This window comes from Actinokineospora sp. UV203, assembly GCF_056323665.1.
This window is the reverse complement of sequence record NZ_CM150484.1, coordinates 508,956-624,298: the sequence shown is the minus strand read 5'-3', so window position 1 is coordinate 624,298 and position 115,343 is coordinate 508,956. Positions and strand designations below refer to the sequence as shown.

Genomic DNA, 115,343 nt, shown 5'->3' with positions numbered 1-115,343 from the left:
AACACTTCGGCCCACCGACGGCTCTGATCGCGCGAGCGATGGAAGCCCTTCCCGCAACGCAACCATTGATGATCGCCCGAATCACCGTCGAGATCCTCGGCCCTCTTCCACTCGCGACAGTCCACGTCCACGCGACCGTCGAACGCCCGGGCAAGTCAGTCGAACTCCTGGCGGCGGAGATGACCGCGAACGACCGGGTGGTGGCGCGGGCACGGGCATGGCGAATGGCCACATCGGACTCCGAGTCAGTGCGGACCACAGACGGAGACCCGCTGAAAACACCGGAGGAAGGCATTCCCCTGAGCAGGCCCGAAGGGTGGGGAGGCGGCTACCTCGACGCCATGGAGATGCGGGCGCTCAGCGGGTCCCTTGCGGACCCCGGTCCGGCCACGGTGTGGGCGCGGCAGCGGGTGGCGCTGGTCAAGGGTGAGGAGCCCACCGGTCTGCAGCGGCTGCTGGCTTTCGCCGACTCCGGCAACGGCGTCTCAAGCCTGCTCGACCCGCGCCGGTGGTACTTCATCAACACCGAGTTGACCGTCCACTTGCGCAGGCAGCCCGAGGGTGAGTGGATCGGCATGGACGCCCACACCGAGGTCGGTGACCACGGCGTCGGGACGGCTTTCACCGTCCTGCACGACCGCCGGGGCCCGCTCGCCCGAGGAGCCCAGGCCCTCCTGATCAAACCCCGCTGACCCGCGAGTCCCCACTCCCCGACGATGAGTTCTCACTTCGCCGGTGGACAACCCGACCCGAGATGAGAACTCGGGGTCGGGAAGTGGGGACTCGCGGGGCGGTCAGAGCCTGCAGGCCCGGATGTCGGACGCGAGGACGGCCTTGGCGCCCAGCGCCGCGAGCCGGTCCATGATCGCGTTGACTTCCTTGCGCGGGACCATGGCGCGCACGGCGACCCAGTCGGCGCTGGCCAGTGGGGCGACCGTGGGCGACTCCAGGCCGGGGGTGATCTCGATGGCCGCTTCGAGCAGCGACTGGTGGCAGTCGTAGTCCAACATCATGTACTGCTGGGCGAAGACGACACCCTGCAGCCGCGCCGCGAGCTGGTCGCGTGCCGGTGAGGGCTCCGCGGTGGCGCGCTGCACGAGGATGGCCTCGGAGACGCAGATGGCGTCGCCGAAGGCCACCAGGTTGTGCTGGCGAAGCGTGCGACCCGAGCCGACGACGTCGGCGACCGCGTCGGCCAGGCCGAGCTGGATGGAGATCTCGACCGCCCCGTCGAGGCGGATGACGTCGGCGGTCACGCCGTGCCGGGCGAGGTCGTCGATGACCAGGTTCGGGTAGGACGTGGCGAGCCGCTTGCCGTCGAGGTCGCCGACCTTCCAGTCGCGGCCCGCGGGGGCGGCGTAGCGGAAGGTGGAGCCGCCGAAGCCGAGGGCGAGCTTCTCCACGACCGGCGCACGGGAGTCGAGCGACAGGTCGCGGCCGGTGATGCCGAGGTCGAGTTCGCCGGACCCGACGTAGATCGCGATGTCCTTCGGCCGGAGGAAGAAGAACTCCACCTCGTTGGCCGGGTCGATGACGGTCAGGTCACGAGACTCGTGGCGCTGCCGGTAGCCCGCTTCGGTGAGCATCTCGGACGCGGCGACAGCCAGCGCCCCTTTGTTCGGTACTGCGACGCGCAGCATGGGGGAACTCCTGGGATCGAGGGTGCGGTGACGGCCTACCGGTCACAGATGTCGGTAGACGTCTTCCAGCGTCAGGCCCCGGCCGATCATCAGGACCTGCACCCGGTAGAGGAGTTGCGACACTTCCTCCGCCAGCTCGTCGTCGGTCTCGTGTTCGGCGGCGATCCACACCTCGCCCGCCTCTTCGAGAACCTTCTTGCCTTGCGCGTGCACACCGGCGTCCAGCGCCGCGACCGTTCCCGAGCCCTCAGGCCGGGTCTTCGCCCGTTCGCTGAGTTCGGCGAACAGTTCGTCGAACGTCTTCACGAGCGACGATCCTTCCATCCCCGCCCCGGACGCAGGCAACAAGGGGACCGAGGTCACCCGGTCGTGCCCACCGCGACGGCCAGGCAGGCGCCGCCGAGCACCACGCAGAGCGGTGCGTACACCCGCAGATCCCAGTATGCGAACTCCGTGCCCTTGCGCGCGGACGTGATGAACCCGGACACCCCGCGCAACAGGAGCACCCCGGCGACGGTCGCGGCGCCCACCGGCACACCCCACTGCGGCCCGATCACCCCGACAATCCCGGCGCGGGCAGCGACCAGGTAGGCCGCCGCGAACAATGCAATCGCCACCAGCGCCGTCAAGAACGTGTTCGGCAGATCATCGGCCTCCACCCCCACCACCTTGCGGGCGAATTCCTCGCGCGTCCGCACCGGCCACGGGCTGAACATCCACACCACGTGAAAGGCCCCCACCAGCACCAACACGGTCGCGGCGACACCTCCGAGCACCATCATGAGCCACTCCCTCAGTCCTCCATACAGCACTGTATGGATGTCCGTACAGTACTGTACGGGCGTGACGAAGCCCAGACTCGGCCGTGCGGACTGGATCACAGCGGCCCTCACCGCCCTGGCCGGCGGCGGCGTGGCCGCGGTCGCCGTCGACCCCATCGCCACGGCGCTCGGCGTGACCCGGGGCAGCTTCTACTGGCACTTCGAGAACCGCGCCGACCTGCTGCGCGCGGCGCTGGAGTGGTGGGAGCAGGAGGGCACCAAGACGGTCATCGACCAGGTCGGCCACATCGCCGACCCGCACGAGCGGCTGCGCTCGCTGTTCCGCATCGCGCTGACCGAGGATCCGACCGAAGGGCTCGAGCCCGCGCTGGTGGCCCACGCGAACGACCCGATCGTGGCCCCGGTCCTGAACCGGGTGACCGCCCGCCGGATCGACTTCCTCACCGAGGCCTACACCGACGCGGGCCTACCGGCAGCGCGGGCCCGGATGCAGGCCCTGGTCACCTACTCGGCCTACGTCGGCTGGACGGAGTTGCGCCACGCGACGCCCGAGATCGCCCATGAGACGGTCGACGACCCGGCCGCGCTGACCTATCTGATCGAGACCCTGGTCGAAGCGGGCCGCTCAGCCTGACCCGGCCACCAGGGCGCGCAGCACCTCGGGGCCGACACCGACCAGCGACTCCCGCAGCACCCGCCGCTCCCCCGCCGCCACCGGCACGTCACAGGGCACCACGAGGACGAGACAGCCCGCGGCGACCGCCGACGCCGTCCCAGTGGGCGAATCCTCGACCGCCACACAGCCCGCGGCGTCCACACCGAGGAGCTTGGCGGCCTTCAAGTACGGGTCCGGCAACGGCTTGTTGAGCCCGTCCACCTCGTCGCCGCACACCGACACGTCGAAGAAGTCGCGGCCCACGGTGTCCAACGCGACCTCGGCCAACGCGCGCTCGGTCGAGGTGACCAACGCTGTCGGCAACCCGGTCTCGCGCACGGCGCGGAGGGCTTCCTGCGCGCCGGGGCGGAAAGTCGCCTTGGTGGCGAACAACTCCACCATCCGAGAGTCCACATAGGCCACGGCTTCACGAACCTGCTCCGGACTCGGCGTGATCCCCGCCGAGCCGAAGAGCAGACCCATCGTCGTCGGAATGTTCGTGCCCACCATGGCACGACGGGTTTCGACCGACAGCGGAGCGCCGAGCTGTTCGCCGAGTTCGTAGAGCGGGATGTCCCACAGCTTCTCGGAGTCGAGCAAGGTGCCGTCGAGGTCCCAGAGCACGGCCTCGGGCAGGCCACCCTCCATAGTGGACGGTCGAGTCACGAAATCCCCTGTCAGGTGTTGAAGTACTTGGCTTCCGGGTGGTGCAGCACGATCGCGTCGGTCGACTGTTCCGGGTGCAGCTGGAACTCCTCCGACAGCTTCACGCCGATCCGCTCCGGGTCGAGCAGGTCGACGATCTTCGCGCGGTCCTCCAGGTTCGGGCAGGCGCCGTAGCCCAGCGAGAACCGCGCGCCCCGGTAGCCAAGGGAGAAGTAGTCGATGATGTCGGCCGGGTCCTCGTCGGCCACCGCCTTACCGGTCGCGAACGTCAGCTCCTCGCGGATGCGCCGGTGCCAGTACTCGGCGAGCGCCTCCGCGAGCTGCACACCGAGGCCGTGGACCTCGAGATAGTCGCGGTAGGCGTTCGCCGTGAACAGCTCGTTGGCGAAGTCCGCGATGGGCTGGCCCATCGTCACCAGGCTGAAGCCGACGACGTCGACCACACCGGACTCGCGGGGGCGGAAGAAGTCGGCCAGGCAGAGCCTGCGCTCCTTGCGCTGGCGCGGGAAGGTGAACCGGGTGCGTTCCGGCGCGTCGACGCTCGGCTCGGTGAGGATCACCAGGTCGTCGCCTTCGGACACGCACGGGAAGTACCCGTAGACGACGGCCGCGTGCGCCAGGACGCCCTCGGTGGCGAGCCGGTCGAGCCAGTGGCGCAGCCGCGGGCGGCCCTCGGTCTCGACCAGCTCCTCATAGGACGGGCCGGCGCCGCCGCGCACGCCCTTGAGGCCCCACTGGCCCATGAAGGTGGCGCGTTCGTCGAGCATCGCGGAGTAGTCCGCCACCGGGACGCCCTTGATGATCCGGTTGCCCCAGAACGGCGGGTTCGGCACCGGGACGTCAGTGGACACATCGGACCGCGCGGGCTGCTCGACCTCTTCGGCTGATTCCTTCGCCTTGCGCGCCTCCGCGATGCGCAGCGAACGCTCACGGCGGGCCCGGCGTTCGGCGGCCTTCGCCTTCATGTCCTCGTCGACCAGCGGCGACTCGCCGCGCTTCGCGGCCATGATCGCGTCCATCAGCCGCAGGCCCTCGAAGGCGTCACGCGCGTAGCGGACGTCGCCGAGGTACATGTCAGTGAGGTCGTTCTCCACGTAGGCGCGGGTCAGCGCCGCCCCGCCGAGCATCACCGGCCACTTGGCGGCGACGTTGCGGGAGTTCATCTCCTCCAGGTTCTCCTTCATGATCACCGTGGACTTGACGAGCAGGCCGGACATGCCGATGACGTCGGCGCGGTGTTCCTCGGCGGCGTCGAGGATGGTCGTGATGGGCTGCTTGATGCCCAGGTTCACCACGTCGTAGCCGTTGTTGGACAAGATGATGTCGACGAGGTTCTTGCCGATGTCGTGCACGTCGCCCTTGACCGTGGCGAGCACGATGCGGCCCTTGCCGTCGTCGTCGGACTTCTCCATGTGCGGCTCAAGGTGCGCGACGGCCGCCTTCATGACCTCGGCGGACTGCAGCACGAACGGCAGCTGCATCTGCCCTGACCCGAACAGCTCGCCGACGGTCTTCATCCCGGAGAGCAGCGTGTCGTTGATGATCTGCAGGGCCGGGCGCTCCTTGAGCGCCTCGTCCAGGTCGGCGCCGAGGCCCTTGCGCTCGCCGTCGACGATGCGCCGCTCCAGCCGGTCGAACAGCGGCAGCGCCGCCAGCTCCTGGGCGCGGGTGGCCTTGGAGGAGGCCACGGTGGCGCCCTCGAACAGCTCCATCAGCTTCTGCAGCGGGTCGTAGCCCTCGCGGCGGCGGTCATAGATCAAGTCCAGCGCCACGGCCCGGCGCTCGTCGGGGATGCGGGCCATGGGGACGATCTTCGAGGCGTGCACGATGGCGGTGTCCAGGCCGGCCTGGACGCATTCGTGCAGGAACACGCTGTTGAGGACCTGGCGGGCGGCCGCGTTGAGGCCGAAGGACACATTCGACACGCCCAGGGTCGTCTTGACCTCCGGGTAGCGCTGCTTGAGCCGCCGGATCGCCTCGATGGTCTCGATCGCGTCCTTGCGGACCTCTTCCTGGCCCGTGGTGATCGGGAAGGTCAGGCAGTCGACGATGATGTCGCCGACCCGCATCCCCCAGTCGTCGACCAGGGCATTGATCGTGCGCGCGGCGATGCGGACCTTGTCCGTCGCGGTGCGGGCCTGGCCCTCCTCGTCGATGCACATGACGACGACGGCGGCGCCGTGCTCGCGCACCAGCTCCATCATCCGGTAGTAGCGCGACGTGGGGCCGTCGCCGTCCTCGAAGTTGACCGAGTTGACCGCGCAGCGGCCGCCCAGGCGCTCCAGGCCGGCGCGGACGACCTCGGGCTCGGTGGAGTCGAGCATGATCGGCAGCGTCGAGGCGGTGGCCAGCCTGCCCGCCAGCTCGGCCATGTCGACGGCGCCGTCGCGGCCGACGTAGTCGACGCACAGGTCGAGCATGTGCGCGCCGTCGCGGGTCTGGGCGCGGGCGATCTCGATGCAGTCGTCGAACTTGCCGTTGAGCATGGCGTCGCGGAACGCCTTCGAGCCGTTGGCGTTGGTCCGCTCGCCGATGACCAGCACCGACGCGTCCTGTTGGAACGGCACCGCCTGGTAGAGCGACGACACACCCGGCTCGGGGCGCGGCTTGCGGGGGGCCGGGGTCAGCTCGCGCACGGCGGCGACGACCTGGCGGATGTGCTCGCCGGTGGTGCCGCAACAGCCGCCGACGAGCCGGGTGCCGAAGTCGGTGACGAACGCGCTCAGCGCCACCGCGAGCTCGTCGGGCTTGAGCGGGTACACCGCGCCGTTCGGGCCCAGCTCGGGCAGACCGGCGTTGGGCATCACCGACAGCGGGATGCGGGCGTGCTTCGACAGCGTCCTGAGGTGCTCGCTCATCTCGGCGGGGCCGGTGGCGCAGTTGAGGCCGATCAGGTCGATGCCCAGCGGCTCCAGCGCGGTGAGCGCGGCGCCGATCTCCGTGCCGAGCAGCATGGTGCCGGTGGTCTCGACGGTGACCTGGGTGATGATCGGGACGATCCGTCCCTCGGCGGCCATGGCGCGCTTGGCGCCGATGATCGACGCCTTGGTCTGCAGCAGGTCCTGCGAGGTCTCCACGATGACGGCGTCGATCCCGCCGACCAGCATGCCGCGCACCTGCTCCTGGTACGCGTCGCGCAGGGTCGCATAGGGCGCGTGGCCCAGCGTGGGGAGCTTGGTGCCCGGGCCGACCGAGCCGAGGACGAACCGCGGGTGCTCGGCGGTGCTGAACTCGTCCGCGACCTCGCGGGCCAGGCGGGCACCCGACTCCGAGAGCTCGAAGATCTTCTCGGGGATGTCGTACTCGGCGAGGTTCGCGAGGTTCGCCCCGAACGTGTTCGTCTCGACGGCGTCGGATCCGGCCTCGAAATACTCGCGGTGGACCTGGCGCACGACGTCGGGGCGGGTGACGTTCAAAATCTCGTTGCAACCCTCGAGACCCGCGAAGTCATCAAGTGTGAGATCGACACCTTGCAGCATGGTGCCCATGGCCCCGTCCGCGACGAGGACACGGTCGTTGAGAGCTGCGATGAAGGGCGACACGACGCTATCCGGCATGTCGACCAGCCTACGATCTCCGTCCACCCGCACAGGGTCGTAGTCTTGCGCAGTGACAGATCCGGACCCGCACATGACTGCCGACGCAGAGCCCAAGGTCGAGCCGCAGGACCTCGTCGACCCCGTAATGGTGGCGGCGTTCGAGGGTTGGAATGACGCGGGAGACGCCGCGAGCACGGCAATCGAGCATTTGCAGCTCACTTGGGACGCCACTCCGCTGCTCGAGATCGACCCGGACGACTACTACGATTTCCAGGTGACGAGGCCCACAGTCCGCATGGTGGAAGGGGTCACCCGTCGGGTGGAATGGCCGACGACGCGCCTGTACGTGTGTCGCCCGCCGGGGTCCAACCGGGACGTGGTGCTCGTGCACGGCATCGAGCCGAACATGCGCTGGCGCAAGTTCTGCGCCGAGCTGCTCCAGCACGTCGACGATCTCAAGGTGAGCACCGTGGTGACCCTCGGCGCGCTCCTCGCCGACACTCCGCACACCCGGCCCGTCCCCGTGACCGGCACCGCCTACGACGCCAACTCGGCCGCCCAGTTCGGCCTCGAACGGTCCCGCTACGAGGGCCCGACCGGCATCGTCGGGGTGCTGCAGGACGCGTGTGTGCAGGTGGGGGTGCCCGCGATCTCCATCTGGGCGGCGGTCCCGCACTACGTGTCGCAGCCGCCGTCGCCCAAGGCCACGCTGGCGCTGCTGCACCGGGTCGAGGAGGTCCTCGACGTGGAGGTGCCGCTGGGCACGTTGCCGGAGCAGGCCGAGGAGTGGCAGCGGACCGTCAGCGAGATGGCGGAGGAGGACGAGGACGTCCGCAACTACGTCCGGGCGCTGGAGGAACGCGGCGACGCCGAGAACACCCTGAACGAGACCAGCGGCGACGCGATCGCCGCGGAGTTCGAGCGCTACCTGCGCAGGCGCAGGCCGGGCGGTTCGGGTCGGGGCAGCTCGGGGCCTGGGCCGACCGGGGTGTGACCGACGGCCGGTCGGGTGGTGGCGGGCCGCGGCAAGCCGCCACCCGGCGCGAAGCTCCCGACCGAGGCACCAGCGGCCTCCCCGGCACACCAAGTGGCCGTAAAGCGGCCTGACTTGGCGGAATCTGTCAGTCCATATCGGACAAACGGGCCGACGGGGCCGCATCGCGTCGGCCGCGCTAGCTGTCAGTCCATATCGGACAAACGGGCCGACGGGGCCGCATCGCGTCGGCCGCGCTAGCTGTCAGTGGTGGCGGGCCCAGGTGTGTGGGCCCGCCACCGGTCAGAGTTCGATCCCCAGTAGGGCGTCGATAGCCGCCTTGGCCTCGGCGGGGGCGTTGTCCTCCGTGCCCTCGCCCAGCCGAGTCTGCTCCGCCCACGCGTCGATGGCGGCGATCGCGGCGGGGGTGTCCAGGTCGTTGGACAGGTGTTCGCGGATCTCGGCGATCAGGGGTGCGGCGGCGACGCCCTTGGTCGCGTCGACCGCTTCGCGCCAGCGGGACATGCGGGTGATGGCCTCGTCGAGGACGTTGTGGGTCCAGGCGCGGTCGGTGCGGTAGTGCCCCGACAGCAGGCCCAGCCGCACCGCCATGATGTCGACGTTGTCGGCGCGCAGCCTTGAGACGAAGACGAGGTTGCCGCGGGACTTGGACATCTTCTCGCCGTCCAGGCCGATCATCGCCGCGTGTCCGTAGTGCTGGGCGAAGGGGTGCCTGCCGGTCAGGGCCTCGGCGTGGGCCGCGCTGAACTCGTGGTGGGGGAAGATCAGGTCCGACCCGCCGCCCTGGAGGTCGAAGCCCATGCCGAGGCGGTTGAGGGCGATGGCGCTGCACTCGATGTGCCAGCCGGGCCTGCCCGGGCCCAGTTCGCTGTCCCAGCTCGGCTCGCCGGGCCTGGCGACGCGCCAAAGCAGGGCGTCCAGGGGGTGGCGCTTGCCCAAGCGGTCCGGGTCTCCGCCGCGCTCGGCGAAGTATTTCGCCATGGTCGGCTCGTCGTAGCGGGACTCGGCGCCGAACTGGCCGCTTGCCTGGTGGTCGAAGTAGATGTCGGGGTACTCGGGGTCGTCGGCGTGGTAGGCGGCGCCGTTGGCGAGGAGTTTGGCCACGGCCTCGACGACCTCGGGGATCGACTCGACGGCCCCGACGTACTCGCGCGGCGGCAGCACTCGCAGCGCGGCCATGTCCTCGCGGAACAACGCCGTCTCCCGCATCCCCAGCACGACCCAGTCGTCCTGGTCGCGGGCGGCACGCTCCAAGAGCGGGTCGTCGATGTCGGTGACGTTCTGGACGTAGTGCACCTGGTGGCCGTTGTCCAGCCACACGCGGTGGACCAGGTCGAACGCGAGGTAAGTCGCCGCGTGCCCGAGGTGCGTGGCGTCGTACGGGGTGATCCCGCAGACGTACATGGTCGCGGTCGGCCCCGGGGTGGTCAGGCGGATCTCGCCCGCGCTGGTGTCGTGGAGCCGAAGCGGGCGCGGCGTGCCGGGCACCCGCGGCACCGGGTGGGATTGCCAGGTCTGCATGAACACGACATTAATCGCACCGGCTTCGGCGACCGGGTGAATTCCGTGTGTGGACGGCCTGTGCGACCAATTGTGTGACCTCCGTTACATACCCTGGTGGTGGGCCGATCACATAAGCAGGTGGGAGCACGCTGGGAGAGGGGCCGGGACCATGACCGATCCGCAGGACACGCCGCAGGGCGGCACGACTGGGCGCTATCTGGTGCTGATGGAGGACCACGCGGTCGACGAGGGCACCCGTCAGATGGGCGACGTGGCGGGCATCCGCGCCGCCAGCAACGCCGACACCGAGGACGCGGAAGTCGACTTCCAAGGCACCGAAGGGCTGGTGCTGCGCGAACTCGGCATCGCCATCGTCAACGCCGATCCCGACCAACTGGCCGCGCTGGACCGCGCGGCGCACGAGCCGGGTCCGCTGTCACTGGTTGAGCCGGAGCGACGGGTGTACGCGATCAGCGCGCTGCCCGCCGAGGAGCCGCTCGCGGTCGACGAGAGCCAGTTCACCTGGGGCACGCAGGCGGTGCGCGCGCAGCTGAGCGCGGCGACCGGCGAGGGCATCCGGGTGGCCGTGCTGGACACCGGTTTCGACGTCAACCACGCCGACTTCACCGGTCGCTCGGTCACGACCAGCTCGTTCATCCAGGGCGAGGACGTGCAGGACGGCCACGGCCACGGCACGCACTGCATCGGCACCGCGTGCGGCCCGCGCGACCCGGCGGAGGGCCCCGGCTACGGGATGGCCCACAAGTCGGAGATCTTCGCGGGCAAGGTGCTGAGCAACCGCGGATCCGGCACCGACGGCGGCATCCTCGCCGGCATCGCGTGGGCGATCACCAACGGCTGCCCGATCGTGTCGATGTCCCTGGGCGCCGCCACCCGCCCGGGCGACCCGTATTCGCGCACCTACGAGAGCGCCGCCAACCGCGCGATGGCGCAGGGCACGCTGATCATCGCGGCCGCGGGCAACGAGTCGCGGCGGCAGAACGGCCGGATCAACCCGGTCGGCCACCCGGCGAACTGCCCGTCGATCATGGCGGTCGGCGCGGTGGACGTGAACATGGCGATGGCGTGGTTCTCCTGCGGCACGGTCGACGAGATCGGCCAGGTCGACATCGTCGGGCCGGGCGTGGACGTGTACTCGTCGTGGCCCGCTCCGCTGGGGCACAACAGGATCAGCGGCACCAGCATGGCCACCCCGCACGTCGCGGGCGTGGCGGCGCTCATCGCCCAGACGACCGGCGCGCGGTCGTGGGAGTTGTGGGCGAGACTGTCCCAGATCGCACGGCGGCTGCCGCTGCCGTCCACCGACGTGGGAGCGGGGCTGGTGCAGGCGCCATGAACGACATCGACGAACCGCTCGAGCGGGTGATGGTCACCCTCGACGACGCCGGGCTGTCCCGGGTCGACGAGGTCGTGGCCGAGCTCCGCCGGGCCGGGATGGACGTCGAGCAGGTCATCGAGCCGGTGGGCACCATCACCGGCTCGGTGCCGCTCGACGCGCTGCACGCCGTGCAGGACGTGACCGGGGTGGACTTCGTGGAGCCGCAGGTGGCCGCGTTCCAGATCCCGGACCCGGACGACGACGTTCAGTAGGCACGCCTCGGGGCGTCCGCGGGGGCGAACTCGGGCAGGTCCTTGTGGGCGCCGTCGCGGACGGCCTGGCGGATCTGCGCGATGTTCTCCCGCAGCATGTCCGAGATCAGCTCGTCGGTGCGCGGGTCGGCGAGCATCTCCAGGACCACCCGCAGGGTCGCGTCGGTGACCGCGCCGACGATCTCGTCGTGGAACGGCAGCACCCGCAGCCTGCCGACCTGCCGGTCGTGCTTGAGCTTCTCCAGCACCATCTCCCGGATCTCCACCCGGTTCTCCTCCAGCGCGCCGGCGATGTTGCGGGCGTAGTGGCCGGTGCGCAGGACGGAGACGACCTCTTCGAGCACGGCGACGGTGAGCGGCTTCTTGACCACGTCGATGAGCAGGCCGCCGAAGCGCCCCATGGCCCGGTGGGCGAGTTCCTCGCTGACCGAGCGGTCCACCGGCATGTGCAGCCGGGTCATGATCACCGCGATCCGCCACACCCGCAGCAGCCGGAAGAGGCGGAAGGCCAGATGCGACACGGGGACCATGCCGATCACGTCATACCAGTTCAGCCGCAGGAACCTGCCGGTGAAGCCGGCTGAACGCCACCGCCAGAGGAACTCCACGGCGAACACCCCGCACAGCGCCCAGTCGATCCGGGTGATGAGGGTGGCGACGTCGGGTGCGGGCTTCCAGAACGTCCGGTAGGCCAGCAGCCCGACAGCCACGACCGCCAGCGCCAGCATCAGCCAGTCGTCAAGGCTGACCCGATGCTTCTTCGGCGAAGCCCCCAGTGAGATGACCATGCGCGTAAACATGTCATGACGGGCGGGAGCTGACCACCTAGCGGTACTCCGGGTTGTGGAAGTCGAAGCGGGCGCCCGCGTCCCACTTGGTGCGCTGGTTGCCCTGCGCCGGGAAGCCGCCCGCGTCGCGGAGCATCCGGGCCAGGTGCATGAGGTTCCACGTCATGAACGTGGTGTTGCGGTTGGTGAAGTCGTTCTCCGGGCCGCCCGACCCCTTGTCCAAATAGGAAGGTCCGGGGCCCGCTTCACCGATCCAGCCAGCGTCGGCCTGCGGCGGGATCGCGTAGCCGATGTGCTGCAGGCTGTAGAGGATGTTCTGCGCGCAGTGCTTGATCCCGTCCTCGTTGCCGGTGATCAGACAGCCCGCGACCCGGCCGTAGTAGGCGTACTGGCCGACGTCGTTGAGCACGCCGGACAGGGCGTAGAGGCGCTCGATCACCCGTTTGGTGACCGAGCTGTTGTCGCCGAGCCAGATCGGCCCGGCGATGACCAGGATGTCGGCGGCCATCACCCGCTCGGTGAGCGTGGGCCACTCGTCGCTCGCCCAGCCGTGCTCGGTCATGTCCGGGTAGACACCCGTGGCGATGTCATGGTCGACCGCCCGGAACTGGTCGACCGACACCCCATTGGTGGACATGATCCCGGCGGAGGCGTCGACGAGCCCTTGGGTGTTGCTCTGTTCGGGTGACCTCTTGAGGGTGCAGTTGATGAACAGGGCGCGCAGGCCGTCGAAGTCCGTCATCGGCGTCTCTCTTCCTTCACGTCGACGCCCCAGTGTCGCGCCCGCGGCCATACCTCGCCGGTCGGGCCGCCCGCGGGTACCCTTTCGCATTGCCTGGCAGGACGGGCAACTCGCGTACGCCCGTCGCGTCCTGGGAGACAGGACAACGCCCCGCATGGACCGGCAAAGGACGTGACGACCGCATGAGCGCACCCGGTTTCGCACACGAGGCTCTCGTGTACCGCGATGAGGCCGGCTACCTCGAGGGCACTAGCGCCTTCCTGCGCGCGGGCGTCGCCGCGGGTGAGGCGGTGTTCGCGCTGGTCCGGCCGGGCGCCATCGATGGCCTCCGGGAAGCGCTCAGCGCCGACGCGGGCCGCGTGCGGTTCCTCGACATGACCAAGGTCGGGCGCAACCCGGCCCGCATCATTCCCGCCCTGCGCTCCCTGATCGCCGACGCGGGTGACCGCCCCGCGCGGGCGGTCACCGAGCACACCTGGCCAGGCCGCAGCGAGGAGGAGACCGCCGAGGCCCTGCTGCACGAGGCGCTGGTCAACGTGGCTTTCGAGGACACCGACCTGCGCCTGCTGTGCCCCACGGATCCGGCGTTCCTGGCCAACGCCGAACAGAGCCACCCGGTCGTCATCGAGGGCGAGGAGCGCAGACAGAGCGACCGGTTCGACCCGAAACTGGCCGACACCGAGTTCGCGGGCGACCTCCCCGACCCCGAGACGGTTTCCGACGTCGCCCACTTCAACCTCGACGACCTGCCGGAACTGCGGGACCTGGTGACCATCCGAGCCAGCGGCTTCGGCCTGCCCCGCGCCCGGGCTCTGGACCTGACCCTGGCGACCAACGAGATCGTCACGAACAGCATCTGCCACGGCGGCGAACGCGGGACGCTGCGGGTGTGGGACGAAAAGTACGCGGTGGTGTGCGAGATCAGTGATGGGGGGCAGATCATGGACCCGTTGGTGGGGCGGATAGTGCCGACGCCTTCGGTTCCCGGCGGGCGTGGGGTGTGGCTGGCGAACCAGCTCTGCGATCTGGTTCGGATTCGGTCGACCGCTGTGGGGACTGTTGTGCGGTTGCACATGGCGAAGCCCTGAGCTTGTTTTGCCGGGTGTGCCTGTTTGGGGTGGGTCAGGCCGGTCAATCGGCGCGGGGGATCCATCGGCCGCCCGAATGCTGGACTCGTGACTGGCGCAGTGTCTCCAGATAGTCGGCGATATTCGAAAGCGCCTTGGGTGACTGCCACAGTGCCGTCACCTTCGGGTCGTCCTCTCCCCTGGCCGCCTCGATCCGACTGCGAGCGGGCCCATGCAGTTGCCGCTTCGTCAGCGCGAAAGCGGCAGGCGGAATTTGGGACAACGCACTCGCGCGGGTCAGGGCGCGGTCGAGTAGGTCGTCCGGTCCCACCACCTCGTCGATCAACCCGACCGACATGGCGGCCTGGGCATCCAGCACCGCGCCTGTGTTGATCAGCCGCTGGGCGTGGTGGCCGACCGCGTGGCGGACGATTTCCAGGGCAGCCACCGGGAACGGCACACCGACCAGCAGCTCCGTGAGCCCGATCCGGCCGGCCGACATGATTCGGTAGTCGGCGGCGGCGGCGATGACGCAACCCCCGGCGATCGCTGCCCCACCGACGGCGGCGATCACCGGTCGTGGACAGTCGAAGATGGCCAGGAACGCCTTGCTGAGGGCGGGCAGGAAGTCAGCGACGTAGTTCGCTCCGCCTTCCACGACGCGCCGGAGGTCAACGCCCGCGCTGAAGGCCTGGCCCGCGCCGGTGATGATCAGGCCGTCGGCGACGAGGCTGCCGACGGTGCGGCTGATGGCCTCGCACAGTTCGAGGTCGAGTGCGTTGACCTTGCCGTGGTCGAGCCGCAGGACAGCCAGGTCGCCGTGCGCTTCGACGGTGATCATGGTCCCTTCCCGGCACCCAGCCGGACCGCCGGGTCTCCGAGGACAATGTAATTCCGCGCGTCGTTGTTGGCCGTCCAGAGCGCGGCCAGGGTCTCGTCGTCGATCTTGCGGCCGAGCCCGCGCAGGGCGTCGAGGCGGGTGACCAACTCGGTGGCGATGGCGGCGTAGCGCTGGTTCAGGTACTCCATCGCCGCGCCGAGTCGCTGCCCGGCCAGCAGGGCGCGCAGGGTGCTGGCCATGGTGGCGATCTGCGGGTCGACGCCTTTCCACAGGAACGAGCAGCTCCACACCCGGTCCACGTGCCCGACGAAGCCGAGCACCCCGGCCGCCAGCAGCCGCTGCGGCAGCCGGGCGACGAACGCCCGGCCCGCGTCCAGGCCGCGGGGGAAGTCGGCCGCGGCGGGCGTCCCGGCGCCGTAGCAGGCGAAGGAGAACACCACGTCCGGTGTCGGCGTCCCGGTGACGTCGGCGCCGGCGAAGTACTGGTCGGCGGTCAGTGGCGCCGCCGCCATCGGGCCCGGCCAGTCCTGGCAGAGCAGGGCGCCCTGGATCTCGCGCATGTCCGGCTTCGCCGTGCCGATGCCGTGCGAGGCGGTGAACAGGACGCGGCCGGGGTGCGGCTCGGCCAGCAGCGCGGCCAGCCGGGCCTTGGTGGCCTGCTCGGCGACGTCGAACCCGACGGTGACCCCGTGGCCCGTGAGTTCTGTCCGAAGTGGCTCGACCAGCTTGGCCGCGCTCAGCGTGGTGGCCCGGTCGTCGGGGTTGCGGACGCCGAACAGGTGGATGCCCGGCGAATCGAGCGCTGTGCCCTCCGACATGCCCTCCGCCGCCAAGACGGCCTCGGCGTAGCGGGCGTAGTCGTCGAGGGTGTCGAAGTGCAGTCGGCCCACGGCGTACTGGACGTCGAGTTGGTACTGCAGGCTGAACGGCAACTCGGCCGGGTCGCCCGCCAGCAGCAGGTAGTACGGCACCCTCGCGGGCTCGGCGGGCCCGGGCCCGGCGCCGTAGCGGCGCAGGAACGCGGCGTCGTCCTCCCCCGGTTCGACGACCAGCTCCCGGTAGAGCGGGCCCGCCTGGGTGCGGCGCAGGTCCAGCAGCGGCCGCAGCGCGTCGAGCACCGGGCTCGCCGGGGTGGTGACCACCGCCCAGCCGACCGACGCCAAATCCCGCGGGTCGAACCCGTACTGGGTGCCGAACGTCGGCTCCCGCGCCTGGTCGCGCTTGCGCAGTGCGCGGACGTGCCGCTCCGGTGGGCTCTCACCGCGCGCGAGCGCCGCCAGGTCCTCGACGGTGTCCGGCGCGAACAGGTACCCGCCGGTGTCCGCGTCGACGCCGTTGACCGGCAGCTCCGTCATGTCAGCACCACCAGGAGCACAGCGAGCACCACGATCACCACCGCCTCGGCCGCGGCCAGCAGCGCGAGCCTGCTGGTGATCCCGCGCGCGCTCGCCAGCCCGGCCTCGCCGAAGGAGCGGACCAGGAACTCCCGTTCCACGTCCGCCAGCCCGGTCGCCGCGGGTCTCGGGGCCAGCCGAAGCGCGTCGCCGGTGAGCAGGAACGCGCTCTGCCGCTGGTTGCGGTGCCAGTCGTAGGCCGCCGCCTGCCAGGGTTCCAGGGTGGCGTGCCGCCACGCCGTGTTGGCGTCGATGACCGCGGTGATCAGCCGGTCGTGGGTCAGTTCGTACCAAGTCGTGCCCGCGCGGGTGTCCGCGCGGATCAGGTACGCGTCCTCCAGCGCGTCGAGCACGCGCACCCCGAGCTCACCGGGCACCGGCGGGTCGGTCGTCTGCGCCCGGAATCGGCGCGCGGTGATCAGCTCGTCCTCGAACCACTCGCGCACCGCCCGCTGATCGACGCCCAACTCGCGTTCCAGCTCGACGAGGGCGTTGCCGTAGTAGCGGCTCAGCGCCCGGTCGATATTGACGCGCTCGACGTCGCCCGTGCCGATCTCGTGGAAGTTCTCGCTGTGCGCCGCGGTGAGCCGCCACAGCGTGCGGCACACGACCTGCAGCTGGAATGGCTCCACATAAGGGGATCGCAGCCAGTGGTCGGATCCGCCGGGTCGGTCGACCCGGGCCCGGGCGAGCCGGTCGACCAGCTTCTCCGCCGCTCCTTCCACAAAGGACACCCGTTGTTCGGCGGCGGGCCTGCGCACGGCGGCGAGTGCCTCGTCGTGGTCGAGGAAGTCGAGCCGGAGCCGCGCCCGCAGCCTGCCTGGCAGGAACCGCAGGAACCGGTCCAGCCCACCCATGTAGTCCTCGCGCACCGCCAGCAGCGCGAACAGCGTGCCGTCCGCCAGGGCGGCGCCGAGTTGGCGGAAGAACTCGTCCTTGGCGTCGCGGTCGGTCGGGTCCAGCGCGAGGATCTCCTCAAGCTGGTCGATCACCAGGACACGGGCGGTGCCGTCGAGCAGCGGCGGCTCCAGGCGATCGACGATCTCCCCGACGGTGAGGTCGTCCAGCCCGGGTGTCTCGGCGCCGAGCAGGTCCACGCCGATGCTGTGCACGTACCGGTTGCCGCGCGCGGGCGCGGGCTTGTCGACCCGCGCCGGGGTGGTCGGCAGGAAGCCGTCGGAGCGCAGCATCCGCGCGACGGCCGCCTGGATCAGCGACGTCTTGCCCGCCCCGGACGGCGCGTGCAGCAGCACGACCCGCTCGGCGATGACCAGGTCGGCGAGTTCCCGCGCGACGTGCTGCCGGTTCGGCAGGTGCTCGTCGCGGCGGAACGCGCGCGGCCCGACGTACGGGTTCTCGGCAGGCAGCACGATCGGCGCCGTGTCGGCGCTCATGGCGCGTCGCCCCCGGCGTTGGCGCGCAGCTCGCGGAGGAAGTCCTTGGTGGCCGACCAGAACAGGCTGACCCGGTCCTCGCCGAAGTACGACTCCAGGTACCGCTGGGCGGCCTCGGGTTCGATGGTCTGGCTCTCCGGGCGCACCTGCACGCCGACGTGGGTGTTGGCACGCAGCCGGGAGCTGCCGCCGAAGCTCTTGATCCCCTGGAACACCACCCGGAAGTCCCAGTCGTCGAGCCGGTATCCCAGAAACATCAGAGAGTTCTTCATCAGCGACGCCGACACCGCGGGCGGGATCGACGGCCGCTGCTCGATCCACGCGGTGAGCCACTCGAAGTGGTCGTCCTCGGTCAGCACGACGGAGTCGGGATTGTCGAGCCTGCCGAACAGGTGGTACACCCACGGCTTCGCGACGGTCGGCGGCTCCAGCGTGTGCGGGTCGACCTGCTCGACCGTGTCGTTCCACGGGAAGCACAGCGTGACCGGGTCCTTGGGCTGCTCGTTCGCGCGCAGCGCCTGCTGTAGCAGGTCGGTCCACCCGGTGGTGACGTAGACCTTCACCGGCAGCGACGCCGCCGCCCGGTACGGCTCGTCCGGGTCGCGCTCGCGCAGCAGCCTGCCCAGTTCCAGGATCACCGGCTCGGGGTCGCCGCCGTCGAGGAGGTGCTGCGGGATCTCGGCGATCAGATCGTGGCTGCCCGCTCGGCGTCGCTTCTCCCGCAGGTCGCTCATCAGGTAGTCGAGAAGGAACGCGCGGACCTCGCCGGGTGAGCGGCCGACCCGCAGGTACTGGGCGACCTGGGCGAAATTGCCCTTCCCGGACGGCGCGATCGGCATCTGCCAGCGGCGCGCCCAGCGGCGGGCGATCTCCACCCGCGACCCGACGATGCCGTCGGCGAACCCGGGACCCAGGACCGGGGTGAACCGGCCGGTGCGCATCATCAGCGCCAGCGAACTCCACGTCTCGCGGCCGACGTCGGTGCGGTAGTAGGTGCGCCCGGACCGCAGCCGGGAGAACAGCACCGGCACCCACCAGTCGGGCCGGTCCCGGACCGCGGCGCGGGCGATGGCGACGGCCCGGTCGACCACGCCGTCGTCGGCGAACTCGGCGAAGAACTTCTCCGTGAAAGTCTGCGCGGTGGTCATGGTGACGTCGCCCTGCATCGCGATGACCGCGGCGATCCCGGCGCCCGCCAGCCGCGGCCCCAGCCCCGCGAGGGCGCCGCCGTCGTCGGACGCGGTCCCGGTTCCCGCCGAGCGGCACGACATCAGGACCGCCAGCATCGGCTTGGTCTCCAAGTGCTGGAACGACTCGACGAGCCTGCGCGCGTCCACCGGGTCGGCCTTGCCGTCCGCGGTCTCCAGGAACAGCAGCGGCACGTCCTTCGTGAGGGCGCCGTGGGCGACCAGGTACAGCACGTCGATAGGGTCGTCGCGGTCCTGCAGGCGGGCGGAGATCGCGGCCAGGGTCGCGGTGCCGCCCCCGCCGATGGCCTCGGTGCGGTATCCCTTCAGCGCGTCGCGGGCCCGGTCCAGTTCGCCGGTGAGGTCCACCGGCGCGAGTTCGCGGCCACCCGGGGCGTACTCCCCCACGTCGTTGGGCGCGGCCACCACGACGAGCGCGACCTGCTCGCTCGCCTTGCGCACCGGAACCGGGCGCCAGTCGGCACTGGAGAGGTACCGGGAGAACAGCACGGTCGAGTTCGTGGCGATCGGGTGGTTCGACACCGGGTCGCGCAACAGCTCCCAGCGGACCGAGTGGAACCTCGACGGACCGTCCACGTGCAACCGGACATGCACGGCCGCGGTGTGCGCGGCGGCCATCGCCTTCTCGTAGAAGCGGGCGATCTCGGAGTTTCCGAACACCATCCGGGTCAGCGCCTCGGCGTAGGCCTCGTCGTCGTCGACGAGATCGGCCAGCCCGGGCAGGTCGATCCGCAGCAGGTCGGCCGGGTGCTCCGGCCAGTCCACTGTGTCCACGCCGGTGTACCGCAGGCTCACATCGAACGCGTCCTGCTCCGAGTCGTACACCAGGCCGAACTCGAGGTCGGCATAGTCACCCGCCACGCCGATCACCTCCGTCCCTACATGGCAGAGGCGCGGACCAAGGCTCCAGATACGCAGAAATCAGCATTCACCCAGTAGCCCTCAGTACGCAAGAGTGCGCAGGTTGTCGCCCATTCGTGACCAACCCGGAGGCCGTACGATCTATGTCGTGAACGATGACCAGCTTGAACGCCGCATGAGCTCCCTCGAACGGGAGGTCGCCAGTCTCCGCGAACTCGCTGAGCATGCCAGTGACAACGCCGCCGCCGCTCGCGCGATGGCCTCCGGCGCCGACCGTGACGTGGCCGAGGTGCGCGGCGAACTTCGCGCACACACCTCCACACTCAACGCCCTCCGTGAAACCCAGCTGGAACACTCACACAAGGTCGACCGTCATCACGCCGAGAATCGGCAGGCATTCGCCCAGCTCGCCGCGGGTATGGAGCACATCACCACCCTGTTGACCTCGCACATCCAGGACCTCCCCGCGACGAGGCGTGAGCTCTAGGGGATGAGCTGCTGGACGGCCTTCATGATCCGCTTGTCGGAAATGGGGCCCGCCGTGCCGAGCATCTGCGCGAAATAGCTGACCCGCAGTTCCTCGATCATCCACTGCACCTCGCGGGCCTTGGCCGAGTCGCGGGCCGCGGGGCGGAGCTGGTTGAGCGCCTCGTGGTAGGCGTCCTCGAGGTCCTGGACCTGATGCATCCAGGAGGTATCGCGGTCCGGGCGCTCGGGAAGCTTGTCCAGCCTGCGTTCGATCCCCCGCAGGTAGCGCTCCACATCGGACAGCCGGGACCGGCCCGTGGCGGTGATGAAGCCCGGGTAGATCAGCCCGGCGAGCTGTTCGCGGATATCGGCCAGGGCTTCGACGAAGATCGGGCCGGACGTGCGGTCCAGCCGGGCGCGCACGTCAGTCCAGGCCATGACGGCCTTGCGGGCGCCGTCGAGGACGTCGAGGGTGGTGCCGATCAGGCCGACGCGAACGTGTTCGCGCAGCTTCTCAAAGCCCGCCTCGTCCCACGCCGGGCCGCCGCCGGAGGCGATCAGGTGGTCGGCGGCGCAGTCCACGCAGTCGGCGAGCAGGGCGGGGACGCCGCCGTGCGGGTTGTGTGACAGGGCGAGTTTCGCCTGGTTGGACAGGGTGCGCACGACCTGTTTAACCGGCGAGGGCACACCCAGCAGCACGAGCCGCCGCGTGCCGAGCCACATCGCGTGCCGCTGGTCGGTCTCGGTGTCGAGCATCCGCACCGCGACCGTGTCGCCCTCGTCGATGAGCGCCGGGTAGGCGGTGACGACCAAGCCGTTCTGCTCGGTGCGCTGGACCTTGGGCAGGGCGCCGATCGTCCACGCGGTCAGCCCGCGCCGCTCCAGGTCGACCGACGCCGCCGCGAGCGACTGGCGCAGCTTGGACTTGAGCTGGTCTTTCAGGGCGATCAGGTCTTTGCCCGTGGCCAGGGTCTTCTCGCCGTCGACGACCTGGAACGTGGTCCGCAGGTGCGCGGGGACGGCGTCGATCTGCCAGGCGTCGCGCGGGATGGTGACGCCGGTCAGCTTGCGCAACTCGCGGCCGACCGCCTCCGGCAGCGACTCCTCCTCGGCGCCGAGCCGGGTGACGACGGCCTTGGCGAAGTCCGGGACGGGGACGAAGTTGCGCCGCAGCGGTTTGGGCAGCGACCGGATCAGCGCGGTGACGATCTCCTCGCGCAGACCGGGGACCTGCAAGGAGAAGCCGTCACCGTGGAGCTGGTTGAGGACCGCGATCGGGACCTTCGCGGTGACCCCGTCGTCGGTGCGGCCCGGCTCGAAGCGGTAGGTCAGCGGCAGCGCCAGGCCGTGCTGCCGCAGCGTGTCCGGGAAGTCCTGCTCGTCGACGTCCTTCGCTGAATCGTTGACCAGCATGGACTTCGAGTACGTGAGCAGGTGCGGCTGGTCGTGCCGAGTCTTCTTCCACCAGGTGTCGAAGTGCCGCCCGGAGACGACCTCAGCCGGGATCCGCTGGTCGTAGAAGGCGAACAGCGTCTCCTCGTCGACCATGATGTCGCGGCGGCGGGCCCGGTGTTCGAGTTCCTCGACCTCGGCGAGCAGCTTGCGGTTGTCGTGGAAGAAGTGGTGCCGGGTCTGCCAGTCGCCCTCGACCAAGGCGTTGCGGATGAACAGGTCCCGCGACATCTCCGGGTCGATCCGGCCGTATTGGACCTTGCGGGACACCACGATCGGCAGGCCGAACAGGGTGACCCGCTCCATGGCCACGACTGAGCCCTGCTTGGCTTCCCAGTGCGGCTCGCTGTAGGTGCGCTTCACCAGGTGCTCGGCCATCGGCTCGACCCACTCCGGCTCGATGCGCGCCGCGATGCGGCCCCACAGCCGGGAGGTCTCGACCAACTCGGCGGCCATCACCCACCGCGGCGGCTTCTTCGCCAGCGTCGAGCCAGGGAAGATCGCGAACCGGGCGTTGCGGGCACCGACGTAGTCCTTGCCGTCCTTCGCCGCCGGGTCGCGGAAACCGATGTGGGACAACAGACCCGACAACAGTGCCATGTGGACGTTGCGCGGTTCGGCCCTGGTGTCGTTCGGGGTGATGCCGAGCTGGCGGACGACCTGGCGCAGCTGACTGTGGATGTCCTGCCACTCGCGGACCCGCAGGTAGTTCAGGAACTCCGCCTTGCACAGCCGCCGGAACCGATTGCCCGACACCTCTTTCTGCTGCTCGCGCAGGTAGTCCCAGAGCGCGAGGTAGGTCATGAAATCGGAGTCCGGGTCGGCGAACCGCGCGTGCATCTGCTGCGCCGCCTGCTGCTTCTCCTGTGGACGCTCGCGTGGGTCCTGAATGGACAGCGCGGCGGCGATCACCATGACCTCGCTGACACAGCCCGCCTTGTCCGCCTCGATCACCATGCGGGCCAGCCGCGGGTCGACCGGGAGCTGGGCGAGCTTGCGGCCCAGCGGGGTCAGCCGCTTGCGGGAGTCGGTCTCCGCCGGGTTGATCGCGCCGAGCTCGTGGAGCAGGTTGACGCCGTCGGCGATGTGCCGCTTGTCCGGCGGCTCGATGAACGGGAAGTCCGCCATCTCGCCGAGGTCGGCGGCGTTCATCTGCAGGATGACCGACGCCAGGTTGGTGCGCAGGATCTCCGGGTCGGTGAACTCCGGGCGGGCGAGGAAGTCGTCCTCACTGAACAGCCGGACGCAGATGCCGTCGCTGGTGCGGCCACAGCGGCCCTTGCGCTGGTTCGCCGAGGCCTGCGACACCGGCTCGATCGGCAGCCGCTGCACCTTGAGCCGGTTGCTGTAGCGGGAGATGCGGGCGGTGCCCGGGTCGACGACGTACTTGATGCCCGGCACGGTCAGCGAGGTCTCGGCGACGTTGGTCGCGAGCACCACCCGGCGGTTGGAGTGCTGCTGGAACACCCGGTGCTGCTCGGCGCTCGACAGCCGGGCGTAGAGCGGGAGGATCTCGGTGTTGCGCAGGTTCCTCGCGGCGAGCGCGTCGGCGGTGTCGCGGATCTCCCGCTCGCCGGACAGGAACACCAGGATGTCGCCCGGCCCCTCGGCGCACAGCTCGTCGACGGCGTCGAGGATGCCCTGGGTCTGGTCGCGGTCCGGGTCGGCGTCGGGGTCCTCGGGGTCGACCAGCGGGCGGTAGCGCACCTCGACCGGGAACGTGCGGCCGGAGACCTCGATGATCGGGGCGTCGCCGAAGTGCCGGGAGAACCGTTCCGGGTCGATCGTCGCCGAGGTGATGATCACCTTGAGGTCCGGGCGCTTGGGCAGCAGCCGGGACAGGTAGCCCAGCAGGAAGTCGATGTTGAGGCTGCGCTCGTGCGCCTCGTCGATGATCAGCGTGTCGTACTGGGTGAGGTCGCGGTCGTTCTGGATCTCGGCGAGCAGGATGCCGTCGGTCATGACCTTGACCAGGGTGCGCTCGCCGACCTGGTCGGTGAACCGGACCTTCCAGCCGATGCTCTCCCCCAGCGGCGTCCCGACCTCTTCGGCGACCCGCTCGGCCACGGTGCGCGCGGCGAGCCTGCGGGGCTGGGTGTGGCCGACCATGCCGGTGATGCCGCGGCCGAGTTCGAGGCAGATCTTCGGCAGCTGGGTGGTCTTGCCGGACCCGGTCTCGCCTGCGACGATCACGACCTGGTTGTCCCGGATCGCCGCGAGGATGTCGGCCCGACGCTGACTGATCGGCAGTTCCTCGGGATATTTCAGCTTCGGCACCGAAGCCCGCCGCGCCGCGACCCGCCGCGCCGCCGTCTCGATCTCCGCGCCGACCTTGGCCAGCAGCGCCTGCCGCTTCGTCTCGTCACGCAGGCCGCGGAGCCCGTCGAGCCTGCGCCCCAGCCGGTGCTGGTCACGCACCATCAGCTCGGGCAGGCGCTCACGCAGGTCGGAGAGAGAAGCGGCGGTGGTCATCGAGACCCAAGCCTAGGCAATGCCTCAAGCGGGTTTCACCCGGCGGCCTGTCCCTTCTCCACAGAACGTTCACATCGTCCGCCACGGTCACCCACAGGGTGTGCTTAGAGTCTGGTCCATGGGGATCAGGCGCCGGGTGTTGGTGGTCGAGGACGAGCAGACCATCGCGGAGTCCATAGCGGCACGTTTGCGGGCCGAGGGGTTCGATGTGGACCTCGCCCACGATGGTCCCCTGGGGGTGGCCGTCGCGGCGCGGACGAAGCCGGATCTGGTGGTGCTCGACATCATGCTGCCCGGGTTCGACGGGCTGGAAGTGTGCCGACGCATCCAGGCCGAGCGCCCGGTGCCTGTCCTCATGCTCACCGCCCGCGACGACGAGACCGACCTGCTGGTCGGGCTGGCGGTCGGGGCCGACGACTACATGACCAAGCCGTTCTCCATCCGGGAGCTGGCCGCGCGCGTGCACGCCCTGCTGCGGCGGGTCGACCGGCAGGCCGAGCCGGAGGAGAACGCGGCGATCGTCGTCGGCGACCTGGAGGTCGACCCGGTGGAGCGGCGGGTGCGCCGGGCGGGTGTGGAGGCGCACCTGACGCCCATCGAGTTCGAGCTGATCGCCCACCTGGCCGCCCGGCCGCGGGCCGTGCACCCCAGGGAGCGGCTGCTGGCCGAGATCTGGGGCTGGGGCGACGCGGCGGGTACCCGGACGGTCGACAGCCACATCAAGGCCTTGCGCCGCAAGCTGGGCGCCGACCTGATCCGCACCGTGCACGGTGTCGGCTACGCCTTGGAGATCCCGAGATGACCCTCCGCGAGCGCGGCGCGGCGCTGCTGGAACTGCTGCCCCGGCCGCTGGACCCGGTGCGGTCCATCAAGGTCAAGCTGGGAATCCTGCTCATCGCCTCGGGCGCGGTGGCGCTGTCCTACTTCTGGTACATGATCGGCTGGCTGCCCACCGTCACCTCGATCACCGCCATCACCGGCGCGCTGGTCACCTCGCAGATCCTCGCCCACGGCATGACCCGGCCGCTGCGGGAGATGACCGCCGCGGCCCGCGCCATGGCGCAGGGCGACTACTCGCGGCGGGTCCGGGTCACCGCCCGCGACGAGGTCGGCGAGCTGGGGCGCGCGTTCAACCAGATGAGCTCCGACCTGGAGGCCGCCGACCGGCAGCGCCGCGAGCTCATCGCCAACGTCTCCCACGAGCTGCGCACCCCGATCGCCGCGCTCCAGGCGGTCCTGGAGAACGTGGTCGACGGGGTCAGCACCGCCGACCCCGACACCATGCGCACGGCTCTCACCCAGGCCGAGCGGCTCGGCAGGCTGGTCGCCGAGCTGCTGGACCTCTCCCGCATCGACGCGGGCGTGCACACCCTGACCAGGGAGACCGTCGAGATCGCCCCGCTGCTCGCGGAGGTCGTCGCCGAAGCCGAGGTCAACGCCGCCGCGGCGAGCCGGAACGTGCGGTTCGTGACGTCGGTCGAGCCCGCGGCGGCCGCGGTGACCGCCGACCGGGAACGGCTGCACCAAGTCCTGGTGAACCTCCTCGACAACGCCGTGCGCCACGGCCCCGCCGACGGTGAGGTGCGTGTGCTCGCGGTCGCCACCACCCGCGGCCTGACGCTGGAGGTCCGGGACCAGGGGCCGGGGATCGCCCAGCCGGAGCGGGACCTGGTGTTCCGCCGCTTCACCCGGGGAGAACGCGCGACCGGCGGCGGCACCGGCCTCGGCCTGGCGATCGCCCGCTGGGTCGTGGAACTGCACGGCGGCACCATCGGCGTCGTCGACCCGGCCCCCACCATGCGCGGCGGCTGCCGCATCCGGATCACCCTGCCCGCTTAGACCCCCACTTCATTCGACCGGGACGAGGCCGTCCCGGTGGTTCGCCCTGCCCACTTGGAGAAGCCATGACCGAATCGACGCCCGAGTCCGACCGACCGGACCCCGCCGCGGACACCGTGGACGCCTCGACCGTCGAGGGGGAAAGCGACGCCGCCGCGGTGGACACCGCGGAAACGGACTCCGCCGACTCCGACGACGACCTCGACGACGACGCGGAGGACGCGGACGTCGAGGCGCGGGTCAGGCCCGTGGTAATGACGCCGATGCCACCGATGCCACCGATGCCACCGCTGGGACGCTTGCCCCAGCCCCAGCCGTCGTTCTTCGACGAGTTCTGGCCGGTCAAGACTCCTGCGGCACCCCGCAGGGCGCTGCTCGTCGTGGTGCTTGCGGCCGTGTTCGCCGCCTCGGTGATCAGTCTGGACCGGCCGGGGGTCGGCTGGTTCATCGGCGGCGCGGGGATGGCGGTCGCCATGGTCGTGCTCGCCAACGAGGCGCGGGGACGGTTGCGGCTGCCGTGGCTGCTCGCCGCGGTCGCCCTCATGGCCGTGGGCGCGGTCCGGGCCGCGGACTGGCTGTTCGTGCTCTGCGTGCTGACGGCGTGCGTGACCGGGTCGCTGGCGGTGGCGGGCGGCAAGTCGGTGCGCGCCCTGGCTTTCGGCGCGGCCGCGGTGTCCGCGGCGGCGCTGCGGGCGGTGCCGTGGGCAGGAGCAGGCCTGCGCGCCCTGGGTCGCGCCGGTGAGTCGACGCCCCGGATCCTGCGGTCGATAGTCATCGCGCTCGTCCTGCTCGTGGTGTTCGGGACGCTGCTGGGCAGCGCCGACGAGGCCTTCGCCGGGCTGCTCGACGGCGTCACCCCGGACCTGGACGCCGACGGGCTCGCACAGTGGGTGTACCTGTTCGTCCTTTTCGGCCTCGCCACCCTGGGCGCGGCGTTCCTGCTGGCCAACCCCCCGAAGATCGACGCGATGCGGGCGGCGGCCCGCAGGCGGGTGAAGCTCGTCGAGTGGACGCTGCCGGTCGGGATGCTGGTGGTGCTGTTCGGCGCGTTCGTCGCCGTGCAGCTGACCGTGCTGTTCGGCGGCAGCGAGTACGTCCTGACCACCGCGGACCTCACCTACGCCGACTACGCGCGGTCGGGTTTCTGGCAGTTGCTCGCGGTCACCCTGCTCACCCTCGTGGTCCTGGGCGTGGCCGCTCGGGTCGCGCCGACCGACACGGCCGCGCAACGCCAGTGGCTGCGGGTCCTGCTCGGCGCGCTGGCCGGGTTGACGCTGGTCATCGTCATCTCGGCGCTGAGCAGGCTCTGGACCTACCAGGAGACCTACGGGTTCACCGTGTTGCGCCTGCTGGTCGGCTTCTGCGAGATCTGGCTCGGGCTGGTGTACGTGATGGTGCTGGTCGCGGGCTTCCGGCTGCGGGCCGACTGGGTGCCGCGCGCTGTGCTCGGTACCGCGGTGGCGCTGCTGGTGGGGCTCGCTGTGCTCAACCCGGACCGGTTCATCGCCGAGCGCAACCTGGCGCGGTACGCCGAGACCGGCAAGATCGACGAGCACTACCTGTCGGGACTCTCCGCGGACGCCGTGCCCGTGCTGGTCAAGCTGCCCGAGCCGATGCGGCCGTGCGCCCTCGCGCGGCACATCGCCGACCTGTCCGTCCACCGCGACGCGCCGCTGGAGTGGAACCTCGGCCGGACCCAGGCCCGCGCGGCGCTGGCCGGGATCAACCCGGTCGTGTGCGATTGGGGCACCTACCGGTGGTGATCACCCGCTAGCCTGGGGGAAGTGGCCGATACCGGCGAAAGGGACCCGCGATGTCCGAGGAAATCCCGTTCTCGCAGGAACTTCGACTCGCGACCAGAGAAGGTCACGACCGCGCGCAGGAGTCGGCGTACATCGTCGCCCTGCTCGCGGGCGACCTGAGCCAGGAGGGCTACTCGGCCCTCGCCGTGCAGCACTACTTCATCTACGACGCCCTCGAATCGGCGGCGACGGCGATGCGCGAGGACCCGGTGGCGGGCCCGTTCGTGATCGACGCATTGCGCCGGATGCCCGGCCTGGTCGACGACCTGGAGGCGCTGCTGGGACCGGACTGGCACGCCCGGATCCGGCCGACCGCCGCCACCGCCGAGTACGTCGACCGGGTGGCGGCGGTGTCCGGCGAGTCCGCGCGGTTCGTCGCCCACCAGTACACGCGGTACCTGGGCGACATCGCGGGCGGGCAGGTCATCCGCAACCGGCTGCGCGCGCAGCACGGGATCCGGGCCCGCTTCTACGATTTCGACGAACTCGGCCCGGCCCCGGTGTTCCGCGACAAGTACCGCGCCCTGCTGGACTCCGCGCCATGGTCGGCGGCCGAGCGGGCCGACCTGATCAGCGAGGCCCAGGTCGCGTTCGAGCTGAACACGGCGGTGTTCGAGGAGCTCGCGGAGGACCTGGACCGGTACCTGGTCGCCTGACCCCGGCGATCACGCCAGACCGAACGGGTGTTCTAATTTGACCGTTCCACCTGGCGACGTAAGAGGGAGTCGATGGTGTCCACCGAGACCACCGAGACCGAAGCTGTGCCCGAGTCCTCCGATTCCGTTGTGTCCGAAGCCTCGGAGGCGTCAGAGGTCATCGCGCCTGAGCCCGCCGCGGCTCCCGCGCAGGCACCGGCGGCCAAGAAGCCCAAGGCCCCGCGGGTGGCGAGCACCGCGAAGAAGACTCGGACCGTGGAGCTGACCCTCACGGTCACCGGCACCGCCGAGGGCGAGTGGCAGGCCGAGCTCACCCAGGGCGGCAAGCGGATGATGCAGGGCGTCACCGTCCCCGCCACCGCCGTGTCGCGGGCGGCAGCCGAGCTGCACGAAGACATCTCCAAGGCGATCGAGACGGTCCTGGACGCTGCCCGCGAGCAGCACCGGGCCCGGATGGAGGAGCTGGAGGCGGAGCTTTCGAAGGTGAAGGCCGCGCTGGCGGAGTTGCAGGAAGGCTGATCGCGAGAACGCTGAATGGGCCCGAACCTTCGCTGGTTCGGGCCCATTTTCGTCTCTCACACCGGCCGATCATTCTCCCTTCGTCCAGGCGGTGGTGGTCGGGACAGTGCGTCCTAGGCCGACCCGCCATCTCAACCACACTCCCCGTTCCTCCGGTCTCCATCCGATATCTTGATAGATATATCCAGCTAGCCCATCTCTGGAAGCGGGAAATGCAGGCGGCCCGCCACCGCCGCGACCGCGGCTTCTACAGTTGTCGTGACGAAAGTGCGATGCGGAGCGGCGGGACATGACTGCGATTCAGGACGAAACGGTCGACGAGGCCGAGGGCGTCGATGCCGAGGACGGCTACGACCCCGAGACCGCCGACGTCCCCGGCGTCGACCCCGAACGGCTACGGGCCTGCCTCGACGTCCTGGCCGAGGTCGACCAGCTCCCCACCGAACACCCCGACGCCGTGGCCGTGCGCCGGGCTACCGCGCGCATCTTCAAGTCCGTCCGGCTCCGCCGACGCGCCGCCAAGCGGGCCGCGGTCACCGAGGCCGACAAGGCCGTCACCGAGGCCACCGCGACCGGTTCACCCGCCCGCATCGACGACGAGACCCAGGGCATCCCGCTGGTCTCCAACACCGTCGGCGCCAGCGCGGGGACCCTGCTGCGCGCCCGCTCCTGCTACACCTGCAAGCAGCGCTACCACGTCGTCGACGCGTTCTACCACCAGCTCTGCCCGCCCTGCGCCGAGCTGAACCGGGGGCGCCGGGACGCGCGGACCGACCTGACCGGGCGCCGGGCGCTGCTGACCGGTGGGCGGGCGAAGATCGGCATGTACATCGCCCTGCGCCTGCTGCGCGACGGCGCGCACACGACCATCACCACCCGCTTCCCGCACGACGCCGTGCGGCGGTTCGCCGGGATGCCCGACAGCGCGGACTGGCTGCACCGGCTGCGCGTCGTCGGCATCGACCTTCGTGACCCGGCGCAGGTCGTGGCGCTGGCCGACACCGTCGCCGCGCAGGGGCCGCTCGACATCCTGATCAACAACGCCGCCCAGACCGTTCGGCGCTCGACCGGGTCGTACTCGCTGCTCGCCGAGGCCGAGTCCGCTCCCCTGCCATCGGGCCCGCTGCCCGAGATGCTGAGCCTGGGCCGCACCGGCGACGCGCACCCGGCGGCGCTCGCGGGGGCCATCGAGCCGCACACCAACGACCTGCACCCGGTGACCGCGCTCGCGCTGACCGCGGGTTCGGCGTCGCCGGAGCGGATCGCGGACAACACCGCCATCGACGCCGGCGGGCTGGTGCCCGACCTGCACCCGGTGAACAGCTGGACCCAGCGGGTGCACGAGGTCGACGCGATGGAGCTGCTGGAAGTGCAGCTGTGCAACCAGACCGCGCCGTTCATCCTGATCAGCAGGCTCCGCTCCGCGATGGCCGCGGCGACCGCGCGACGCAAGTACGTGGTCAACGTGTCCGCGATGGAGGGCCAGTTCAGCCGGGCCTACAAGGGGCCCGGGCACCCGCACACGAACATGGCCAAGGCCGCGCTGAACATGCTGACGCGCACCAGCGCCCAGGAGATGCTCACCGACGGCATCCTGATGACCGCCGTCGACACCGGCTGGATCACCGACGAACGCCCGCATCCGACCAAGATGCGGCTGGCCGAAGAGGGCTTCCACGCCCCGCTGGACCTCGTCGACGGCGCCGCGCGGGTCTACGATCCGATTGTGCGCGGTGAACTAGGCGAAGACATCTACGGCTGCTTTTTGAAGGATTACGAACCCGCGGCCTGGTAGGCGCCCGCAACCTCCGGCGACTCCGCACGTCTGTCTGTTCACGACAGAGAGAACGGGTGGGGATCACGATGAACGGCACCACAGCACGAAGACTGACCGGCCTGCTGGCGGTCGCCGCCTTCACCGCGGTCGGCTGCACCAGTGTCCAGACCAGCGACGCGCAGGGCCGGGCCACCACGACGCCGCCCACCGAGACGGTCACGGTCACCGCGACCGACGCCGCCAAACCGGACAGCGGCGGCGCGAACACCAGCACCCGCGGGACGCCCCCGCGCACGACGACCCGGCACACGACCACGACCACTTCCAAGCCGCCGACCGGCCCGGTGATTGTGAGCTTCACCGTGGTGCGGAAGCCCTCGTGCCCCATCAACGGCACCCCCGACGCGCCCTTCAGCAAGCCGGGCGTGCCGGTCATCATCGCCTGGAAGATCACCGGCGCGGACGGCGCGGCGATCGCGGTCGACAACCCGACCCTCTACGGCGCCTACGGCAAGGACTACCCGGCGAGCGGGCAGCTGGAGCTCTCGTTCCCGTGCTCGGGCACGACCGGGCAGACCACGCACAAGTACACCGTGTGGCCCAAGGACGCGAAGACCGTGTCCAAGACCCTGACCGTCAGCGCGCAGAACAACCCCTGAGTTACTTCGGCAGCTTGACCACGGTCACGAAGAACTCGTCGATCTTGCGGATGACCTCGATGAACCGGTCGAAGTCGACGGGCTTGGCGACGTAGGCGTTGGCGTGGAGCTCGTAGCTGCGCAGGATGTCCTCCTCGGCCTCCGAAGTCGTCAGCACGACGACCGGGATCCTCCGCAGGATCGCGTCGGACTTGATCTCGGCGAGCACCTGGCGGCCGTCGAAGCGCGGGAGGTTCAGGTCGAGCAGGATCAGGTCCGGGCGCGGCGCCTCGGCGTAGTCGCCCTCGCGGCGCAGGAACTGCAGCGCCTGCTCGCCGTCGCGCACCACGTGCAGCGAGTTGTGGATCTTGAAGTGTTCGAACGCCTCGCGGGTCATGAGGATGTCGCCGTCGTCATCCTCGACCAGCAGGACCTCGATCACGTTCAACAGCGTCGGGTCACTCACTTGCTTCCTCGCTTTTCTCGTGGGGATCGTGCACGGGGAGGGCGAACCGGACGGTCGTGCCTAGAGCGCCCAGATCGCCCGAGTCGACCTCCGTGTCGATCCAGATCCGGCCACCGTGATATTCGATGATCTTGCGGCACATCGCCAGGCCGATCCCGGTGCCCTCGTAGGCCTCCTTGCCGTGCAGCCGCTGGAAGATCACGAACACCCGCTCGGCATACTCGGGCGCGATGCCGATCCCGTTGTCGCTGACCGAGAACTCCCAGTCCCCGTCTTTGCGTTCGGCGTCGATCCGCACCCGCGGCGGGTCCTCGCCGCGGAACTTCACCGCGTTGCCGATCAGGTTCTGGAACACCCCGGCGAGCAGCGCCCGCTCCCCCACGACGGTCGGCAGCGGGCCGATCTCGATCTTGGCCTCGGACTCCTCGATCAGCTCGGCCAGGTTTGCCTTGGCCTGGTCGACCAGGTCGGCGCACTCCATCTCGACCTGCGGGGTCGGGTGCCGCCCGACCCGGCTGAACGCGAGTAGGTCGTTGATCAGCACCTGCATCCGCTTGGCGCCGTCGACGGCGAACCCGATGTACTGGTCGGCCCGCTCGTCGAGCTGCCCCTTGTAGCGGCGTTCGAGCAGCTGGCAGAAGCTGGCGACCTTGCGCAGCGGCTCCTGCAGGTCGTGGGAGGCGACGTAGGCGAACTGCTCCAGCTCCGCGTTGGAGCGGGCCAGGTCCTCGGTGCGCACGTCGAGTTCGGCGTTGACCTCGCGCTGCGCGGCCAGGTCGGTGACGATCCGCCTGCGCATCTGGTCGACGTCGCCGGAGAGCTCGATGACCTCCTTCGGCCCGCCGGTGACCCGCACCTCGTGCTGGAAGTCGCCGTCGGCGACCCGCCGCACAGCGGCGGCCAGCCTGCCGATGGGCCCGACGACGGCCTGCCGCATGGCGAGCGTGGCGGCGAGGAACACCAGCAGCAGGGTGATCGCGATGGCCAGGCAGACCAACACGACGTAGTCCGAGGCCTCGCCCAGCGCTTCCCGGCCTTCGGCCCGCGCGGTGTCGAGCCGCAGGCCCAGCTCGCCGAGGGCGCCGCGCACCGGGGCGAACCGCTCGGCGCCGCCGACGAGGGAGCCTTCCTTGCCGGTGGTCTCGTACTGGCGGATGTTCGGCTCGGCATACTCGGTCCGCCACCGCTCGGTCTCCCGGGTGACGGTGTCGAGGGTCGCGGCGATCTCCGGCAGGCCGTCGAGCAGCGGCCGCAGCCGTTGCGTCGCGTCGCGCTGGACTTGCGCGGCCTCGGTGTAGGAGTCGAGGAAAGCCCGCTCACCGGTGACCGTGTAGCCGCCCGCCCCCGCCCGCTGGTCCTGCGCGGCCGCCTCGATCCGCTGGGCCTGGTGGATGGCGGGGTCGATCTTGTCCACCAGGTGCTCGCGGGCGTCGCTCAAATTCATGATCGCCAACGCGACCGCGACGACCGCGCCGGTGAGGACGGCGACCAACAGGGTGATCGCCACGGTCAGCCAGCGGCGCAGCGCCCACTGGGAGGTGGACCAACGGGGGGCGAGAGTGTCGGTCATCGTCACCTCACCCGGGTGATCAGCAGGGTGGCGACGTCGTCGACAAGGTCGCCGTCGTTGAGCACGCACACGTCGCGCACCAGGTCGTCGAGCACGGTGCGCTGCCAGCCCGGCCCGGCGGTGGCCGCGGCGCACACCATCTGGACGAGCCGGTCGGCGCCCAGCCGCTCGGCGGAATCGTCGACCCGGCCTTCGATGAGCCCGTCGGTGTACATCAGCACCGACCAATCGTCGCCTAGGTCGACGGTCGCGGGCGCCCAGTTCGCGCCAGGCAGCACGCCGAGCGGCACCCCGACGGGGGCGCTGAGCAGGGTGGACTTGTTGTCCGCCCACAGCACCGGCGGCGGGTGGCCCGCCAGGTGGAGTCGGGCGGTGCGCCGGTCGGGGGCCACCGAGAGCATGGAGGCGGTGGCGAACAGGCCGTCGAGGTGGCGTTCGTGCACCAGGACGCGCTGCATGGTGTCGAGTACCTCGGGGACGGGCCGCCCGGCGATCACCATGGCACGCCACGCCACGCGCAGGCACACGCCCAGCGCGGCCTCGTCGGGACCGTGGCCGCACACGTCGCCGACGATGGCGTGCACGGTGCCGTCGTCGGCCTCGACGACGTCGTAGAAGTCGCCGCCGAGCAGCATCCGCTCCCGACCGGCGGCGTAGCGGCTCTGCACGTGCAGCCGGTCGTCGTTGAGCACCGGCGTGGGCAGCAGCCCGCGTTCGAGGCGGCCTTTCTCCATCGCGAACAGCCGCTCGTCGCGCAACTGTCGATGGACTTCCTCGCTGCGGGCGCGCTCGACCGCGTAGCGCAGCACCCGGGCCAGCAGGTCGCCGTCGACCTGCCCTTTGACCAGGTAGTCCTGGGCGCCCGCGGCCACCGCCGCCACACCCTGGCCCGCGTCGGACAGCCCGGTGAGGACGACCAGCGCGATCTGGTCGTCCGCCTCTTTGAGCTCACGCACCGCCTGCAGCCCACTGGCGTCGGGCAGCCCGAGGTCGAGCAGGACACATTCCTGCCCGGCCAGCAACGGCTTCGCGTCGGTGAGCGACTGTGCCCGGGTCAGCCGGACCGGCGCGTCGACCTCGGCCAGCAACTCTTCCACCAGCATCGCGTCGCCCGCGTCGTCCTCCACCAGAAGGACCCGCATGAGCTGCCGCGATGCCTGTCTATCTGCAACCAAGTCGACTCCATGACGTGCGGCATCTCCGGCAGGTGATGTTAGCCGGACCCGCCGACCCTGCCGGATGAGCGCCGCATCGTGGGCAGGCCCACCGGGGCGGCGCGGGCGCGGGTGGGTCATAGTGGAGCCGTGAGCGAGGGTTGGCTGCCGGTCCGCGGCCTGGAGGCCGTGTTCGCGGCGGGCCGGGCGCTGCTTCCGTCGGTGCCGACCACCCCCGCGGGCGTACTGGAAACAGCCGTCCGAGTCGCGGCCCAACGCCTGCGCGGCAAGCGGGTCACCGTCCGCACCGCGGATCATGTCGTCCCCATGACGGTCCTGGATTTGGCCTGTTCAGGCGACACATTTCGGCTGGCCCAGGGCCGCATCGACCAGGCGCGCTTCGAGGCGAAGGACTTGGGCTGGCCGCCGCTGGCGCTGGAGCGGCTTGTGGTGACCGCCCGCGACCTGCGCTTCGCGGGACCGTTCTCCACCACCGTCACCGCCGAGTCGGTCCAACTCGACGTGACCGTCACCGCCGAGACCCTGCTGGCTGAGATCGCCGAAACCCGACCAGACCTGACGGTGCGCTTCGGCTCGGTCCTTCTGGTCTCCCGCAAGCCGTGGCCAGGGGAACTGGAGGTGGCCCCGGAGGTCGAGGACGGTGTGGCCCGCCTGCGACCGACAGCACTGTGGCTGGCGGGCAGGAGACTGCGACTCCCGACCCGACTCGCCCCGTTCCACGTTCCCCTGCCCGACCTCCCGCGCGGGCTCACCCTCACCTCGGTGACCACGTCGGAGGATGGCGTACGCCTGCGCGGCGAAGCCCAGGACTGGCGCGACAAGCTGTCGAGCACACCATTGGCCGAGATGGTCGGCTTGCTCGCCACGGCAGCGCAGACTCTGACGATCGGTCGTCAGTCCCCAGATCCCACCGCCTGAAGAGAAACTCAGACGCCGGCCAGCTGGTCCATCGTGTACTGCACCAACTCGATCAGCACTTCCTTGCTCGACTCCCGGTCCCGCACGTCACAGCTCACGATGGGCACCGTCGGATCAAGATCCAATGCCTGCCGGACCTGAGCGTCCGTATGCGGAAAGCCACCCTCGAACCGATTCACCGCCACCACGAACGGAATGTTGCGGTGCTCGAAGAAGTCGATCGACGGGAAACTCGAATCCAGCCGCCGCGTGTCCACCAGAACCACAGCCCCAAGCGCGCCTAGAGCCAGCTCGTCCCACATGAACCAGAACCGGTTCTGCCCAGGCGTCCCGAACAGGTACAGCACCACCCGCGGGCTGATCGTGATGCGGCCGAAGTCCAAGGCGACCGTCGTCGTCTCCTTGCCCTCGATGCCCGCCATGTCGTCGACCCCGACGCCCGCCTCCGTCAGCACCTCCTCGGTGCGCAGTGGCGGGATCTCGCTGACCGAGTTGACCATGGTGGTCTTCCCGACGCCGAATCCGCCCGCGATCACGATCTTGACCGCGGTGGGGATGGCTCCCGTGTCACTCAAGTGTTCAGATCCTCCGAATACCATCGAGCACCGCTTGCAGGAACTTCGTGTCGACGATGTCCGAGGTTTGGAACGGCGCGCCCGCCACCACATCTCCCAGTTCGAGCAGGTCGCTGATCAGAATCTTCGCCACGACGAGGGGGATGTTCAGGTAGGCCGCGATCTCGGCCACCGACAGCGGCCGCTCGCACAGGTCGACGATCTCCTGGTGCTCGGGTGTGAGCTGGGAGAGGTCCGACCGGTTGCGGGAGGCGCGGATCTGGGTGACCAGGTTGAGGTTCGGCGCGCCCGGCCTGGTCCGGCCCCGCGTCATCGCGTAGGGCCGGATCAGCGGGCCCGCCGCCTCGTCGAACCACCAGTCGCGGTCCCCCGCCATCAGGACGGCCGTCGACCCGGCAGCACCGCGGGCTGCCCCACCCTCGGCGCCGACGCCAGATGCGCCCCTACCCGTTTGACCAGCATGTTCATCTCGTAGGCGATCATGCCGACGTCGGCGTCCTCCTCGCCCAGCACCGCGAGGCAGGCGCCCCGGCCCGCGGCGGTCACGAAGAGGAACGCGTGGTCCATCTCCACGATCGTCTGCCGCACCTGGCCACCGCCGAACTGCCTGCCGGTGCCGCGGGCCAGGCTCTGGAACGCCGAGGCCACCGCGGACAGGTGTTCGGAATCGTCCTTGGACAGGTCCTCCGACCGGCCCAGGAGCAAGCCATCCGCGGAGAGCACGACGGAGTGGCGGATTCCGACGACCCTGCGGACCAGGTCGTCCAAAAGCCAGTTGAGCTGGCGGTCCTGGCCGATCTTGTCGTTCACCTGGTGCTGTCCTCCCTCTCTCAATCAGAAGTCTCTTGGCTCGACCGGCGGGTCGGCTCGGCGCGCGTCCCGCGTTCCCCGTTGGAACGCCGACATCGTGTCGCGCACCCGGTCCGGGGAGTACTCGCGCTCCGGCGGGTCCTCGACGGGCGGTTCGTCGCGCAGCTGGGGCGCGAGGTTCTGCTGCCGTTTCCTCCTGGGCAGCGGCGGGCCCGTCTCGTCGTGCCCACCGGCCGGTCCACCGCCCACACGGTTCTCGTTCACCTTCCGCGACTCCCCAACCTCGACGTTGGCTCGGTCGATGTCGGCGCCGTCCAGGGCCGCGGCGAAATCGGTCCCGAGGTCGGTGATCTGCCCGCGGAACCCTTGCCGTGGCACCGTTTCCGATGATTCGTCGTCGTGCATCGGCCAGTGGGCGCCGTCGTCGGCGGCACCCGCCGAATCCGACCACATCCAGTCGATGCTTGTCATCGGCGGTTCGAACGGTGTTCCCGCGGGCTCCGGCGCCCGCGCGTTGCGTTCGACATGCCGGCGGGGCCGCGGGCCGGTCGCACCCGACTCGTCGTCCACCGCCTCGACCACGATGTCCGATGGCAGGAATACCAGCGCCACCGTGCCGCCGTACGGCGATTCGCGAAGTTCGACCCGGATGGACCGGCGGGCCGCGAGCCGGGCCACCACGAACAGCCCAAGGCGCGACTCGCCGCGCAGCGCCATCGCGTCGAACTCGGGCGGGTAGGCGAGCATCTGGTTGGCCTGCTCGCGGTCCTCGGTGGTCATGCCCAGGCCGTGGTCCTCGATCTCCACGACGACCCCGCCGGAGACCTGGCTGGTGTAGACGTCGACCTGGGAGCGCGGCGGCGAGAACGACGCCGCGTTGTCGACCAGCTCGGCGACGAGGTGGATGGTGTCGGCCACGGCGACGCCCTGCAGCGCGACGTCGGGCACCTGCTGGACCCGGACCCGCACGTACTGCTCGGTCTCGGCGACCGCGGCGCGCAGGATGTCGAGCAGCCGCACCGGTCTGCGCCACTGCCGCCCGGGCTGCTCGCCCGCCAGGATGATCAGGTTCTCGGCGTTGCGGCGGGCGCGGGTGGCCAGGTGATCGAGCTGGAACAGCGCGTCGAGGTGTTCGGGGTTCTCCTCTTCGCGCTCGATCTTGTCGAGGATCTTGAGCTGGCGGTGCACCAGGCCCTGGTGGCGGTGGGCGATGCCGAGGAAGACCCGGTTGACGCCTTCGCGGGCCTGGCTCTCCTTCACCGCCGCGGCGATCGCGGTGTACTGCGCGGCGTTGAACGCGTCCGCCACCTGGCCGATCTCGTCGGTGCCGTAGTCCAGCGGCGGCACCTCGGCGCCGACGTCGACCCGGGCGCCCTGGCGCAGCCGGTCGACGATGTCGGGCAGCCGTTCGTGGGCCAGCCGCAGCGAGTCGTTCTTGAGCCCTTCGAGCCGGGTGACCAGCGCCTTGTCCACCAGCCTGCGGGCGATCCAGGTGGCCACCGCCATGCCGGCGATCACCGTCAGCAGGGCGATGAGACTGCCGATGAGTCCGGTGGCGAACCGCTTGTCCGCCCGCTCGATGACCACCCCGACCGCGCCCGCGACCTGCTGGGTGGACAGCTTGATCAAGTCCTCGGCGCCCGCGGCGGTGACGGTCGACCACTCCTGCGCGGAGACGGGCATCGGCGGCGGCGGGTTGCGCCGGTCGTTGGTCTCCTCGCGGGGGCCCGCGGTGATGAGGGCGTTCTCCGCGGCGACGAGCCGCTGCCACATCGGGGACGCGGCAAGCCGCTCGTAGGCGGTCTTCAGCGGCTCGACGCCGAGCGCGGCCTGGGTGAGCAGGGTGGTGCGGTAGGACCCGATCAGGGTCACGAAGGCGATGTGCTGTTCCGGGGTGAACCCACCCGCCGCGATCGCCACCTCGCCGAGCGAGCCCGCCCGGGACATCCGGTCGCCGACCCGGATGGTGTCGATCATCGTCAGCGTCGACTCGACCATGCCCGCGTCGGGCAGCGCCCTGGCCTGCGTCTCGAACACGGCGAGGCCCGCGTCGACCAGGCCGTTGTAGTACTCGAAGACCTGGGTGCGGTCCGCGCCGCCGCGCTCGACCTCGGTGCGCCGCTGCGGCAGGGCGCTGACCGCCTCGATGAAGCTCCGCAGCCGCGCGTCGATCTCCGGGGTGGTGCTGCCGGGCATCTGGTCGAGAGCGGTGGTGAAGTCGCGCAGGGCCAGGTCGGTCGTCTGCTGCTGGGTCGCGAGGGCGGGCAGGTCCGGCGTGCCCGCGTTCAGCGCGGCGATCGTGGCCTGGCGTTCACGCTGCAGCGCGGCGAGCGTGTTCACCGCCGGGATGGACCCGCCTTTGACCGCGGCGGCGGTGTCGCGGATGAAGATGCCGTCGAAGACGGTGTAGGTGGAGAACACCGCCCACATGGCCAACAGGATCAGCGCGGGAACGAGGACGACACCGGTGAGGCGGGACCGGATGGACGTGCTCTTGGCCTGCGCACCGCTCTTCCGCTTCACAGCTCTCCACAACGTCGGGCCGACGGCGTGATCGACGCCGGTGGTGCCTGCGCGAAGCGCCGCCCGACCTGATCACTCAGGTTCGCGACGCCCCCGCCTGGCTGGGGCCGAGTCGCTCCAGGGCGGGAATCCGGCTGACGCGCCCCTGCCGCGCGCCTGCCCCCTCGCACCTGTTCGCTCCCCCATCCACAGCGATTCTCAGCAGTCTCACTGTCGCCCGTTGTCCCGCGCGTTCCCCGGTCGTGATCGCCCTACTGAGTGATAGTCGACGTTTACAAGATCAACGGCACTCTGAGCAAACGATCACGTGCGGTACGCGAGGGAGAGACTAGCGGTTCACTCGATCGTGAAAATGGCGACCCCTTGACTTTCTCCGCACATCGGACACGACCGTCCGATAGGGCGAAGTCCGGATCTCCAAAGGGTGGCCAAAAGGGTAATAAACCGAAGACGTGGCTACGGAGTGACAACAGGCCCTTGCCCAGCGCCACCAATCAGGGGGATGGTCTGATCACCCATCCGAGAGCCGGTTACCGGCGTGACGAAGGACTCCCCATGGGCGCCAAGAAGACCGGCGGCAGCGAGCCTGCCGACCCCCTTTTCGCCGCCCTGCGCGCGTTCATCCGAGCCCGCGGATCGGACTATCTCAAAGACCCGAACGTCTCCTCGATCGGCGTCGGCTACAAGATCCGCGGCCGCAGGCAGACCAAAGAGGTCTCGATCCAGTTCACCGTCGCGGCCAAGGCCGAGCCCGAACAGCTCGAGGCACTCGGAACCACGATGCTGCCGCCGTCGATCATCGTCAACGGTGTCGAGGTGCCCACCGACGTGCTGGAACGGGTCTACAAGGCCGAGTTCCGGGTGGTCGCCGAGTCCGATCCGAACGCGCGCAAGGTTCGGGTCGACCCGGTCCGGCCGGGGGTCAGCGTCGGCCACCCGAGCATCACCTGCGGCACGATCGGCGCGATCGTCTACGACGTGGAGACCGGCAAGCCCTGCGTGCTGAGCAACTGGCACGTGCTGCACGGCAACAGCGGCGCGCTCGGCGACGTCGTCGTGCAGCCGGGAACCCACGACGACAACCGCACCGCCCAGAACCACCTGGGGCCGCTGCTGCGCTCGTACCTGGGGATCGCGGGCGACGGCGCCATCGCCGCGATCGAGGGACGTGGGATCGACGCGTCCCAGCTCGACCTCGACGTCGTGGTCGACGAACTCGGCGAGCCCGAGCTGGGCGACAAGGTGGTCAAGGGCGGGCGCACGACCGGTGTCACCCACGGCGTCGTGCGGCGGATCGACACGATCGCGAAAATCAACTACGGCGGTGCCAAGGGGATCATCGAAGTCGGCTGCTTCGAGATCGGCGTGGACACGGCGAAGAAGCCCCTCGACGGCGAGATCAGCAGCGGCGGCGACTCCGGGGCGGCCTGGGTCTTCAAGGCGGCGAACGGGCGGCCGGGCAAGGTGCTGGCCGGGCTGCACTTCGCGGGCGAGGGCGGCGGCGACCCGGACGAGCACGCGCTGGCCTGCCTGCCCCGCTCGATTTTCGAGAAGCTCGGCGTCACGCTCGTCCGACCCGAGGCCGGGGTCGCGGTCGGGGGCTTCGACCCGGGGTTCCTGAGTGTGCCGCTGGCGGTGCCGGACCTGGACCCGGCGGTGCGCGACGACGCGGTCGCCGTGGACGGGACGACCCGGGTCGACTACACGCATTTCTCGCTCACCATGAGCCGGAATCGGCAATTCGCCTACTGGGTGGCGTGGAATGTCGATGGCGGCGGACTCAAGAAGATCAGTCGCACCGGAATTCCATTTGTGAAAGATCCTCGCTTGCCTGCCGGAGTTCAGGCCGGAGACGAGCTGTATCGGGACAATCGGCTCGATCGGGGACATCTCGCCCGCCGGGCCGATCTTCTCTGGGGCTCACTGGACGAAGCGCGTCAGGCCAATCGCGACTCGTTCTTCTTCACGAACATCACCCCGCAGATGGACGACTTCAATCAGAGCGCGCGAAATGGCCTGTGGGGACGGTTGGAGGACGCGGTCTTCGCCGATGTCGACGTCGACGACTTGAAGGTCAGCATCTTCGGCGGGCCGGTGTTCGGCGCCGACGACCGGGTCTTTCGCGGGGTGGCCATTCCCCGGGAGTTCTGGAAGGTCATCGCCTTCGTCGAGGGCGCAACGCTGCGGGCGAGCGCGTTCCTGCTGACCCAGAACCTCGACCAGCTCGAAACCCTGGACCTGGACGAGTTCCGCGTGTTCCAGGTGTCGGTGGCCGAGCTCGAGGCCCGCACCAACGTGCGACTGCCCGACGCCGTCCGCGCCGCGGACACCGTGCCGGTGCGGCCCGAGGCCGCAGGCCCGCCCGCGCCGCTGTCGAGCCTCGCGGACATCGTGTGGATTACTTGACCGTCCCCAAGATCCTGGAGACGGCGATCTCGATGACGACCCGGCGCGGGTTGACCCGCGGGGTCTTGTAGCGCTGCGCGTAACGGTTCTCCGCGTCGGCGACGGCGGCGGCGTCCTGGACGACGACCGCCCGCCCCTCCACAGTGGACCAGCGGCGGCCGTCCACTTGGCACAGGGCGGCGGGCGCGCTGCCCGCCTTGAGGATGTGCCGCACCTTCGCGGAGTCACCGGAGGTGATCACCCGCGCGACACCGCGCTCGAAGTCCATGGTCGCCCCGACCGGCACCACGTGTGGGGTGCCGTCGGGGCGGACCGTGGTCAGCGTGCAGAGATGGCGTTCCCGCCAGAACGTCTCGAACTCATCGGATACCGGTGGCACCCGCCAAGCCTAATCAGCCTTCGTCACCGAAGAACGACTCACCGGCCTCTTCGAAGACCTCGCCGAGGACCATTCCGCCGACGACGCCCGCGGCCAAGCCGCCAACCATGCCCATGCCGCCTCCGCCGCGGTGACCGCCGTGATGACCGCCGCCGTGGAAACCGTGGGAGGGGCGCCGGGACGAGACCTCGGAGAGCCACTGGGAGATCAGCGCGGTCCAGTCGGTGCGCTCGGCCTCGTTATGGGCGACATGGAAGCGACCGAACGCGTCGCCGCCGGAGGAGAACATGCCGGGCCTGCGGTCGGCTTCGAGGACCACGGCCATGCCCGCCGGGTCGGCGACGAAGGTCAGCTCGACCTGGCTGATGCCACGCGCCAGCTCGCGCGGCGGGTGGAACTCGATCTCCTGGAAGAACGGCAGCCGCTGGTCGACACCGTGGATGCGGCCGTGCTCGAGGTCCGCGGAGCGGAACTGGAAGCCGAGCCGGGCGAACGCCTCCAGGACCGCGGCCTGCGACGGCAGCGGCACGATGTGCAGGGCGTCGAGGTCGCCCTTGTCGACGGCCTTGGCGACGGCCAGCTCGGTGCGCAGGCCCAGCCCCATGCCGTGCAGCTGGTGGCCGAAGACCTCGGTGACCGGCGCTTCCCACGGGACCGGCATCCGAAAGGGGACCACGGTGCTCTGGCCCGCGGCCAGCGGGAACCGGCCGGACACGACGTTGCGGTCGAACTCGACGACGGCCGCGCCGCCCTCGCTGCGCTCGACCCTGGTGACCAGCGACAGCGCGATGTAGTCGATGTCGCTGGGCGCGTCGCCACCGGTCATCCGCACCTCGCCGACGATCTCGCCGCCGGGGTACACGCGGGACTCCGTCAACACCGTGTCGACCGTCGGGCCGCCGACGCCGAGCGCGCGCAGCATCTTCTTGAACACCATCAGGCAGTTCTCTCCTTAAGAGCGGGCCGTCACCGTCAAACGGGTCGCGCCGGGCGCGCGTTCCCGAGTCTCGCCATCCTTGACGCACCAGCGGGGGAACGGTTCCCTGCGGTACGCCGAACACTGAGTGAGCGGAGAGCCCCATGATCGCATCGCCCGCCCGACTCGATCGGGCGACCGTCGACCGCCTGGGCGAGGAGCGACTCGACTGGCGGTTCAAGTCGGTGCCGGACGCGCTGTTCGGGATCACCGTCGCCGAGGCGGGCAGGCGGCGTCCCGACCTGTTCGACTTCGTCGGGCCGGTCGTGGCGCTCGACGGTCCCTCGATCGAGCACAACCTGGCCACCATGGCGGCGTGGACCGCCGAGCGCGGGCTGCTGCTCGCCCCACACGGCAAGACGACCATGGCGCCCTCGTTGTTCGCCCGCCAACTCGACCACGGCGCGTGGGCGATCACCGCGGCCACGGCCGGGCAGCTGCGGGTGTACCGCGCGTTCGGGGTCAGCCGGGTCGTCCTGGCCAACGAGTTCCTCGACCCGGCTGGGCTGCGGTGGCTGGCCGCCGAACTGGACGCCGACCCCGACTTCGAGTTCACCTGCTGGGTCGACTCGGTGCGCGGGGTGGAGCTGATGACCGAGGCCTGGACTGGCGTCCGCCCGGTCGACGTGCTGGTGGAGGTCGGTGTCCCCGGCGGGCGCACCGGGGCGCGCGATCTCGCCACGGCCCGCGCGGTCGCCGCGGCCATCGTGGCCAGCCCGGCGCTGCGGCTGGTCGGGGTCGGCGGATACGAGGCCCCGGCGTCGGCCGACGCGAGCCCAGCCGGGCTGGACGCCGTCGCCGCGTACCTCGACCGGCTGCGGGCGACGGTGCGCGAGCTGTCGTTCGAGACCGAGCAGGTGATCGTCACCGCCGGTGGCAGCGCGTTCTTCGACCTGGTCGCCGACGCGCTGAGCGCGCCGTGGCCGGTCCCGGTGCTGCCCGTGCTGCGCTGCGGCACCTATCTGACCCATGACGACGGCTTCTACCGGGACATCTCCCCGCTGGGCGAGCACCCCCGAGTGCCCGGTCCCCCGCTGCGCTCGGCGCTGCGCGCGTGGGCGCAGGTCGTCTCCCGGCCCGAACCCGGCCTGGCGCTGCTCGCCGCGGGCAAACGGGACCTGCCCTACGACTTGGGCCTGCCCGTGCCCCGGCTCCTGCGCACACCCACGGGAGTGACCGCGCTGACCGGCTGCAAGGTGACAGCGCTCAACGACCAACACGCCTTTCTCAGGGCCGACGCCGGAGCCGACATGGCCGTCGACGTCGGCGACTGGGTGGGCCTCGGCCTGTCGCATCCGTGCACGACGTTCGACAAGTGGAGCCTGCTGCCGGTGACCGCCGCGGACGGCCGCACGGTCACCGAGTTCGTCCGCACCTTCTTTTGACCCAGCCTTCTGACCCAGCCTTCTGACCCAGCCTTCTGGCCCCAGCCTGCCGATCCAGCCCCCCGCGAGATGGAAAGTCGGTATGCCCGCAGCCCTGGCGCGGGCGCCCGTGGGGCCGCATCGTGGGGCGAAACCCAGTCATTTCGTGACATGAATGTCTTGACACACCCTTGTGAGCAGGACCACCCTTTACCGCAATGGTCTAAACCACTCAGCACTACCGCCGCCCCGCGTCCCTGGGGCGGCGCTCGGAAGGCGGTTGTCGTGAGAACGTGGTCAAAGTCGGTCGCAGGAGCAGCAACAGTGATGCTCGCACTATCCGGGTGTGCGGGTTCGGGGGGTACGGACCAGGCGGCCCCGCCTGCCGGTCCCCGCACGCTGACCGTGTGGCTGATGAACGGTTCAGCACCGGACAAGCTGACCGACGCGCTGCACAAGGAGTTCCAGGAGTCCCACAAGGACGTCACGGTCAAGTTCGAGGTCCAGCAGTGGAACGGGATCCAGGACAAGCTGACCACGGCGTTAGCGGGCAATGACGCGCCCGACATCATCGAGATCGGCAACACCCAGGCACCGAAGTTCGCCAAGGCGGGCGCGCTCGTGGACCTCACCGCGGAAGCCTCCGATTTCAACAAGGACCAGTGGCTCACCAGCCTCAAGGACTCCGGCTCGTGGGACGGCAAGCAGTACGCCGTGCCGTTCTACGCGGCGAACCGCCTGGTCCTCTACCGCAAGGACATGTTCGAGCAGGCGGGCATCACCGCGCCGCCCGCGTCGCGGCAGGAGTGGCTCGACGCGATCACCAAGCTGCGCGCCAAGTTCGGCTCCGACCCGGAGTTCCAGGCGCTCTACCTGCCCGGACAGAACTGGTACACCCTGCTGTCGTTCATCTACGACGAGGGCGGCGACATCGCCAAGCGTGACGGCACCAAGTTCACCGCGAGCCTCGACACCCCGGAGGCCAAGGCGGGCCTGGAGTTCTACAAGCAGCTGCAGGAGGCCTCGGGCACCAAGGCGCCCAAGGACACCGACGAGCAGACGCCCGAGCAGGCCGGGATCTACGGCCAGGGCAAGGTCGCGATGATGATCGCGCTGCCGTGGGAGCTCGCCACCGCGGCCAAGGGCAACCCGGACCTGACCGCCAAGTCCTCGGCGTTCCCGATCCCCTCGAAGAAGTCCGGCACCACCGCGCCGGTGTTCCAGGGTGGCTCGAACCTGGCCATCCCGGCCAAGAGCCAGGACCAGGACCTGGCCAAGGACTACCTCAAGCTGATGACCAGCGCGAAGTACCAGTCCCAGTTCGCCGGCGCCGGGATGATCCCCGGCACGTCCACCGACGTCGCCGCGCTCGACTCGGACCCGGTGACCGCGGCCATGGCCAAGGCGTCCCGCAACGGTCGCGCCGTGCCCGCCACCCCGGGCTGGGCCACCATCGAGGCCGGTCAGAACCCGCTCAAGGACATGCTGACCGCGTTCCTCACCGGAGCGAAGTCGATCGACGCGGCGACGGCCGACGCCAATGCCGCTCTCAACAAGGCGTTCGCGGGCTGATCGTCCGATGACCGCTCCCACTGTGAACCCCTTGCGGCCCGCGGAGGCACCCCCGCGGGCCGCAAGGCCCCAGCGCCGCTTCACCGCGCAGCGGGCCGCGCCCTACCTGATGCTGGCTCCGGCGGTGGTCATCCTCGTGGCCCTGCTGGGCTGGCCCGCCCTGCAGGTCCTCGGGATCAGCTTCCGCAGGCTCGACCTCGGCGAGCTGATCCGCGGCGAGATCGTGTGGGTCGGCTTCGACAACTACCGGGAGGTGTTGTCCGACCCCGAGTTCTGGATCATCGGACTGCGCACGGTGCTGTTCACCGGGGCGTGCGTCCTCGCGACGGTCGGGATCGGGCTCGGCATCGCGGTCCTCATGCGACACCTCGGCGCACCGGTCCGCATCGCCCTGCAGGTCGCCTTGGTGCTGGCGTGGGCGACGCCGATCATCGCGACCACCACGGTGTTCCAGTGGATGTTCGACCAGCAGTACGGGATCTTGAACAAGACGTTGGTGGCGTTGGGTTTCGACAGTTTCGCCGGCTACTCCTGGTTCACCAGCGGGGTCAGCACGCTCAGTGTCATCGGGCTGCTGATCCTGTGGCAGGCCGTGCCATTCGTCGCGTTCACCCTCTACGCGGGACTGCTCGGCGCCTCGAAGGACCTCTATGAGGCGGCGAGCATCGACGGCGCCACACCGTTTCAGGCGTTCCGCGCGGTCAGCTGGCCGGCCCTGCGCCCGCTGCTGACGATGGTCACGTTCCTCTCGGTTCTCTGGGACTTCAAGGTGTTCACCCAGATCTGGGCCCTCAAACAGGGCGGCCCCGACGGGGAGAGCACGACGCTGCCGGTCCTGCTCTACCTCAAGGGCATCTCCGGCAGCCACTTCGGCGTCGCGTCCGCGGTGGCGGTGCTGATGCTGCTGATCCTGGTCGGCGTGACCTGGCGGTACATGCGCCTGCTGGTGCGATCACAGGAGACGGAGCTGTAGATGAAGACGCGATCCCAGCGCATGGCGCTCTCCGCGGCCGGACTCTTCGTCGCGCTGCTGTTCTTCTTCCCCACCTACTGGATGCTCACCACCGCGCTCAAGAAGCCCGGCGACATCCTCTCCACCGACTACGACCTGGTCCCGCTCTCGGCCACTGTGGACAACTTCACCACGGCGATCACCAAGCCGGGCTTCACGACCTTCCTGACCAACAGCCTGATCGTCACCCTGGGCGCGGTCGCGTGCGCGCTGGTCGCCGGTCTCCTGGCGGCGGTTCCGTTGGCCCGCATGCGGTTCAGCGGCCGCCGGGGGTTCGTGCTGCTCGTTCTCGTCGCCCAACTCGCGCCACTTGAGGCGCTGTTCGTGCCGATGTACCTGATCATGCGCGACGCGAACCTGCTCGACACGCTTCCGTCGCTTCTGCTGGTGTACATGGCTTTCACGCTGCCGTTCACCATCTGGACGCTGCGCGGGTTCGTCAAGGGAATCCCGATCGAGCTGGAGGAGGCCGCGATGGTCGACGGATGCGGGCGCTGGGGCGTGTTCCGGCGGATCACCCTGCCGCTGCTCGGCCCCGGCCTGGTGGCCACATCGGTGTTCGGGTTCGTCACCGCGTGGAACGAATTCCTCTACGCCCTGGTGTTCATGCGCGACCAGTCCAAGCAAACGCTTCCGGTGTGGCTCTCGTCGTTCCGGACCGCGTTCGGCACCGACTGGGGTGGCATCATGGCCGCGTCGGTGATCTACGCGCTGCCCGCGCTGGTGTTCTTCATGCTGGTGCAGCGCAAGCTCGTCGCGGGCACGACCGCCGGGGCGGTGAAGGGCTGATGGACACCCTGCACAAGCTGGCGCACGCCGTGCTGCTGCCCGGGTTCGCGGGCACGACCGCACCGGACTGGTTGCGCGGCCGCATCGCCGACGGCCTCGGGGGCGTCGTCTTCTTCGGCCGCAACGTCGTCGACGACGACCAGGTCGCGACGCTCAGCGCGGCGCTGCGGGCCGAACGCGACGACGTCGTGATCGGCATCGACGAGGAGGGCGGCGACGTCACCCGGCTCGACGCCGCCGCCGGCAGCAAGCTCCCCGGCGGGTTGGCCCTGGCCGCCGCCGGGGACCTCAACCTCACCGCGGAGGTCGGCCTGGCGCTCGGCGCCCGGCTCGCCCGGTGCGGGGTGACGCTGAACCTGGCGCCCTGCGCGGATCTCTCGCTCACCCAGGACGATCCCATCATCGGTGTCCGGGCGTTCGGCTCGGACCCGTCGACGGCCGCCGCGCACGTGGCCGCGACCGTGCGTGGCATGCAGCGTTCGGGAGTCGCGGCTTGCGCCAAGCACTTCCCCGGCCACGGCGCGGCGACCGCCGACTCCCACCTGACCCTGCCCGTGCTGCCGCGCACCCCCGAGGAATTGGCCATCACCGAGCTGGTCCCGTTCCGCGCCGCGATCGACGCGGGGGTCCGGGCGATCATGTCCGGGCACCTCGTGGTGCCCGCGTGGGGACCGGAACCGGCCACCACCAACGAGATCGCCATCGGCAAGGTGCTGCGCGGCGAACTCGGGTTCACCGGGACGGTCGTCACCGACGCCATCGAGATGGGCGCGGTCGCGGGCACCCTGGGCGACGCGGCCGGTCTGCGTGAGGCCGCGGTCCGCGCGCTCGCCGCGGGAGCGGACGCGCTGTGCGTCGGCGGCGACACCGCCGACGCCGAGGCCGTCACCGCGCTGGTCGAGCGGATCGTCCAGGCGGTCCGCGACGGGGTCCTGACCGAGGAGCGGCTCGCCGAGGCGGCGGCCCGCACCCGGGCACTCGGCGCCCCGGCCGCGGCCATCACCGGAGTCCGCGACCAGCTCGACCTGGGCCTGGAGGTGGCGCGCAAAGCTTTGCGCGCCACCGAGATCCCCGATCTGGGAGCTGCTCCCCTGGTGGTCGACGTCGAGGTGGCGCCGACCATCGCGGCCGGACCCGTCGCGTGGGGCCTGGCACCGCACCTGGCCGAACTACTGCCCGGCGCGGTGCCCGTCGCACCGTCCGATCTGGCCGACCGGGCCGATCTGGCGTCCAAAGTGGTCATCGTGAGCACCCGCGACGCGCACCGGCACCCCGTCGCGCGCGATCTGGTGCGCCGGCTGGTCGAGGCGTCGGCGATCGTGGTGCACGTCGAGACCGGGGTCCCCGGTCCCGGTCTCGGCGCCGCCGCCCGGATCGACACGCACAGCGGTTCGTGGTCGAGCCTGCGGGCCGCGGCCGAACTCCTCGCCTTCCGCGACGGACGGCTGAGACCCCCGGCTGCCGCCTCGCGGTAGTCCCCCCACGTCCCTCCGCACCCGCATCGCGGAGTGGTCGCCGGCAGTGCCTGAGCCCGCGCGCCCATCAGGTTTGGCCGGTTCGTTCACATCCCTGCTCTCGATTGAGGTGAACTATGTCCAAATTCCGATGGCATCTCACCGCGGCCTTAGTAGCGGCGGCGACCGTGACGGTGGCACTCGTCGCCGCCCCCGCCAGCGGCGCCGCGACACCGACGGCGGAGTTCGTGAAGACCTCCGACTGGGGAAGCGGATGGGAGGCCAAGTACACGATCCGCAACGGCGGTTCATCGACGCTCACCAGCTGGACGGTGGCGTTCGACCTGCCTGCGGGCACGACGATCTCGTCGTCTTGGGACGCCACTCGCAGCCAGTCCGGGAACCGGTACACGTTCAAGAACCTGTCGTGGAACGGTTCCATCGCCCCGGGTGGCACCGCGTCCTTCGGCTTCGTCGCGGCGGGCCCTGGGTCGCCGTCGGGTTGCACGCTCAACGGTGTGTCCTGCGGTGGCGGCACTCCGCCGACCAGCACCACCAACCCGACAACCACGACCAACCCCACGACCACAAACCCGACCACGACGACCAACCCGACTACCACCACGGGCCCGACGACGCCTCCCCCGCCGCCCGGTTCCAAGGTGATCGGCTACTTCGCGCAGTGGGGCGTCTACGGGCGCAACTACCACGTGAAGAACATCGTCACAAGCGGGTCGGCCTCGAAGCTGACGCACATCAACTACGCGTTCGGCAATGTCCAGAATGGACAGTGCACGATCGGCGACAGCTACGCCGACTATGACAAGGCGTACACCGCCGCCGACAGCGTCGACGGTGTGGCGGACACGTGGGACCAGCCGCTGCGCGGCAGCTTCAACCAGCTGCGCAAGCTGAAGAAGGCGTACCCGCACATCAAGGTCATCTGGTCGTTCGGCGGTTGGACCTGGTCCGGCGGCTTCGGCCAGGCCGCGCAGAACCCGGCGGCGTTCGCGGAGTCCTGCTACAAGCTGGTCGAGGACCCGCGCTGGGCCGACGTGTTCGACGGCATCGACATCGACTGGGAATACCCGAACGCCTGTGGTCTGACCTGTGACACCAGCGGTCCGGCGTCGTTCAAGAACCTGATGAGCGCTCTGCGCGGCCGGTTCGGCTCCTCGAACCTGCTGACCGCGGCGATCACCGCGGACGGCTCGTCCGGCGGCAAGATCGACGCCGCCGACTACGGCGGCGCGGCGCAGTACGTGGACTGGTACATGCCGATGACGTACGACTTCTTCGGCGCGTGGGCGGCTCAGGGGCCGACCGCGCCGCACTCTCCGCTGACGTCGTACAACGGGATCCCGCAGCAGGGCTTCAACTCCGACGCGGCGATCCAGAAGCTCAAGGCGAAGGGCGTCCCGGCGTCGAAGCTGTTGCTGGGCATCGGCTTCTACGGCCGCGGCTGGACCGGGGTCACCCAGTCCGCCCCCGGTGGGACGGCGACCGGCGCCGCTCCGGGAACGTACGAGGCGGGCATCGAGGACTACAAGGTCCTGAAGACGAAGTGCCCGGCCAATGGCACGATCGCGGGCACGGCGTACGCGCACTGCGGTTCGCAGTGGTGGAGCTACGACACTCCCGCGACCATCGCGGGCAAGAAGAGCTACGCCGGCCAGCAGGGGCTCGGCGGGATGTTCTTCTGGGAGCTCTCCGGTGACACGACAAACGGTGAATTGATCACCGCGCTGCGTGGGTGATCTTCCGACTGGGACGAGTCGGAATGGGCGGCTGCCTCGGGTTCCCCGGGGCAGCCGTTCGTCCGTTTCAGGGTCTCTCGGCGGTCGTCGCTGAAACAAGTGGGGAAAAGGTGGGAATATCACGTAACTTTTCCGGCCTGCCAACGGGTTGCCACCAAGGTGTTCGGCTAGGCACGATCGGTGAACCCTGCATCGACGACTCGTCGGCCGGCTGTCCCCCTTGGACCGGCCGCGGGAAGGATACATCGTGAGAAGTGCTCTCTTCGGCGTGCTCGGAAAGGCTGGTGTCCTGGCAGCAGGCGCCGTCGCCGTGCTCGCCACCGCCGTCGGCCAGGCCGCCGCGGCGCCGCCGCCCACCCAGCCGGGCGACGTCAGCCCGATGGTCGTCGGCGGCACCCAGGCCGCGAAGGGCGAGTTCCCCTGGATGGTCCGGCTGTCCATGGGCTGCGGCGGCGCCATGTACTCCGAGCAGCTCGTGCTCACCGCGGCCCACTGTTTCCCCTCCACCCCGACCGGGAACACCACCAGCACCACCGTCACCTACGGGGTGACCGACCTGCAGGACAGCACCGCGACGAAGCGGACGTCCTCGTATCTCTACAAGAACCCCGGCTATGGCACGTCCGCGGGCGGTGACTGGGCGCTGCTGAAGCTGTCGAGCCCGATCACGGGTGCGGCGGTGCTGCCGATCGCCAGGACGAAGGCCTACGACACCGGCACGTTCACCATCGCCGGGTGGGGTGACACCTCGGAGGGCGGCAACGCCTCGCGGTACCTGCTCAAGGCTCAGGTGCCGTTCGTGGACGACACCACCTGCAAGAACTCGAGCTCGTACTACTCGGACCTGATCTTCAACGCCGAGATCTGCGCGGGGTACCCGCAGGGTGGCACCGACACCTGCCAGGGTGACTCCGGTGGCCCGATGTTCCGTCGCGACGACAACAACGCGTGGATCCAGGTCGGCGTCGTCAGCCACGGCGAAGGCTGCGCGCGGCCGAACGCCCCCGGCGTCTACACCGAGGTCAGCTCGTTCGCGTCGGCGATCGACGCGAAGGCCAAGGAGCTCGGTGGCGGCACCACGCCCCCGCCCACCGGCAAGGTCTTCGAGAACGCCAACAACGTCAACATCGCCGACAACGGCGCCGCGGTGACCAGCTCGATCGCGGTCTCCGGCGTGACCGGCAACGCGCCCGCCGCCCTGCAGGTGGGCGTGGACATCAAGCACACCTGGCGCGGTGACCTGGTGATCGACCTGGTGGCCCCGGATGGCTCCACGTACCGGATGAAGAACTCGTCGAGCAACGACTCCGCCGACAACGTGATCACCACCTACACGGTGAACGCGTCGACCGAGGTCGCGAACGGAACTTGGACGCTCAAGGTTCAGGACGTCGCCTCGCAGGACGTCGGCTACATCGACAGCTGGAAGCTCACCTTCTAGTCCGCTGTTCCTCCTCCCCAGAATTCTGGGGTCGGTCACCTAGCGGCTGATGTGCGGTTCCGTGGGGACCGTGGCGGAGTTTCGCCACGGTCCCCTTCGGTGTGCCCGGTCGAAGCGTGTCCGGCTGGTCACCCCTGCCGCCAAGCGCCGCTAGCCGTCCCGCTCGCGGCGGCACTCGACCCGGTCGAGCACCACCGCCACGGCGTTCACCGCGTCGCCGCACAGCGGCTCAAGACCCGCGCACACACGCCAGTGCTCGAGCCGGGAATCACCCACACCCCCACCCGTGTCGGTCTACCCGATCTTGGGCAGAGCCCCTACCCGGTGGAGGTCAGAGGTTCTCGGTGATCGGCTCCGGTAGGTCGCGCATGGACCGCAACGGTGAGAAGACGATCCAGGCCACGGCAAGCCAGGCGCCGACGACCGACACCGCGAGTGTGCCGCGCACACCGATGGCTTCGCCGAGTATCCCGCCGAGCAGGGCACCGACCGGGATGACGCTTCGGATGATCCATCTGACGCAGGCGTTCATCCGTCCGCGCATCTCCGGCGGGCACACCGATTGGCGGTAGGTGATCTGCACGACGTTGTAGAGCACGACCGAGAAACTGTTGGCGAACAAGCCGATGGAGATGAGGGCTACCCCGGTGCCCGAGCCTGCCAGCGGGACGAGCAGGGCAAGCCCGCCGACGGCGAGCTTGCCCGCCCAGAGCACACGGGCGGTGCCGATGCGCCTAGCCAGTGGCATCGCCATGATCGCGCCTAGGACCCCGCCCGCCCCACCGATGCCGATCACGAGTCCGGCCAGCGCGGTGGACACCGCCAGCTCGCGGACCAGGTATAGCACGACCATCGACGCCGTGATCGCGTCGAAGAGGTTGGCTGTCGCGCCGCAGGCGACGACCCGGCGCAGGATCGGGTGCCGGACGACGAACCGGACCCCGTCCGTGATCTGGTGCCGGAAGCCCGGTCCGGCATCGGATCCGTGGACAGCGGGGCGCAGACGATCCGGGGCGCCGATCAACGCCAGGGTGACCGCGCTGACCGCGAACGACGCGGCGTCCACCACCAGCACGCTCTCCGCGGAGAGGACGAGCACCGCCGATCCGGCGAGGCCGGGTCCGAGCACGGCGGCGACCGCGTTGGTCGCGGCGATCCGCCCGTTGCCCTCGATGAGCCGATCAGGCGGCAGGAGTTCCGGAACGTAGCTCTGCCAGGCGACTTCGAACAGCACCGCGAAGACACCCAGCAGGAACGCGGCGACGACAACATGCGTCATGGTCAACGAGCCCAACCCGGCCGCGACCGGGATCGCCAGTGCCACAACAGTTCTGACCAGGTCGCAGGCGATCATCAACCGACGCTTCGCCACTCGGTCCACCAGTACGCCCGCCGGTAGCGGCATCAGGAACCACGCGACGGTGCCGGATGCCGCCAGCAGCCCGACCTGGAACGTGGACGCGTGCAGCGCGGTGACCGCGATCAGCGGCAGTACCAGCACCGTTGTCGCGGACCCGAGGTCACTGAGAGTTTGACCCGACCACAGCAGACGGAAGTCCTTGTCGCACCAAAGTGAAATTGAGGGGCCCCGCGTTCTCCGGACAGCTCGTCGGTGAGATTCCTATGCTGCGAGCTGGGTATTGAGGAAATCGTTGTGGACCTCAAGTGGCGTCCGGTATCCGATTGCGGAGTGGAGTCGGGTCCGATTGTAGAACCCTTCGACGTATGCGACAACGGCCTGGCGCGCTTCGGCTCGTGTGGCGAATGTCATGTGGTGCAGCCATTCGTTCTTCAGTGCGGAGAAGAACGATTCGGCCATCGCATTGTCCCAGCAGACACCGGTCCTGCCGACCGATTGACGCATTCCCAAGGCGGTGAGATGGGCGGCGTAGTCGTAAGAGGTGTAATTGGAACCCCGGTCGGAGTGGAAAATGCAGTCACGCTCGATGGTGATCGTGACGGCGGCATTATCGAGCGCGGCCCGGATCAGCGATGTCCGGTAGTGATCGCCCATGGACCATCCGACGATCATTTTCGAGTAGCAGTCGATCACCGTCGCCAGATAGAGAAACCCCTCGCCGGTCGCGATATACGTGATGTCGCCGACCAGCTTCGTTCCCGGCGCGTCGGCGGTGAAGTCCCGTGCGACCAGGTCGGGGATCCGTTGGCCGGTGCCGGCCTCGGTAGTGGACGGCCGCCACGGCTTCGGCTGCCTGGTGACCAGCCCCGACTCGCGCATCAACGCCCGCACCAGCTCCTGGCTGACCTGGACGCCGGAGCGGGCCAGGACGGCGTGCACCCGGCGGTGCCCGTAGACATGGTGGTTCGCGTCGAACACCGCGGTGATCATGTCTTGCAGGGCTCGCCTGCGCGTCGAGGTCGCGCTTTCGGGGCGATTTCTCCATTCGTAGAATCCCGCGCGGGAAACCGACATCCAGGCACACATCCTGCTGATCGGATAGCTGTCCTTCTCGCCGTCGATGAACTCGTACTTCGAGGTCACCGATATTCCTGGGCGAAGAAGGCCGCCGCTTTTCCCAGGAACTCGGTACGCATCCGCAGCTCCTAGTTCTCGCGTTCGAGTTCACGCAACCGAGCGCGTTCGCTCACGGTCAAAGGCTCCTCGTCGACCGGATGCTTCCGCCGGTACTGGGCAACCCAATTCGCCAAGGTGCCCTCATTTACGCCGAGTTCCCGCGCCACCTGAGCGACCGGACGAGGTGGCTGTGAATTGACCACCATCTTCACGGCCTCATCCCGAAACTCGGACGAGAACTTCCTGCGCTTCTCTGCCATCGATCATCCTTCCGTACAGACCGACCTTAATAGGTCAGCTGTCCGGAAACTCAGGGGCTCCTCAAATCATGAGCGCTGACAGATGGGAACCGGAGTGGTGGTCATGGCGTCCATGGGTGTTCTTTCGGGTGATCAGGCGGCGCGGTGCGCGAGGGCGCGCAGGAAGAACGCCACGTTGGCTGGGCGTTCGGCGAGGCGGCGCATGAAGTAGGCGTACCAGTCGGTCCCGAAGGGGATGTAGACCCGAACCTGGTAGCCGTCGAGCGCGTTCTGGCGCTGTAGGTCGCCGCGCACGCCGTACAGCATCTGCAGCTCCCAGTCGGAGTTGCTGCGACCTGATCCGGCGAACGCTTGTTTGGCGACGGACACCATGTGCGGGTCGTGCGTGGCGATCATCGGGCAGACCCGCGCCCGGATTGTCGCGGCCGCGGCGGCCGGTGAGGCACTCGATCCCGACCGGGCCGGTGACCGTCAGGGTGGTGGAATACACCATTCCCGACCGGCCCGGCGCCACCGACCGCCGTGACGAGGAACCGATCCGGCTGGTCACCACAATCAGCGCCGCCACCGCCGCACCGGGCGCCGCACTGGCGGCGGCCTATCAGCAACGCTGGGAACACGAACCCGGGAACAATCAGCTCAAAACCCATCTCCGCGGCCCCGGGCGGGTGTTGCGTTCGGGTAGCCCGGACATGGTCCGTCAGGAAATCTACGGCTACCTCCTGACCCACTACGCGCTCAGCGCCCTGATCTGCCGGGCCGCCACCGAAGCCGACATCGACCCTGACCGGGTCAAATTCCTGCGCACGGTGCGCATCACACGCCGCCAGGTCACCGACCTGGCGGCCTTTCCCCCTGAGCGGGTCGACCAAGCACTCACCGCGGTCATCACCGACATCACCGCCAGAAGAAACCTGAACCCACCACGCCGACACCGCACCTACCCGCGCGTGATCAAACGCGCCCGACACAGCCACTACCGCGGCAAACAAGCCACCGACCTGGGTGTTCGACATGCCGGTCCACCCACAGTCACCCTCACCAGCCACACCACAGCAGCATGATCAACTCAAGCTAAGTGGCATTGGGGGTCGCCCCCCAGAAACGAACGCAAAAGTGCCCCTGTATTCGCGTGTTCTGCGAATACAGGGGCACCCTGCAACTTTTGTCCGGCGGCGTCCTACTCTCCCACACCCTCACGAGTGCAGTACCATCGGCGCTGGCAGGCTTAGCTTCCGGGTTCGGGATGGGACCGGGCGTTTCCCTGCCGCTATGACCGCCGTAACTCTATGAAACTGTCAACCTCAACCCACCAACCCAGAACACACGTAGGTGTTGTGGTGGTGGGGTGGTTGGTGTCTCAGACACCGCACAGTGGATGCGTAGCATGTTTGTAGCAAGCCCTCGGCCTATTAGTACCGGTCAACTCCACCCATTACTGGGCTTCCATTTCCGGCCTATCAACCCAGTGGTCTGCTGGGGGCCTTAACCCCTCAAAGGGGGTGGGAGACCTCATCTTGGAACAGGCTTCCCGCTTAGATGCCTTCAGCGGTTATCCCTTCCGAACGTAGCCAACCAGCCATGCCCCTGGCGGGACAACTGGCACACCAGAGGTTCGTCCGTCCCGGTCCTCTCGTACTAGGGACAGCCTTCCTCAAGTCTCCTGCGCGCGCGGCGGATAGGGACCGAACTGTCTCACGACGTTCTAAACCCAGCTCGCGTACCGCTTTAATGGGCGAACAGCCCAACCCTTGGGACCTACTCCAGCCCCAGGATGCGACGAGCCGACATCGAGGTGCCAAACCATGCCGTCGATATGGACTCTTGGGCAAGATCAGCCTGTTATCCCCGGGGTACCTTTTATCCGTTGAGCGACGCCGCTTCCACCAGCCAGCGCCGGATCACTAGTCCCGACTTTCGTCCCTGCTCGACCTGTCAGTCTCACAGTCAAGCTCCCTTGTGCACTTGCACTCGACACCTGATTGCCAACCAGGCTGAGGGAACCTTTGGGCGCCTCCGTTACCCTTTGGGAGGCAACCGCCCCAGTTAAACTACCCACCAGGCACTGTCCCTGAACCGGATCACGGTCCGAAGTTAGACACTCAGTACGATCAGAGTGGTATTTCAAGATTGACTCCACCCACACTGGCGTGAGGGCTTCACAGTCTCCCACCTATCCTACACAAACCGAACCAAGCACCAATACCAAGCTATAGTAAAGGTCCCGGGGTCTTTCCGTCCTGCCGCGCGTAACGAGCATCTTTACTCGTAGTGCAATTTCGCCGGGCCTATGGTTGAGACAGTCGAGAAGTCGTTACGCCATTCGTGCAGGTCGGAACTTACCCGACAAGGAATTTCGCTACCTTAGGATGGTTATAGTTACCACCGCCGTTTACTGGCGCTTAAATTCTCAGCTTCGCCCCGAAGGACTAACCGGTCCTCTTAACGTTCCAGCACCGGGCAGGCGTCAGTCCGTATACATCGTCTTGCGACTTCGCACGGACCTGTGTTTTTAGTAAACAGTCGCTTCTCGCTGGTCTCTGCGGCCACCTCGCCCTAGCCTGCAAGAGGCTTCAAGCGCTGTGGCCCCCCTTCTCCCGAAGTTACGGGGGCATTTTGCCGAGTTCCTTAACCATAGTTCACCCGATCGCCTTGGTATTCTCTACCTGACCACCTGTGTCGGTTTGGGGTACGGGCCGCGTGGAAACTCACTAGAGGCTTTTCTCGGCAGCATGGGATCACTCTACTTCGCCTCATTCGGCTATGCATCACGTCTCAGCCTTAACGGTTGACGGATTTGCCTATCAACCGGCCTACACGCTTACACCAGACACCAACTGCTGGCGGAGCTACCCTCCTGCGTCACCCCATCGTTTGGCTACTACCGGATCAGGTCCCGCGCTCCACTCACCCGGTCCGAAGACCAGACTCGCTTTGGGCGGTTAGTATCACCGAGCTCACCAGGGACGCGTCCACACGGGTACGGGAATATCAACCCGTTGTCCATCGACTACGCCTGTCGGCCTCGCCTTAGGTCCCGACTTACCCTGGGCGGATTAGCCTGGCCCAGGAACCCTTGGTCATCCGGCGGAAGAGTTTCTCACTCTTCTTTCGCTACTCATGCCTGCATTCTCACTCGCACAGCCTCCACACCTGGATCACTCCGGCGCTTCCATGGCTGCACGACGCTCCCCTACCCATCCACACCACTGCACCGAATCCCGAAAGACACGGTGGATGTATTGTGTGAATGACACAGCTTCGGCGGTGTGCTTAAGCCCCGCTACATTGTCGGCGCAGGACCACTTGACCAGTGAGCTATTACGCACTCTTTCAAGGGTGGCTGCTTCTAAGCCAACCTCCTGGTTGTCTGGGCGACCCCACATCCTTTCCCACTTAGCACACACTTAGGGGCCTTAGCTGGTGTTCTGGGCTGTTTCCCTCTCGACTACGAACCTTATCGCCCGCAGTCTCACTGCCGCACTCTAACACACCGGTATTCGGAGTTTGGTTGATTTCGGTAAGCTTGTAGGCCCCCTAGACCATCCAGTGCTCTACCCCCGGCGTGAAACATGCGACGCTGCACCTAAATGCATTTCGGGGAGAACCAGCTATCACGGAGTTTGATTGGCCTTTCACCCCTACCCACAGCTCATCCCCTCAGTTTTCAACCTAAGTGGGTTCGGGCCTCCACGACGTCTTACCGTCGCTTCACCCTGGCCATGGGTAGATCACTCCGCTTCGGGTCTAGACCACGCGACTCAAGCGCCCTATTCAGACTCGCTTTCGCTACGGCTACCCCACACGGGTTAACCTCGCCACGCAGCACTAACTCGCAGGCTCATTCTTCAAAAGGCACGCCATCACCCCGAAAGGCTCTGACGGCTTGTAGGCACACGGTTTCAGGTACTCTTTCACTCCCCTCCCGGGGTACTTTTCATCTTTCCCTCACGGTACTAGTCCGCTATCGGTCATCAGGAAGTATTTAGGCTTAGCGGGTGGTCCCGCCAGATTCACAGCAAATTTCACGAGCTCGCTGCTACTTGGGAACACTCTCAGGAGACACCGGGTTTTCACGTACGGGACTCTCACCCTCTACGGTCGCGCTTTCCAGCAACGTTCCACTAACCCAAGTGTTTTCTAACTCCTCAACAGACCGGCAGATCTGTTAGAAAGGTCCCACGACCCCGAACACGCAACCCCTGCCGGGTATCACACGTATCCGGTTTAGCCTCATCCGCTTTCGCTCGCCACTACTCACGGAATCACGGTTGTTTTCTCTTCCTACGGGTACTGAGATGTTTCACTTCCCCGCGTTCCCTCCACACACCCTATAGATTCAGGTGCGGGTGACACCACATGACTGATGCCGGGTTTCCCCATTCGGACATCCTCGGATCTCAGCTCGGTTGACAGCTCCCCGAGGCTTATCGCAGCCTCCTACGTCCTTCATCGGCTCCTGATGCCTAGACATCCACCGTATGCCCTTAATATCTTGCTACAAAGATGCTCGCATCCACTGTGCAGTTCTCAAACACCAACCAGAAACCCACCACAATCTCAAGAACACCTACCGAAGCTTCCGCTTCCACGGTTTGTTCTTTGCGGTGGCCCTGACCAGAGGACAACCCCACAACGGGTGTTGTCTCAGGACCCAACAGTGTGCCGACACACATCCACTCCACAACCCCGGTCCTCAGCGTTCCACGCGCACCCTTACGGATGTGCAGTACTAACCGGATGACCGGCGCCGCGAGTCTCAGCTCGTCCAGTAGTTCCACAGCGAATGAGCAACCACCCACCAGGCATTCGCTGGCAGCATGGCCCTCCCACACGAACCACAAGTGGTCCGCGGGTCAGATGCTCCTTAGAAAGGAGGTGATCCAGCCGCACCTTCCGGTACGGCTACCTTGTTACGACTTCGTCCCAATCGCCAGTCCCACCTTCGACCACTCCCTCTGCAAGCAGTTGGGCCATGGGCTTCGGGTGTTACCGACTTTCGTGACGTGACGGGCGGTGTGTACAAGGCCCGGGAACGTATTCACCGCAGCGTTGCTGATCTGCGATTACTAGCGACTCCGACTTCACGGGGTCGAGTTGCAGACCCCGATCCGAACTGAGACCGGCTTTAAGGGATTCGCTCCACCTCGCGGTCTCGCAGCCCTCTGTACCGGCCATTGTAGCATGTGTGAAGCCCTAGACATAAGGGGCATGATGACTTGACGTCATCCCCACCTTCCTCCGAGTTGACCCCGGCAGTCTCCTATGAGTCCCCGCCATTACGCGCTGGCAACATAGAACGAGGGTTGCGCTCGTTGCGGGACTTAACCCAACATCTCACGACACGAGCTGACGACAGCCATGCACCACCTGTGAACCGACCACAAGGGGGCCTACATCTCTGCAGGTTTCCGGTCCATGTCAAGCCTAGGTAAGGTTCTTCGCGTTGCATCGAATTAATCCACATGCTCCGCCGCTTGTGCGGGCCCCCGTCAATTCCTTTGAGTTTTAGCCTTGCGGCCGTACTCCCCAGGCGGGGTGCTTAATGCGTTAGCTACGGCACGGAGAACGTGGAATGTTCCCCACACCTAGCACCCACCGTTTACGGCGTGGACTACCAGGGTATCTAATCCTGTTCGCTCCCCACGCTTTCGCTCCTCAGCGTCAGTATCGGCCCAGAGACCCGCCTTCGCCACCGGTGTTCCTCCTGATATCTGCGCATTTCACCGCTACACCAGGAATTCCAGTCTCCCCTACCGAACTCAAGTCTGCCCGTATCGACCGCAGGCCCAGGGTTAAGCCCCAGGTTTTCACGGCCGACGCAACAAACCGCCTACGAGCTCTTTACGCCCAATAATTCCGGACAACGCTCGCACCCTACGTATTACCGCGGCTGCTGGCACGTAGTTAGCCGGTGCTTCTTCTGCAGGTACCGTCACTTGCGCTTCGTCCCTGCTGAAAGAGGTTTACAACCCGAAGGCCGTCATCCCTCACGCGGCGTCGCTGCATCAGGCTTTCGCCCATTGTGCAATATTCCCCACTGCTGCCTCCCGTAGGAGTCTGGGCCGTGTCTCAGTCCCAGTGTGGCCGGTCGCCCTCTCAGGCCGGCTACCCGTCGTCGCCTTGGTAGGCCATTACCCCACCAACAAGCTGATAGGCCGCGGGTTCATCCTGCACCGCCGGAACTTTCCACCACAACACATGCGTGAAGTGGTCATATCCGGTATTAGACCCAGTTTCCCGGGCTTATCCCAGAGTGCAGGGCAGATTACCCACGTGTTACTCACCCGTTCGCCGCTCGTGTACCCCGAAGGGCCTTACCGCTCGACTTGCATGTGTTAAGCACGCCGCCAGCGTTCGTCCTGAGCCAGGATCAAACTCTCCAATAATGAATGTTTGACAACCTGACAAAAAGACACCAAAACTGGCATCAATTCATCTCAAAGGAACCCACTAAAGGGGTTCTATATTTAAGCTCTACTGGCTTAAATCGGCACACTGTTGAGTTCTCAAACAACACACGCACATCTGATTCGGCCACAGTCTATCGGGGCTTCTTCTAGAGGCTTTGTTGGCCCTCGCTCGTTCCGGTTTGTCCGGCCCGTTCCGCGCTGACTTGGATAAAGTTACACGGTGCCTAACGGGGGATCAAATCGGGGGTCACATAGGCCGTCGCACGGTGTTCCGTCAACCGTGTTTCCCTTGCGCGGCAACGGATCCGGCCGACGTCGCGGATCGGCCGCCGAGCGCGGGCGCGCGAGCCGCCGCTCCCCCGCCGGATCGGCCGCTCGGACGCGTTCCCGCTGATCATCCGCCCTGCGCGCACCGATTGTGTCCACTGTGGACTCGTCGCCAACTCCGTGAATGAAGTGTTTGTGATCGCGGTCACTTTCTGACTGAGTTGGCCCAGTCCCCGGGTACTCACCGCGACCAGGCGCCACCCGTTAGCCGTATTGCGGCTGGTGGAGACGCTCCTAGGTTGGGAAGCGGCGGCGATCGATCTCGCCGCCGTCCCTGCGGCCGACCGGTCCTGCGCACCCGGTCCAGGCCTCGGCCCGCCCACTCGGCGGGCCAATACTCGACAGGAGTCCCTGCATGTTCCGACGAACAATCGCCCTGGTCGCGGCCAACGCCGCGGTCGGTGCCGCGGTGGTCCTGGGCGCCGCGCCCGCCACCGCCGCGCCCGCCACCGCTCCGGCAGCGGTGGCCGCGGTCACCATCACCTACGACGACAGCTACGCCGCCGAGTTCAAGGACGCGGTCGCCCAGGGCGTCGCCATCTGGAACCAGTCGGTCACCAACATCCGCATCGTGAAGGCGGCGGCGGGCACGCGCGCCAACGTGCGGGTCATCGCGGACAACAACTGGCCCCGGGCCACGCTGGGGCCGGTTCGCCCCGGCGGGAGCGGGACGGTGTGGATGGGTCGTCAGGCGACCCAACAGGGGTACAACGCGATCCGGATCGCCGCGCACGAGTTCGGGCACATCCTCGGACTGCCGGACCGGCGGACCGGGCTGTGCTCGGACCTGATGTCCGGGAGTTCCGCTCCCACATCCTGCGCCAATGCCAAGCCGAGTTCCACGGAGGCGGCCCAGGTGCAGCGCAACTACGCGACGGCGCTGACCCAGGCCCCCGCGCGGGAGATCATCTTGGTGGACGCCGCGTAGCGGGGCTACCGGGAACGTGACAGGGGCGGTGTCCTGGTGGACACCGCCCCTGTTTCTCGATCGTGCCTACTGCTTGGCGACCAGGGTGAGGACGTCGTACTTGGCGACCGACTCGCCGCCCTGCTTGGTGACGTCGGCGTCCCAGCGGACCTCGCCGTATTCGGCGTTCTCCCGCGGGGTGATCTGCTTGGCGGTCAGGGTGACCGTCAGCTCGTCGCCGGGGAAGACGGGCGTGAGGAACCTGAGGTTCTCCAGGCCGTAGTTGGCCAGGACCGGGCCGGGCTCCGGGGAGACGAACAGGCCGGCGGCGAACGACACGATGAGGTAGCCGTGGGCGACGATGCCGCCGAAGAACTCGTTCGCGGCCGCCGCCACCGGGTCGGTGTGGGCGTAGAAGGTGTCCCCGGTGAACTCGGAGAAGTGGTCGATGTCGGCCTGGGTCACCGTGCGCGGACCCGCGACGATCGAGTCGCCGACGCGCAGGTCGGCCAGGGACTTGCGGAACGGGTGGACGTCATCGGTGCGCCGGGGCGCGCCCGCGACCCACTGGCCGGTGATCTCGGCCAGCATTCGGGGACTCCCCTGCACGGCGGTGCGCTGCAGGTGGTGCAGGACGCCGCGGATGCCGCCCATCTCCTCGCCGCCGCCCGCCCGGCCGGGGCCGCCGTGGATGAGGCCGGGCAGCGGGGAGCCGTGGCCGGTGGACTCCTTGGCGTCCTCGGCGTCGAGGACCAGGAGGCGGCCGTGCCAGGGGGCGACGCCGTGCACGATGTCGCGGGCGAAGTCGGCGTCGGCGGTGACGATGGAGCCCACCAGGCTGCCGTGGCCGCGGGCCGCCAGGTCGATGACGTGGTCGGTGGACGTGTACGGCATCAGGGTGCTGACCGGACCGAACGCCTCGACCTCGTGCGGCTCGGCGCGGTCGGCGTCGGCGCGCAGAAGCACCGGGGACATGAAGGCGCCGCGTTCGGGGTCGGCGTCGATGACGTCGACCTTGGCGGGGTCGCCGTAGACGATGTCGCCCGCGTCGAGGAGCGCCTTCAGCGAGCGGCGGACCTCTTCGCGCTGTTCGAGGCCCGCGAGGGCGCCCATGCGCACGTCGGGGTTGGCCGGGTTGCCGATGGTGACCTTGGCCAGGCGCTCGGCGGTGGCCTGGGCGACGTCGTCGAGCAGGGCGGCGGGGACGAAGGCACGCCGGATCGCGGTGCACTTCTGGCCTGCCTTGGTCGTCATCTCGGCGACGAGCTGCTTGACGAACAGGTCGAACTCGGTGGTGCCGGGGGCGGCGTCGGGGCCGAGGATGCTGCAGTTGAGCGAGTCGGCCTCGGCGTTGAAGCGCACGGAGTTGCGCACGACCGCGTCGTGGGTGCGCAGGCGCAGGGCGGTGGAGGCCGAGCCGGTGAAGGACACGAGGTCCTGCGCGGTGACGTGGTCGAGCAGGTCGCCGGCGCTGCCGCAGACGAGCTGGATGCTGCCCTCGGGGATGATGCCCGAGTTCACGATCAGCTCGACGAGCTTCTCGGTGAGGTACGCGGTCTGGCTGCCGGGCTTGATCAGGCTGGGCACGCCCGCGACGAACGCGGGGGCGAACTTCTCCAGCGGGCCCCAGACGGGGAAGTTGAACGCGTTGATCTGCACCGCGACCCCGCGCAGCGGCGCGGCGATGTGCTGGCCGACGAACGTGCCGCCCTTGCTCAGCGGCTCGACCGGCCCTTCGACGTAGACCTTGGCGTTGGGAAGTTCCCGGCGGCCCTTGCCGCTGTAGGCGAACAGGACGCCGATGCCGCCGTCGACGTCGACCAGGGAGTCGCGGCTGGTGGCGCCGGTCTTCGCGGACAGCGCGTAGAGCTCGTCCTTGTGCTCCAACAGGTGCGAGGCCAGCACCTTGAGCAGCGCGGCGCGCTGGTGGAAGGTCAGTTCCCGCAGCGCGGGGCCGCCGGTGCGCCTGCCGTAGTCGAGCGCGGCGGCCATGTCGACGCCATCGGAGGAGATCCGGGCGATCTCCGCACCGGTCACCGCGTCGTGCAGGGGTGCTCCGTCCGAGGCGGCGGTGTGCCACCGGCCTGAGACGTAGCTGCGCAGAAGCGCCATCGAGTTCGACCTCCTGAGTCCGGCGGGAGGCTTCGTCGCCAGCCCGCGATCCCGATGCTAATGCGTCGCCGAGGGTGGGAACGCGGTGGGAAAAAGAGAGACTTGTCGCGCCCGCGATCGGGTGAAAAAGTAACCATCGAACGGTGATCAACCTGTTGCTGACAGAGATCCGCCCAGGTCACCACCCGGACGATGTGGGCTGCCGTTCGTCCCGATCATCACCGATCGGGTTCCCGATTCTCCCTGCAAACGAATCGAGAAACCTCGAAATGTTCAAGACGAAGATTCTGCTGACCGTGGCGGGCGCGGCGATGGCCCTGCTCGGCGCCGCTCCCTCCGCGGTCGCGGCTCCCGAACCGGAGCCGACCGTCAGCCCGATGATCATCGACGGCCACACGGCCACCAACGCCCCGTGGGCGGCGCGGCTGTTCGCCAACGGCAGGCAGGCCTGCTCGGCGACGATCATCGCCCCGCAGTACGTGCTCACGGCGAAGCACTGCGTCGCCAGCGGCACGATCTCCTTCCGGATCGGCAGCCTGGACCAGACCAGCGGCGGCACCATGGCCAACGCGGTCTCGATCACCCGGCACTCCGGGTCCGACCTGGCGATCGCCCGCCTCGACCGCAGCGTCTCGGCGACCTACGCGCCGCTGGGCACGTCGAGCGACGTGTCGGTCGGGCAGACCGTGCAGGTCTACGGCTGGGGTGCCACCTGCACCAACCAGCCGGAGATCAACTGCCAGTCGCGCTACCTGAAGTACGCCAACGTGCGCGTCAGCTCCGTCAACGCGCGTGACTACTACGGCGGCGTCGCGGTTCGCGCGACCCGCATCGACGGCATCACCGCCGGTGGCGACTCGGGCGGCCCGATGTTCGCCTCGGGCAAGCAGGTCGGCGTGGCGTCGACCAGCGACCGCCAGTCGGTCACGAACTACACCAACGTGACCTCGTACCGCAGCTGGATCCGCGGCGTCGCGGGCGTCTGACTGTGTTGATTGCGCGCCCTTCGGGCGCGCGGGCTCGGCCGCTGTGACATGGCGCGCCCTCCGGGCGCGCGGGCTCGGCCGCTGTGATGGTGACGGTTCCGGGTCTCGCGAACACGACGACTGCGTCGCGTGCCCGCGAGACCCGGAACCGTCACCGCGGCCGAGCCAGTGGTGTGACAAGGGAAATCAGGCGGCGGCGGGGGTGCGCTCGTCGAACTGGGTGCGGTACAGCTCCTGGTAGCGGCCGCCCGCCGCGAGCAGGGCCTCGTGGGTGCCGCGCTCGACCACGCGGCCGTCCTCGATCACCAGGATCAGGTCGGCGGCGCGCACGGTCGAGAGGCGGTGGGCGATCACGATGGCCGTCCGTCCCTCAAGCGCCTCGCCGAGCGCTTCCTGCACGTCGGCCTCGGAGGTCGAGTCCAGGTGGGCGGTCGCCTCATCGAGGATGACCACCCGCTGCTGGGCGAGGAGCAGTCGCGCGATCGTGAGCCGCTGGCGTTCGCCGCCGGAGAGCCGGTAGCCGCGCTCCCCCACCACCGTGTCGAGGCCGTCGGGCAGTGAGCGCACCAGTTTGTCCAGCCGCGCCCGCAGCAGCGCGTCCCACAGTTGGTCCTCGGTCGCCTCCGGGCGGGCCAGCAGCAGGTTGGAGCGGATGGACTCGTGGAACAGGTGGCCGTCCTGGGTGACCATGCCGAGGGTGGCCCGGATGGAGTCGGCCGTCAGGTCTCGGACGTCGACCCCGGAGAGCCGGATCGTGCCTGCGTCGACGTCGTAGAGCCGGGGCGTGAGCTGCGCGATGGTCGACTTGCCCGCGCCCGAGGAACCCACGAGCGCGATGAGCTGGCCGGGTTCGGCTCGGAACGACACGTCGTGCAGCACCTCGACGCCGCCGCGGGCGTCGAGCGTCGCGACCTCTTCGAGTGAGGCGAGGGAAACCTTGTCGGCGGCCGGGTAGGAGAAGGTGACCTTGTCGAACTCCACCGCGACCGGGCCGTCCGGCACCTCGCGCGCGCCGGGTCGGTCGGAGATGAGCGGCTTGAGGTCGAGGATCTCGAAGACACGCTCGAAGCTCACCAACGCGGTCATCACCTCTACGCGCGCGCCCGCGAGCGCGGTCAGGGGCGCGTAGAGCCGGGTGAGCAGCAGGGCGAGCGCGACGACGGCGCCCGGGTCGAGTGAGCCGCCGATGGCGAGGACGCCGCCGAGTCCGTAGACCAGGGCCAAGGCCAGGGCGGAGACCAGGGTGAGCGCGGTGAGGAAGACCCACTGCAGCATCGCGGTCCGCACGCCGATGTCGCGCACGCGGCCCGCGCGCACGGCGAACTCGCGTGACTCGTCGGCGGGCCTGCCGAACAGCTTGACCAGCGTCGCGCCGGGCGCGGAGAAGCGCTCGGTCATCTGGGTGCTCATGGCGGCGTTGTGCTCGGCCGCGGCGCGCTGCAGTCCCGCGAGCCGCGTGCCCATCCGGCGGGCGGGGATGACGAACACCGGCAGCAGCACGAGGGCGAGCAGGGTGATCTGCCAGGAGATCCCGATCATCACCACCAGGGTCAGGGCGAGCGTCACCAGGTTGCCGACGACCCCGGAGAGCGTGTCGCTGAACGCGCGCTGGGCGCCGATCACGTCGTTGTTGAGTCTGCTCACCAGCGCGCCGGTGCGGGTGCGGGTGAAGAACGCGATGGGCTGGCGCTGGACATGGTCGAAGACCCGGGTGCGCAGGTCGAGGATGAGCCCTTCGCCGACGTTCGACGAGAGCCACCGCGACACCAGTCCCAGGCCCGCCTCCAGGACCGCGACGACCGCGATGATCCCGGCGAGGGTGATGACCACCCCGCTGTCGGCCTTGCCGACGATCGCGTTGACGACCCGGCCCGCGAGCACCGGGGTCACCACCGCCATCGCCGAGAGCGCGACGCTGACCACCAGGAACCAGGTGATCGTCGTGCGGTGCGGCCGGGCGAAGCCGAAGATCCGCCGCACAGTGTCGCGGGAGATCCCGCGCTGGTCGTCGGAGGCGTTCATGGCCTTGTATAGCGACGTAAACGCTGTCATCTGCATGTCCACGTGATCACGATAAGACCTCAAGTAATCTAGAGGTCAAGTGCGCAATAGACTGCGCGGGTGATCAAAGACTTCGGGACCGGGTTCGGTCTGCTCCTGCAGGGATTCCGCATCGTGCTGGGCAACCGCTCCATGCTGCTGCGCGGGGCCATTCCGGTCCTGCTGACCAGCGCGTTGATGTTCACCGGGCTGACCCTGCTCGCGATCAACCTGGGCGAGATCGTCGCCTGGGCCACCCCGTTCGCCGACGACTGGGCGCAGACCTGGCAGCAGGGAGTGCGGATCGCGGCGGGCCTGGTCACGGTGGTCGCCGCGGTCGCGGTGTCGGTGGTGCTGTTCGCCGGGCTGACCCTGGCGATCGGCGGACCGTTCTACGAGAGCATCGCCGAGGAAGTGGAGGACACCGTCCTCGGCGGCGTGCCCGAGGCCGAGACGATCGGCTGGGCGCGCGCGGCCTGGATCGGCCTGCGCGACACGGTGCGGCTGGTGCTGCGGGCGCTGATGTGGGCGATCCTGCTGTTCGCCATGGGGTTCATCCCGGTCATCGGGCAGACGGTGGTCCCGGTCCTCGCGGTGGCGATCGGCGCGTGGCTGCTGGCGGTCGAGCTGACGGCGATCCCGTTCATCCGGCGCGGCCGGGATTTGAAGACCCGCCGGGCGACGTTGAAGAGCGGCCGGGCGATGACGCTGGGGTTCAGCGTGCCGGTTTATCTCGTGTGCTTGATTCCGTTGGCGGCGGTGGTGGTGTTCCCGGCCGCGATGGCGGCGGGGACGATCCTGGCGCACCGGCTGCTGGCGCGGTCTTCTCGCTGACCGGTTCGGCCCCTGTGACGAGGACCCGGTGTTCCGACGCGTCGGAACACCGGGCCCTCAGCTCAGCGCCGCGGAATCAGGTGGTCGTCCGCAGCGTCGCCCGGTCGCTCTCGCCGACGGGCGGGGGGTGGTTGCTCATCGCGCTGGTCACCCAGGAGGTTCCGACCACCTTGCCGTTGTCGGCGATGTCGAACGGGTAGCTGTCGTCACCCTGTGCCGGAGGCAGTCCGGCGGCGACTACCAGTACGGGTTGCAACTGTTGGTGCCGAAGCACAGGTTGTACAAGTAGGTGACCAGCTCGTTGCCGGGACCGGACACGAGCCCGGTCATCAGCGGCGAGAGGTTCTCGGTCACGCCGCACCCGGTGAACGCCGGGATCGCGTATCTCGTCTCGATCGTGCCCGCCCGGTTCGCCTCGGTGACCGGCTGGGTCTCGGTCACCGCTTTGACGCCCAGGTTGATCGTCCCGGACAGGTCGATGTCGACGGGGGTGACCGTGTGGCAGTTGGGGCCGACGTCGAGCGGCACGCCGTTCTGCTTGACCTCGCTGATCACCAGGTTGAGCTTGACCTTGACGATCGTCTTCGCCTCGGTGAGATCGGCAAGGTCGATGCTTCCGGTCGCGTCACCGACCTGGACGAAGGAGGTGTTGTTGGTGACCGGCATGAACCGGAAGACCACGAAGTAGCCCGGAGCGGGCGGCATCAACATCTCACCGATGAGCGGGTTCGGCACATCGCCGTCGACAGCCTTGATGAGCGCCTTGAACTTCCCGCGGCCGATCGACATCGCCTGGCCCAGCTTGGCGATCTTGGTCATTCCCTCGACCCGCAGCACGGACTTGAAGTCCCCGGGCCCGGGTGGCGGGATGGCCGCCACGACCCGCACGTCCGCCTGCTGGGAGCCCGCGTCCGGCTTCTCCAGCGGGGCCGAGGCGAGCATGGTCGCGCCGACCACGCCACTTGCTCCGAGTGCGACACCGAACGACCGAAGTAGCTTCATGGGGGCGCTGCTCACCTGCCAGACTCGAGAAAGTGAATTGCCCGCGGGCAATTCAGCGCGCGGCTACTCGGCGGTACGTTACCCACGTGTCATGGGGGCGACAACGGACCGGGTGAACGGCCGGGAAATGGGTCGGAACGTTGTCACGACCTCAAGAATTCCGGTGCCGTAGTTGTGCGCACGCCCACTATGGCTTGCGCGCGACCGCCCCGAGCATCGCGAAGTTCAGGGCCGACAAAGGCAGCAGGCGCGGGCCCGACGGCCACCAGTCGTGCGGGTGGGCCAGGCCGGGCGGGACGTATTCGAGGCCGCGGAAAAACGCCTGGATCTGTTCGCGGGTGCGGGGCGTGGTGCTGATCGGTGTGTCGGCGAACATCTTCTCCAGGGTGCGCACCAGGGTGCTGGCCTCGGACTGGTCGGCCGGGTCGTACTGGTGGCTGAGCATCAGATACGACCCCGACGGGACGACGTCGAGCCACGCCTGGACGACCTCGGCGGCCCGCGCGTCGTCGGGGATGTGGTGCATGACCGAGCACATCATCAGCGCGACCGGGCGGGTGAGGTCGAGGTGCGGCCGCAGATCGGGGTGCTCCAGCGCCTTCGCGGGCTCGGTGAAGTCGCAGCCCGCGACGTGCGTGCGGTCGTTCTCCTCCAGGATGGCCCGGCCGTGCGCCTGCACCACCGGGTCGTTGTCGACGTAGATGACCGTGGCCTCGGGGTTGTACCGCTGGACGACCTGGTGGGTGTTGTCCACCGTGGGCATGCCGGAGCCGAGGTCGACGAACTGGTCGATCTTGCGCTCGCCGACCAGCAGCCGCAGGACCCGGATGATCCAGTCGCGGTGGTCGCGGGCGAGTTGGCGCGCCCCCGGGGCGATCCGCAGGAGCTGGTCCATCACGGCCCGGTCGGACGCGTAATGGTCACGGCCGCCCAGCAGTGCGTCGGTGAGCCTGGCCATGTTCGGCCGTTCGAAGTCGAGCGGTGTGAGCCGCGGGACGGTGTCCCACGACGACCGGTCGGCTGAGGGCATCCGGCGACTCCCCGATATGGCCTGCACAACAGAACGTATACACAGTAGGACATGGCGTGATCGCTGGGTATCCGGATCAGCCGTTTGTCGTCGCCCGAAGGCGGCCCCCGCTCCCCCGGAAACCGCCGCCGCGGCGCTCACTGTCACCCAGCGTGGCCGACTTCGACGTGGACCTCGGCACCCGTGGACTGATCCGGCTCCGGTCGGGCGCAGGTCGGCGCGGCGATCACGCACGCGTGGCGCTCGAGATCCACCCGGGTGAGATCCACTGGCCGGTCCAACGAGCCCGCCCGCGCCCGGTGACGCCCCCCGGCCCGGACGTCACCGCAATGGGGCGATCAGCGCCAGGACCAGCGGATTCCGTAGCGGCCCGGTTCGAGGTCCATGGCCAGCGCGTGGGCGGTGTGCGCCGAGTCGAGGGTCAGCGCCTTGACCCGCTCCTTGCCGTCGACGTCGGAGAACCGCACGACGTGCGCGGGCGGCGCGGCCGGGTCGAACCGCACCTCGATGAGGTACTCGCGGACCGGCAGCCTGCTCACCCGTTCGTGCTCGTACGCCTGCGACAGCGGCTCGGGGCAGCGGATCTCGTGCTCGATGAGCACGGTCTCGCGCTTGGCCAGGGTGTGGCCGAAGAGCAGTTCGGTGGCGACCTGCCCGGTGCGCTCGTCGCGGCTGATCCGGCCGATGGCGCAGTTGCGGACCGGCACAAGCTCCGGCACCGGCTCGTCGGGGCTCTCCCCCCACGCCACGATGACCAGCCGGTCGACGCCGTCCTGTTCGGCGCGCAGGACCTGCCGGGTGCGCTGCACGTGCTTGGCGCGGTCGGCGCCCACGACGATCAGGTCGTGCACGCTGAGCCGGGTGAGCTGGTTGTCCTGGCTGATGTCGACGCCGACGACCATCCGGTCGAAGCCCTCGGGGTCCGACCACGGCGCGGCGCTGTCGATCGGCTCGGGCATGCGGTGGACGGTGCGGCCGCGCGGTTTCGGCGATTCCAGGAGCTTGCCCAGTTCGCCCGCGCGCAGGCCCAGCAGGTGTTCGACGTTGGCCAGCGCGGCCAGTGACTGCGGGCGTTCCGGTTGGCTGCGGCCGGACTGCCAGTAGCTCAGGGTCGCCAGGCTCACCGGTGTGCCGCGCTCGCGCAGCCGCTCGGCCAGCCGGTCGAGGGTCACCCCGCCCGCGTGGATCGCCGAGCGCAGCGCCTCAGCGAACGGTCTGGCGGGGACTAGCTCGTCCGTCACCCGACGAACGGTAGTTCGTCCGGTCGGCGGAGGAAAGTGCGTGCGACACCGTGTCCCAGGCGCCTGGACCGCGGCCACACCGGGCTGATTCACATTCTTGATGGCCCTGACACATTCGACGAGCCTTACTGGCGAATGGGAATACAACCCTCGGAATAGGGGTGGCGAACTATGTCCGAATTGCCGTAAGCAACGGGCCGGACTGGGAAATAACCGGCAATAACAGCATGTCGGGAGCATCTTGTGAGCCCGACAGCTACCGGACAGTATTGACCGGTAAGCGTTGTCGGCGTAGGTGAGGGCATACGCGGACGCCGCGCTTCCATTCCTCCGGCGCCGAGATTCGGCGCTCCCCTGCGGGAGGTCAATCGTGAAACGCAAACGTCTGTCCGTATTCATCGGCGCGCTGGCCGCGGCCGCCCTGCTGGTGTCGATGAACGGGCCCGCCTCGGGTGTTCCGGCCGGTCAGGAGCGTGCGACGGCCGAGTACCACGTCTCGGGTGTGCGGACCGCCGAGCAGCGGTCGGCGGTCGCCTCGACCGGCGCCGCGATCAACGGCGTCGAGGACAGCCGCACGCTGATCACCGCCACACCGTCCGAGGTCGCCAAGATCCGGTCCCTCGGCTACAAAGTCGAGGCTGAAGCGGCGCCCCTGGCGTCCCAGGGTGAGGCCGGGATTCAGGACTTCCCCAGCGCCGACTCCGATTACCACAACTACGCGGAGATGACCGCGGAGCTGAACAAGGCGGTCGCGGACCACCCGGGGATCATCACCAAGCAGGTCATCGGCAAGTCCTACGAGAACCGCGACCTGTACGTCATCAAGATCTCGGACAACGCGGCCACCGACGAGAACGAGCCCGAGGTCCTGTTCACCCACCACCAGCACGCCCGCGAGCACATCACGGTGGAGATGGCGCTGTACCTGGTGAACATGTTCACCGACGGGTACGCGACCGACGCCAAGATCAAGGGCCTCGTCGACACCCGCGAGATCTGGATCATGCCCGACGTGAACCCCGACGGCGGCGAGTTCGACATCAGCACCGGCTCCTACAAGAGCTGGCGCAAGAACCGCCAGCCCAACGCCGGGTCGTCCTACGTGGGCACGGACATGAACCGGAACTGGGACTACAAGTGGGGCTGCTGCAACGGCTCCTCGACCAGCCCCAGCTCGGACACCTACCGCGGCCCGTCGGCCGAGTCCGCGCCCGAGGTCAAGGCGGTGTCCAACTGGGTCCGCTCCCGCGCCGTCAACGGTGTGCAGCAGATCAAGACCGCGATCGACTTCCACTCTTACAGCGAACTCGTGCTCTGGCCGTTCGGCTGGACCTACGACGACACCGCGCCGGGTCTGACCGCGGAGGACCAGAAGGTCTTCTCCACGATGGGCCGCGCGATGGCGCAGACCAACGGATACACCCCGGAGCAGTCCTCGGAGCTCTACGTCACCGACGGCGCGATCGACGACTACCTGTGGGGCGCGCACAAGATCTGGGCCTACACCTTCGAGATGTTCCCGGCGAGCGGCGGTGGCGGGTTCTACCCCGGTGACGAGATCCTGGCCAGGGAGACCGCGCGCAACAAGGCCGCGGTGCTCTACCTGCTGGACTACTCCGACTGCCCGAAGCGGGCGATCGGCCTGACCTGCGACGGCACCCCGCCGCCCACCGGCAAGGTCTTCGAGAACGCCGACAACGTCACCATCCCGGACAACGGCGCGGCGGTCACCAGCAACGTCGTCGTCACCGGGGTCGCGGGCAACGCGCCCGCCGGTCTGCAGGTGGGTGTCGACATCAAGCACACCTGGCGCGGCGACCTCGTCGTCGACCTGGTCGCACCGGACGGCTCCACCTACCGGATGAAGAACTCCAGCTCGAATGACTCGGCTGACAACGTGATCACCACCTACACGGTCAACGCGTCGACCGAGATCGCCAACGGCACCTGGAAGCTCAGAGTGCAGGACATCGCCGCCCAAGACACCGGCTACATCGACAGCTGGAAACTGACTTTCAGCTGACCCCGATCAACCGCGGCGGGCTTGTCGAGGGCGTCCCGAGCCCGCCGCGGTTCCCAACCGGATTCCCCGTCCCTGCAAGCGTTATCGGTGGAAATCGAAAGGAAAACCCTTGAGGATGCTTCGGAAAGTTCTTCTGACAGCGGTCGCGGTGGCCGCGGTCTCCGGCACGGCTGCCGGGCAGGCCCTCGCCGCCCAGCCGCCGTCGGACGACATCTCACCGCAGGTCGTCGGCGGAAGCCCGGCGGCGCAAGGCGAATTCCCCTGGATGGTCCGGCTCTCGATGGGCTGCGGCGGCGCGATGTACTCCGACTCGCTGGTCCTGACCGCCGCGCACTGCGTGAGCGGCACGGGCAACAACACGAGCATCACCGCCACCTACGGGGTGGTCGACCTGCAGAGCACCAGCGCGATCAAGCGCACGTCCTCCTACGTCTACAAGAACCCCGGCTACTCGACCTCCGCGGGCGGCGACTGGGCGCTGATCAAGCTTTCCAGCCCGATCACCGACGCGGCGAAACTGCCGATCGCGATGACAAACGCCTACGACAACGGCACTTTCACCGTCATGGGCTGGGGCGCCGCGTCCGAGGGCGGCAGCCAGCAGCGATACCTGCTCAAAGCCGACGTCCCGTTCGTCAACGACACGTCCTGCAAGTCCTCCTACCCGTCGCTCAAGCCCGCCGTCGAGATCTGCGCCGGCTTCACCCAGGGCGGGGTCGACACCTGCCAAGGCGACTCCGGCGGCCCGATGGTCCGCCGCGACGCCAACAACGCGTGGATCCAGGTCGGCATCGTCTCCTGGGGCGAGGGCTGCGCCCGACCCGACAAACCCGGTGTCTACGCCGAGGTAAGCGCCCTCTCCGCGGCCATCAAGGCCAAGGCCGACGAACTCGGCGGCGGCACGCCCCCGCCCACCGGCAAGGTCTTCGAAAACACCAACAACGTCAACATCCCGGACGCGGGCGCCGCGGTCACCAGTTCGGTCGCCGTCACGGGCGTCACCGGCAACGCGCCGTCAGCCTTGCAGGTCGGCGTGGACATCAAGCACACCTGGCGCGGTGACCTGGTGATCGACCTGATCGCCCCGGACGGCTCCGCCTACCGCATGAAGAACTCCAGCAGCAACGACTCCGCCGACAACGTGATCACCACCTACACGGTCAACGCGTCCACCGAGGTCGCCAACGGCACCTGGAAACTCCAGGTCCAGGACATCGCCGCGCAAGACACTGGCTACATCGACAGCTGGAAGCTCGTCTTCTAGTCGGAAAGCCGGGTCGGTAAGCCGTATCGTGCGGCGTACCGGCCCGGCTCTCTGTCACTACGCAGGTACCCCGAGACCGGCGGCCAGTACCGGCCACGAAGCTTTGAACTCGCGCTGCCAGTAGGGCCAGATGTGGCTGCCGCCGCCGTAGAAGTTGGTCGTCACCGGGATGCCCGCTCGCTTGAGCTTGTCGGTGAAGGTGCTCGACGACAGCTTCGCGAGCGGCTCGATCATGAGGTCGGGGCTGTTGCCGGGTGGGTCCAGTGGTCCGGTGCCGCCGTCGCCCGAGGACACGTAGAGCCTGGTGCAACGCAGTTTCTCGACGTTGTCGTAGGGGTTGTGCGCCGTCCAGATGGAGCGCTGCATGAACTCGTTGCCCCACAGGCCGTAGAAGTTCAGGCCCTCCCGCATGAGGATCATCTGGATGAAGTTCGGGACGCCGTAGATGGTCGTGTTCAGCACGCCGCTGTAGCTGGCGGCGGCCTTGAACATGCCCGGGTGGCGAAACGCGTAGGCCATCGCGCCGTACCCGCCGATGGACAGCCCTGCGACTGCGCGCACAGTGCCCGCACCGTAGCCGCGTTCGAGCAGCTGACGGATCTCGGTGACGTGGAAGGTCTCCCAGTCCGGCTTGGTCGAGCCGCCGAAGTTCCACCACGCCGAGTACATGCCCGCCTTGCCGTCGCTGGGCAGCACCACCAGGACGTCCTTGTCGGCGGTGAACGCGGCGGCGTCGGTGAAGGCCGTCCACGACTTGTAGTCCTGCACCTCACCGGCGCCGTGCAGCAGGTAGAGCACCGGCCAGGTGCGGGTCTGGGTGTCCCAGCCGCGCGGCAGCAGCAGCCGCACCCAGCCCGACGTGCCGAGGGCGGGCGAGGTGATCCGCAGGTCGAGGGTGCGCTCATCGACCCGGATCTCCTCGGCGATCCGGGCGCCGTCGTCGGCGACCGCCGTGGTCCGCGCGCGCGACACCGGCTGGGCCTCGGCGGGTCCGTTCGGCAATGCCACCACCACGGCCGCCGCGACCACGGCGGCGCACACCGCGGTTACCCACTTGGATCTGCGTGACATCGGCCGACCTCTTTCGCTGCTACAGGGGTTTCGTTGCTACAGGGGGATGTTTCCGTGCTTGCGGGCCGGGACGGGCGCGGTCTTGCCGCGCAGCGCGCGCAGTGCACCGGCGACGGCGAGGCGGGTGTGGGCGGGTTCGATGACGCTGTCGACGTACCCGCGTTCGGCCGCCGGGTACGGGCTGTCCTGGTGCCGGGCGATCAGCTCGCGCTCGCGCGCGGCGCGCTCGGCGCCGGACAGTGCGGCCAGTTCGCGCCGGTGCAGCACCTGCACCGTGCCTTCCGGGCCGACGACGGCGATCCGGGCGGTCGGCCAGGCCAGGTTCACGTCGGCGCCGAGGTGCTTGGAGCCCATGACCGCGTAGCCGCCGCCGTAGGCCTTGCGCACCACCACGGTGACCTTCGGGACGGTCGCCTCGGCATAGGCGTAGATCAGTTTCGCGCCGCGGCGGATGATCCCGCCGCGTTCCTGGTCCAGGCCGGGGAGGTAGCCGGGGACGTCGGCGAAGGTCAGCAGCGGCAGGTTGAACGCGTCGCAGAAGCGGACGAACCTGGCCGCCTTCTCGGAGGCGTCGATGTCGATCGCGCCCGCGCCGACGCGCGGCTGGTTGGCCACGACGCCGACCGACCGGCCGCCGACCCGGGCGAACGCGCAGATCATGTTGGGCGCGAAAGCGCCGTGCACCTGCAGCAGCTCGCCGTCGTCGACCACGCGGGTGAGGACGTCGGTCATGTCGTAGCCCTGGTTCGCCCCGTCCGGCACGATCCGGTTGAGCTCGAGGTCCGACGCGGTCACCTCGGGCGCGGTGTCGTCGTCGTACTCCGGTGCGCTGTCGCGGTTGTTGGCGGGCAGGTAGCCCAGCAGGGTCTTGACCCAGTCGATGGCGTCGGGCTCGTCGGCGGCCAGGTAGTGCGCGTTGCCGGACACCGTGGCGTTGACCCGGGCGCCGCCGAGGTCGTCCAGGGTGATCTCCTCGCCGGTCGCGGCGCGCAGGACGTCCGGGCCGGTGACGACCATCTGGGACAGCTTGTCGACGACGACGGTGAAGTCGGTCAGGGCGGGCGCGTACACCGCGCCGCCCGCGCAGGGGCCGAGGATCAGCGAGATCTGCGGGATCACCCCGGACGCGTTGGTGTGCCGCACGGCCAGTTCGGCGTACCGCGCCAGCGAGGTCACACCTTCCTGGATGCGGGCGCCGCCGCCGTCGTTGATGCCGACGACCGGCACGCCGGTGCGGATGGCGAGGTCCATGACCTTGTTCACCTTCGCCCCGGACGCCTCGCCGAGGCTGCCACCGAAGACGCTGAAATCCTGGGCGTGCACGCAGATCCGGCGTCCGTCGACGGTGGCGTGCCCGGCGACCAGGCCGTCGCCGAAGGGGCCGGAGCCGTGCCGGGCGAACTCGTCGATCTCGACGAACGAGCCGGGGTCGGCCAGCAGGGCTATCCGCTCCCGCGCGGTCAGCTTCCCCTTGGGGTGCTGGCGTTCGGCGGCCCGCTTCTCGGCCAGCCGGACGGCTTCCTCGCGGCGCAGCAGCAGGTCGTCGATGAGTTCTGTGGTCCGGTCAGCCATAGCGCGCCTCCGTCTCGGCCAGGGCGGCGGCGAGCGTGGTCACGCCCGGCGGGTCGATCATGCTGAGGTGGTCGCCGGGCACCCGGACCACCCGCAGGTCCGCGCACAGCTCGTCCCAGCCGAGGGCTTCGTCCTCGCGCAGGTAGCGCGGGTCGAGCGTGGTGGTCAGCGGGTGCGGGTCGGTGGCGCGCAACAGGAGCACCGGCCCGCTGTAGGGGCGCGGGTGGTACCGCTCGGCCACCCGGGCGTCCACATAGGACGTGTACTGGTGGTGCAGGACAGCCTCGCCGATGCCGGGGACCGCGGCGAGCCTGCGCATGACGACGCCGATCTGGGCGTCCTCGTCGAGGCTTTCGAGGTCGTCCGGCAGGTCGAGCGCGACACCGTAGGTGGACTCGACGTGCTCGGCGAACCGGGCGAAGCGGTCGAGCAGCAGCCGGTCCTGGTCGCCGCCCCGCTTGGGCAGGATCGTGTCGATGAGGACGACCTGCTCGACGGTCTCGCCGACCTCGGTCAGCAGGTGGGCGATCTCGTAGGCCAGGCACCCGCCGAACGACCAGCCGCCGAGCCGGTAGGGACCGCGCGGCTGGTTCTGCTTGAGGAGCTCGACGTAGCGGACGGCCTTTCCCTCCACTGTGGACTCTTCGTCGATACGTTCGTATCCGTACACGGGGGAGCCTGGGCGCAGTTCGGCGACGAGCGGGCGGTAGACGCTGGTCGGGCCGCCCGCCGGGTGGAACAGGTGCAGCGGCCTGCCGTCGCCGTCGGCGCGCAGGACGTTGACCACGCCGTCGGTGGCGCCTTCAAGGTCGGCGCGCAGGAGGTCGGCCATCGCGGCGATGGTCGGGCGCTTGAACAGGACCTCGGGCGGCGGCGGATCGGCGATCCGGTTGCGGATCGCCGCATGGACGCGCCGCTGGGCCTGCTTGTCGGTGAGTTCGCGGTGCACACTGCCCGGGTCGCCGCCGAGCGCGTCGGCCCAGGCCAGGGCGAGCCAGCGTTCGCTGGGGTCGCGGGGGCCGATCGAGACCGGGGCGGGGGCGGCATCGGAAGCGGGCAACTCCAACTCGTCGCCGAGGTGGTCGGTGATCACGGCGAGGCTCGCCCCGCGCAGCAGCAGGGAGACCGGCGGGGTGGTGCCGAGGTCACGCTGCATCGCGGCCCGCAGGCGCATCGCCATGAGGGAGTCGAGGCCCAGACCGGTGAGCGGGGCGGAGCGGTCCACTGTGTCCGGTGCGGCGCCGATGAGGGCGGCCAGCACGGCGGCGAGGTGGTCTTGGAGGACGGCACGGGGGTCCGGCCGCTCGCGCAGAGCGGCGATACCGGTCCAGCCATTGGGTTCCACGACGGTGGGAGCCGCGCCGATGAGCCCGGAGAGGAAGGGCCGGCGCGCGAGGTCGGGGAACAACGCGAGCGTTCGCGCGGTATCCAGCCGGGCCACACCGATACCGGACCGGTCATGCGTCAACAACCCAGCCAGGGCCGCAATTCCCTGCGAAGCCTCAAGTTCAGCAAGCGACGCCGCCGCACGAACCCCATCCCGGCCCGAAACGACCCCCGCCGACGCCCCCGCCCTTCCCTGGGGGGCGTCCCTGGTCCAGTCTATCGGCGCCGGGGCGTCGGGGGCAGGGCTGGCGTTGGGCTGTGGATCGTTCGGCGTGATTGTGGACAACTCCGGCGCGGTCCAGGCCCCCCAGTTGATGGTGATCCCAGGGAGGCCCTCGGCTCGGCGTTGGGTTACCAGGGCGTCGAGCCAGCCGTTGGCGGTGGCGTAGGCGGCCTGGCCGGGTGAGCCGACCAGGGCCGCCATGGACGAGAAGGCGACCCACCAGTCCAGGGGCAGGTGCCGGGTCGCCTCGTGCAGCCGCAAGCCGCCGTGGACCTTGGGGCGCCAGACGCGGGCGATGCTCTCGGCGGTGAGGTGGGCGGCGGGGCCGTCGTCGAGGACGCCTGCCGCGTGCACGACTCCGCGCAGCGGTAGGCCGTCGCGGGTGGCGTGGATGACGGCTTGTTCGGCGAAGCCAGGGTCGGCGATGTCGCCGAGGAACACCTCGACGTCCACACCCCGTAGGGCTTCCATGGCCTCGGGACGCGCGGTGCGGCCGCACAACACGATCCTGGTCGCTCCCCCGTCGCCCAGCAGCCGGGCGACCTGGACACCCAACTCGCCGAGGCCGCCGGTCACCAGGTAAGCCCCGTCGCGCACCGGGAGCTTCTCGGCGGTCTCCACCTGAGCCCTGGCCAGCCTCGCCCGCAGCCGCCTGCCGTCGCGCCAGCGGACTTCGTCGTCGTCGCGGTCGGCGTTCAGTTCCGCGGCGACGGCCTCAGCCCCATCAACACTGAGCAGCGTGGCCCGCAGTTCCGGGTGCTCGAAAGCCAGGACCCGGACCAGCCCACGCAGGCAGGCGACACCAGGATCTTCGCCGCTGATGACGATCCACAGCCGGGTCTCACCCGCGTTGGCCGCCGTTCGCGCGGCGGTCAACAGCAGTCGCTCGGCCGCCGCCGGGTCCGCGGCCGGTCCGGCGATCAACACCACACCCGCGCGGCCATCGAGCAGCGCCGGGACCAGAGACGGGTCCGCCGTGATCACGCTGTCGACCAAACCCGCGGCAAGCGCCGGGGATTCCTCGTCGGAGACGATCACCCACGAACGGGGTTGAACGAGAGCCGCGGGCAGCGGGGCCAGGTCCCACCGGCGTTCCAGCGCCAGCTCCGGCCAGCTTCCCGGCGCGCTGCCGAGCGCGGCGGCGCGGACACCGGAGAACTCGACGACGACACCGCCCGCCTCGTCGAGCAGTTGCACCGTCCCGAGCAGCGTTCCGCCGTCCGGGCGGAGGATCGCGACACAGCGCACGCCGGTCGCCGGGTCCCCGACGACCCGGACCCCGCCGATCGAGGTCGGCACATACCGGCCGTGCACCCCGGGCAGCCCAAGGGCGGCGGCCACCAGCGTCTGCAGGCAGGCGTCGGCGAGCGCGGGATGCACGGCGAACCCGCGGTGCCGACCCGCCTCCGCGGGCAGCCGGACCCGCGCGACCGCGTGCCCCGGCGAGGCGACAACGTCGGTCAGCCCAAGGAAAGCGGGCCCGTACTCCTGCCCGCCGGCGGCGAGAGCGGCGTAGACGTCGGTCGGCTCACCCGCGGGCGCCGGCGGCAGCGGTGTCAGCAAAGCGTCATCGCGGCGGGCGGTGGCGGTGGCGTGGGTGACCCAGCCGCCGTCGGAGCGCGCCGACATCGTGATCCGTCCGTCCGGCTCGACGACCGTCGTGAGCTTGGTGTCCGGGCCCGGCACCAGGAACTCGGCGAGCGCGAGGTCGGTGACGGCCGCCAGGTCGGTCCCGAGCGCCTGGCGCGCGGCGGACAGCGCCACCTCGACGAACGCGGTCCCGGGCAGCACGACGACGCCGTACGCGCGGTGGTCGGCGAGCCAGGGCAGCGGGTCCCCGCCGAGGTCTGCCTGCCACACGTGCCTGCCGTCGTCGGGCAGCTCCACGTGGTCGCCGAGCAGCGGATGCCGGTCACCGGGGGCACGGCGGGCACTCACCCAGTGCGGCTCGTGCCGCCAGACCGGCCCGGGCAGGTCGACCACGGGAGGACGCGGGTACCGCGCGGCCAGCACCTTCGGATGTCCGTTGACATGCAGTGTTGCCGCCGCATCGAGCCAGCAGGCTACCCCGGTGTCGCGGCGCAGGCTGGGCACCGCGAGCACGGGCACACCCGCCGCGGCGGCGGTCTGCTCGACGGCGGCGGTCGCGATCGGGTGCGGCGCGATCTCCAGGAAGGCGCGGTGCCCGGCGGCGAGCGCGGCCGCGACGGCCTGGGTGAAGCGCACCGGCCCGCGCAGGTTCGCCGCCCAGTACTCGACGTCGAACGCGGGCGGCTCGTCGGCGACGCTGGAGAAGCAGCGCACCCGTGCTTCGCTCGGCTGGAAGCCGTCCAGCCCGGCGCGGAAGTCGCCAAGGAACGGGTCGACCGCGGCGGAGTGGCCCGCGCCACCGACCTTCAGCGCCCGGGCCATTCGGCCCAGACCGTCCACATAGGAGACAAGGGCGGCGATCGAAGCCGGGTCGCCGGTGACCGTCAGCTGTTCGGGCGAGGCGTGGACGGCGATCCCGACCCCGGGGAACCGGTCGGCCACGGCGGTGAACTCGGCTTCGGACAGCTCCACCGCGGCCATCGCGCCCGCACCGGAGTCGTTGATCCCGGCCAGCAGCGCCGTGCGCGCGACCACGATCCGGAGCCCCTGGGCCAGATCCAGCGCGCCCCCGACCACCGCGGCCGCGACCTCGCCCACCGAGTGGCCGAGGACCGCGGCGGGCACGACCCCGTTGGCCCGCCACAGTTCCGCCAGCGCCACCTGCATGCCGAACAGCGCGGGCGCGGCCACGGTGAACTCGCCGATGCTGCCGCCGGAAAGCGCCTCCCGCAGCGAGAAGCCCGCCTCGGCCCGGAACAGCAGGTCCGCCTGGTCGACCGCGGCGGCGAACGCGGGTTCGGCGAGCAGCGCCGTGCCCATGCCCGGCCACGAGGACCCGAACCCGGAGAACACGAACACCGGCGCCTCCGGGAAGTCCGCCGGCACAGGCGAACCCAGCGCCCGCAACCCGGCCACCAACTCCGCCCGGTCATCGGCGACGACGGCCGCGCGCGAGGCGAGGTGGTCTCGCCGCACCGCCAAGGTCCCGGCGACGTCGGCCACCGCGATCCCCTGCCCGGCGGGCGACTCCAGCCAGTCGGCCAGACGTTCCGCGCGGGCACGCACCCCGTCCGCGGTGGGCGCGGACAAGGCAACCACCTCCGGCCGCGTGCTCTCCGCGACGGCCCCGGCGGGTGCCGCGGGCCATTCCTCAAGGACGACATGGGCGTTGCTGCCGCCGAACCCGAAAGCCGACACCCCCGCGGTCGCCAGTCCGCTGTAGCGCGGCCACTCGCCCGCGCTCGCGGCCACCCGCAGACCCAGCGCGTCGAAGTCGATGTGCGGGTTGGGCGAGCGGTAGTGCAGCGTCGGGGGGATGCGGCCGTGCACCAGCGACAGCACGACCTTGATCAGGCCGACGATCCCGGCCGCGCCCTCCAAATGGCCCAGGTTGGTCTTCACCGAGCCGACCAGCAGCGGCCGCTCCTCGGCGCGGCCCGCGCCGAGGACCGCGCCCAGCGCCCCGGCCTCGATCGGGTCCCCGAGCAGGGTCCCGGTGCCGTGCGCCTCCACGTAGTCCACAGTGGACGGATCGACGTCGGCGGCCGGGTACGCCTGGGCGAGCAGCGCGTGCTGCGCGGCCGGGCTCGGCGCCATCAGCCCGTTGGAGCGGCCGTCGGAGTTGGTGGCACTGCCGCGGATCACCGCGAGCACCCGGTCCCCCGCCTTGCGCGCGTCGGTGAGCCTGCGCAGCACGACCACACCGCAGCCCTCGCCGCGGACGATGCCGTCGGCGGCGGCGTCGAACGCCTTGCACCGGCCGTCAGGCGCGAGCACCCCCGCCCGGTCGAAGGTCGCGGTGATCCCCGGGGTGAGCAGCACGTTGACCCCGCCGACCACGGCGAGGTCGGCGTCGCCGTGGCGCAGCCCCTGCACCGCCTGGTGCACCGCGACCAGCGACGACGAGCACGCCGTGTCGGTCACCAGGCTCGGGCCGCGCAGGTCGAGCAGGTACGACAGCCGGTTCGCCACGATCGATGCGGCGGCCCCGGTGCCCGACCACGCGTCGACGGCGGTGTGGTCGGCCATGGTCATCGTGCCGTACTCGGCCGCCGACACTCCCATGTAGACACCCGTGCGGCTGCCGCGCAGCGTGCCGGGCGCGATCCCGGCGTGCTCCAGCGCCGCCCACGCCACCTCCAGCACGATCCGCTGCTGCGGGTCCATGACGGCGGCCTCACGCGGGCTGATCCCGAAGAACGCCGCGTCGAATCCCGCCACGTCGTCGAGGTAGCCGCCCGCGGCGGGAACGTCGTCGGCGCCGTCGGGCCAGCGCCCGTGCGGGCGCGTGCCGACGGCGTCGCGTCCGGTTGCCAGCAGGTCCCAGAACTCGGCGGGCGAGTCCACTCCCCCGGGCAGCCTGCAGCCGAGGCCGACGACCGCGATCGGCTCACCCGGCGCGATGCTCGGCGCCGCGATCACCGGCGCCACGCCTTCGGTTGCCGCCGCCGCGAGCGCGGCGATGGTCGGGTGCTCGTAGCCGAAGGTGGACGGCAGCACCCGCCCGACCCGCTCACCGAGCTCGGCGACCAGTCCCACGGTGTCGCGTGAGGACAGTCCGTACTCCTGCAGAGGCCGGTCCGGGTCGATGGCCGATGCCGCGACACCGGTGGCGTCGGCGACCCGGCTGACCAGCCAGGCCACCAGCTCCCGGGCGCTCATACCGCCTCGGTCAGGATGTCGGCGAGGTAGCGGGTGCGGCACGCGCTGCGCGAGATCTTGCCGCTGGTGGTGCGCGGCAAGGCCTCCGGCTCGACCAGCCGGACCTCGCGCAGGGCCAAGCCGTGGGCGCGCGAGACCGCGGCGCGGACGGCCGCGGCGACCTCGTCCGGGTCGACGCCGTTCACCGCCTTGGCCCGTTCGGCCAGTACGACGGCGCTCTCCCCGTCGGAGCCCGCCACCGAGAAGGCCACGACGTTGCGCGGGCGGATCGCGCCGTGCGCGGACTCCGCGGTGCGCTCGACGTCCTGCGGGTAGTGGTTGCGGCCGTCGACGACGATGAGGTCCTTGATGCGGCCGGTCACGAACAGCTCGCCGTCGCACCACACGCCCAGGTCGCCCGTCGCCAGCCAGGTCCCGTCGATGCCGGGCACGGTGTTGCCGAAGGTGCGCCGCGACTCCTCGGGCCTGCCCCAGTAGCCCTGGCCGACGTTCGGCCCGGCCACCCAGATCTCGCCGACCTCACCGGAGGGACGCGGGACGCCAGTGTCCGGGTCGACCACGAACACCCGCTGGCCGATCGACTGTCCACAAGAGACCAGCCGGACCGCGTCAGGGTGGTTCGCCGACACCTCCACCGCGTGGCCGGCGGCGAGTTCGGCCCGGTCCAGCCCGCGGATCAGCCCTCCGCGGCCCGCGGAGACGAAGACGGTGGCCTCGGCGAGCCCGAAGGACGGGCTGTACGCGTCCGGCTTGAGCCCGCATTCGGCGAACGCGGCGTGGAAGCGCTCGATCACGCCCGCCTGCACGGGTTCGCTGCCGTCGATCAGCGCCAGCACAGTGTCGAGCCGCAGCCGCGCCTTCTCCCAGTCCGACACGCGTGCGACGCAGTAGCCGTAGGCGGAGCTCGGGGCGGCGGTGATCGCGCCGGGGTTGGCCGAGAGCGCCCGCAGCCAGCGCTCGGGCTTCTCCAGGAACGCCATCGGGTCCATCAGAACCGCGCGCATCCCGCTGGTGAGCGGCGCGGCGATAGACAGGACGAGACCCATGTCGTGGAACAGCGGCAGCCAGCTCACCGACACCGAGTCCTGGCGCACCCCATAGGCCGCGCACGCCTGGCGCGCGTTGGCGACCACGTTGGCGTGGGTGATCATCACGCCGCGCGGGTCGCCGGTCGAGCCCGAGGTGTACTGCAGGTAGGCGATCGCGTCCTGGGCGGGCGGGTTCGGCGCGAAACCGGCGCCGAACGTCGCGGGCAGCTTGTCGACCGAGACGATCTGGCCGACCGCCAAACCATGGGTACGCAGGAAGTCCTCGACCTCGACCGCGGTGTCCTGAGTGGTCAGGACGGTCTTCGCGGCGCAGTCGCGCAGCACCGACGCGAGCCGCTCACCGTGTCCGGGCAGGCCCGGCGGGAACAGCGGCACGGCGACCATGCCCGCGCGCAGGGCGCCGAGGAACGCGGCGTGGTAGTCCGGTGTCTGTCCGATCAGGACCGCCACGGTGCCGCCGGGGCCAACCCGGCCGCCCAGCCACGACGCCACGGCGTCGACCCGCTCGTCGAGTTCGCGCCACGACCACTTCGTCAGGACGCCGCGCGGGTTCACCCGGTAGTCGAGGTGACTCACCGCCGGGTCGTCGGGACACCGCCGCGCCCACCCCGCGAGCAGCCCCGGGAGGTCCTCGGCGGTGGTCTCGCCGTCGCCGAAAGAAGTGGAATTCATCTGCACCGTCCTCACCCGTGGGGCGACTGTGACACCAGGCGATAAGAGGCGGCTTTCAATCCCCGCCGGGAGAAATGCTCGCCGCGCCAAGTTAAGCCCGTGTGTCATTTCAGGTCAACCGAGCGCTTATTCGGTCACCGTTTTTGTCAGCGGTCCGAGAAGTCCGCCGGTTTACCGTGTGAATTCGACAAAGTCGGACCGCGAGTCCGGCCAGCCGCCAGCTGCAGCACCGCGGCGGCGATGAGCGCGTCGGTGTACCCGGCCGCGAAGGCGTCCACCGGCCCGCCCATGAGGACCGCCACGGCGGCCACCCCGAGCGCGCCTGCGAACTCCCTGGTGGAGCTGAGCAGGCCGGACGCGGCCCCGGTCTGGTCGTCGCCCGCCATGTCCAACGCGAGCGTCGTGAGCGGCACGGTGAACGCCGAGCCGATGCCGACCAGGACCAGCCCGGGCAGGCGCGGCCACACCAGCGGCACGTGGTTGACCGCCGCGACCATGATCAGCCCGGCCGCGACCAGGACCAGTCCACTCGCGACCGTGGCGCCTGGCCCCAGGGCGGCAAGCACCCGTGGTACCCACGGTGCCGTCACGATCAGCGCGATCGCCACCGCGACCAGCGGCAGGGCCGCGTCCGCCGGGCCGAGGCCCAGGATTTGCCGGTGCGCCAGCGGCGTCACGACACACACCCCGGTGACACCGAGCCCCCACAGCAGTTGCACGACGAGCGCGGTCCGAAAGACCGGCAGCCCGAGAAGGGCGGGCGGCAGGAGCGGGGCCGCGCTCGCACGTTCCCGGAACGCGACGAGGGCCGCGACCAGCACCGCGGCGATGGTGAGGGCCGACGCCGCCGAGCCGCCCTCGGCGAAAACGAGCAGGGCGGCGGTGAGCAACAGCATCGTCAGCGCGGCGAGGCCCGCGCCGAGCGCGTCCGTGCGCCGTGCCCGGGTCGGACCGGCGGGCGGCAACACCGCCAGGCAGCAGGCCACGACCGGCAGCGCGCCCCAGAACACCCAGCTCCAGTGCGCGTACTGCGCCACCACACCGCCCAGCGCGGGTCCGGCGGCGAGCGCCAGGGCGAGCGCGACAGTCCACAGCGCCGCCGCCCGCGGCCGATCTTCGGGCGCGAGCCGGGTGCGCAGCAAGCTGAGGGTGGCGGGCACGAGCAGCGCCGCCGCGAGACCCTGCGTGACCCGCCCCGCCAACAGCGGTTCCACACCGCGCGACGCACCCGCGACAACCGTGCCCGCGCCGAAGGCCAGCAGGCCCGCGCGCAGAACCACGCGCTCCCCGAGCCGGTCGACGACCGCGCCCGCGGCGAGCAGCAGCGCGGCGAACGGAAGCAGATAGGCGACCGTGATCCCCTGCGTCGCGGTCACCCCGAGCCCCAGGTCGGCCGCGATCGACGGTGCCGCCGCGGCCACCACCGTGTTATCCGCGGCGGCGAGAAACGCTATCAGCGCGACCGTGGCATGCACCCTGCTCATCCAGACCTCCGCGCGAAAGCCGGGAAATGGCACAGGGGGTACATGGCGCGGACGTTAACTTCCTTAGCCTCGCGATGTCGACGGCCAGATAAATTCCTTGCGGGCCCGCGCGAAGTTTCCCGGAATTCATTGTCACGGTGGTGCTAAATGTTCAGCCGAGGTGAACGGCGGCCACACCATGGGACGGCACTGACCGGAGCGCCGACCTTTGCTACGTTCGGCCCAGTCGTCGGTGAGGATGAGGTCGCGTGAACAAGCTCGTCGGAGCCGGTCTGGACCGGAAAAGCCACACCCCGCTGTGGTCCCAGCTGCACGCGGACCTCCTGCGCCGCGTCGACCTGGGCGAGTTCGACGACGCCTTCCCCGGTGAGCTCGCCCTGGCCGCCGAGTACGAGGTCAGCCGCAACACCGTCCGCGAGGCCTTGCGGCGGCTGCGCGCCGACGGTGTCGTCGTCGCCGGCCGCGGGCAGCAGCCCCGGATCGGCAAGGCCACCGGGATCACCCAGCCCCTCGGCGCCCTCTACAGCCTCTTCGCGTCGGTCCGCGCCTCCGGCATGGACCAGCGCAGCACCGTGCGCATCCTCGACGTCCGCGCGGACGCGCTTGTCGCGGTGCGCCTCGGGTTGGAGGAGTCGACGCCGCTGCTCTACCTGGAACGGCTGCGCCTCGCCGGTGGCGAACCCCTCGCGGTGGACCGGGTCTGGCTCCCCTATTCGGTGGCCGCCGCGCTGCGCACGGTCGACTTCACCCACACGTCGCTCTACCGCGAACTCGACACCAGGTGCGGGGTCCGGTTGACCGGCGGGCAGGAGCGCATCAGGGCGGTCGTGCCGACACCGGCCGAACAGCGCCTGCTGGAGATCCCGCCGGGCGTGGCGGCCCTCGCCATCGACCGCACCGGCACCGCGGACGGACACCCGGTCGAATGGCGGCACACCCTGGTGCGCGGCGACCGGTTCAGCGTGGTGGCCGACTTCTCGGCCCGCTCCGGCTACCAGCTGCTCGACGTCCGAACCGGGAGAGCCTGACCTACCAGCTCGCGGGCACCGCTTCGACGCACAACCCGTAGGACGAGTCGATCACCGTCGGGAAGTACGGAGCGGCCACGCTCGGGCAGGCACACGGCGTGCCCGGGGACTGGTGGTAGCGCAGCCACAGCGGCGGCGCGGGAACCACGGGCGTGAGACCTCCCCTGAACCCCCCGACCGCGGAATGCGGTTCCGGTTCAGGCGAGGCCCCGGGCCGGCACCCCGGTGATCCCATCGAAAACACCCTTCCCGCACGGGCAAGACCAGCCTGCGAGGCGACCGGGCGGGGGCATCGCCGTCGCGTCGTCCGCGGGCCGAACTCGTCCGCGCGCACCACTTGCGAATCGGTCGACTGTGCAGAAAGGGACAGACACGGACCCCGCCAACCTCGGGCGTAAGGCGGGCAATACAGCGGGGTCCGTGGCTGCTACGGGCCGGATTCCCACCGGGCCCGAGTTCTTAGGCACGCTATTGCGTTGTGCTTTGGTGGTCGCCCGGGAGCGGTTGGTTTGCGCGCCCAGTCGCCCCGGGCGACCGAGGACAACGTTATTCGCGGGCCCGGACCCGAGCATCGGGGAAAACCCTAGGGCGCCCAAACAGCTGGTGAAGAGGCTCTGACCTGGCTCAATCCCGTTCCACCAAGTGCCCCACGACATCCGGCCCGGGGTGTGCGTGACCGGACCCGTCGCGGCGCGCGTCGGCCTCCGGCAACTCGACCGCGACACCCGTTTGACTCGACCCCGCGGGCCGCGGCCCGACCCACGCCAGGGCCAGCTCGGTCTCGCCCTTGAGGAAGCGGTGTGACCGCACACCCCCGGTGGCCCGGCCTTTCGGCGGGTAGACGTCAAACGGGGTCACCTTGACGCTCTGACCGGTCGAGGTGACCAGCTGCGGGGCGCCGTGTTCGGGATCGTCGGTGCGGACCGCGCAGAAGAAGACGGCCGAGGCGCCCCCGGCCAGGTTGATGCCCGCCATGCCGCCGCCCTTGAGGCCCTGCGGCCGCACCAGCGAAGCCGCGTAGCGCAGCAGCGACGAGTCGGAGGAGACGAAGACCAGGCTCTCGGAGCCGTCGGTGAGCCAGGTCGCGCCCACGAGCTCGTCGCCGTCCTTGAGGCTGATCACCTCGAACTCGTCGGACCGCACCGGCCATTCCGGCGAGCAGACCTTGACCACGCCTTGGCGGGTGCCGATCGCCAGCCCCGGGGACTCGCCTGCCTCGCCCTCGTCGAGCGGGGCGATGCCGATGACCCGCTCGCCCTTCTCCAGCGACACCAGCTCACTCGCCGCCATGCCACCGCTGAGCGAGACCGTGCCGCTCTGTTCGGGCAGCACCGGCAGCGGCAGCACGTCGGTCTTGACCGCGCGGCCCCGGTTCGTGATCAGCAGGACCTGGCCGCGGGCGGTCGAGTGGACCACCGCGGCGACCGCGTCGTGCTTGACCCGGCCCTTGCGCCTACGCGCCTCGGAAGCCTCCTCCGACTCGGCGGCGGTGCGGGCCACCAGGCCGGTGGCGGAGAGGATCACCTGGCACGGGTCGTCGGTGACCTCCAGCGGCCCGGCGGGCTTGGACGCGGCCAGGACCTCCTTGAGGTCGCCGTCGATCAGCGCGGTCCGGCGCTCCTCGGCGAGATCCTTGGCGACCGCGGCGAGTTCGGTGGAGACGACCTTCCGGAGCATGGCTTCGTCGTCGAGGATCTTCGACAGCTCGGCGATCTCGGCCCGCAGCTTGTCCTGTTCGGACTCGAGCTCCAGCTTGTCGTAGCGGGTCAGGCGACGAAGCGGGGTGTCGAGGATGTAGGTGGCCTGGATGTCGGAGAGCTTGAACTTGTCCATCAGGCCGGTTTTCGCCGCCGAGGCGTCGTCGCTGCCGCGAATCAGCTTGATCACCGCGTCGATGTTGAGCAGCGCGATCAACAGGCCGTCGACCAGGTGCAGCCGCTCCTCGCGCTTGCGGCGGCGGTAGCTGGTGCGGCGGGTGACGACCTCGTAGCGGTGGCGCAGGAACACGTCCAGCAGCGCCTTGAGCCCGAGGGTCTGCGGCTGGCCGTCGACGAGCACCAAGTTGTTGATACCGAAGGACTGTTCCATGGGGGTGAGCCGGTAAAGATCAGCCAACAGCGCCTGCGGATTGACCCCGACCTTGCACTCGACCACCAGCCGCGTCCCGTTCTCGCGGTCGGTGAGGTCCTTGACGTCGGCGATCCCGGTGAGGCGCTTGGACTTGGTGACCTCGTCGGTGATCTTCTCGATGATCTTCTCCGAGCCCACCTGGTAGGGCAGCTCGGTGATCGTGATGGCCTGACGGCCACGACTGCCTTCCAGCGGCCCGATCTCCACCTTCGCGCGCATCCGCACGACGCCACGGCCGGTCTCGTAGGCCTTGCGCACCTCGTCGAGCCCGAACAGCATGCCGCCGGTGGGCAGGTCGGGTCCGGGAATGAACTCCATGAGCTTGTCGAGGGAGGCATCCGGATGGTTGACCAGCCAGCGCGCGGCGGCGACGACCTCGCCGAGGTTGTGCGGGATCATGTTGGTGGCCATGCCGACCGCGATGCCGGAAGTGCCGTTCACCAACAGGTTCGGGAAGGCGGCGGGCAGAACCGTCGGCTCCTGCAGGGAACCGTCGTAGTTCGGCCGGAAGTCCACAGTGTCCTCGCCGAGCTCCCCGACGAGAAGCATTGCGGCAGCGGACATTCGGGCTTCTGTGTATCGGCTCGCGGCCGGTCCATCGTCTGGGCTACCAAAGTTTCCATGCCCGTCGACGAGTGGGGTGTTCAGCGAGAAGTCCTGCGCCATGCGGACCATGGCGTCGTAGATCGCCATGTCGCCGTGCGGATGGTATTTGCCCATCGCGTCCCCGACGACGCGGGAGGACTTCACGTAGGCGTGGGTCGGGCGGTAGCCCTGTTCGCTCATCGAGAACAGGATGCGGCGGTGGACCGGCTTGAGGCCGTCGCGCGCGTCGGGCAACGCTCGGGAGTGGATGACCGAGTACGCGTACTCCAGGTAGGAGTCCTCGATCTCGACCTTCACCGGGTTGTCGAAGACCTGGGCTCCCGCCCGGTCGAACGCTGCGGGGTCGATCTTCGTCGAAGTGCCCTTGCGGCGTGCCATTGCTCAGTGCTCTCTTTCGTGCGGACTGCTCAAGTCACATGTCGATGGCGGACTGGTCGACCCGCGCGGCCGACTCGACGAGCCAGTTGCGTCGGGGTTCGACCTTCTCGCCCATCAGCAGTTCGAGGGCGGCCTCTGCGGCTTCGGCGTCGTCGAGGGTGATGCGGCGGACGGAGCGGGTGGCCGGGTTCATCGTGGTGTCCCACAGTTCGTCGGCGTCCATCTCGCCGAGGCCCTTGAAGCGCGGCACCGGGGTGACGATCGACTTCCCCGCCTTCTCCAGCCGCGCGAAGGTGGTCTCCATCTCGCGCTGGCTGAAGGTGAAGTGGGTCTCCGGGTTGCGGCCCTTGGTGGTGATCTTGTGCAGCGGCGGCATGGCGGCGTAGAGCCTGCCGTCCTCGATGACCGGGCGCATGTACTTGGCGAACAGGGTGATCAGCAGGGTCCGGATGTGCGACCCGTCGACGTCGGCGTCGGCCATCAGGATGACCCGGCCGTAGCGCATGGTGGACAGGTCGAAGGTGCGTCCGGTTCCGGCGCCGAGGACCTGCACGATGGAGGCGATCTCGACGTTGCGCAGGGTGTCGGCCAGGCTGGCCTTCTGCACGTTGAGAATCTTGCCCCGCAAGGGAAGCAACGCCTGATACTCCGACACCCGGGCCATTCGCGCGCTGTTATGGACGAAGACGCCCGCTTCGAGCGCGAAGTTGTGGTAGCCCTCGACGGTGAGGTCATAGACGTCGGCGGTCTCGGTCAGCGGTTCAACCGACACCACCGTGTGGTTGACGAGCGACGCTGCTTCGCGCAGGCACTCCAGGTCGCCTTCGTAGCACTGGAGAAGACGATCGAAGCGCAGACCTGTGCGGGCGGTGCTGAGCCGCGTGGTCTCGTAGGCCTCAGCCGGCTCCGTGTCGGACAGCGACATCAGCGGTGCAAGACGCCGAAGAGCGGCTAGCCTGCGGCCTTCGTTCTGCTGGGCGACGCGCTCCGCTCGGGGAACCGTCTCCACGTACCGCGCGCGGCCCGCCTGAGCGGCGGCCAAGTGCCCGTTCGACGGGTCGCTCAGCCGCGTTCGCATCCGAACCGAATGACGCTCGCCGAACTCGGGATTCTGTCGGTGCCACGTGATCACCGCGGCCCGCCGGCGCTCACGCTCCGCGGGGTCGGCGAACTGCTGGATGGTGAGCTTCGACCGCCACGCCAGCAGTTCCTCGTCCTGCCACTGCGCCTTCGACCTCGCGCTCCACTCTGCTCGACGCGCGGGGTCGGCGAAGAAGGCGCGCACCCGGGCAGCGGCCGCCAAGCGATGCTCGGGATGTGCCCAATACTCGGCCTGCGGTTCCCGCATGCGGTCCACGTAGGCAGCCCGTTCGGCGTCGTCGAGAGAGGCGTACCAGTCCCGGAAGCCCTGCTCGATGCGCTCGCGGAAATCCGGATCGGAGTTCAACGCGGCGAGACGGTTCAAGCATGCCTCGCGGAAACCGGGGTCCTTCCACTGCGCGGACAACACCGCGGACTTGAACTCGAGTCCACCCTTGTCCAGCCAGGCTCGATACCCGGCGTGAACGTGCTCGCCCATCATCGAGGCGTGCAGCGCCGAGTGGTCCTCCCACGTCATCCGCCGCAGGTTGCGCGGGTCGTTGTTGCGGTTGTCCACGTCGACGTGGTGGCGGACGTTGCCGTTGTCCGTGCTGTCGGTGCCATGCCGCAGGTTGTACGCGTCCGCGAGATAGTGGGTGTAGACCCATTCCTCGCGGTCGTTCATCCAGACTTTCTCGTAACCTTCCAGCTTGTCGCCTGAGGACTTCGCCGAGAGAGATCGGTAGAGCGGCATCAGAGAGTCGTCCGGCCGCAACGCGTCCGCGCGCCGGTAGGAACCGTCGCGGAGGCGGAAGCGGTGGTCCGGGGTGCAGCGGACGAATTCGCCATTGTCCAGGGTCACCCGAACCAGCGGGGCACCACGTTTGGTGAGTCGGGGCTCCACCAGCGGGGCCACCACAACGCGGCCCGCCTTGTTCGTGGTGTAGCCGAAATGCGTGACCCCGTGGGCCCAGTCGGCGGCCAGGTCCTCGAAGGACATGCTCCGCCCGGACGCCAGCGCGACCATGGTGTCACCGGTGAAACAGCCCAACGCGCTGTCGCCCTCGACGAGGAACAGCTCGCTGCGGGCGACTCCGGTGGCGCGGCAGTCGACCAGTTTCGGTGGCATGGCCGCGCCCTCGAGCGCCGTCTTGCGGCGGGCGGCGTCCTTCTGCTGTTTCTGCGCGACCCGCACGCGGCCCGCGTCGACGATCTTCTGCAGGACGACCTTGGCTTCGGACTTCGTCTTGCGGTCATCGATCCAGGCCTTGAGGTGGCGCTCGACGACCCCGCCGATGACCTTCGTGATGCCCGCGGTCGACAGTTCATCCTTGGTCTGCGAGGTGAACTGCGGTTCCGGGATGCGCACATGGACGACCGCCGTCATGCCTTCGAGCACGTCGTCGAGCGTCGGGAGGTCTTCCTTGGGCTTGAGCAGGCCGCGGGTGCGGGAGATGGCGTCCTGCAGCGCTTTCACCGCCGCGCGCTCGAAGCCCTTGCGGTGGGTGCCGCCGTGCATGTTGCGGATGGTGTTGGTGAAGCACTCGACGGTGCGCTCGTAGCCGGTGCCCCAGCGCAGCGCGACCTCGACCTCGGCCTTTCGCTCCACTTTGGACCGCATGACGCCGTTCTCGTCGGCCGCGTTCTCCAGGTAGGTGCCCTCGCCGAGGATCAGCAGGGTGCCCGAGACGGCGCGCTCGCTCGACGGGGCGAGGAAGTCGACCATGTCGGTCAGGCCGTTGGGGTAGTGGAACGACTCCTCGGAGATCGCGTCCTCGATGGCCGTGCGCAGCACGTATTTCACGCCGGGGACGAGGAACGCGGTGTTGCGAAGCTTGGCCCGCACCGCCTCGACGCCGAGTGCGGCGGCGTTCTCGAAGTAGCGCGCGTCGTACCAGTAGCGAATCGAGGTCCCCGTGGCCTCGCCGCGCTTCATCTTGCCGACGATGTTGAGGCCGGACTGGCGGGTGAACTTCGCCTTGGAGCCGGGTCCGTCGAACACCCCGGGCACGCCGTGGGCGAAGGACATCTGGTGGACCTTGCCCTCGCGCTTCACGGTGATGTCGAAGCGGTGGGACAGCGCGTTGACCGCGGAGGCGCCGACGCCGTGCAGGCCGCCGGAGGTCTTGTAGCCGGAGCCGCCGAACTTGCCGCCCGCGTGCAGCCGGGTGAGCACGAGCTCGACACCGGAGAGGCCGGACTTGGCGTGCACCCCGGTCGGGATGCCGCGGCCATCGTCGTCGACCTGGACGCTGCCGTCGGCGTGCAGGGTGACGAGCACCCGGGAGGCATGACCGGCGACACCCTCGTCGGTGGAGTTGTCGACGATCTCGCTGAACAGGTGGTTGATGCCCCGGCTGTCGGTGGAGCCGATGTACATGCCGGGCCGCTTGCGGACCGCCTCCAGACCCTCCAGATGGGTCAGGTCGTCGGCCCCATAGAGGGTCTCGGCTGTCACTGGCTCGCTCTCCCGGCTCGTCTATCGCTCGAACAGGTGTCCAAGGTACCGGAGGCCGTCCCCGACCTTTGGCAACCTGGCCGTACCGATCCGATCCGAGTACCCGCGGTAACTCTGTGAAATTCCCGCCCCACCCGCGGATCTTGACGCCATCCGGACCCCGACTTATGGTCTAGACCATCCGAGCACCCTTGAGGCAGCAGGCGTCCCACTGCTCCCGCACCGTGCCCCGCGGCACGGAACAGCCGCTGTGGAGGACCCTGTGAAACGTCGATTCGCCCTGGCCGCCGGAGCCTGTCTCGCCCCACTCCTGCTGGTCGTCATCCCGGCCACCCCGGCTCTCGCCCACGGCTATGTCTCGTCCCCCGCCAGCAGGCAGGCCATGTGCGCGCAGGGGAAAGTGCCCGACTGCGGCCCGATCGTCTGGGAGCCGCAGAGCGTCGAAGGACCCAAGGGTCAGCGCAACTGCCACGCCGGGCTGAGCCAGTTCGCCCAGCTCAACGACGACTCGCGCAACTGGCCCACCACGTCGGTCAGCGGCCGGGTCACCTTCAACTGGGTGATCACCGCCCGGCACTCCACCCGCGACTGGGAGTACTACATCGGCAACACCCGCGTCGCGTACTTCAACAGCGGCGGCGCCCAGCCCGGGGCGACCGTGAGTCACCAGGTCGACCTCAGCGGGTTCTCCGGCAGGCAGAAGCTCCTGGCGATCTGGAACATCGCAGACACGCCGATGGCCTTCTACTCGTGCGTCGACCTGCAGATCGGCGGCGGCACCACGCCCCCGACCACCACCACTCCCCCGACGACCACTCCCCCGACCACGACTCCACCGACCACCACCAAGCCGCCGACCACGACCCCGCCGTCGAGCGGGACCTGGACGCCCGGCACGGCGTACGCGACCGGAGCGGTGGTGACCTACAACGGCGCCTCCTACACCTGCAGGCAGGGCCACACGGCGCTGTCGGGCTGGGAACCCGACGTCACCCCCGCGCTCTGGCTGCGGAACTGACCATGGCGCGCCGCGTCCTGGCCGCCCTCACGGCCCTCGCCGTCCTCGCCGGATGCGGCGCGCCCACCTCAGCCCCCACGAGCGCCCCGGTGCCGGGCGCTGAGTTCAACGACACCGATGTGATGTACCTGCAGATGTCCATCGCCCACCACCGCCAGGGCATCGACCTGGTCCGGCTCGCCGCCGGGCGGCCGGTGCGGGCGCAGGTCGGCGAGTTGGCCCGGGCGATCGAGCTGACCCAGGCCGAGGAGGTCGAGTCGATGACCAAGTGGCTGGCGGAGTGGGGCAAGCCCGCCGACGCCGACCCGGACCCGGGCGCGCACGAGGCGCACGGCGGGCTGCCGGTGACCGCCCCCGACACCATCGAGAGCCTCAGGACCACCACCGACGGCGAGTTCGAACGCCGCTTCGTCACCGTGCTGACGGGGCATCAGCACGGTGCGGTGGAGATGGCCCGCGCGGAGTTGGCGGGCGGTGTCAGCCACTCCGCGCGGGCGCTCGCCGACCGGGTCGTCCGGTCCCGCAAAGGTCAGATCCAGCAGTTGCTCAGCCTGACCGGCCCGCCCTAGGTCCTGTCCTGCAAGTCCGGTGCGCGGGATTCGTGATCCGGGTGGTTCCTGGGCGCGCGCCGGCGTGGGAGCCGCTCGTACCGAGTTGTACTTGGGCTTCGCGCCGGTGCGGCCAGGGGCCGCCCGGGCGCGAATAGCGCGTGCCGGACTTGCAGGACAGGACCTAGTCCACAGTGGATGTCGTACCGCGGTGCTACTCGGCTCGCCGGAACCCGTACGCGCGTTCTACTTTCGAGATCCTCAGCTCGAAGCCGGAGTACCACTCCGCGCGGCCGCGCGCGCGTGCGGCGGCGTGCTCGGCGTTGTCGCGCCAGGTCTTGATGGCGGCCTCGTCGGTGAAGTAGGCGACCGTGATGCCCAGGCCGTCCTCACCTCGCGCGCTCTCGTGGCCCAGGTAGCCAGGGCTGTCGGCGACCAGCTTCGACATCAGCGCGGCGGTCTCGTAGTAGCCGTCGTGGTCCGGCCGCAGGACCGAGGTGAAGACCACGGCATAGTAGGGCGGTTCGGGCGTGCTCGCGATTTCCCCAGTGTCCATGTCCGACATTCAACCAGCGGTTCACCCGGTGCGGTCCCACGATCGGTCAGAGGTGTGCACCCGGTGCGCCGCTTGGAGATCATCAGCACTAATCTTCGACGGCATGGCGGGCGTGGAAGAGATCCGGACAGGGATCGCGGTGGCCACCGAAAAGGCCCAGGCAGGTATCGCGGCGATTTCACAGGCGTCGCTCCAACTAGACGAGGCGCGCAGCGCTTTGGCGACGGCGACACAAGGCAGTGGTCAGGCGGACGTGGCGCAAGCGCACGGTCTGCTGGCGGAGGCACTGCAGGTGCTCGCGGGAGCTCAGGCGACGGTTCAGGCGAGCATCACCACCGCCGAGGGCTACGCGGCACGACTTTGACGATCTCGGAGCTGGCCGAGCAACTGCGCGGGGTGTCCGACGCGTTGGACCGGACCGCCGCCTACACGGCGGCGGCCGTGCCCTCCCTCGAGGACGCCAAGGCGGTCCTCCTCGGGGTGAAGCGGGCCGAGGACGGCTGGTACCCGGCGGAACTCGACCTCGCGATCGCCGAGGTGAACCGGGCGAGTGAGCTGATCGCGCGCGGGCGCCAAGCCGTGATCGACTATCTGATGAGGCTGTAGATGCTGGGCAAGGGCGAGCGTCGCAACCGGGCCGAGCAGGCGCTGGCGGAGCTGCGCAGCGTGCTGGGGCTGGCGCTGGGCGCGGCCCAGAACCGGCGGGCGCGGGCCGAGACCCGCAAGCGGCAGCTGGAGTTCGAGCGGGCCGTCTACGGGATGGGTCTGGCGACGGCCGCTCGGGATTCCGCCCTGATGGCGAGCGTGGCGGACGACCCGGCGCGGCGCGCGGTGTGGCAGCGGGTGACGGCTGAGCGGGACCGCAACTACGCGGAGTGGCACGAGAGCGGCCTCGGCGCGGTCCGCGAGGTGGTGGCCGCCGAGGCGGTGGGCCCGGCCGGGCTGTCGTGGGAGGACTGGCTCGGTCAGGTCGGGCGCGACCCTGGCGCCTCGGCGCCGCGGCTGTGGCGGATCGGGTCGGCGCGGGTGGAGCACGCCCCGCCGGAGCACGGGTTCCCGCTGGCGGTGCCGCTGCTCGACGTGGGGCACCTGCGGCTGAACTCGGTGACCGACAGCCGGGCGGCGGTGGACTCGATCGTGGAGTCGCTGCTGGTCCGGATGCTGAGCACGTTCGTCCCGGGCGCGATCCGGGTGCACCTGTGGGACATCGGCCACCTGACCGGACCGCTGCCCAGGCTGCACCCGCTGACGGCGGCTGGGCTGATGGTGGTGCACGACCCGACCCGGCTCGACGACCTGCTCGCCGGTCTCGCGGGGCATATCCGCAAGGTGCACGCGGCGTCGCTGCGCCACGGCGCGGGCTCGCTGCGGGAGACGTGCGCGGCGGCGGGCAAGCGGGTCGAGCCGTGGCAGGTCGCGGTGCTCTTCGGCAACGGCGAGCGGCCCGCGGACGAGCTGTACCGCGAGCTCAACCGGGTCGCGCGCACCGGGCCGGACGCGGGGGTGCACCTGATCCTCGTCGACGTGCCGGTGGCGGCGAACAGTCCGATGGAGACAGTCACGTTCGTCGACGGCGAGCACGCGACGAGCAGCATGACCGGGCCGGGCGTGGTGGTCCGGGCCGACGCGCCCGCACCGGCGGCGTCGGTGAGCCGGGCGGCGAGCGCGATCGGCGAGGTCGTGCTGTCGCGGCGCGGCAGGCCCCGCACGTTCGCCGACCTGCTGCCGGACACGCTGTGCCAGGAGTCGGCGCGCGACGAGTTGCGCACACCGGTCGGGTTCCACGACGGCTCCCCCATCGAGGTGGTGATCGGCGACGCGACGCCGCACGCGCTGGTGGCGGGGCCGAGCGGGTCGGGCAAGACGAACTTCCTCTACGCGATGCTCGGCGGTCTCGCCGCCCGGTACCCGCCGTCCGAGCTGGAGCTGTACCTGCTCGATTTCAAGGAGGGTGTCTCCTTCGCGGGCCTGACTCCGGGCCGCAAGGACCCGAGCTGGCTGCCGCAGGCGCGGCTGGTCGGGGTGAACGTGAACACCGACCGCGAGTTCGGGTTGGCGCTGCTGCGGTTCCTGGCCGAGGAGCTGGCCCGGCGGGCCGAGGCGGCCAAGCGCCAGGAGGTCACCAAGCTCGCCGAGCTGCGGGAGGCCGACCCGGACGGGCACTGGCCGCGCATCGTCGCGGTCATCGACGAGTTCCAGGCGCTCTTCGGCGGCCGCGACCAGATCACCCAGCAGGCGGCGTCGCTGCTGGAGGACGTGGCGCGGCGTGGGCGTTCCCAAGGCATCCACCTGGTGCTCGCGAGCCAGGACATCGCGGGCATCGAGGCGTTCTGGGGCAAACCCGCGGTCTATGACCAGTGCACCCTGCGGATCGCGATGCCGAAGGCGAAGCGGGTGCTCGCCGAGCACAACAACGCCTCGGTCACACTGCCGCGCTGGCACGCGGTGCTCAACCACGAATCCGGTGTGGCGCACGGGAATGAGATCGCGCACATCCCGGACGCGTCGAGCCGGGGGACATTCGACGCGCTGCAGCGCAGGCTGTGGGAGGCGCAGTCCTCCCCCGTGCCGCGGCTGTTCGACGGCGCCCACCAGCCCGAACTGCTCACCGCGGCGGCGTACGCGAATCCGACCGGTCCCGTGCTGGGCCAGGTCATCGACGTGGCCGACCAGTCGGCGTGCCCGCGGCTGGACCCGGTGCCCGGCCGCAACCTGGCCGTCCTGGGGACGGCAACGGCGGACGCTCTGTCCATTATGGAGAGTGCCGCGCTGTCGCTGGCCCGGCTGCACGCGCCGGGGACGTGCGACTTCAGCCTGTGGTGCCCGGTGGCGGCGCTGCACGAGCGGGTCAAGCGGCTGGCCGAGGTGCTCACCGGTCTGGGGCACGAGGTCGATCTGCGGACCGGCGAGGACGTCGCGACCCTGACGGAGGAATCCGCTCAGCGTCCGCGTTTCGTGTTCTTCTACGCCGTCGACGCGGCCCACCCCTGGCTTGAGGTCAAGGAACCGCCGCTGATGCGCAGCGGGCTCGACCGACTGCGGTCGCTGCTCAAGAACGGACCTGCCGCCCACGTGCACACAATCGGGTGGTGGCGCGGGGTCGGCAGGCTCAAGGACACCCTGGGCTTCGGCGGCACCGACGACGTGGGCGCCTGGGTGGCGCTTGACGTGCAGGGCCAGGAGCTCAACAGCATCGCGGCCGGTCAGCTCGTCGACTGGTCGCCGCGCCCGCACCGCGCCGTGTTCTTCGACCGCACCACGCACGCCCGGCCGCAGGTCGTGATCCCGTTCGACACCTCGACCGCGATGGACACCGCATGACCGACGACCCGAGCGCGCGCTACAAGGAGCTCCTCGACACCGCGCACCGAGCGGCCCGCACGCACTCCGAGCACGAGCGGGCCCGCTCGCTCGCCCTGATCGGCGAGATCGCCGCCGAGGACAAGGAGATCGGGGCGGCGAAGGAGGCCGAGGCGAAGGTGACCGAGGAGGTCACCGGCTGGTGGCGGCGGCAGGTCGCGGCGCCGCTGGCCGACGTCAGCTGGCTGGCCCTGGGGTCGCTGCCCGCCGCGGACCCGAGCGCGGACCCGGAGAACCTCAAGGACTACCTCGCGCACATCGAACCCGCGACCGACGCGCTCAACACCGCCGTCCGTCGCGCCAGTTGGCCGCGTCGCCGTTGACCGCTGGCGGGCTCGCACGGGCGCGGGCAGGATCGGGGGCATGGAAACCCGACGGATCGGCAAGGCCGAGGTCAGCGCCATCGGACTGGGCGGGATGCCGCTGTCGGTCGGCGGCAGGCCGGACCGCGAGCGCGCGTTCGCGACCATCCGAGCCGCGGTCGACGCCGGGGTCACGCTCATCGACACCGCCGACGCGTACTCGCTCGACGAGACCGACTTCGGCCACAACGAGGAGCTGATCGCCGAGGCGCTCAAGGGTGTCGACGCGGACGTGCTCGTCGCGACCAAGGGCGGGCACACCCGCGGTCCGGGCCGAGCTTGGGGCCTCGATGGGCGGCCGGAATACCTGCGCCAAGCCTGTGACGAGTCGCTGCGGCGGCTGGGCGTCGAGGCGATCGGGCTCTACCAGTTCCACCGCCCCGATCCGGCCGTGCCGGTCGCCGAGTCGGTCGGCGCGCTGGCGGAACTGCTCGACGCGGGCAAGATTCGGCTGGCCGGGGTGTCGAATTTCGATCCCGCGCAAATCCGCGAGGCGAACGACATCCTGGGCGGGCGGCTGGCCGCGGTGCAGAACCAGTTCTCACCGGCATTTCGCGGCAGCGAGCCGGAATTGGCGCTGTGCGCGGAACTGGGAATCGCGTTCCTGCCGTGGAGTCCGCTCGGCGGCATCGGCGGTGCCGCCGATCTGGGCAACCGGTTCCAGCCGTTCGCCGACATCGCCGAGGAGCGCGGCGTCAGCCCCCAGCGGGTGTGCCTGGCCTGGATGCTGGCCAAGGCGCCGGTGGTGATCCCGATTCCGGGGTCGTCGCGGCCGGAGAGCATCCGCGATTCCGCCGCTTCGGCGGACCTGCGGCTCGACGAAACGGAGATGGCTCGGCTCAATGGTTCGGCGTCCCATTGATCCGGTGCGAGGGATTTCCCTTACGCCATCACATTTTCCCAGTTGGTCCATACAGCAAAGCTATGTCTTGATGGGATTGGTGGAACTGGTGCCTTCCGGGCAATCTGGCGGAAATCCTCTCGTCCCAGGAGGTTGTCCATGTCCCCAACTCGACGAACCGCGACCATGCTGGGCCTCACGGCGGCCGCCACGGCCGCCGTGCTGCTCAGCGCCCTGCCCGGCTCCGCCACACCGAGCGCACCCGCCCCCGCCGCCGAGGCGGCGACCGGCCCCACCTACGTGTACCGGGTCACCGGCGGCGCCGCGAAGGCCGACGCCCTGCTGACCGCGGGCTTCGACGTACTCGAAGACCGTGACGGCGACGACCTGTTCGTCATGGGTCGCAACGACACCGGCGGCAGGCTGCGCGGCGGCGGCTTCCGGGTGTCCATCGAACAGGTGCTCGCCCCGCCGAAGTGGATTCCCCCGGCCCGCAGCGGGCAGGCGGCGGTGCTCGACGCCGCGGCCGCCGAGGAGACTTACTACGGCGGCTACCGCACGGTCAACGCCCAATACGCGCACCTGAACCAAGTCGCGAGCGACCACGCCGCGCTCGCCACCGTCGTCGACTACGGCGACTCGTGGCGCAAGACCCGCGGCGCGGGCGGCTACGACCTCAAGGCCATCTGCATCACCAAGAAGGCGGCGGGCGACTGCGCCCTGAGCACCAGCGCGCCCAAGCCGCGGCTGTTCGTGATGGCCCAGCTGCACGCCCGCGAGCTGACCACCGGCGACGTGGCGTACCGCTGGATCGACCACCTGACCGACGGCTACGGCGTCGACAGTCAGGTGACGTCGCTGCTGAACTCGACCGAGGTGTGGGTGGTGCCGATCGCCAACCCGGACGGCGTCGACATCGTCCAGCGCGGCGGCGGGTCGCCGTACACGCACCGCAAGAACGCCAACACCACCTACGGCCCGAACTGCGGGACGACCGGCGGCACCAGCCAGATCGGCATCGACCTCAACCGCAACACCAGCTCCGGGTACGGCACCGGCAGCAGCACCAACCCGTGCTCGGAGACCTACCGCGGCCCGAGCGCGAACTCCGAGGTCGAGACCAAGGCGCTGCAGCAGCTGTGGCGCAGCCTGTACAAGGACCGCCGCGCCACCGGCACCTCGGCCGCCGCGCCCGCCGACACGACCGGCGTCGTGATCAGCATGCACAGCTACTCGAACATGGTCCTTTTCCCGTGGGGCTTCAGCTCGACCTACCACACCGGTAACGACGCGAGCCTGCGCGCGATGGCCAAGGAGATGGCGCGGATCGCGGGGGGCTGGCGCTACGGGCAGCCCGGCGAGATCCTGTACAACGCGGGCGGCTCCACCGACGACTGGGTCTACGACGACTTGGGCGCGGCGAGCTTCGTGTGGGAGATCGGCAACACCAGTGGCGGCTGCGCCGGGTTCCTGCCCGCGTACTCCTGCCAGAGCGGCACGTACTGGCCGAAGGTGAAGCCGATGCTGACCTATGCGGCGAGCAAGGCGGCCCGCCCGTACGGGCCGTGACCAGGTAAGACCACCGGGGTGGCCAGGCCGTCAGGGGCGACCGTCACCCCACCCGCGACCGGTGATGCGAGCACCGCCGCGGGTCCGCAGGAAAGGCGAGAGCCGGACGTACCTCACACGCCCGGCCCTCGCCTTTCCGTAATCTTGATGGCGAATCGCGGAACTCCACGCGGCCGGGTCGCGGTACCCGTGAGTAGTGCCCTACAGTGGGTCACGTCTCGCCGGTTAGGCGCCTCACCGGAGCGGGATGCGTTCGCGGGTCTATGCCCTCGCTGTGACCCGAGCGCCGGGTCTGGCCGTGTCATGCAGGGGCTCGGCCAGACCCTGAGGCCCTTGTCGGTGCCGGATGCGATGCTGTGTCGCATGACCGGATCGGACCCCAAAGCGGATCTTCACCGCTATCTGAACGTCGGCCGCGACTCGCTGCTGTGGAAGCTCGACGGCCTCTCCGAATACGACATCCGCCGCCCGATGACGCCCACGGGGACCAACCTGTTGGGGCTGGTCAAGCACCTCGCCGGGTGCGAGATCGCCTACTTCGGCGACACGTTCGGCAGGCCGTTCGAGCAGACTTTCCCCTGGATGAGCGACGACGCCGAACTCAACGCGGACATGTGGGCGACGGCCGACGAGTCGCGGACCGGGATCCTCGGGCTGTACGAACGGGTGCGCGCGCACTCGGACGCGACGATCTCGGCGCTGACCTTGGAGTCCGCGGGGCGGGTGCCGCACTGGGCGGCGGACCGCGGCGAGGTGACGCTGCACCGGATCCTGGTGCACATGATCGCCGAGACCCACCGGCACGCCGGGCACGCGGACATCGTCCGGGAACTGATCGATGGAGCGGCCGGTCTTCGCGTCGGCGCCGACAACATGCCCAGCGACGATCCGGGTTGGTGGTCGGAGTACCGCGAACGGCTCGAAGCGACCGCCCGCGAGGCTCAGTAGAGCTGACACTCCCACTCAGTGAGCAGGCGGAATCAGAGGGGGATGTTGCCGTGTTTGCGACGTGGCGCCTGCTTGCGTTTGGTGCGGAGCATGGCCAGGCCCCGGGCGATGGCGGCGCGGGTTTTGGCCGGGTCGATGACGTCGTCGATGAGGCCGTGTTCCGCCGCGTAGTACGGGTGGGTCAGCTGGTCGGCGTACTCGGCTCGGAGGGTGTCGCGGAGGGTTTCGGGGTCGGGGGTGGCGGCCAGTTCTTTGCGGAAGAGGATGTCGACCGCTCCGGCGGCACCCATGACGGCTATTTCGTTGGTGGGCCAGGCCAACGCCAGGTCGGCGCCGATGGAGCGGGAGTCCATGACGATGTAGGCGCCGCCGTAGGCCTTGCGGACGATCACCTGGATCCTGGGGACCGAGGCCTCGCAGTATGCGTACAGGAGTTTCGCGCCGTGGCGGATGACGCCGGCGTATTCCTGTTCGGTGCCGGGCAGGAAGCCGGGGACGTCGACCAGGGTGACCAGCGGGATGGCGAAAGCGTCGCAGAAGCGGACGAAGCGGGCGGCTTTCTGGGCCGCGGCGGCGTCGAGGACGCCTGCGAGGACCAGCGGCTGGTTGCCGACTATGCCGACCACCTCGCCGTCGATGCGGCCGAAGGCGCACAGGACGTTGGCGGCCCAGTTCTCGTGGACCTCCAGGTAGTCCTCGTCGTCGACGATCTCGGCGACGACCGAACGCATGTCGTAGGGCTTGTTCGGCTCGACGGGCACGATGTCGGCCAGCGCGGGCCGCACGTCGTCGACGGCGCCCTGGGTCGGGGCGGCGGGCGCGGTCTCGAGGTTGTTCGCGGGCAGCAGGGAAAGCAGGTACCGCACGTCCTCGAAGCAGCTGTCCTCGTCATCATGGACGAAGGTCGCCACCCCGGAGCGGGTCGCGTGCACGTCGGCACCGCCGAGTTCGGCGTGCGTGACCCGCTCCCCTGTCACCGCGGCCACCACGTCGGGCCCGGTGAGGTACATGTTCGACGTGTCGCGCACCATGAACGTGAAGTCCGCCAGCGCGGGCGAATAGGCCGCGCCACCGGCACACGGCCCGAGCACCACGCTGATCTGCGGGATCACCCCGGACGCCTCGACCTGGCGGCGGAAGATCCCGCCGTACCCGTCAAGGGACAGCACACCCTCCTGAATGCGCGCTCCCCCACTGTCGTTGAGCGCCACGATCGGCGCCCCGGCGGCGAGCGCGAGGTCCATCACCTTGTGGATCTTCGCCGCGTGCGCCGCGCCCAGTGACCCACCACAGATCGTGAAGTCCTGCGCGTAGACGAAAACCCGGCGCCCGTCGATGGTCCCGGACCCCACCACGACACCGTCGGAGTGCGGCCGCGTCTCGTCCACCTTGAGCCCGCGGGCCTGGTGCCTGCGGAACATCTCCAGCTCGGTGAACGACCCGGCGTCGAGGAGCAGCTCCAGCCGCTCCCGCGCCGTTCGCTTGCCCTGCGCCCGCATCCGCGCGTTGGCCTCGGGCTTCCCTTTGAGGACAGCCTGTTCCAACGCGTCCCGTTCGGCGCGCAGCAGCGGCATGGACCGGACCGGCGGCGCGGGGGGCGCGTCGACCCGACGCAAATGCCTGCCGGGCATCCGGTCCTGGATCGGAGGCGGCGGCGAGTCCGGTAACTCGAACTCCGGCGCGCTCATCGTGCGGTCCATAAGAGACAGACAACCACTCGACTCACCCTCGTCCCATCGGCGGGCGCCTCACTGCACCCGCACCCCTTACCGCCACTGCCATCCGGCCACCACGAGCGGAGCCGCGCGGACCACTTCAAGCCGACATGCCGCCGCGCCTACGCCGCGAACTGACCAGGCGCGCGACCGTCACCGGCGGGCCCGCGGTAAGCCTGCGCGATCTCCAACCAGGCCGTGGCCTCCGGGCCGGAAGCCGTGATCGACAAGTCGCTGTGATACCGCCGCCGGGTGACCAGCAGGCAGAAGTCCACCGCGGGCCCGGAAATCCGGTTCACCGCGTCGGCGGGTCCGAACTCCCACAGCGCCCCCGACGGCCCGGTGATCTCGAACCGGAACTCCGCGTCCGGTGTGGGCAGCTCGCGGGCGAGATACCCGAAGTCCCATGTCCGCACCGCGAACGCCACGAGGTGACGCAGCCGGTCGGAGAACGTCCGCCGAACCCCGAGCGCGTCGGCGATGTCCTGCCCGTGCCCGAAGAGTTCCATCATCCCCGCGCAAGCCAGAATGGCGGGCGGCAACGGCCGAACCAACCAGGGGACGACGGAGTCCGCCGGAACCGCGGCCAACGCCTTGATCGCGTTGTCCCGATCCGAACGCCAGCGAGAGAGCAGCACGTCGGTCGGATCACCGAGATACTGCGACATCGCCATGGTCACGTTCGCGTCGAAGTCAGGGCTCAACGTCTTGGCCAGGGCGCCGAAGGCGGCGGGGTCGGCCGCGGCCAGCCCGGCCAGCCGGAACGTCGCCGCGAGGTGCGCGACCTGGTGGGTGACCGTCCACCCCGGCGACGGGGTCGGCGTCCCCCACTGCTCGGCGGTGAGGCCCGCGACCATTCGGTCGACCTCTTCGCCCTCAACGGTCAGCGCGATGATCACGTCCTGCAGATCGGACACGGCGGTAGTCCTTTCGCGAGCGAATGACTTCCAGGATCCGCCAGGCCGCCGCGCGGGGTCGTCTCCACGTTTGCGGCCCGCACGGCACGCCTACGCCGCGTCGGCGGACGGCGCCTTGGACGAGGTCCCGGTGCCCCCGTACGGAGCCAACGCCCTGCGCAGCGCCGGCGGAACACGAGCGGGCACGGTGTTGGGGTTGGGTCCGCGCATGCACGCGATGCGCTGCACCCCTTGCGCCACAAGCGTCTCTCCTTCGTCGCGCAGCTTCACGTAGTCGAAGGCGAACTGGACCTGGGTCTGGGTCAGCTCGTCGAGCCGCAGGCGGATCGACAGGTCGTCGAAGACGGTGATCTCGGCGAAGAATTCGCATTCGGCCTTGAGGGTGAACAGCTTCAGGTCCCCCTGGACCTCCTTGAGGACCTCCGGCGCCTCGGTCTTGAGGAACTTCTCCCGGCACAGTCCCTGCCACCGCAGGTAGTTGACGTAGTAGACGTTGCCGACGAGATTGGTCTCCTCGAAGCCCACCGTGTGCCGAAGCTCGAAGTAGTCCGCCATCAGGGTTCCTCTCCGGACAGGACCGCGAAGACGACCGGGTCGGCGCGGCCCTTGACCGTCGTGACCCACGTCGCGATCTTGGCGCCGCCCGCGCACAGCACCACCCAGCGATCGGGGTGCACGCGGTCGAGAGTCAGCGTCTGGCCGGCGGTCCCGGACTTGCCCAGTGCCCGCAGCGCACCCCGGATCCGGGTGCCCGCGACCGCGGCGCTGTCGGCTGCCTCCGCGGCGAGCAGGTCCCGCAGGGCGCGCTGATCGGCGTCGAGCGGGCCCGGCCAGTCCGCTTCGGCGGCGGATTCGACGGCGGATTCGACGGCGGATTCGACGGCGCAGCCGAGCCCGCCGGAGCCGGCGACCACGAAAGTCAGGCCCACACCGTGCGACAGGGTGACGCCGTCGGGGAGGCGGCGCACCCCGACGGTCCGCCCGAGCGCCCTGCTGACGGCGAGTGCGGTCTGACGTCGCCCCTTGGCGTCGGGCTCGACGACGACCGACCGGCTGCCGCCGAGCACCCGCTCCAGCGAACGCTCCACAGAGGACCCAAGCAGGGCCGGAATCCACGGGGCACCCTCGCGGCGGCCGACAGACCGCAGCACCAAACCTTCCCAGCGCTCCACGACCTGGCCATCGGGCGTGCGGACGTCGACGTCGTAGGTGTGGCTTTCGCCGTCCTGGCAGCGCTCTCGGGCGTCCATGACCACGAACTCGGTGTCCGGTTCGGGCCGCTGCGCCAGGTAGAGCCGCTCGACGCCGTGCGGGACCAGGACTTCATCGGGCACAGCGCACTCGATGGCGTGCATGACCGCGTCGCGGGTGCCGGGGTCGGCCAGCAGCAACCGCCGCGGCAGGTGCGCGGCGAACCACGGGGCGGGCGAAGCGGTGCCCAGTTCGGCCACCACGTGGCGCGCGCTGACCTTGCGGTAGGCCCGCACCCGCTGGAACCGCTCGCCCTGGAACAGGACACTGCCGTACAGCTCGGTCGTCGGGTCCAAAGCGACCGCGGGGATCCGCGGGTCGGGATTGTCCGACCGCGGCGGATCCGGCCGTACCTTCAGGGTGGCGCGGAAGTGGTCCGCGCTGAATCCGCTCTCCTCGCCGCGCACCGCGACGTCGACGGTCTCGGCGTCGCGGACCAGCGCGGCGAGCCGGATCTTGGTGGACCCGCCGGGCCGGACGGCGATCGGTCGGAGGAACTCGACGTTCTCCAGCAGCGGCGCGCTTTCCGAGCCGGTGAGCGCCGCACCGACCTGGGTCATGGCCTCCATGGCGATCGCGGCCGGGAAGAGCAGCTCGCCGTCGAGCAGGTAGTCCTCCAGGTATGGGTCGTCGCCCGCGGAGAGTTCCACCTCGGTGATCAACTCGATGCCCGGATAGTGCGCGACCACTTGGTCGACGAACCGGGTCATCGTCAGCTCGATGTCCTCCATCACGGGCAGTCCGGCCGTGCGGCCGCTGACGACCAGCACCGGTCCGGCGCCCGGGTCGGCCAGCACCTCACGCAGGACGGCGATGCCCTTCTCGGGGGAGATAGGGGTGATGCCGTCGCGCACGAGGTTCTCGTCCGTGCCCGCGTCCGACCACGCCGACCACTTCAGCGCCAGCACCCGGGCTTTCGGGTGCTCCCGGCCGAAGTCGACGGTCAGCTCGGACATCCAGTCGTTCGCCGTGGGGTAGTGCGCCGCACCGCGCGGACCGGACCGGCCGAAGGTGACCAGAAGCTTGATCTTGTCCTGGTCCACCGCGTCGAGCACCGCGCGCAGTTCGGCGACCTCGGGCGCGGACGTCCGCTCGAAGTCCTTATCGGACAGACAGGCCGGCGTGCCGTGCAGGAACGCGGTGACCGGTCCCAGCTCGGCCTCGAATCGCGCTACCGCCGTGGCGACCTCCTCCACGGAGGTGAGGTCGGCCCGCTCGTAGCGGTAGGTCACACCCGCGGCCGCCATCCGGGCCAGGTTCCCGGCCAGCTCGGCGTCCTTGGTCGGGTCGGTCCCACCGAGCAGCGCCAGCTTGGCCGAGGAGTCCTGGGCGATGGCCAGGGCGCACTCGGCCGTGATGCCCTTGCCGCCGCCGGTGACCACCAGGACGTCGGTGCCGTCGAGCGGCGAGGGTCCGATGGGACAGGCGGGCGCGGTCCGGGCCTTGAGCACCGGGACGGTGCGGGTGCCGTCGGCGCCGTAGCGAACCTCGGAGAACCAGTTGGTGGCAGCCGCCTCGCCGACGACCCGCGCGACGGACGTCCTGATCGAGTCCGGTGTGGACGGTTCGGTGTCGGCCAACCCGACGACCGTCGTGCGCGTCGTCGGTGCTTCCAGGCGCAGCGTCCGGGCGAGCTCGGCGGCGCCGAAACGGTGCTGCACGACGACGAACCGGCCTTCGTCGGCGGCGATGGCGGCCTTGCCCGCGGCGAGGACCAAGTCGACGTGCGGTTCACCGTCATTCGGCAGGCACAGCAGGACACCGTCGCCGATGCCCGCCTTCGCCAGCCCGGCGCCCAGCGGCCCGGCCAGCGGGTGGCCCTCCGGTGCGAACACCTGCCACTGCCCGGGCGCGCCGATACCGGCGGCGACCGACGGGCGCGGCTCCGGGACGTGGTCCACCGAGAACGGCCGGACCCAGGGGCCGCCCGGAGCGGTGTCGTCGACCCGCTGGGTCGGCGGTGTGGCGGTGCCCGCGTCCGCTGGGGTCGCGTCCGCTGGGGACAAGGGGGTGGAGCCCCCCGCGGACGCGACCCCGCCGCCACGGTCGTCCTGGTGGAGGGGGGCCACCAGGTCCGCGCCGATGGCGGGCGCGGCCTCGCACGGGCTCGACAGGGTGGTCAGCTCACCGTCGAGTGCGAGGAGCAATTGGTCACTGAACAGCGCGGAGGTGTCGACCGGCGCGCCGAGGACGAACGCCGCACCGACGACGGTGAGCAGCGGGCCGAGCGAGTCGCTGTCGGTGTCGAGGGCCAGGACGGGTTTGTCCGGCGCGATCTGCCCGAGCAGCCTGGTGAGGCCCGCGTCGGGGCCGACCTCGATGAGCAGGTCCACGTCGCGGGCGGCGCGGGCCGCGGCCTCGGTGAAGCGCACTGGGAGGAGCACCTGGTCGACCAGCAGGGCGCGCGCGTCGGTGTCGGGGTCGAGCACGTCGCCGGTGACCGTGGAGGCGACCTGGCGGACGAGGCGCTCGAAGGTCCGGTCGGCGAGTCGGTCGGCCATCGCATCCGCCGCCCGCCGCACCAGCGGCGAGTGGAACGCGTGCGGGACGTTGATCCGGATGGCGGTGACGCCCTCGGCCGCGGCCTTGGCGCACACCGCGTCGACCGCTTCTGCGGGGCCGGAGATGACGGCCTGGGTGGGGCTCTCGTACCCGGCGATCACCACCGGGTGGCCCGCCATCAGGCGCTCGGCACCCGCGGGGTCGATGACCAACGCGGCCATCCCGCCGCCGCCATCGCTGGCCTGGACCATGACCTGGCCGCGGATCTTGGCCAGCTCCTGCAGTTCGGGCCCGCCCATGGCGCCCGCCCAGGCCAGCGCCGTCAGCTCGCCGAGGCTGTGGCCCACGGCGATGTCGGCCTCGATGCCCAGGGTGTGCAGCACGCGCAGCCCGGCGAGCGAGCCGGTGACGACGCGCGCCTGCACGACCGCCTGCGTGGTCTGGTCGCCGGAGAGCGTGCCTGAGTCGAAGACATGGTCGGCGGCCGGGAACCGGCGGCGGAGGGCGCTGATTCCGCGTCCCGCGCCCCGGCCCGGGAACAGGAACCCCAGCTTCGGCGCGACTGTCCGGTTGTCCAGGAAGACACCCTCGGCCGGAGAGAACAGCGAGGTCTCCCCCGCGTCGAGCGCCGCGACCAGCCCGCTGAGCTTGCGCTCGGCGTCCTCGGGGGAGTTCGTCACCACCGCCGCGCGCAGTGGCCTGCCCTTCAGCTCAGTGGCGAGCGTGCCTGCGAGCGCGAACTCGTGCGCCCGGGCGGCGGCCCGCGTGAGCTGGTCGCGCAGCCGCTCGACATCGTCGGCGGCGAAAAGCAGCAGCTCGGGATCCTGGCGGCTCGACACGAGGGTGGTGATCAGATCCAGGATGCCCGCGGTGCCCCAATCGGAGACGCGGGCATAGATCTTGGCGCCACGGGCGATGGCATCGGACTCGCGCATCAGCACGACGACGCCCGCGCCCTCGCCCGGCCGGAAACCGTTGGGGTCCTGCATCTCGCCGGTGGCGGTCGCGCCGGTCTTGGCGGGGCCGACGACCTCGAACGGGTCGAGGGACAGGTCGAGGCCACCCGCGATGGCGACGTCCGTGTCCCCGTCGACCAGCGCCTTGGCGGCGGTGGACAGCAGCGACGACGAGCGTGCGGCGTCGACGGTGCAACCGCCGCCGAGGTCGAAGTGGTCGCGGACGCGCCCGGCGATAGTGCCGGTCAGGCCCCGCGCGAGGGTGTCGAGGGTGTCCACAGTCGCGCCGGAGAACTCGCCGGTGAGGCGGTAGCCGAACACGACCCCGGTGGCCTGCCTGGGCAGCCCGTGGCCCTCGGGGAAGCCGGCGTCGGCCAGCGCCTCGGTGGTCACCGCGAGGGCGAGCCAGTCAGCAGACGCGTTCTCCCGGACATCCTCCGGGGAACCCGCGTCGGGATGACGAAGACCGATGCCGACGATCGCGATCCGTTCACCGCCCATGCCTTCACCACCCCCGCACTTGAATGGACCATTTCGACAATTTCCGACACCGTGGACAAACAATGGTCACAATTGCTTCGCGAGTCCCAAGTTTGCGGCGGAATGCGAGCCGTGTCGTCTCCGGCCGTGCGCGCACCGACCTTCGATCCCGCGCCGTGTGGGTGACCCCTGATTCGGACAGCCCTCTTCCAACGTGCGTCACTTTTGTCGACCGACGCATTCCCGCCATCGTGCTCAGTACCATCTGCAGACTCGTAAGTCCGCTATTCGCAGGCACATCCTCCTTTATCCGAAAAGGACAGCGCATGAGCAGTGGCGATATCCGACAGGCGCGGGAGCCGGTCGCCGAGCAGGCATCGACCTCCACGTTCGTCAGCGGCGTCTTCCCACGGCGCCGGGGGCTGGTGATCGGTCTGAGCGCGCTGGTGGGCTTCCTCCTGACCGTGGTGTGGTCGGCGAAGTTCGTCGACAGCACCATCGGCGACAGCATCGCCGACACCATGTTGGGACACACGGCCAAAGGCGCCGAGATCGGCGGGATCGCGGGCGGGATCGCCTTCGCCTTCGTCACCGGGCTGGCGGGCACCTTCACCGCCTGCAACATCGCGGTTTTCGGTGCGATGACACCGATCCTGGGCACCACGACGACCCGCTGGAGCCGGGTTCGCGCCACCCTGCGGCCACTGCTCTGGCTCTCGGTCGGCATGACCGCGGTGTCGGCGACCTACGGCGCGATCGTCGGGCTCGTGGGCACGTCGATGCCGCAGTTCTCCACGGCCAAGAACGTCGCGGGCACGCTGTCGGGCCGCAGCATCCAGTCGATGATCGTCTTCGGCCTCATCGGGCTGACGATGGTCTACCTCGGTCTCGCCGCCCTCGGTGTCGTGCGTGACCCGTTCGCCAAGCTGTCCCAGCGCTTTCCCAACGCGCCCATGGTGTTCATGGGCGCGCTCGTCGGCGGGTTCCTGATCGGCAGGCCCTTCGGGTTGTTCCGGCAGCTGTTCCGCGACGCCGCCGAGAGCGGGAACGCGCTCTACGGCGCCGCCGCGTTCACCCTGCAATCACTCGGCAACATCCTGATCATGGTGGTGCTGCTGCTCCTGACCAGCGCGGTCCTGGGCGGCAAGCTGCGGCACTGGTTCGCCGCCGACCCCCGCCGGATGGCCGTCGTCACCGCGTCCGCGCTGATCGCCGCGGGCGTGTTCACCTTCCTCTACTGGGACGTTCGGCTGCTCGCCGGTCGTGGCATCCTGCCGTGGTATCCGCTCGCCCCTTGGACCTGATCGCGCGCCGACCGAGAAGAACGCCCCGCCGATTGACGATTCCGGCGGGGCGTTCTTCTTATCCGCAACCTGGGAGTTGTGCGGCGGATATCGGCCACCCGACCATGGTCGAGAAAGTGGGGTGACCTCCATGCCGACAATTCTCGGCACGCTGCGCAGAGTTCTCCTGACTCCCAGTCTCGCCGAGGTGACTTTCCGGGTCCGCGGCTTCCCGGGTGCGGACTCGCCCGCCGCTGAGACACTCGAGGCGATTCCGCGGTCGGTGATCTGCGGGTTCGAATGGGGTATCGAGGCGAAGACGCTGTGGGAGGTCGAACGGCGCCTGGCACTCGTCGAGCCGCAGCAGCGGGGCTTCGCCTACGAGGGCGCGGCGATGGCGGCCACCGTGCGCGACGCCATGGCGGGCGGGCGCGGGAAGCGGGCCAGGGAACTGCTCGACGGCCCCGGCGAGCCGCACCTCTTCCTGACCTACATCGGCATCGGGTTCGCCATGGCGCGGCTGCCGCGGGTGCTGTGGAAGAAGGTCATCCCGGACCTGGCCGAGTCGCCGTACCACCCCACGATGAGCTGGCTGGCCGTCGACGGCTACGGCTTCGACCGCGCCTACTTCCAGACCAAGCGCTGGGTCGACCAGCAGCGGGTGCCCAAGCCGTACGCCTGGGATGGCTCCGGCGAGTACTTCCTGCGGGCCTTCGACCAGGGTGTCGGCCGCGCGCTGTGGTTCATCAACGGCGCCCGTCCCGACGCCGTCACCGACGCGGTGAACCGGTTCGCCCCGCACCGGCACGCCGACCTGTGGAGCGGTGTCGGCCTGGCCTCGACGTTCGCGGGCGGCTGCGACGAACCCGGCCTCATCCGGCTGCGCGCGGCGTCCGGGGCGCACTGGGCGGAACTCGCGCTCGGGGTGGTGTTCGCGCTGAAGGCGCGGACCTACGCCGGGTTCACTCCCCCGCACAGCGAAGTCGCCGCCCGGGCCCTCACCGGGCTCTCGGTGTCGGCGGCGGTCGAGATCGGCGACAGCACCGAAGCCGATCCGTGGGGCACGGGCCTCGATCCCGCGTACGAGCGCTGGCGCGAGCGGATCCGCACCCGGCTCGTCACCGCCACCGTCAGCAAGGCGGCGGCCCAAACGTCCGTGGATCGAGTCCCCGAAGGGGAAGCGCTTGCCTGAAGACCGTGCCGTCGCGGCCCGCGGGATCAAGGTCGTCCGGCACCTCCGGCCGCACCCGCGTCCGGCGTGGATGTTCGACGACGGCGGTGGCCATGAGCGGATTGCGGGAGATCACCCAGGTGATTCTGAGTATGCCGGGACCGCAAGCCAGCAAGACGGAAGTAGCGGCTTGGTACGAGCGCAAGGCACGGTTGCTCGAGCAGATCGCGGCCGAGGGCGGCCCGGACTCTGATCAGGTGAGCGCGCTGGCGCTGTTGGCCCATCGGCGTTCGGCGGCCTTGATCGACCGCGCCGCGTGAGGACATGATCACCGCGGGTCCGACCGTGCCGGGCGGCCCCGCGGCATCGCGATGAGAGGCGGGCGGGATGGCACTGCAAGCGGGTACCGGGAGGCGCGACGGTGTGATCGCGGCGCTGAACGGGAAGTACCACAAGCTCGCGCTGCGGGCGTTTCTGGTGATCGTGCTCGCGCACTGGGCCGAGCAC

At 69.5% G+C, this 115,343-nt stretch carries 86 protein-coding genes, 3 rRNA genes and 6 pseudogenes (2 of these 95 cut by a window edge); 45 read left to right on the top strand and 50 right to left on the bottom strand.

The annotated features are described in order from the left end of the window. Window positions 1-692: the 3' portion of a thioesterase family protein gene (locus ACUZ2Y_RS02840; protein ID WP_476326573.1), read on the top strand. Its footprint begins 79 nt before the window's first position; 692 of the gene's 771 nt are visible here — the last part of the coding sequence; the start codon falls outside the window, past its left edge; its stop codon occupies window positions 690-692. A 102-nt stretch (window positions 693-794) separates the two neighbouring features. Here ACUZ2Y_RS02840 and hisG read toward each other — a convergent pair whose 3' ends face one another. The 3 genes from hisG to ACUZ2Y_RS02825 are packed head-to-tail and all read right to left on the bottom strand — an operon-like array spanning window position 795 to window position 2,422. Beyond that, window positions 795-1,640, bottom strand: a complete 846-nt coding sequence (gene hisG / locus ACUZ2Y_RS02835; protein ID WP_476326571.1) for an ATP phosphoribosyltransferase — start codon at window positions 1,638-1,640, stop codon at window positions 795-797. 42 nt (window positions 1,641-1,682) lie between these two features. Further along, window positions 1,683-1,946, bottom strand: a complete 264-nt coding sequence (locus ACUZ2Y_RS02830) for a phosphoribosyl-ATP diphosphatase (RefSeq protein WP_091370230.1) — start codon at window positions 1,944-1,946, stop codon at window positions 1,683-1,685. A gap of 53 nt (window positions 1,947-1,999) precedes the next feature. Continuing rightward, window positions 2,000-2,422, bottom strand: a complete 423-nt coding sequence (locus ACUZ2Y_RS02825; protein WP_476326569.1) for a DUF3995 domain-containing protein — start codon at window positions 2,420-2,422, stop codon at window positions 2,000-2,002. Window positions 2,423-2,483: 61 nt separating this feature from the next. Between ACUZ2Y_RS02825 and ACUZ2Y_RS02820 the strand changes: the two genes are divergently transcribed. Further along, window positions 2,484-3,056 (top strand): TetR/AcrR family transcriptional regulator, encoded by a 573-nt coding sequence (locus ACUZ2Y_RS02820; protein WP_476326567.1) that lies wholly within the window; start codon window positions 2,484-2,486, stop codon window positions 3,054-3,056. On the opposite strand, the gene ACUZ2Y_RS02815 is transcribed toward ACUZ2Y_RS02820, so the two are convergent. Next, entirely contained in the window at window positions 3,048-3,725 is a 678-nt protein-coding gene (locus ACUZ2Y_RS02815) for an HAD family hydrolase (RefSeq protein WP_476331542.1), read from the bottom strand. The genes ACUZ2Y_RS02820 and ACUZ2Y_RS02815 overlap by 9 nt on opposite strands. A 29-nt stretch (window positions 3,726-3,754) precedes the next feature. Then, window positions 3,755-7,300 (bottom strand): methionine synthase, encoded by a 3,546-nt coding sequence (metH, locus tag ACUZ2Y_RS02810; RefSeq protein ID WP_476326565.1) that lies wholly within the window; start codon window positions 7,298-7,300, stop codon window positions 3,755-3,757. Between the two features lie 73 nt (window positions 7,301-7,373). Here metH and ACUZ2Y_RS02805 point away from each other — a divergent pair, with 73 nt between their 5' ends. Further along, window positions 7,374-8,276: a PAC2 family protein gene (locus tag ACUZ2Y_RS02805; RefSeq protein WP_476326563.1), complete on the top strand. Its 903-nt coding sequence runs from the start codon at window positions 7,374-7,376 to the stop codon at window positions 8,274-8,276. 282 nt (window positions 8,277-8,558) lie between these two features. Here ACUZ2Y_RS02805 and mshC read toward each other — a convergent pair whose 3' ends face one another. Then, window positions 8,559-9,797 carry a cysteine--1-D-myo-inosityl 2-amino-2-deoxy-alpha-D-glucopyranoside ligase gene (mshC, locus tag ACUZ2Y_RS02800; protein ID WP_476326561.1) on the bottom strand — a complete coding sequence of 413 codons (1,239 nt, stop codon included), beginning with the start codon at window positions 9,795-9,797 and terminating at the stop codon, window positions 8,559-8,561. Window positions 9,798-9,948: 151 nt separating this feature from the next. Here mshC and ACUZ2Y_RS02795 point away from each other — a divergent pair, with 151 nt between their 5' ends. Together ACUZ2Y_RS02795 and ACUZ2Y_RS02790 are read left to right on the top strand one after the other, a co-directional pair. Next, on the top strand, window positions 9,949-11,136 hold the full coding sequence (locus ACUZ2Y_RS02795; protein ID WP_476326559.1) for a S8 family peptidase: 1,188 nt from the start codon (window positions 9,949-9,951) through the stop codon (window positions 11,134-11,136). Continuing rightward, complete coding sequence (locus ACUZ2Y_RS02790; RefSeq protein ID WP_476326557.1) at window positions 11,133-11,390, top strand: hypothetical protein; 258 nt, start codon at window positions 11,133-11,135, stop codon at window positions 11,388-11,390. Before ACUZ2Y_RS02795 ends, ACUZ2Y_RS02790 begins: the two co-directional genes overlap by 4 nt. Here ACUZ2Y_RS02790 and ACUZ2Y_RS02785 read toward each other — a convergent pair. After that, a complete protein-coding gene (locus ACUZ2Y_RS02785) occupies window positions 11,384-12,178 on the bottom strand; it encodes an ion transporter (protein WP_476326555.1) in 795 nt (264 codons plus the stop codon). The genes ACUZ2Y_RS02790 and ACUZ2Y_RS02785 overlap by 7 nt on opposite strands. A 37-nt stretch (window positions 12,179-12,215) precedes the next feature. Beyond that, window positions 12,216-12,920 carry a flavodoxin family protein gene (locus tag ACUZ2Y_RS02780; RefSeq protein ID WP_476326553.1) on the bottom strand — a complete coding sequence of 235 codons (705 nt, stop codon included), beginning with the start codon at window positions 12,918-12,920 and terminating at the stop codon, window positions 12,216-12,218. Window positions 12,921-13,102: 182 nt separating this feature from the next. Between ACUZ2Y_RS02780 and ACUZ2Y_RS02775 the strand changes: the two genes are divergently transcribed. Then, window positions 13,103-14,008 (top strand): anti-sigma factor RsbA family regulatory protein, encoded by a 906-nt coding sequence (locus ACUZ2Y_RS02775; protein WP_476326551.1) that lies wholly within the window; start codon window positions 13,103-13,105, stop codon window positions 14,006-14,008. Window positions 14,009-14,051: 43 nt separating this feature from the next. Here ACUZ2Y_RS02775 and ACUZ2Y_RS02770 read toward each other — a convergent pair whose 3' ends face one another. From ACUZ2Y_RS02770 to ACUZ2Y_RS02755, 4 genes are read right to left on the bottom strand one after another with little or no spacing between them, the layout of a single operon-like run. Continuing rightward, window positions 14,052-14,828, bottom strand: coding sequence for an enoyl-CoA hydratase/isomerase family protein (locus ACUZ2Y_RS02770; RefSeq protein WP_476326549.1), 777 nt, complete (start codon window positions 14,826-14,828; stop codon window positions 14,052-14,054). Then, a complete protein-coding gene (locus ACUZ2Y_RS02765) occupies window positions 14,825-16,183 on the bottom strand; it encodes a hypothetical protein (RefSeq protein WP_476326547.1) in 1,359 nt (452 codons plus the stop codon). Before ACUZ2Y_RS02765 ends, ACUZ2Y_RS02770 begins: the two co-directional genes overlap by 4 nt. Beyond that, window positions 16,180-17,616 (bottom strand): nSTAND1 domain-containing NTPase, encoded by a 1,437-nt coding sequence (locus tag ACUZ2Y_RS02760; RefSeq protein WP_476326545.1) that lies wholly within the window; start codon window positions 17,614-17,616, stop codon window positions 16,180-16,182. Before ACUZ2Y_RS02760 ends, ACUZ2Y_RS02765 begins: the two co-directional genes overlap by 4 nt. Then, window positions 17,613-19,685 carry a CHAT domain-containing protein gene (locus ACUZ2Y_RS02755; protein WP_476326544.1) on the bottom strand — a complete coding sequence of 691 codons (2,073 nt, stop codon included), beginning with the start codon at window positions 19,683-19,685 and terminating at the stop codon, window positions 17,613-17,615. Before ACUZ2Y_RS02755 ends, ACUZ2Y_RS02760 begins: the two co-directional genes overlap by 4 nt. A gap of 148 nt (window positions 19,686-19,833) precedes the next feature. Between ACUZ2Y_RS02755 and ACUZ2Y_RS02750 the strand changes: the two genes are divergently transcribed. Further along, the gene (locus ACUZ2Y_RS02750) at window positions 19,834-20,172 is read left to right on the top strand and encodes a permease (protein WP_476326542.1); all 339 of its coding nucleotides are present in this window, start codon (window positions 19,834-19,836) and stop codon (window positions 20,170-20,172) included. Here the strand turns inward: ACUZ2Y_RS02750 and hrpA are convergent. Continuing rightward, window positions 20,169-24,077: an ATP-dependent RNA helicase HrpA gene (gene hrpA, locus ACUZ2Y_RS02745; RefSeq protein WP_476326540.1), complete on the bottom strand. Its 3,909-nt coding sequence runs from the start codon at window positions 24,075-24,077 to the stop codon at window positions 20,169-20,171. The two genes, ACUZ2Y_RS02750 and hrpA, sit on opposite strands and share 4 nt — an antisense overlap. 118 nt (window positions 24,078-24,195) lie before the next feature. On the opposite strand from hrpA, the gene ACUZ2Y_RS02740 reads away from it, so the two are divergent. The 7 genes from ACUZ2Y_RS02740 (at window position 24,196) to ACUZ2Y_RS02710 (ending at window position 31,329) form a co-directional block, all read left to right on the top strand. Beyond that, window positions 24,196-24,879 (top strand): response regulator transcription factor, encoded by a 684-nt coding sequence (locus tag ACUZ2Y_RS02740; protein ID WP_476326538.1) that lies wholly within the window; start codon window positions 24,196-24,198, stop codon window positions 24,877-24,879. After that, entirely contained in the window at window positions 24,876-25,916 is a 1,041-nt protein-coding gene (locus ACUZ2Y_RS02735) for a HAMP domain-containing sensor histidine kinase (RefSeq protein WP_476326536.1), read from the top strand. The genes ACUZ2Y_RS02740 and ACUZ2Y_RS02735 overlap by 4 nt, the downstream gene beginning before the upstream one ends. A gap of 65 nt (window positions 25,917-25,981) precedes the next feature. Beyond that, complete coding sequence (locus tag ACUZ2Y_RS02730; RefSeq protein WP_476326534.1) at window positions 25,982-27,679, top strand: DUF4153 domain-containing protein; 1,698 nt, start codon at window positions 25,982-25,984, stop codon at window positions 27,677-27,679. Window positions 27,680-27,729: 50 nt separating this feature from the next. Further along, entirely contained in the window at window positions 27,730-28,374 is a 645-nt protein-coding gene (locus ACUZ2Y_RS02725; protein ID WP_476326532.1) for a biliverdin-producing heme oxygenase, read from the top strand. Between the two features lie 72 nt (window positions 28,375-28,446). Then, window positions 28,447-28,893 (top strand): DUF6319 family protein, encoded by a 447-nt coding sequence (locus tag ACUZ2Y_RS02720; protein ID WP_476326530.1) that lies wholly within the window; start codon window positions 28,447-28,449, stop codon window positions 28,891-28,893. A gap of 289 nt (window positions 28,894-29,182) precedes the next feature. Next, window positions 29,183-30,688, top strand: coding sequence for an SDR family NAD(P)-dependent oxidoreductase (locus ACUZ2Y_RS02715; protein ID WP_476326529.1), 1,506 nt, complete (start codon window positions 29,183-29,185; stop codon window positions 30,686-30,688). Window positions 30,689-30,756: 68 nt separating this feature from the next. Continuing rightward, window positions 30,757-31,329 carry a hypothetical protein gene (locus ACUZ2Y_RS02710; protein WP_476326527.1) on the top strand — a complete coding sequence of 191 codons (573 nt, stop codon included), beginning with the start codon at window positions 30,757-30,759 and terminating at the stop codon, window positions 31,327-31,329. Between the two features lies 1 nt (window position 31,330). On the opposite strand, the gene ACUZ2Y_RS02705 is transcribed toward ACUZ2Y_RS02710, so the two are convergent. From ACUZ2Y_RS02705 to ACUZ2Y_RS02695, 3 genes are read right to left on the bottom strand one after another with little or no spacing between them, the layout of a single operon-like run. Further along, window positions 31,331-31,774, bottom strand: coding sequence for a response regulator (locus ACUZ2Y_RS02705; RefSeq protein WP_476326525.1), 444 nt, complete (start codon window positions 31,772-31,774; stop codon window positions 31,331-31,333). Next, the gene (locus tag ACUZ2Y_RS02700; RefSeq protein WP_476326523.1) at window positions 31,767-33,344 is read right to left on the bottom strand and encodes a sensor histidine kinase; all 1,578 of its coding nucleotides are present in this window, start codon (window positions 33,342-33,344) and stop codon (window positions 31,767-31,769) included. The genes ACUZ2Y_RS02705 and ACUZ2Y_RS02700 overlap by 8 nt, the downstream gene beginning before the upstream one ends. Window positions 33,345-33,346: 2 nt before the next feature. Further along, window positions 33,347-34,486, bottom strand: coding sequence for a PP2C family protein-serine/threonine phosphatase (locus tag ACUZ2Y_RS02695; RefSeq protein WP_476326522.1), 1,140 nt, complete (start codon window positions 34,484-34,486; stop codon window positions 33,347-33,349). 162 nt (window positions 34,487-34,648) lie between these two features. Between ACUZ2Y_RS02695 and ACUZ2Y_RS02690 the strand changes: the two genes are divergently transcribed. Continuing rightward, window positions 34,649-35,437, top strand: a complete 789-nt coding sequence (locus ACUZ2Y_RS02690) for an LmeA family phospholipid-binding protein (protein WP_476326520.1) — start codon at window positions 34,649-34,651, stop codon at window positions 35,435-35,437. A gap of 8 nt (window positions 35,438-35,445) precedes the next feature. Here ACUZ2Y_RS02690 and ACUZ2Y_RS02685 read toward each other — a convergent pair whose 3' ends face one another. The 4 genes from ACUZ2Y_RS02685 to ACUZ2Y_RS02670 are packed head-to-tail and all read right to left on the bottom strand — an operon-like array spanning window position 35,446 to window position 39,345. After that, complete coding sequence (locus ACUZ2Y_RS02685; protein ID WP_476326518.1) at window positions 35,446-36,036, bottom strand: GTP-binding protein; 591 nt, start codon at window positions 36,034-36,036, stop codon at window positions 35,446-35,448. Further along, window positions 36,017-36,388 (bottom strand): DUF742 domain-containing protein, encoded by a 372-nt coding sequence (locus tag ACUZ2Y_RS02680; protein ID WP_091370049.1) that lies wholly within the window; start codon window positions 36,386-36,388, stop codon window positions 36,017-36,019. The genes ACUZ2Y_RS02685 and ACUZ2Y_RS02680 overlap by 20 nt, the downstream gene beginning before the upstream one ends. After that, the gene (locus ACUZ2Y_RS02675; RefSeq protein WP_476326515.1) at window positions 36,388-36,822 is read right to left on the bottom strand and encodes a roadblock/LC7 domain-containing protein; all 435 of its coding nucleotides are present in this window, start codon (window positions 36,820-36,822) and stop codon (window positions 36,388-36,390) included. Before ACUZ2Y_RS02675 ends, ACUZ2Y_RS02680 begins: the two co-directional genes overlap by 1 nt. A 24-nt stretch (window positions 36,823-36,846) precedes the next feature. Next, window positions 36,847-39,345 (bottom strand): sensor histidine kinase, encoded by a 2,499-nt coding sequence (locus ACUZ2Y_RS02670; RefSeq protein ID WP_476326514.1) that lies wholly within the window; start codon window positions 39,343-39,345, stop codon window positions 36,847-36,849. Between the two features lie 555 nt (window positions 39,346-39,900). Here ACUZ2Y_RS02670 and ACUZ2Y_RS02665 point away from each other — a divergent pair. Next, entirely contained in the window at window positions 39,901-41,751 is a 1,851-nt protein-coding gene (locus ACUZ2Y_RS02665; protein ID WP_476326512.1) for a DNA/RNA non-specific endonuclease, read from the top strand. Here ACUZ2Y_RS02665 and ACUZ2Y_RS02660 read toward each other — a convergent pair. Next, a complete protein-coding gene (locus tag ACUZ2Y_RS02660) occupies window positions 41,744-42,130 on the bottom strand; it encodes a TIGR03618 family F420-dependent PPOX class oxidoreductase (protein WP_476326510.1) in 387 nt (128 codons plus the stop codon). The genes ACUZ2Y_RS02665 and ACUZ2Y_RS02660 overlap by 8 nt on opposite strands. Window positions 42,131-42,143: 13 nt before the next feature. Continuing rightward, window positions 42,144-43,067, bottom strand: coding sequence for a sporulation protein (locus tag ACUZ2Y_RS02655; RefSeq protein WP_476326508.1), 924 nt, complete (start codon window positions 43,065-43,067; stop codon window positions 42,144-42,146). 143 nt (window positions 43,068-43,210) lie between these two features. Here ACUZ2Y_RS02655 and ACUZ2Y_RS02650 point away from each other — a divergent pair, with 143 nt between their 5' ends. The 7 genes from ACUZ2Y_RS02650 to ACUZ2Y_RS02620 all read left to right on the top strand — a co-directional run bounded on the left by ACUZ2Y_RS02650 (window position 43,211) and on the right by ACUZ2Y_RS02620 (window position 52,495). Beyond that, window positions 43,211-44,491 (top strand): type III PLP-dependent enzyme domain-containing protein, encoded by a 1,281-nt coding sequence (locus ACUZ2Y_RS02650; protein ID WP_476326507.1) that lies wholly within the window; start codon window positions 43,211-43,213, stop codon window positions 44,489-44,491. 264 nt (window positions 44,492-44,755) lie between these two features. After that, window positions 44,756-46,042, top strand: coding sequence for an extracellular solute-binding protein (locus ACUZ2Y_RS02645; protein ID WP_476326505.1), 1,287 nt, complete (start codon window positions 44,756-44,758; stop codon window positions 46,040-46,042). A gap of 7 nt (window positions 46,043-46,049) precedes the next feature. After that, window positions 46,050-47,015, top strand: a complete 966-nt coding sequence (locus tag ACUZ2Y_RS02640; protein WP_476326503.1) for a carbohydrate ABC transporter permease — start codon at window positions 46,050-46,052, stop codon at window positions 47,013-47,015. Further along, window positions 47,016-47,843, top strand: a complete 828-nt coding sequence (locus tag ACUZ2Y_RS02635; RefSeq protein ID WP_476326501.1) for a carbohydrate ABC transporter permease — start codon at window positions 47,016-47,018, stop codon at window positions 47,841-47,843. After that, window positions 47,843-49,318, top strand: a complete 1,476-nt coding sequence (locus ACUZ2Y_RS02630; RefSeq protein ID WP_476326500.1) for a glycoside hydrolase family 3 N-terminal domain-containing protein — start codon at window positions 47,843-47,845, stop codon at window positions 49,316-49,318. The genes ACUZ2Y_RS02635 and ACUZ2Y_RS02630 overlap by 1 nt, the downstream gene beginning before the upstream one ends. Before the next feature lie 116 nt (window positions 49,319-49,434). After that, window positions 49,435-51,054, top strand: coding sequence for a glycosyl hydrolase family 18 protein (locus ACUZ2Y_RS02625; RefSeq protein ID WP_476326498.1), 1,620 nt, complete (start codon window positions 49,435-49,437; stop codon window positions 51,052-51,054). A 247-nt stretch (window positions 51,055-51,301) separates the two neighbouring features. After that, window positions 51,302-52,495: a trypsin-like serine protease gene (locus tag ACUZ2Y_RS02620; protein WP_476326497.1), complete on the top strand. Its 1,194-nt coding sequence runs from the start codon at window positions 51,302-51,304 to the stop codon at window positions 52,493-52,495. A 150-nt stretch (window positions 52,496-52,645) separates the two neighbouring features. Here the strand turns inward: ACUZ2Y_RS02620 and ACUZ2Y_RS02615 are convergent, their stop codons facing one another. The 4 genes and pseudogenes from ACUZ2Y_RS02615 to ACUZ2Y_RS02600 form a co-directional block, all read right to left on the bottom strand. Continuing rightward, the gene (locus ACUZ2Y_RS02615; protein WP_476326495.1) at window positions 52,646-52,771 is read right to left on the bottom strand and encodes a hypothetical protein; all 126 of its coding nucleotides are present in this window, start codon (window positions 52,769-52,771) and stop codon (window positions 52,646-52,648) included. A 55-nt stretch (window positions 52,772-52,826) separates the two neighbouring features. After that, entirely contained in the window at window positions 52,827-54,044 is a 1,218-nt protein-coding gene (locus ACUZ2Y_RS02610; RefSeq protein WP_476331539.1) for an MFS transporter, read from the bottom strand. Window positions 54,045-54,116: 72 nt separating this feature from the next. Next, window positions 54,117-55,291: pseudogene (locus ACUZ2Y_RS02605) on the bottom strand (IS3 family transposase). A 132-nt stretch (window positions 55,292-55,423) separates the two neighbouring features. Then, entirely contained in the window at window positions 55,424-55,708 is a 285-nt protein-coding gene (locus ACUZ2Y_RS02600; protein WP_476331536.1) for a proline dehydrogenase family protein, read from the bottom strand. Window positions 55,709-55,770: 62 nt separating this feature from the next. On the opposite strand from ACUZ2Y_RS02600, the gene ACUZ2Y_RS02595 reads away from it, so the two are divergent. Then, window positions 55,771-56,355, top strand: a complete 585-nt coding sequence (locus ACUZ2Y_RS02595) for a hypothetical protein (RefSeq protein WP_476326493.1) — start codon at window positions 55,771-55,773, stop codon at window positions 56,353-56,355. A 103-nt stretch (window positions 56,356-56,458) separates the two neighbouring features. Here the strand turns inward: ACUZ2Y_RS02595 and rrf are convergent. From rrf to ACUZ2Y_RS02580, 3 genes are all read right to left on the bottom strand, one after another. Then, window positions 56,459-56,575 (bottom strand): 5S ribosomal RNA (gene rrf / locus ACUZ2Y_RS02590). Window positions 56,576-56,683: 108 nt separating this feature from the next. Continuing rightward, window positions 56,684-59,792: ribosomal RNA gene (locus ACUZ2Y_RS02585) — 23S ribosomal RNA — on the bottom strand. Between the two features lie 370 nt (window positions 59,793-60,162). Further along, window positions 60,163-61,680: ribosomal RNA gene (locus tag ACUZ2Y_RS02580) — 16S ribosomal RNA — on the bottom strand. Together the 16S, 23S and 5S rRNA genes form the textbook arrangement of a ribosomal RNA operon. A 706-nt stretch (window positions 61,681-62,386) precedes the next feature. On the opposite strand from ACUZ2Y_RS02580, the gene ACUZ2Y_RS02575 reads away from it, so the two are divergent. Beyond that, entirely contained in the window at window positions 62,387-62,959 is a 573-nt protein-coding gene (locus ACUZ2Y_RS02575) for a snapalysin family zinc-dependent metalloprotease (RefSeq protein ID WP_476326492.1), read from the top strand. A 66-nt stretch (window positions 62,960-63,025) separates the two neighbouring features. Here the strand turns inward: ACUZ2Y_RS02575 and paaZ are convergent, their stop codons facing one another. Continuing rightward, window positions 63,026-65,050 carry a phenylacetic acid degradation bifunctional protein PaaZ gene (gene paaZ, locus ACUZ2Y_RS02570; RefSeq protein WP_476326490.1) on the bottom strand — a complete coding sequence of 675 codons (2,025 nt, stop codon included), beginning with the start codon at window positions 65,048-65,050 and terminating at the stop codon, window positions 63,026-63,028. 269 nt (window positions 65,051-65,319) lie between these two features. Between paaZ and ACUZ2Y_RS02565 the strand changes: the two genes are divergently transcribed. After that, a complete protein-coding gene (locus ACUZ2Y_RS02565; RefSeq protein WP_476326488.1) occupies window positions 65,320-66,036 on the top strand; it encodes a S1 family peptidase in 717 nt (238 codons plus the stop codon). Window positions 66,037-66,222: 186 nt separating this feature from the next. Here the strand turns inward: ACUZ2Y_RS02565 and ACUZ2Y_RS02560 are convergent, their stop codons facing one another. Further along, window positions 66,223-68,094 carry an ABC transporter ATP-binding protein gene (locus tag ACUZ2Y_RS02560; protein WP_476331533.1) on the bottom strand — a complete coding sequence of 624 codons (1,872 nt, stop codon included), beginning with the start codon at window positions 68,092-68,094 and terminating at the stop codon, window positions 66,223-66,225. 63 nt (window positions 68,095-68,157) lie between these two features. Here ACUZ2Y_RS02560 and ACUZ2Y_RS02555 point away from each other — a divergent pair, with 63 nt between their 5' ends. Then, window positions 68,158-68,910 (top strand): EI24 domain-containing protein, encoded by a 753-nt coding sequence (locus ACUZ2Y_RS02555; protein WP_476326486.1) that lies wholly within the window; start codon window positions 68,158-68,160, stop codon window positions 68,908-68,910. 76 nt (window positions 68,911-68,986) lie between these two features. Here ACUZ2Y_RS02555 and ACUZ2Y_RS02550 read toward each other — a convergent pair whose 3' ends face one another. The 4 genes from ACUZ2Y_RS02550 to ACUZ2Y_RS02535 form a co-directional block, all read right to left on the bottom strand. Beyond that, a complete protein-coding gene (locus ACUZ2Y_RS02550; RefSeq protein WP_476326485.1) occupies window positions 68,987-69,166 on the bottom strand; it encodes a hypothetical protein in 180 nt (59 codons plus the stop codon). Further along, on the bottom strand, window positions 69,148-69,912 hold the full coding sequence (locus ACUZ2Y_RS02545) for a hypothetical protein (RefSeq protein WP_476326484.1): 765 nt from the start codon (window positions 69,910-69,912) through the stop codon (window positions 69,148-69,150). Before ACUZ2Y_RS02545 ends, ACUZ2Y_RS02550 begins: the two co-directional genes overlap by 19 nt. A 187-nt stretch (window positions 69,913-70,099) precedes the next feature. Beyond that, window positions 70,100-70,942, bottom strand: a complete 843-nt coding sequence (locus tag ACUZ2Y_RS02540) for an SAM-dependent methyltransferase (RefSeq protein WP_476326483.1) — start codon at window positions 70,940-70,942, stop codon at window positions 70,100-70,102. A gap of 338 nt (window positions 70,943-71,280) precedes the next feature. Further along, window positions 71,281-72,183, bottom strand: a complete 903-nt coding sequence (locus ACUZ2Y_RS02535) for an XRE family transcriptional regulator (RefSeq protein WP_476326482.1) — start codon at window positions 72,181-72,183, stop codon at window positions 71,281-71,283. Between the two features lie 433 nt (window positions 72,184-72,616). Here ACUZ2Y_RS02535 and ACUZ2Y_RS02530 point away from each other — a divergent pair. The 4 genes and pseudogenes from ACUZ2Y_RS02530 to ACUZ2Y_RS02515 form a co-directional block, all read left to right on the top strand. After that, window positions 72,617-73,795 (top strand): annotated as a pseudogene (locus ACUZ2Y_RS02530) (M14 family metallopeptidase); the annotation flags it as partial. Beyond that, the gene (locus tag ACUZ2Y_RS02525) at window positions 73,778-74,206 is read left to right on the top strand and encodes a proprotein convertase P-domain-containing protein (RefSeq protein WP_476331530.1); all 429 of its coding nucleotides are present in this window, start codon (window positions 73,778-73,780) and stop codon (window positions 74,204-74,206) included. The pseudogene ACUZ2Y_RS02530 and the gene ACUZ2Y_RS02525, both read left to right, overlap by 18 nt. Before the next feature lie 115 nt (window positions 74,207-74,321). Continuing rightward, window positions 74,322-75,089: pseudogene (locus ACUZ2Y_RS02520) on the top strand (S1 family peptidase); the annotation flags it as partial. Between the two features lie 138 nt (window positions 75,090-75,227). Then, window positions 75,228-75,470, top strand: coding sequence for a proprotein convertase P-domain-containing protein (locus tag ACUZ2Y_RS02515; RefSeq protein ID WP_476331528.1), 243 nt, complete (start codon window positions 75,228-75,230; stop codon window positions 75,468-75,470). 57 nt (window positions 75,471-75,527) lie between these two features. On the opposite strand, the gene ACUZ2Y_RS02510 is transcribed toward ACUZ2Y_RS02515, so the two are convergent. From ACUZ2Y_RS02510 to ACUZ2Y_RS02490, 5 genes are all read right to left on the bottom strand, one after another. Further along, a complete protein-coding gene (locus tag ACUZ2Y_RS02510) occupies window positions 75,528-76,541 on the bottom strand; it encodes an alpha/beta hydrolase (protein WP_476326481.1) in 1,014 nt (337 codons plus the stop codon). A gap of 36 nt (window positions 76,542-76,577) precedes the next feature. Then, the gene (locus ACUZ2Y_RS02505) at window positions 76,578-78,113 is read right to left on the bottom strand and encodes an acyl-CoA carboxylase subunit beta (protein ID WP_476326480.1); all 1,536 of its coding nucleotides are present in this window, start codon (window positions 78,111-78,113) and stop codon (window positions 76,578-76,580) included. Continuing rightward, complete coding sequence (locus ACUZ2Y_RS02500) at window positions 78,106-84,474, bottom strand: SDR family NAD(P)-dependent oxidoreductase (RefSeq protein WP_476326479.1); 6,369 nt, start codon at window positions 84,472-84,474, stop codon at window positions 78,106-78,108. Before ACUZ2Y_RS02500 ends, ACUZ2Y_RS02505 begins: the two co-directional genes overlap by 8 nt. Then, window positions 84,471-86,195 carry a fatty acyl-AMP ligase gene (locus ACUZ2Y_RS02495; protein WP_476326478.1) on the bottom strand — a complete coding sequence of 575 codons (1,725 nt, stop codon included), beginning with the start codon at window positions 86,193-86,195 and terminating at the stop codon, window positions 84,471-84,473. The genes ACUZ2Y_RS02500 and ACUZ2Y_RS02495 overlap by 4 nt, the downstream gene beginning before the upstream one ends. A gap of 146 nt (window positions 86,196-86,341) precedes the next feature. Next, window positions 86,342-87,679: an MFS transporter gene (locus ACUZ2Y_RS02490; RefSeq protein ID WP_476326477.1), complete on the bottom strand. Its 1,338-nt coding sequence runs from the start codon at window positions 87,677-87,679 to the stop codon at window positions 86,342-86,344. A 248-nt stretch (window positions 87,680-87,927) separates the two neighbouring features. On the opposite strand from ACUZ2Y_RS02490, the gene ACUZ2Y_RS02485 reads away from it, so the two are divergent. Next, complete coding sequence (locus ACUZ2Y_RS02485) at window positions 87,928-88,707, top strand: GntR family transcriptional regulator (RefSeq protein WP_476326476.1); 780 nt, start codon at window positions 87,928-87,930, stop codon at window positions 88,705-88,707. 1 nt (window position 88,708) lies between these two features. On the opposite strand, the gene ACUZ2Y_RS02480 is transcribed toward ACUZ2Y_RS02485, so the two are convergent. The 5 genes and pseudogenes from ACUZ2Y_RS02480 to ACUZ2Y_RS02460 form a co-directional block, all read right to left on the bottom strand. Further along, complete coding sequence (locus ACUZ2Y_RS02480; protein ID WP_476326475.1) at window positions 88,709-88,855, bottom strand: hypothetical protein; 147 nt, start codon at window positions 88,853-88,855, stop codon at window positions 88,709-88,711. A gap of 476 nt (window positions 88,856-89,331) precedes the next feature. Continuing rightward, the gene (locus tag ACUZ2Y_RS02475) at window positions 89,332-91,821 is read right to left on the bottom strand and encodes a DNA gyrase/topoisomerase IV subunit A (RefSeq protein ID WP_476326474.1); all 2,490 of its coding nucleotides are present in this window, start codon (window positions 91,819-91,821) and stop codon (window positions 89,332-89,334) included. A gap of 34 nt (window positions 91,822-91,855) precedes the next feature. Further along, window positions 91,856-92,494, bottom strand: a pseudogene (locus ACUZ2Y_RS02470) (toprim domain-containing protein); the annotation flags it as partial. Between the two features lie 6 nt (window positions 92,495-92,500). Beyond that, window positions 92,501-93,952: pseudogene (locus ACUZ2Y_RS02465) on the bottom strand (Hint domain-containing protein); the annotation flags it as partial. Next, window positions 93,947-95,359, bottom strand: a pseudogene (locus tag ACUZ2Y_RS02460) (ATP-binding protein); the annotation flags it as partial. The pseudogenes ACUZ2Y_RS02465 and ACUZ2Y_RS02460, both read right to left, overlap by 6 nt. A gap of 262 nt (window positions 95,360-95,621) precedes the next feature. Here ACUZ2Y_RS02460 and ACUZ2Y_RS02455 point away from each other — a divergent pair. Both ACUZ2Y_RS02455 and ACUZ2Y_RS02450 read left to right on the top strand, forming a co-directional pair. Then, entirely contained in the window at window positions 95,622-96,377 is a 756-nt protein-coding gene (locus ACUZ2Y_RS02455) for a lytic polysaccharide monooxygenase (protein WP_476326473.1), read from the top strand. Between the two features lie 2 nt (window positions 96,378-96,379). Then, complete coding sequence (locus ACUZ2Y_RS02450; RefSeq protein WP_476326472.1) at window positions 96,380-96,946, top strand: DUF305 domain-containing protein; 567 nt, start codon at window positions 96,380-96,382, stop codon at window positions 96,944-96,946. Between the two features lie 193 nt (window positions 96,947-97,139). Here ACUZ2Y_RS02450 and ACUZ2Y_RS02445 read toward each other — a convergent pair whose 3' ends face one another. Further along, a complete protein-coding gene (locus tag ACUZ2Y_RS02445) occupies window positions 97,140-97,481 on the bottom strand; it encodes an antibiotic biosynthesis monooxygenase family protein (RefSeq protein ID WP_476326471.1) in 342 nt (113 codons plus the stop codon). A 103-nt stretch (window positions 97,482-97,584) separates the two neighbouring features. Between ACUZ2Y_RS02445 and ACUZ2Y_RS02440 the strand changes: the two genes are divergently transcribed. From ACUZ2Y_RS02440 to ACUZ2Y_RS02410, 7 genes are all read left to right on the top strand, one after another. Further along, window positions 97,585-97,845 (top strand): hypothetical protein, encoded by a 261-nt coding sequence (locus tag ACUZ2Y_RS02440; protein ID WP_091383600.1) that lies wholly within the window; start codon window positions 97,585-97,587, stop codon window positions 97,843-97,845. Continuing rightward, window positions 97,842-98,087 (top strand): hypothetical protein, encoded by a 246-nt coding sequence (locus ACUZ2Y_RS02435; RefSeq protein WP_476326470.1) that lies wholly within the window; start codon window positions 97,842-97,844, stop codon window positions 98,085-98,087. The genes ACUZ2Y_RS02440 and ACUZ2Y_RS02435 overlap by 4 nt, the downstream gene beginning before the upstream one ends. Next, window positions 98,088-100,802: an FtsK/SpoIIIE domain-containing protein gene (locus ACUZ2Y_RS02430; protein ID WP_476326469.1), complete on the top strand. Its 2,715-nt coding sequence runs from the start codon at window positions 98,088-98,090 to the stop codon at window positions 100,800-100,802. After that, window positions 100,799-101,164 carry a hypothetical protein gene (locus tag ACUZ2Y_RS02425; protein WP_476326468.1) on the top strand — a complete coding sequence of 122 codons (366 nt, stop codon included), beginning with the start codon at window positions 100,799-100,801 and terminating at the stop codon, window positions 101,162-101,164. The genes ACUZ2Y_RS02430 and ACUZ2Y_RS02425 overlap by 4 nt, the downstream gene beginning before the upstream one ends. 40 nt (window positions 101,165-101,204) lie before the next feature. Then, window positions 101,205-102,065, top strand: coding sequence for an aldo/keto reductase (locus ACUZ2Y_RS02420; RefSeq protein ID WP_476326467.1), 861 nt, complete (start codon window positions 101,205-101,207; stop codon window positions 102,063-102,065). Window positions 102,066-102,203: 138 nt separating this feature from the next. Further along, on the top strand, window positions 102,204-103,613 hold the full coding sequence (locus ACUZ2Y_RS02415) for a M14 family zinc carboxypeptidase (protein WP_476326466.1): 1,410 nt from the start codon (window positions 102,204-102,206) through the stop codon (window positions 103,611-103,613). A gap of 363 nt (window positions 103,614-103,976) precedes the next feature. Continuing rightward, window positions 103,977-104,561, top strand: coding sequence for a DinB family protein (locus ACUZ2Y_RS02410; RefSeq protein WP_476326465.1), 585 nt, complete (start codon window positions 103,977-103,979; stop codon window positions 104,559-104,561). Window positions 104,562-104,593: 32 nt separating this feature from the next. Here ACUZ2Y_RS02410 and ACUZ2Y_RS02405 read toward each other — a convergent pair whose 3' ends face one another. The 4 genes from ACUZ2Y_RS02405 to ACUZ2Y_RS02390 all read right to left on the bottom strand — a co-directional run bounded on the left by ACUZ2Y_RS02405 (window position 104,594) and on the right by ACUZ2Y_RS02390 (window position 112,403). After that, window positions 104,594-106,192 carry an acyl-CoA carboxylase subunit beta gene (locus ACUZ2Y_RS02405; protein ID WP_476331525.1) on the bottom strand — a complete coding sequence of 533 codons (1,599 nt, stop codon included), beginning with the start codon at window positions 106,190-106,192 and terminating at the stop codon, window positions 104,594-104,596. 206 nt (window positions 106,193-106,398) lie between these two features. Further along, window positions 106,399-107,193 (bottom strand): TIGR03084 family metal-binding protein, encoded by a 795-nt coding sequence (locus ACUZ2Y_RS02400; RefSeq protein ID WP_476326463.1) that lies wholly within the window; start codon window positions 107,191-107,193, stop codon window positions 106,399-106,401. 90 nt (window positions 107,194-107,283) lie between these two features. Continuing rightward, the gene (locus ACUZ2Y_RS02395) at window positions 107,284-107,748 is read right to left on the bottom strand and encodes an acyl-CoA thioesterase (RefSeq protein WP_476326461.1); all 465 of its coding nucleotides are present in this window, start codon (window positions 107,746-107,748) and stop codon (window positions 107,284-107,286) included. Then, window positions 107,748-112,403: an acyltransferase domain-containing protein gene (locus ACUZ2Y_RS02390; protein ID WP_476326459.1), complete on the bottom strand. Its 4,656-nt coding sequence runs from the start codon at window positions 112,401-112,403 to the stop codon at window positions 107,748-107,750. Before ACUZ2Y_RS02390 ends, ACUZ2Y_RS02395 begins: the two co-directional genes overlap by 1 nt. A gap of 305 nt (window positions 112,404-112,708) precedes the next feature. Here ACUZ2Y_RS02390 and ACUZ2Y_RS02385 point away from each other — a divergent pair, with 305 nt between their 5' ends. The 4 genes from ACUZ2Y_RS02385 to ACUZ2Y_RS02370 all read left to right on the top strand — a co-directional run. Continuing rightward, on the top strand, window positions 112,709-113,686 hold the full coding sequence (locus tag ACUZ2Y_RS02385; RefSeq protein ID WP_476326457.1) for a hypothetical protein: 978 nt from the start codon (window positions 112,709-112,711) through the stop codon (window positions 113,684-113,686). Window positions 113,687-113,816: 130 nt separating this feature from the next. Continuing rightward, on the top strand, window positions 113,817-114,857 hold the full coding sequence (locus ACUZ2Y_RS02380) for a DUF1702 family protein (RefSeq protein WP_476326455.1): 1,041 nt from the start codon (window positions 113,817-113,819) through the stop codon (window positions 114,855-114,857). Between the two features lie 92 nt (window positions 114,858-114,949). Continuing rightward, window positions 114,950-115,156, top strand: a complete 207-nt coding sequence (locus ACUZ2Y_RS02375; protein ID WP_476326453.1) for a hypothetical protein — start codon at window positions 114,950-114,952, stop codon at window positions 115,154-115,156. Between the two features lie 67 nt (window positions 115,157-115,223). Continuing rightward, window positions 115,224-115,343 carry the 5' end (the start) of a hypothetical protein gene (locus ACUZ2Y_RS02370; RefSeq protein WP_476326451.1) on the top strand. 447 nt of this gene lie beyond the right edge of the window, so the window shows 120 of its 567 coding nt (coding positions 1-120); its start codon is at window positions 115,224-115,226; its stop codon lies off the right edge, out of view.

Bases quoted from the DNA above. Each gene is read 5' to 3' on its own strand.
- ACUZ2Y_RS02440 (WP_091383600.1), top strand. From the start codon at position 97,585: ATGGCGGGCGTGGAAGAGATCCGGACAGGGATCGCGGTGGCCACCGAA.
- ACUZ2Y_RS02740 (WP_476326538.1), top strand. From the start codon at position 24,196: ATGGGGATCAGGCGCCGGGTGTTGGTGGTCGAGGACGAGCAGACCATC.
- ACUZ2Y_RS02780 (WP_476326553.1), bottom strand. From the start codon at position 12,920: ATGACGGACTTCGACGGCCTGCGCGCCCTGTTCATCAACTGCACCCTC.
- ACUZ2Y_RS02505 (WP_476326480.1), bottom strand. From the start codon at position 78,113: ATGGCTGACCGGACCACAGAACTCATCGACGACCTGCTGCTGCGCCGC.
- ACUZ2Y_RS02490 (WP_476326477.1), bottom strand. From the start codon at position 87,679: ATGAGCAGGGTGCATGCCACGGTCGCGCTGATAGCGTTTCTCGCCGCC.
- ACUZ2Y_RS02680 (WP_091370049.1), bottom strand. From the start codon at position 36,388: ATGGCGGGGGACCGCGACTGGTGGTTCGACGAGGCGGCGGGCCCGCTG.
- ACUZ2Y_RS02495 (WP_476326478.1), bottom strand. From the start codon at position 86,195: ATGAATTCCACTTCTTTCGGCGACGGCGAGACCACCGCCGAGGACCTC.
- ACUZ2Y_RS02710 (WP_476326527.1), top strand. From the start codon at position 30,757: ATGAACGGCACCACAGCACGAAGACTGACCGGCCTGCTGGCGGTCGCC.
- ACUZ2Y_RS02805 (WP_476326563.1), top strand. From the start codon at position 7,374: ATGACTGCCGACGCAGAGCCCAAGGTCGAGCCGCAGGACCTCGTCGAC.
- ACUZ2Y_RS02640 (WP_476326503.1), top strand. From the start codon at position 46,050: ATGACCGCTCCCACTGTGAACCCCTTGCGGCCCGCGGAGGCACCCCCG.
- ACUZ2Y_RS02815 (WP_476331542.1), bottom strand. From the start codon at position 3,725: ATGGAGGGTGGCCTGCCCGAGGCCGTGCTCTGGGACCTCGACGGCACC.
- ACUZ2Y_RS02770 (WP_476326549.1), bottom strand. From the start codon at position 14,828: ATGATCACCGTCGAAGCGCACGGCGACCTGGCTGTCCTGCGGCTCGAC.
- ACUZ2Y_RS02775 (WP_476326551.1), top strand. From the start codon at position 13,103: ATGAGCGCACCCGGTTTCGCACACGAGGCTCTCGTGTACCGCGATGAG.
- ACUZ2Y_RS02665 (WP_476326512.1), top strand. From the start codon at position 39,901: ATGGGCGCCAAGAAGACCGGCGGCAGCGAGCCTGCCGACCCCCTTTTC.
- metH (WP_476326565.1), bottom strand. From the start codon at position 7,300: ATGCCGGATAGCGTCGTGTCGCCCTTCATCGCAGCTCTCAACGACCGT.
- ACUZ2Y_RS02545 (WP_476326484.1), bottom strand. From the start codon at position 69,912: ATGAAGCTACTTCGGTCGTTCGGTGTCGCACTCGGAGCAAGTGGCGTG.
- ACUZ2Y_RS02685 (WP_476326518.1), bottom strand. From the start codon at position 36,036: ATGGTATTCGGAGGATCTGAACACTTGAGTGACACGGGAGCCATCCCC.
- ACUZ2Y_RS02475 (WP_476326474.1), bottom strand. From the start codon at position 91,821: ATGGCACGCCGCAAGGGCACTTCGACGAAGATCGACCCCGCAGCGTTC.
- ACUZ2Y_RS02825 (WP_476326569.1), bottom strand. From the start codon at position 2,422: ATGATGGTGCTCGGAGGTGTCGCCGCGACCGTGTTGGTGCTGGTGGGG.
- ACUZ2Y_RS02715 (WP_476326529.1), top strand. From the start codon at position 29,183: ATGACTGCGATTCAGGACGAAACGGTCGACGAGGCCGAGGGCGTCGAT.
- ACUZ2Y_RS02765 (WP_476326547.1), bottom strand. From the start codon at position 16,183: ATGACGGAGCTGCCGGTCAACGGCGTCGACGCGGACACCGGCGGGTAC.
- ACUZ2Y_RS02720 (WP_476326530.1), top strand. From the start codon at position 28,447: ATGGTGTCCACCGAGACCACCGAGACCGAAGCTGTGCCCGAGTCCTCC.
- ACUZ2Y_RS02700 (WP_476326523.1), bottom strand. From the start codon at position 33,344: ATGACCGACACTCTCGCCCCCCGTTGGTCCACCTCCCAGTGGGCGCTG.
- mshC (WP_476326561.1), bottom strand. From the start codon at position 9,797: ATGCAGACCTGGCAATCCCACCCGGTGCCGCGGGTGCCCGGCACGCCG.
- ACUZ2Y_RS02375 (WP_476326453.1), top strand. From the start codon at position 114,950: ATGAGCGGATTGCGGGAGATCACCCAGGTGATTCTGAGTATGCCGGGA.
- ACUZ2Y_RS02790 (WP_476326557.1), top strand. From the start codon at position 11,133: ATGAACGACATCGACGAACCGCTCGAGCGGGTGATGGTCACCCTCGAC.
- ACUZ2Y_RS02385 (WP_476326457.1), top strand. From the start codon at position 112,709: ATGAGCAGTGGCGATATCCGACAGGCGCGGGAGCCGGTCGCCGAGCAG.
- ACUZ2Y_RS02795 (WP_476326559.1), top strand. From the start codon at position 9,949: ATGACCGATCCGCAGGACACGCCGCAGGGCGGCACGACTGGGCGCTAT.
- ACUZ2Y_RS02760 (WP_476326545.1), bottom strand. From the start codon at position 17,616: ATGAGCGCCGACACGGCGCCGATCGTGCTGCCTGCCGAGAACCCGTAC.
- ACUZ2Y_RS02500 (WP_476326479.1), bottom strand. From the start codon at position 84,474: ATGAGCGCCCGGGAGCTGGTGGCCTGGCTGGTCAGCCGGGTCGCCGAC.
- hisG (WP_476326571.1), bottom strand. From the start codon at position 1,640: ATGCTGCGCGTCGCAGTACCGAACAAAGGGGCGCTGGCTGTCGCCGCG.
- ACUZ2Y_RS02565 (WP_476326488.1), top strand. From the start codon at position 65,320: ATGTTCAAGACGAAGATTCTGCTGACCGTGGCGGGCGCGGCGATGGCC.
- ACUZ2Y_RS02415 (WP_476326466.1), top strand. From the start codon at position 102,204: ATGTCCCCAACTCGACGAACCGCGACCATGCTGGGCCTCACGGCGGCC.
- ACUZ2Y_RS02540 (WP_476326483.1), bottom strand. From the start codon at position 70,942: ATGCCCTCAGCCGACCGGTCGTCGTGGGACACCGTCCCGCGGCTCACA.
- ACUZ2Y_RS02785 (WP_476326555.1), bottom strand. From the start codon at position 12,178: ATGGTCATCTCACTGGGGGCTTCGCCGAAGAAGCATCGGGTCAGCCTT.
- ACUZ2Y_RS02405 (WP_476331525.1), bottom strand. From the start codon at position 106,192: ATGCCCGGCAGGCATTTGCGTCGGGTCGACGCGCCCCCCGCGCCGCCG.
- ACUZ2Y_RS02560 (WP_476331533.1), bottom strand. From the start codon at position 68,094: ATGCAGATGACAGCGTTTACGTCGCTATACAAGGCCATGAACGCCTCC.
- ACUZ2Y_RS02425 (WP_476326468.1), top strand. From the start codon at position 100,799: ATGACCGACGACCCGAGCGCGCGCTACAAGGAGCTCCTCGACACCGCG.
- ACUZ2Y_RS02395 (WP_476326461.1), bottom strand. From the start codon at position 107,748: ATGGCGGACTACTTCGAGCTTCGGCACACGGTGGGCTTCGAGGAGACC.
- ACUZ2Y_RS02420 (WP_476326467.1), top strand. From the start codon at position 101,205: ATGGAAACCCGACGGATCGGCAAGGCCGAGGTCAGCGCCATCGGACTG.
- ACUZ2Y_RS02735 (WP_476326536.1), top strand. From the start codon at position 24,876: ATGACCCTCCGCGAGCGCGGCGCGGCGCTGCTGGAACTGCTGCCCCGG.
- ACUZ2Y_RS02625 (WP_476326498.1), top strand. From the start codon at position 49,435: ATGTCCAAATTCCGATGGCATCTCACCGCGGCCTTAGTAGCGGCGGCG.
- ACUZ2Y_RS02445 (WP_476326471.1), bottom strand. From the start codon at position 97,481: ATGGACACTGGGGAAATCGCGAGCACGCCCGAACCGCCCTACTATGCC.
- ACUZ2Y_RS02635 (WP_476326501.1), top strand. From the start codon at position 47,016: ATGAAGACGCGATCCCAGCGCATGGCGCTCTCCGCGGCCGGACTCTTC.
- ACUZ2Y_RS02510 (WP_476326481.1), bottom strand. From the start codon at position 76,541: ATGTCACGCAGATCCAAGTGGGTAACCGCGGTGTGCGCCGCCGTGGTC.
- ACUZ2Y_RS02730 (WP_476326534.1), top strand. From the start codon at position 25,982: ATGACCGAATCGACGCCCGAGTCCGACCGACCGGACCCCGCCGCGGAC.
- ACUZ2Y_RS02650 (WP_476326507.1), top strand. From the start codon at position 43,211: ATGATCGCATCGCCCGCCCGACTCGATCGGGCGACCGTCGACCGCCTG.
- ACUZ2Y_RS02450 (WP_476326472.1), top strand. From the start codon at position 96,380: ATGGCGCGCCGCGTCCTGGCCGCCCTCACGGCCCTCGCCGTCCTCGCC.
- ACUZ2Y_RS02575 (WP_476326492.1), top strand. From the start codon at position 62,387: ATGTTCCGACGAACAATCGCCCTGGTCGCGGCCAACGCCGCGGTCGGT.
- ACUZ2Y_RS02695 (WP_476326522.1), bottom strand. From the start codon at position 34,486: ATGCGGGTCCTTCTGGTGGAGGACGACGCGGGCGACGCGATGCTGGTG.
- hrpA (WP_476326540.1), bottom strand. From the start codon at position 24,077: ATGACCACCGCCGCTTCTCTCTCCGACCTGCGTGAGCGCCTGCCCGAG.
- ACUZ2Y_RS02655 (WP_476326508.1), bottom strand. From the start codon at position 43,067: ATGGTGTTCAAGAAGATGCTGCGCGCGCTCGGCGTCGGCGGCCCGACG.
- ACUZ2Y_RS02725 (WP_476326532.1), top strand. From the start codon at position 27,730: ATGTCCGAGGAAATCCCGTTCTCGCAGGAACTTCGACTCGCGACCAGA.
- ACUZ2Y_RS02410 (WP_476326465.1), top strand. From the start codon at position 103,977: ATGACCGGATCGGACCCCAAAGCGGATCTTCACCGCTATCTGAACGTC.
- ACUZ2Y_RS02390 (WP_476326459.1), bottom strand. From the start codon at position 112,403: ATGGGCGGTGAACGGATCGCGATCGTCGGCATCGGTCTTCGTCATCCC.
- paaZ (WP_476326490.1), bottom strand. From the start codon at position 65,050: ATGGCGCTTCTGCGCAGCTACGTCTCAGGCCGGTGGCACACCGCCGCC.
- ACUZ2Y_RS02630 (WP_476326500.1), top strand. From the start codon at position 47,843: ATGGACACCCTGCACAAGCTGGCGCACGCCGTGCTGCTGCCCGGGTTC.
- ACUZ2Y_RS02430 (WP_476326469.1), top strand. From the start codon at position 98,088: ATGCTGGGCAAGGGCGAGCGTCGCAACCGGGCCGAGCAGGCGCTGGCG.
- ACUZ2Y_RS02380 (WP_476326455.1), top strand. From the start codon at position 113,817: ATGCCGACAATTCTCGGCACGCTGCGCAGAGTTCTCCTGACTCCCAGT.